At 64.9% G+C, this 113946-nt stretch carries 106 protein-coding genes, 1 tRNA gene and 1 pseudogene (1 of these 108 only partly in view); 48 read left to right on the top strand and 60 right to left on the bottom strand.

The window, feature by feature from the left end; all coding sequences use genetic code 11:
* Positions 1 to 638, top strand: the 3' portion of a protein-coding gene (locus tag Q8S30_RS19060) for an IclR family transcriptional regulator (protein WP_305667604.1). 115 nt of this gene lie to the left of the window's left edge; only the last 638 of its 753 coding nucleotides appear in the window; its start codon lies off the left edge, out of view; the stop codon is at positions 636 to 638.
* A gap of 1 nt (position 639) precedes the next feature.
* Here the strand turns inward: Q8S30_RS19060 and Q8S30_RS19055 are convergent, their stop codons facing one another.
* Together Q8S30_RS19055 and Q8S30_RS19050 are read right to left on the bottom strand one after the other, a co-directional pair.
* Complete coding sequence (locus tag Q8S30_RS19055) at positions 640 to 2583, bottom strand: 3-hydroxyacyl-CoA dehydrogenase NAD-binding domain-containing protein (RefSeq protein WP_305667603.1); 1944 nt, start codon at positions 2581 to 2583, stop codon at positions 640 to 642.
* Positions 2580 to 3806: an acetyl-CoA C-acyltransferase gene (locus Q8S30_RS19050; RefSeq protein WP_305667602.1), complete on the bottom strand. Its 1227-nt coding sequence runs from the start codon at positions 3804 to 3806 to the stop codon at positions 2580 to 2582. The genes Q8S30_RS19055 and Q8S30_RS19050 overlap by 4 nt, the downstream gene beginning before the upstream one ends.
* Before the next feature lie 172 nt (positions 3807 to 3978).
* Between Q8S30_RS19050 and Q8S30_RS19045 the strand changes: the two genes are divergently transcribed.
* From Q8S30_RS19045 to Q8S30_RS19025, 5 genes are all read left to right on the top strand, one after another.
* Entirely contained in the window at positions 3979 to 4812 is an 834-nt protein-coding gene (locus Q8S30_RS19045; RefSeq protein WP_305667601.1) for a MaoC family dehydratase, read from the top strand.
* A gap of 4 nt (positions 4813 to 4816) precedes the next feature.
* Positions 4817 to 7099, top strand: a complete 2283-nt coding sequence (locus Q8S30_RS19040) for a molybdopterin-dependent oxidoreductase (RefSeq protein ID WP_305667600.1) — start codon at positions 4817 to 4819, stop codon at positions 7097 to 7099.
* Positions 7096 to 7878 (top strand): SDR family oxidoreductase, encoded by a 783-nt coding sequence (locus Q8S30_RS19035; protein ID WP_305667599.1) that lies wholly within the window; start codon positions 7096 to 7098, stop codon positions 7876 to 7878. Before Q8S30_RS19040 ends, Q8S30_RS19035 begins: the two co-directional genes overlap by 4 nt.
* A 4-nt stretch (positions 7879 to 7882) precedes the next feature.
* Entirely contained in the window at positions 7883 to 8827 is a 945-nt protein-coding gene (locus Q8S30_RS19030; protein ID WP_305667598.1) for a 3-keto-5-aminohexanoate cleavage protein, read from the top strand.
* Positions 8828 to 9010: 183 nt separating this feature from the next.
* The gene (locus Q8S30_RS19025; protein WP_305667597.1) at positions 9011 to 10606 is read left to right on the top strand and encodes an ABC transporter substrate-binding protein; all 1596 of its coding nucleotides are present in this window, start codon (positions 9011 to 9013) and stop codon (positions 10604 to 10606) included.
* Positions 10607 to 10685: 79 nt separating this feature from the next.
* Here Q8S30_RS19025 and cybH read toward each other — a convergent pair whose 3' ends face one another.
* The 8 genes from cybH to Q8S30_RS18985 all read right to left on the bottom strand — a co-directional run bounded on the left by cybH (position 10686) and on the right by Q8S30_RS18985 (position 21077).
* The gene (cybH, locus tag Q8S30_RS19020; RefSeq protein ID WP_305667596.1) at positions 10686 to 11426 is read right to left on the bottom strand and encodes a Ni/Fe-hydrogenase, b-type cytochrome subunit; all 741 of its coding nucleotides are present in this window, start codon (positions 11424 to 11426) and stop codon (positions 10686 to 10688) included.
* A gap of 4 nt (positions 11427 to 11430) precedes the next feature.
* The gene (locus tag Q8S30_RS19015; RefSeq protein WP_305667595.1) at positions 11431 to 12003 is read right to left on the bottom strand and encodes a HupE/UreJ family protein; all 573 of its coding nucleotides are present in this window, start codon (positions 12001 to 12003) and stop codon (positions 11431 to 11433) included.
* A 13-nt stretch (positions 12004 to 12016) separates the two neighbouring features.
* The gene (locus tag Q8S30_RS19010; RefSeq protein ID WP_305667594.1) at positions 12017 to 13810 is read right to left on the bottom strand and encodes a nickel-dependent hydrogenase large subunit; all 1794 of its coding nucleotides are present in this window, start codon (positions 13808 to 13810) and stop codon (positions 12017 to 12019) included.
* Positions 13811 to 13813: 3 nt separating this feature from the next.
* On the bottom strand, positions 13814 to 14899 hold the full coding sequence (locus tag Q8S30_RS19005) for a hydrogenase small subunit (protein ID WP_305667593.1): 1086 nt from the start codon (positions 14897 to 14899) through the stop codon (positions 13814 to 13816).
* 202 nt (positions 14900 to 15101) lie between these two features.
* A complete protein-coding gene (hypF, locus tag Q8S30_RS19000) occupies positions 15102 to 17339 on the bottom strand; it encodes a carbamoyltransferase HypF (RefSeq protein WP_305667592.1) in 2238 nt (745 codons plus the stop codon).
* 5 nt (positions 17340 to 17344) lie between these two features.
* Positions 17345 to 18769: a nickel-dependent hydrogenase large subunit gene (locus Q8S30_RS18995; protein WP_305667591.1), complete on the bottom strand. Its 1425-nt coding sequence runs from the start codon at positions 18767 to 18769 to the stop codon at positions 17345 to 17347.
* Complete coding sequence (locus tag Q8S30_RS18990) at positions 18766 to 19752, bottom strand: HupU protein (protein ID WP_305667590.1); 987 nt, start codon at positions 19750 to 19752, stop codon at positions 18766 to 18768. Before Q8S30_RS18990 ends, Q8S30_RS18995 begins: the two co-directional genes overlap by 4 nt.
* Entirely contained in the window at positions 19749 to 21077 is a 1329-nt protein-coding gene (locus Q8S30_RS18985; protein ID WP_305667589.1) for a sensor histidine kinase, read from the bottom strand. The genes Q8S30_RS18990 and Q8S30_RS18985 overlap by 4 nt, the downstream gene beginning before the upstream one ends.
* 297 nt (positions 21078 to 21374) lie before the next feature.
* Here Q8S30_RS18985 and Q8S30_RS18980 point away from each other — a divergent pair, with 297 nt between their 5' ends.
* The 23 genes from Q8S30_RS18980 to Q8S30_RS18870 all read left to right on the top strand — a co-directional run bounded on the left by Q8S30_RS18980 (position 21375) and on the right by Q8S30_RS18870 (position 41871).
* Positions 21375 to 21983, top strand: coding sequence for a HyaD/HybD family hydrogenase maturation endopeptidase (locus tag Q8S30_RS18980; protein WP_305667588.1), 609 nt, complete (start codon positions 21375 to 21377; stop codon positions 21981 to 21983).
* On the top strand, positions 21983 to 22303 hold the full coding sequence (locus Q8S30_RS18975) for a HypC/HybG/HupF family hydrogenase formation chaperone (RefSeq protein ID WP_305667587.1): 321 nt from the start codon (positions 21983 to 21985) through the stop codon (positions 22301 to 22303). Before Q8S30_RS18980 ends, Q8S30_RS18975 begins: the two co-directional genes overlap by 1 nt.
* 4 nt (positions 22304 to 22307) lie before the next feature.
* Complete coding sequence (locus Q8S30_RS18970) at positions 22308 to 22727, top strand: hydrogenase accessory protein (RefSeq protein ID WP_305667586.1); 420 nt, start codon at positions 22308 to 22310, stop codon at positions 22725 to 22727.
* Positions 22728 to 22734: 7 nt separating this feature from the next.
* Complete coding sequence (locus Q8S30_RS18965; RefSeq protein ID WP_305667585.1) at positions 22735 to 23568, top strand: hydrogenase expression/formation protein; 834 nt, start codon at positions 22735 to 22737, stop codon at positions 23566 to 23568.
* On the top strand, positions 23565 to 24329 hold the full coding sequence (gene hybE, locus Q8S30_RS18960) for a [NiFe]-hydrogenase assembly chaperone HybE (RefSeq protein WP_305667584.1): 765 nt from the start codon (positions 23565 to 23567) through the stop codon (positions 24327 to 24329). The genes Q8S30_RS18965 and hybE overlap by 4 nt, the downstream gene beginning before the upstream one ends.
* On the top strand, positions 24326 to 25186 hold the full coding sequence (locus Q8S30_RS18955) for a hypothetical protein (protein WP_305667583.1): 861 nt from the start codon (positions 24326 to 24328) through the stop codon (positions 25184 to 25186). Before hybE ends, Q8S30_RS18955 begins: the two co-directional genes overlap by 4 nt.
* Entirely contained in the window at positions 25179 to 25520 is a 342-nt protein-coding gene (hypA, locus tag Q8S30_RS18950) for a hydrogenase maturation nickel metallochaperone HypA (protein WP_305667582.1), read from the top strand. Before Q8S30_RS18955 ends, hypA begins: the two co-directional genes overlap by 8 nt.
* Complete coding sequence (gene hypB / locus Q8S30_RS18945; protein WP_305667581.1) at positions 25520 to 26377, top strand: hydrogenase nickel incorporation protein HypB; 858 nt, start codon at positions 25520 to 25522, stop codon at positions 26375 to 26377. The genes hypA and hypB overlap by 1 nt, the downstream gene beginning before the upstream one ends.
* Entirely contained in the window at positions 26374 to 27849 is a 1476-nt protein-coding gene (locus Q8S30_RS18940) for a sigma-54 dependent transcriptional regulator (protein WP_305667580.1), read from the top strand. The genes hypB and Q8S30_RS18940 overlap by 4 nt, the downstream gene beginning before the upstream one ends.
* Before the next feature lie 3 nt (positions 27850 to 27852).
* A complete protein-coding gene (locus Q8S30_RS18935; RefSeq protein ID WP_305667579.1) occupies positions 27853 to 28134 on the top strand; it encodes a HypC/HybG/HupF family hydrogenase formation chaperone in 282 nt (93 codons plus the stop codon).
* Complete coding sequence (gene hypD, locus Q8S30_RS18930; RefSeq protein WP_305667578.1) at positions 28131 to 29282, top strand: hydrogenase formation protein HypD; 1152 nt, start codon at positions 28131 to 28133, stop codon at positions 29280 to 29282. Before Q8S30_RS18935 ends, hypD begins: the two co-directional genes overlap by 4 nt.
* Positions 29283 to 30305: a hydrogenase expression/formation protein HypE gene (gene hypE / locus Q8S30_RS18925; RefSeq protein WP_305667577.1), complete on the top strand. Its 1023-nt coding sequence runs from the start codon at positions 29283 to 29285 to the stop codon at positions 30303 to 30305.
* A gap of 217 nt (positions 30306 to 30522) precedes the next feature.
* A complete protein-coding gene (locus tag Q8S30_RS18920) occupies positions 30523 to 32100 on the top strand; it encodes an ABC transporter substrate-binding protein (protein WP_305667576.1) in 1578 nt (525 codons plus the stop codon).
* An 82-nt stretch (positions 32101 to 32182) separates the two neighbouring features.
* Positions 32183 to 33163 (top strand): ABC transporter ATP-binding protein, encoded by a 981-nt coding sequence (locus tag Q8S30_RS18915; RefSeq protein WP_305667575.1) that lies wholly within the window; start codon positions 32183 to 32185, stop codon positions 33161 to 33163.
* Entirely contained in the window at positions 33160 to 34176 is a 1017-nt protein-coding gene (locus tag Q8S30_RS18910) for an ABC transporter ATP-binding protein (RefSeq protein ID WP_305667574.1), read from the top strand. Before Q8S30_RS18915 ends, Q8S30_RS18910 begins: the two co-directional genes overlap by 4 nt.
* The gene (locus Q8S30_RS18905) at positions 34176 to 35126 is read left to right on the top strand and encodes an ABC transporter permease (protein WP_305667573.1); all 951 of its coding nucleotides are present in this window, start codon (positions 34176 to 34178) and stop codon (positions 35124 to 35126) included. The genes Q8S30_RS18910 and Q8S30_RS18905 overlap by 1 nt, the downstream gene beginning before the upstream one ends.
* Positions 35123 to 35998, top strand: a complete 876-nt coding sequence (locus Q8S30_RS18900; RefSeq protein WP_305667572.1) for an ABC transporter permease — start codon at positions 35123 to 35125, stop codon at positions 35996 to 35998. Before Q8S30_RS18905 ends, Q8S30_RS18900 begins: the two co-directional genes overlap by 4 nt.
* A gap of 3 nt (positions 35999 to 36001) precedes the next feature.
* Positions 36002 to 36949, top strand: a complete 948-nt coding sequence (locus Q8S30_RS18895) for a sugar phosphate isomerase/epimerase (RefSeq protein ID WP_305667571.1) — start codon at positions 36002 to 36004, stop codon at positions 36947 to 36949.
* Positions 36946 to 37902 (top strand): sugar phosphate isomerase/epimerase, encoded by a 957-nt coding sequence (locus Q8S30_RS18890; RefSeq protein WP_305667570.1) that lies wholly within the window; start codon positions 36946 to 36948, stop codon positions 37900 to 37902. The genes Q8S30_RS18895 and Q8S30_RS18890 overlap by 4 nt, the downstream gene beginning before the upstream one ends.
* A complete protein-coding gene (locus tag Q8S30_RS18885; protein ID WP_305667569.1) occupies positions 37899 to 39341 on the top strand; it encodes an alkaline phosphatase family protein in 1443 nt (480 codons plus the stop codon). The genes Q8S30_RS18890 and Q8S30_RS18885 overlap by 4 nt, the downstream gene beginning before the upstream one ends.
* A 76-nt stretch (positions 39342 to 39417) precedes the next feature.
* Complete coding sequence (locus tag Q8S30_RS18880; protein ID WP_305667568.1) at positions 39418 to 39927, top strand: hypothetical protein; 510 nt, start codon at positions 39418 to 39420, stop codon at positions 39925 to 39927.
* Positions 39924 to 40433, top strand: a complete 510-nt coding sequence (locus Q8S30_RS18875) for a hypothetical protein (protein WP_305667567.1) — start codon at positions 39924 to 39926, stop codon at positions 40431 to 40433. The genes Q8S30_RS18880 and Q8S30_RS18875 overlap by 4 nt, the downstream gene beginning before the upstream one ends.
* A 271-nt stretch (positions 40434 to 40704) precedes the next feature.
* Positions 40705 to 41871 carry a DUF2235 domain-containing protein gene (locus Q8S30_RS18870; RefSeq protein WP_305667566.1) on the top strand — a complete coding sequence of 389 codons (1167 nt, stop codon included), beginning with the start codon at positions 40705 to 40707 and terminating at the stop codon, positions 41869 to 41871.
* 49 nt (positions 41872 to 41920) lie between these two features.
* On the opposite strand, the gene Q8S30_RS18865 is transcribed toward Q8S30_RS18870, so the two are convergent.
* From Q8S30_RS18865 to Q8S30_RS18750, 24 genes are all read right to left on the bottom strand, one after another.
* Positions 41921 to 43078 (bottom strand): Xaa-Pro peptidase family protein, encoded by a 1158-nt coding sequence (locus Q8S30_RS18865; protein ID WP_305667565.1) that lies wholly within the window; start codon positions 43076 to 43078, stop codon positions 41921 to 41923.
* A 57-nt stretch (positions 43079 to 43135) separates the two neighbouring features.
* Positions 43136 to 43990 (bottom strand): ATP-binding cassette domain-containing protein, encoded by an 855-nt coding sequence (locus tag Q8S30_RS18860; RefSeq protein ID WP_305667564.1) that lies wholly within the window; start codon positions 43988 to 43990, stop codon positions 43136 to 43138.
* Positions 43987 to 44826, bottom strand: a complete 840-nt coding sequence (locus Q8S30_RS18855) for an ABC transporter ATP-binding protein (RefSeq protein WP_305667563.1) — start codon at positions 44824 to 44826, stop codon at positions 43987 to 43989. The genes Q8S30_RS18860 and Q8S30_RS18855 overlap by 4 nt, the downstream gene beginning before the upstream one ends.
* Positions 44827 to 44830: 4 nt before the next feature.
* Positions 44831 to 45712, bottom strand: coding sequence for an ABC transporter permease subunit (locus Q8S30_RS18850; protein WP_371135560.1), 882 nt, complete (start codon positions 45710 to 45712; stop codon positions 44831 to 44833).
* Between the two features lie 32 nt (positions 45713 to 45744).
* Positions 45745 to 46752, bottom strand: coding sequence for an ABC transporter permease subunit (locus Q8S30_RS18845; protein ID WP_305667561.1), 1008 nt, complete (start codon positions 46750 to 46752; stop codon positions 45745 to 45747).
* Between the two features lie 72 nt (positions 46753 to 46824).
* The gene (locus Q8S30_RS18840) at positions 46825 to 48420 is read right to left on the bottom strand and encodes an ABC transporter substrate-binding protein (protein WP_305667560.1); all 1596 of its coding nucleotides are present in this window, start codon (positions 48418 to 48420) and stop codon (positions 46825 to 46827) included.
* Positions 48421 to 48459: 39 nt separating this feature from the next.
* Positions 48460 to 49128: a helix-turn-helix domain-containing protein gene (locus Q8S30_RS18835; protein WP_305667559.1), complete on the bottom strand. Its 669-nt coding sequence runs from the start codon at positions 49126 to 49128 to the stop codon at positions 48460 to 48462.
* A 311-nt stretch (positions 49129 to 49439) separates the two neighbouring features.
* On the bottom strand, positions 49440 to 51257 hold the full coding sequence (locus tag Q8S30_RS18830; protein ID WP_305667558.1) for a hypothetical protein: 1818 nt from the start codon (positions 51255 to 51257) through the stop codon (positions 49440 to 49442).
* Positions 51258 to 51289: 32 nt separating this feature from the next.
* Complete coding sequence (locus Q8S30_RS18825; protein ID WP_305667557.1) at positions 51290 to 52345, bottom strand: EpsG family protein; 1056 nt, start codon at positions 52343 to 52345, stop codon at positions 51290 to 51292.
* Positions 52346 to 52540: 195 nt separating this feature from the next.
* A complete protein-coding gene (rfbA, locus tag Q8S30_RS18820; protein WP_305667556.1) occupies positions 52541 to 53413 on the bottom strand; it encodes a glucose-1-phosphate thymidylyltransferase RfbA in 873 nt (290 codons plus the stop codon).
* A 5-nt stretch (positions 53414 to 53418) separates the two neighbouring features.
* Positions 53419 to 53982, bottom strand: a complete 564-nt coding sequence (gene rfbC, locus Q8S30_RS18815) for a dTDP-4-dehydrorhamnose 3,5-epimerase (protein ID WP_305667555.1) — start codon at positions 53980 to 53982, stop codon at positions 53419 to 53421.
* Between the two features lie 9 nt (positions 53983 to 53991).
* Positions 53992 to 54849 (bottom strand): dTDP-4-dehydrorhamnose reductase, encoded by an 858-nt coding sequence (gene rfbD / locus Q8S30_RS18810; protein WP_305667554.1) that lies wholly within the window; start codon positions 54847 to 54849, stop codon positions 53992 to 53994.
* On the bottom strand, positions 54846 to 55895 hold the full coding sequence (gene rfbB, locus Q8S30_RS18805) for a dTDP-glucose 4,6-dehydratase (protein WP_305667553.1): 1050 nt from the start codon (positions 55893 to 55895) through the stop codon (positions 54846 to 54848). The genes rfbD and rfbB overlap by 4 nt, the downstream gene beginning before the upstream one ends.
* 91 nt (positions 55896 to 55986) lie before the next feature.
* Positions 55987 to 57333, bottom strand: coding sequence for an oligosaccharide flippase family protein (locus Q8S30_RS18800; protein ID WP_305667552.1), 1347 nt, complete (start codon positions 57331 to 57333; stop codon positions 55987 to 55989).
* A gap of 2 nt (positions 57334 to 57335) precedes the next feature.
* On the bottom strand, positions 57336 to 58253 hold the full coding sequence (locus Q8S30_RS18795; RefSeq protein ID WP_305667551.1) for a glycosyltransferase family 2 protein: 918 nt from the start codon (positions 58251 to 58253) through the stop codon (positions 57336 to 57338).
* 6 nt (positions 58254 to 58259) lie between these two features.
* Positions 58260 to 59081: a hypothetical protein gene (locus Q8S30_RS18790; protein ID WP_305667550.1), complete on the bottom strand. Its 822-nt coding sequence runs from the start codon at positions 59079 to 59081 to the stop codon at positions 58260 to 58262.
* Positions 59078 to 59866, bottom strand: a complete 789-nt coding sequence (locus Q8S30_RS18785; RefSeq protein ID WP_305667549.1) for a glycosyltransferase family A protein — start codon at positions 59864 to 59866, stop codon at positions 59078 to 59080. The genes Q8S30_RS18790 and Q8S30_RS18785 overlap by 4 nt, the downstream gene beginning before the upstream one ends.
* Positions 59867 to 60396: 530 nt before the next feature.
* Positions 60397 to 61233 carry an aldehyde dehydrogenase family protein gene (locus tag Q8S30_RS21135; protein WP_371135559.1) on the bottom strand — a complete coding sequence of 279 codons (837 nt, stop codon included), beginning with the start codon at positions 61231 to 61233 and terminating at the stop codon, positions 60397 to 60399.
* A 187-nt stretch (positions 61234 to 61420) separates the two neighbouring features.
* Positions 61421 to 62443: an ABC transporter ATP-binding protein gene (locus Q8S30_RS18775; protein ID WP_305667548.1), complete on the bottom strand. Its 1023-nt coding sequence runs from the start codon at positions 62441 to 62443 to the stop codon at positions 61421 to 61423.
* A gap of 10 nt (positions 62444 to 62453) precedes the next feature.
* A complete protein-coding gene (locus Q8S30_RS18770; RefSeq protein ID WP_305667547.1) occupies positions 62454 to 63464 on the bottom strand; it encodes an ABC transporter ATP-binding protein in 1011 nt (336 codons plus the stop codon).
* Positions 63461 to 64288, bottom strand: coding sequence for an ABC transporter permease (locus tag Q8S30_RS18765; RefSeq protein WP_305667546.1), 828 nt, complete (start codon positions 64286 to 64288; stop codon positions 63461 to 63463). The genes Q8S30_RS18770 and Q8S30_RS18765 overlap by 4 nt, the downstream gene beginning before the upstream one ends.
* A 49-nt stretch (positions 64289 to 64337) precedes the next feature.
* Positions 64338 to 65276, bottom strand: a complete 939-nt coding sequence (locus Q8S30_RS18760; protein WP_305667545.1) for an ABC transporter permease — start codon at positions 65274 to 65276, stop codon at positions 64338 to 64340.
* A 60-nt stretch (positions 65277 to 65336) separates the two neighbouring features.
* Complete coding sequence (locus tag Q8S30_RS18755) at positions 65337 to 66902, bottom strand: ABC transporter substrate-binding protein (protein ID WP_305667544.1); 1566 nt, start codon at positions 66900 to 66902, stop codon at positions 65337 to 65339.
* Between the two features lie 424 nt (positions 66903 to 67326).
* On the bottom strand, positions 67327 to 68931 hold the full coding sequence (locus Q8S30_RS18750; RefSeq protein ID WP_305667543.1) for an ABC transporter substrate-binding protein: 1605 nt from the start codon (positions 68929 to 68931) through the stop codon (positions 67327 to 67329).
* A gap of 264 nt (positions 68932 to 69195) precedes the next feature.
* Here Q8S30_RS18750 and Q8S30_RS18745 point away from each other — a divergent pair, with 264 nt between their 5' ends.
* Positions 69196 to 70515 carry an amidase gene (locus tag Q8S30_RS18745; RefSeq protein ID WP_305667542.1) on the top strand — a complete coding sequence of 440 codons (1320 nt, stop codon included), beginning with the start codon at positions 69196 to 69198 and terminating at the stop codon, positions 70513 to 70515.
* 8 nt (positions 70516 to 70523) lie between these two features.
* Here Q8S30_RS18745 and Q8S30_RS18740 read toward each other — a convergent pair whose 3' ends face one another.
* From Q8S30_RS18740 to Q8S30_RS18700, 9 genes are all read right to left on the bottom strand, one after another.
* Positions 70524 to 71417 carry an ABC transporter ATP-binding protein gene (locus tag Q8S30_RS18740; RefSeq protein ID WP_305667720.1) on the bottom strand — a complete coding sequence of 298 codons (894 nt, stop codon included), beginning with the start codon at positions 71415 to 71417 and terminating at the stop codon, positions 70524 to 70526.
* A 56-nt stretch (positions 71418 to 71473) separates the two neighbouring features.
* On the bottom strand, positions 71474 to 72445 hold the full coding sequence (locus Q8S30_RS18735; protein WP_305667541.1) for an ABC transporter ATP-binding protein: 972 nt from the start codon (positions 72443 to 72445) through the stop codon (positions 71474 to 71476).
* Positions 72442 to 73287, bottom strand: a complete 846-nt coding sequence (locus Q8S30_RS18730; RefSeq protein ID WP_305667540.1) for an ABC transporter permease — start codon at positions 73285 to 73287, stop codon at positions 72442 to 72444. The genes Q8S30_RS18735 and Q8S30_RS18730 overlap by 4 nt, the downstream gene beginning before the upstream one ends.
* Positions 73284 to 74267 carry an ABC transporter permease gene (locus Q8S30_RS18725; protein ID WP_305667539.1) on the bottom strand — a complete coding sequence of 328 codons (984 nt, stop codon included), beginning with the start codon at positions 74265 to 74267 and terminating at the stop codon, positions 73284 to 73286. The genes Q8S30_RS18730 and Q8S30_RS18725 overlap by 4 nt, the downstream gene beginning before the upstream one ends.
* Before the next feature lie 73 nt (positions 74268 to 74340).
* Positions 74341 to 75465 (bottom strand): FAD-binding oxidoreductase, encoded by a 1125-nt coding sequence (locus Q8S30_RS18720; RefSeq protein WP_305667538.1) that lies wholly within the window; start codon positions 75463 to 75465, stop codon positions 74341 to 74343.
* The gene (locus Q8S30_RS18715) at positions 75449 to 76864 is read right to left on the bottom strand and encodes an NAD(P)/FAD-dependent oxidoreductase (protein ID WP_305667537.1); all 1416 of its coding nucleotides are present in this window, start codon (positions 76862 to 76864) and stop codon (positions 75449 to 75451) included. Before Q8S30_RS18715 ends, Q8S30_RS18720 begins: the two co-directional genes overlap by 17 nt.
* Positions 76861 to 77151 carry a (2Fe-2S)-binding protein gene (locus Q8S30_RS18710; protein ID WP_305667536.1) on the bottom strand — a complete coding sequence of 97 codons (291 nt, stop codon included), beginning with the start codon at positions 77149 to 77151 and terminating at the stop codon, positions 76861 to 76863. The genes Q8S30_RS18715 and Q8S30_RS18710 overlap by 4 nt, the downstream gene beginning before the upstream one ends.
* An 83-nt stretch (positions 77152 to 77234) precedes the next feature.
* Positions 77235 to 77585: a RidA family protein gene (locus Q8S30_RS18705; RefSeq protein WP_305667535.1), complete on the bottom strand. Its 351-nt coding sequence runs from the start codon at positions 77583 to 77585 to the stop codon at positions 77235 to 77237.
* Between the two features lie 72 nt (positions 77586 to 77657).
* A complete protein-coding gene (locus Q8S30_RS18700) occupies positions 77658 to 78794 on the bottom strand; it encodes an FAD-binding oxidoreductase (protein ID WP_305667534.1) in 1137 nt (378 codons plus the stop codon).
* 353 nt (positions 78795 to 79147) lie between these two features.
* Here Q8S30_RS18700 and Q8S30_RS18695 point away from each other — a divergent pair, with 353 nt between their 5' ends.
* Together Q8S30_RS18695 and Q8S30_RS18690 are read left to right on the top strand one after the other, a co-directional pair.
* Complete coding sequence (locus Q8S30_RS18695; RefSeq protein ID WP_305667533.1) at positions 79148 to 80164, top strand: ornithine cyclodeaminase family protein; 1017 nt, start codon at positions 79148 to 79150, stop codon at positions 80162 to 80164.
* A complete protein-coding gene (locus Q8S30_RS18690; protein ID WP_305667532.1) occupies positions 80161 to 81312 on the top strand; it encodes an aminotransferase class V-fold PLP-dependent enzyme in 1152 nt (383 codons plus the stop codon). The genes Q8S30_RS18695 and Q8S30_RS18690 overlap by 4 nt, the downstream gene beginning before the upstream one ends.
* A 6-nt stretch (positions 81313 to 81318) precedes the next feature.
* On the opposite strand, the gene Q8S30_RS18685 is transcribed toward Q8S30_RS18690, so the two are convergent.
* Positions 81319 to 82326 carry a LysR substrate-binding domain-containing protein gene (locus Q8S30_RS18685; protein WP_305667531.1) on the bottom strand — a complete coding sequence of 336 codons (1008 nt, stop codon included), beginning with the start codon at positions 82324 to 82326 and terminating at the stop codon, positions 81319 to 81321.
* Positions 82327 to 82638: 312 nt separating this feature from the next.
* Here Q8S30_RS18685 and Q8S30_RS18680 point away from each other — a divergent pair, with 312 nt between their 5' ends.
* Positions 82639 to 83376 (top strand): UTRA domain-containing protein, encoded by a 738-nt coding sequence (locus Q8S30_RS18680; protein ID WP_305667530.1) that lies wholly within the window; start codon positions 82639 to 82641, stop codon positions 83374 to 83376.
* Between the two features lie 3 nt (positions 83377 to 83379).
* On the opposite strand, the gene Q8S30_RS18675 is transcribed toward Q8S30_RS18680, so the two are convergent.
* The 5 genes from Q8S30_RS18675 to hutI are packed head-to-tail and all read right to left on the bottom strand — an operon-like array spanning position 83380 to position 89166.
* Positions 83380 to 83928 (bottom strand): HutD family protein, encoded by a 549-nt coding sequence (locus tag Q8S30_RS18675; RefSeq protein WP_305667529.1) that lies wholly within the window; start codon positions 83926 to 83928, stop codon positions 83380 to 83382.
* Positions 83925 to 85619: a urocanate hydratase gene (hutU, locus tag Q8S30_RS18670; RefSeq protein WP_305667528.1), complete on the bottom strand. Its 1695-nt coding sequence runs from the start codon at positions 85617 to 85619 to the stop codon at positions 83925 to 83927. The genes Q8S30_RS18675 and hutU overlap by 4 nt, the downstream gene beginning before the upstream one ends.
* A gap of 12 nt (positions 85620 to 85631) precedes the next feature.
* The gene (gene hutG / locus Q8S30_RS18665) at positions 85632 to 86435 is read right to left on the bottom strand and encodes an N-formylglutamate deformylase (protein WP_305667527.1); all 804 of its coding nucleotides are present in this window, start codon (positions 86433 to 86435) and stop codon (positions 85632 to 85634) included.
* Positions 86435 to 87967, bottom strand: coding sequence for a histidine ammonia-lyase (gene hutH / locus Q8S30_RS18660; protein WP_305667526.1), 1533 nt, complete (start codon positions 87965 to 87967; stop codon positions 86435 to 86437). Before hutH ends, hutG begins: the two co-directional genes overlap by 1 nt.
* The gene (gene hutI / locus Q8S30_RS18655; RefSeq protein ID WP_305667525.1) at positions 87967 to 89166 is read right to left on the bottom strand and encodes an imidazolonepropionase; all 1200 of its coding nucleotides are present in this window, start codon (positions 89164 to 89166) and stop codon (positions 87967 to 87969) included. The genes hutH and hutI overlap by 1 nt, the downstream gene beginning before the upstream one ends.
* A gap of 165 nt (positions 89167 to 89331) precedes the next feature.
* On the opposite strand from hutI, the gene Q8S30_RS18650 reads away from it, so the two are divergent.
* Positions 89332 to 90663 (top strand): formimidoylglutamate deiminase, encoded by a 1332-nt coding sequence (locus Q8S30_RS18650; protein WP_305667524.1) that lies wholly within the window; start codon positions 89332 to 89334, stop codon positions 90661 to 90663.
* A gap of 358 nt (positions 90664 to 91021) precedes the next feature.
* Here Q8S30_RS18650 and Q8S30_RS18645 read toward each other — a convergent pair whose 3' ends face one another.
* The 4 genes from Q8S30_RS18645 to Q8S30_RS18630 all read right to left on the bottom strand — a co-directional run bounded on the left by Q8S30_RS18645 (position 91022) and on the right by Q8S30_RS18630 (position 95031).
* Positions 91022 to 91606, bottom strand: a complete 585-nt coding sequence (locus tag Q8S30_RS18645; protein ID WP_305667523.1) for a hypothetical protein — start codon at positions 91604 to 91606, stop codon at positions 91022 to 91024.
* Positions 91607 to 91662: 56 nt separating this feature from the next.
* Entirely contained in the window at positions 91663 to 92706 is a 1044-nt protein-coding gene (locus Q8S30_RS18640) for a transporter substrate-binding domain-containing protein (RefSeq protein ID WP_305667522.1), read from the bottom strand.
* 79 nt (positions 92707 to 92785) lie between these two features.
* The gene (locus tag Q8S30_RS18635) at positions 92786 to 93871 is read right to left on the bottom strand and encodes an amino acid ABC transporter permease (protein WP_305667521.1); all 1086 of its coding nucleotides are present in this window, start codon (positions 93869 to 93871) and stop codon (positions 92786 to 92788) included.
* Positions 93868 to 95031 (bottom strand): amino acid ABC transporter permease, encoded by a 1164-nt coding sequence (locus Q8S30_RS18630; protein WP_305667520.1) that lies wholly within the window; start codon positions 95029 to 95031, stop codon positions 93868 to 93870. The genes Q8S30_RS18635 and Q8S30_RS18630 overlap by 4 nt, the downstream gene beginning before the upstream one ends.
* Positions 95032 to 95123: 92 nt before the next feature.
* Here Q8S30_RS18630 and Q8S30_RS18625 point away from each other — a divergent pair, with 92 nt between their 5' ends.
* From Q8S30_RS18625 to Q8S30_RS18580, 10 genes and pseudogenes are all read left to right on the top strand, one after another.
* Complete coding sequence (locus Q8S30_RS18625) at positions 95124 to 95762, top strand: GntR family transcriptional regulator (RefSeq protein WP_305667519.1); 639 nt, start codon at positions 95124 to 95126, stop codon at positions 95760 to 95762.
* A gap of 294 nt (positions 95763 to 96056) precedes the next feature.
* Positions 96057 to 96218, top strand: a complete 162-nt coding sequence (locus tag Q8S30_RS18620) for a transposase (RefSeq protein ID WP_371135553.1) — start codon at positions 96057 to 96059, stop codon at positions 96216 to 96218.
* A pseudogene (locus tag Q8S30_RS18615) lies at positions 96203 to 96830 on the top strand (IS3 family transposase); the annotation flags it as partial. The gene Q8S30_RS18620 and the pseudogene Q8S30_RS18615, both read left to right, overlap by 16 nt.
* Positions 96831 to 97093: 263 nt before the next feature.
* Positions 97094 to 97972, top strand: coding sequence for an urea carboxylase-associated family protein (locus Q8S30_RS18610; protein WP_305667517.1), 879 nt, complete (start codon positions 97094 to 97096; stop codon positions 97970 to 97972).
* Between the two features lie 201 nt (positions 97973 to 98173).
* Positions 98174 to 98365, top strand: coding sequence for a heavy-metal-associated domain-containing protein (locus Q8S30_RS18605; protein ID WP_305667516.1), 192 nt, complete (start codon positions 98174 to 98176; stop codon positions 98363 to 98365).
* A gap of 171 nt (positions 98366 to 98536) precedes the next feature.
* Complete coding sequence (locus Q8S30_RS18600) at positions 98537 to 101071, top strand: heavy metal translocating P-type ATPase (RefSeq protein WP_305667515.1); 2535 nt, start codon at positions 98537 to 98539, stop codon at positions 101069 to 101071.
* Positions 101072 to 101087: 16 nt separating this feature from the next.
* Positions 101088 to 101345, top strand: a complete 258-nt coding sequence (locus tag Q8S30_RS18595; RefSeq protein ID WP_305667514.1) for a glutaredoxin — start codon at positions 101088 to 101090, stop codon at positions 101343 to 101345.
* A 96-nt stretch (positions 101346 to 101441) separates the two neighbouring features.
* Positions 101442 to 101894 carry a Cu(I)-responsive transcriptional regulator gene (gene cueR, locus Q8S30_RS18590; RefSeq protein WP_305667513.1) on the top strand — a complete coding sequence of 151 codons (453 nt, stop codon included), beginning with the start codon at positions 101442 to 101444 and terminating at the stop codon, positions 101892 to 101894.
* 80 nt (positions 101895 to 101974) lie between these two features.
* Entirely contained in the window at positions 101975 to 103432 is a 1458-nt protein-coding gene (locus tag Q8S30_RS18585) for a multicopper oxidase family protein (RefSeq protein WP_305667512.1), read from the top strand.
* 67 nt (positions 103433 to 103499) lie between these two features.
* The gene (locus tag Q8S30_RS18580) at positions 103500 to 103946 is read left to right on the top strand and encodes a cytochrome c (RefSeq protein ID WP_305667511.1); all 447 of its coding nucleotides are present in this window, start codon (positions 103500 to 103502) and stop codon (positions 103944 to 103946) included.
* An 18-nt stretch (positions 103947 to 103964) separates the two neighbouring features.
* On the opposite strand, the gene Q8S30_RS18575 is transcribed toward Q8S30_RS18580, so the two are convergent.
* The 4 genes from Q8S30_RS18575 to Q8S30_RS18560 form a co-directional block, all read right to left on the bottom strand.
* Positions 103965 to 104228, bottom strand: a complete 264-nt coding sequence (locus Q8S30_RS18575; RefSeq protein ID WP_305667510.1) for a hypothetical protein — start codon at positions 104226 to 104228, stop codon at positions 103965 to 103967.
* 457 nt (positions 104229 to 104685) lie between these two features.
* A complete protein-coding gene (locus Q8S30_RS18570; protein WP_305667509.1) occupies positions 104686 to 105336 on the bottom strand; it encodes a transmembrane anchor protein in 651 nt (216 codons plus the stop codon).
* Positions 105337 to 105347: 11 nt separating this feature from the next.
* Entirely contained in the window at positions 105348 to 106055 is a 708-nt protein-coding gene (locus Q8S30_RS18565) for a HupE/UreJ family protein (protein ID WP_305667508.1), read from the bottom strand.
* Between the two features lie 66 nt (positions 106056 to 106121).
* Complete coding sequence (locus Q8S30_RS18560; RefSeq protein WP_305667507.1) at positions 106122 to 106460, bottom strand: hypothetical protein; 339 nt, start codon at positions 106458 to 106460, stop codon at positions 106122 to 106124.
* A 79-nt stretch (positions 106461 to 106539) separates the two neighbouring features.
* On the opposite strand from Q8S30_RS18560, the gene Q8S30_RS18555 reads away from it, so the two are divergent.
* The 4 genes from Q8S30_RS18555 to Q8S30_RS18540 all read left to right on the top strand — a co-directional run bounded on the left by Q8S30_RS18555 (position 106540) and on the right by Q8S30_RS18540 (position 111309).
* On the top strand, positions 106540 to 106797 hold the full coding sequence (locus Q8S30_RS18555; RefSeq protein ID WP_305667506.1) for a metal-sensing transcriptional repressor: 258 nt from the start codon (positions 106540 to 106542) through the stop codon (positions 106795 to 106797).
* Positions 106798 to 108105, top strand: a complete 1308-nt coding sequence (locus Q8S30_RS18550) for an MFS transporter (protein WP_305667505.1) — start codon at positions 106798 to 106800, stop codon at positions 108103 to 108105. It abuts the gene before it with no gap.
* A gap of 599 nt (positions 108106 to 108704) precedes the next feature.
* Positions 108705 to 110672, top strand: a complete 1968-nt coding sequence (locus Q8S30_RS18545; protein WP_305667504.1) for a transglycosylase domain-containing protein — start codon at positions 108705 to 108707, stop codon at positions 110670 to 110672.
* A gap of 157 nt (positions 110673 to 110829) precedes the next feature.
* Positions 110830 to 111309 (top strand): DUF411 domain-containing protein, encoded by a 480-nt coding sequence (locus Q8S30_RS18540; RefSeq protein WP_305667503.1) that lies wholly within the window; start codon positions 110830 to 110832, stop codon positions 111307 to 111309.
* A 5-nt stretch (positions 111310 to 111314) separates the two neighbouring features.
* Here Q8S30_RS18540 and chrA read toward each other — a convergent pair whose 3' ends face one another.
* From chrA to Q8S30_RS18525, 3 genes are all read right to left on the bottom strand, one after another.
* A complete protein-coding gene (gene chrA, locus Q8S30_RS18535) occupies positions 111315 to 112682 on the bottom strand; it encodes a chromate efflux transporter (RefSeq protein WP_305667502.1) in 1368 nt (455 codons plus the stop codon).
* Positions 112679 to 113512, bottom strand: coding sequence for a sulfurtransferase/chromate resistance protein (locus Q8S30_RS18530; RefSeq protein ID WP_305667501.1), 834 nt, complete (start codon positions 113510 to 113512; stop codon positions 112679 to 112681). Before Q8S30_RS18530 ends, chrA begins: the two co-directional genes overlap by 4 nt.
* 293 nt (positions 113513 to 113805) lie before the next feature.
* Positions 113806 to 113882 (bottom strand) — tRNA-Met (locus tag Q8S30_RS18525).
* Positions 113883 to 113946: the final 64 nt, after the last annotated feature.

The following is a 113946-nucleotide window of genomic DNA, read 5'->3' as shown; positions in this document are numbered from 1 at the left end:
ACAGGATGCTCGAAGTGATGTCGCAGATGGGATATGTCACGCAGGACGAACCCAATGGGCGCTACATGATGACGACCCGGATGTGGGAGATTGGCGTGCGCGCCTTCCAGCGCAACGACCTGCGGGTGGCGGCGCGGCCCTATCTGCAAGAGCTGATGGAGCAGACCGAGGAAACCGCGATCCTGACCCGCCGCGACGGCTGCGATGTGATCATCGTGGAAAAGGTCGATTGCGCGCAGCAGTTGCAGGCGATGGTGCCGCTTGGCAGCCGCTCGCCCATTCATGCCTCCTCGTTCGGCAAGGCCTTCCTGATGGTCGAGCCGGCGGATCGGGTTCTGGCGCTTGGGCCCGACCTCAAGCGCTTCACCGAGCAGACCATCACCGATCTGGGGGCCCTGCAGGCCAATCTCGACAAGGCCCGCATCGAAGGGGCGGCGGTCGGCGTCAATGAGTATCGCGAAGGCGTCGCCGGCGTCGCCGCTCCGGTGATCGGCACCGATGGCGTGACCTATGGCGCCATCGGCATCAGCCTGCCCAGCTTTCGCCTGACCGATGCCGCCCGGACCCGCTTCCTGACCGCGGTGTCAGAGGTGGCGCGGCGCTTTTCCGAACAGATCGGCCATCGCCTGTCGGCCTGACCTAGCCGCGGTGGTCGCGGTACCAGGCCGGGCCGCCGCGCCAGGCGGGCCAGCCGTAACCATGCACCCAGATCACGTCGATATCGGACGGGCGCTGGACGATGCCTTCCGCAATGATCTTGCCCGTCTCCTCCAGCATCGGATCCAGCAGCCGCTGCAGCAGCGCCTCGGGGTCATGCTGCGCCGCTTCGCCATCGGCGTGCCCCGCCTTGGCGCGAAAACCGGCGATCAGCGCAAGCGCGGCCTCCGACGGCGCGGCACGGCCCGAGGTATCATAGGCGTAATATCCGAGGCCGTTCTTGCGCCCAAAGCGCCCCGCCTCGCAGAACACCTCCTCGACGCTGCGCCCGGCGCTGCCCGCCCGGTCCCAGCCGACATCGAGCCCGGCCAGATCGGCCATGCGGAACGGCCCCATCGGCAGGCCGAAGGCTTCCATCGCGTGGTCGATGTCATAGGGCGAGGCGCCTTGCAGCAGCAGGTCCATCGCCGCCTGCTGGCGCCGCAGCAAGATGCGGTTGCCGACGAAGCCGTGGCAATTGCCGACACAGACCGCGACCTTGCCGATCCGCTGCCCAAGAAGCATCGCCGCACGAAGGGCCTCGGGCGCGGTGTCTGCCCCTTTCACAACCTCCAGCAGCTTCATCACATGCGCGGGCGAGAAGAAGTGCATCCCCAGAACATGGGCTGGCCGGCGGGTGGCGGTCGCGATCTCGTCGATGTTCAGGAATGAGGTGTTGGTGGCAAGGATCGCCCCGGGCCGGGCAATGGCATCCAGCTGTGCGAAGACGGCCTTCTTGACCGCCATCGACTCATAGACAGCCTCAATCAGCACATCCGCGGCCGACAGCGCGGCAAGGTCGGACGCAAGGTGCAGCCGGGCAAGAGCAGCGTCCCGGCCGGCGGGCGTGATCTTTCCGCGCCGCACCGCGCCGTCCAGATTCCCGGCGATGAGGTCGCGGCCCCGGGCCATGCCGCGCGCATCCGCATCATGCAGCAGCACAGTCAGGCCCGCCGACAGCATCGCAGTGGCAATGCCGCTGCCCATCGTGCCCGCCCCGACGATGCCGACCGTCTCAACCGGCAGCTCCACCGCGCCCTCAGGCAGTGCAGGCAGATCCCGCACCTTGCGCTCTGCCGCAAACAGGTGGCGGAGCGCGGCGGATTGCGGGCCACGCTCCAGCCGGTGAAACGCGGCCTGACTTTGGCCCTCAAGCGGGGCAGTCGGGTCGAGGGCCGCCGCCTCGATCAGCGCCAGCGCCTCGGCGGGGGCGGCTTGACCGCGCAGCCGGGCGGCGTTTGTCGCAGCCCAGCCGGCGATCCGGGTGGGCGCGTCGGGGTCGGGGCGCGGGGGCAGACGGACGGGCAGCGCTTCGGCCAGCCGGATCGCCGCTTCGGTCAGCTCCCCCGTCGCCACCGCATCGAGCAGGCCAAGGCGCAGCGCCTCCTCTGTCGGCACATCGCGGCCCGACAGGCAGAGGTCCAGCGCCACCTCTGTCCCGGCAAGGCGAGTCACCGCCTCGATCCCGCCGCAGCCGGGGACAAGGCCCAGCCGGATCTCTGGCAGGCCAAGCCGCGTTTCCGGCGCGGCGATGCGGGCGGTTGCGGCCAGCGCGATTTCAAACCCGCCGCCCAGAACCCGGCCATGCAGCGCTGCGATAACGGGTTTGGGGCTGGCGGCGATATCTGCGACCAGGGCGGGCAGGCCCGGCTTGGCCATCGGCCCGCCGAACTCGCGGATATCGGCCCCAGACCAGCCGGTCTTGCCCGCGCAGACCATGACGATCGCCGCAACCTCGGGTGCCGCCACGGCCTCCGCCAGCCCCTGCGCCATCCCCTGTCGGACCGAGGCCGACAGCAGGTTCAGCGGCGGGTTGTCGATGCGGATGACCAGCACGGGGCCGATCCGTTCGGCGGTGACGGTCTCTGACAAGGGGGTGCGGGTCATGGTTGCGATCCTAAGAAAATCTCGATCAAGCCGGCCGCGCCCATGCCGCCGCCGATGCACATCGACACAACGCCCCAGCGGGCACCACGCCGGCGCCCTTCGTGCAGGACATGCGCAGCCATCCGCGCGCCCGACATGCCATAGGGATGGCCCAGCGCAATGGCGCCGCCGTTCACGTTGAGCCGCTCGGGGTCTATCCCCAGCCGGCCCTGGCAGTAGAGCGCTTGCGAGGCGAAGGCCTCATTCAGCTCCCAAAGGTCGATATCGTCCACGCCAAGGCCAAAGCGCCGCAGCAGCGCCGGGATCGCAAAGACCGGGCCGATGCCCATCTCATCCGGCGCGCAGCCGGCAACCTCGACCCCGAGCAGGGCGCCAAGCGGCGACAGGTTGCGGCGGGCGGCCTCTGCCGCCGACATCACCACCAGCGCGGCGGCGCCGTCGGAAAGCTGGCTGGCATTGCCGGCGGTGACATGTGCGCCCTGCGCGATCTGCTGGCCGCCCTGCAGCACGGGGGACAGCCGGGCCAGATCGGCCAGCGTGGTGCCGGGACGGTTGCATTCGTCGGCGGCCATCCGGCGATCTGTGGCGGACACCTCGCCGCTGTCGCGGTTTTTCACCAACTGGCGGACCTGCAGCGCGAAGATCTCGGTGTCAAAGCGCCCCGCCGCCTGCGCTGCGGCGGCGCGGGTCTGCGACAGCAGCGCAAAATCATCCTGCGCGGCGCGCGTCACGCCATAGCGCTGTGCCACGATCTCTGCCGTCTCGATCATCTGCATGTAGAGCGCGGGGTGGCGCGCCATAAGATCGGCATCGGCGGCACGATACTGGTTCATATGCTGCGTCTGCACCACCGAGCAGCTTTCGACGCCGCCCGCCACCACGATCTGCGCCCCTTCGTTCCGCACCAGATGCCCGGCAAGCCCCAGCGCGACGAGGCCCGAGGAGCATTGCCGGTCCACCGCCATCCCCGGCACGGTGACGGGAAGCCCCGCCGCCAAGGCCGCCTGCCGGCCGATGTTGAAGCCGCTGGCGCCCTGCTGCAGCGCGCATCCCAGGATGACATCGCGGACCGCCGCGCCATCTTCGGGGGTGATGCCCGCGCGGCCCAGCGCCTCACGAATCGCATGCCCGGCGAGCTGCTGGGGCGAGGTGTCGCTGAAGGCGCCGCGATAGGCCTTGCCTATCGGGGTGCGCGCGGCGCTGACGATCACGGCTTCGGTCATGGCATCCCTTCGCTGCCTCTCTCGCCGTCTTTGCCATTTTGCGCGGCATTTGCCCCGCATCCCTGCATTCAGACGCGCCGGAAGAGAAAAACGTTTCACTATTCGGAACCATGTTGCAATTTTCAAAACGTAATGCAAGTCTGGATCCTAAGCGAAGAAGGACGGATACAGCGTGGCCCTAGATCCCGGCAAGATTTTCGACCATCGGTTCAGCGAAAGGTCCGGCACTTTCCCGGCGCGGGACGCCATCCTTTACGCCCTGTGCTGCGGCGCCGGGCAAGGGGGCGATCTGCGCTTCGTGCATGAGGACGGCCTGGCAGTGCTGCCCAGCTTTGGCCAGAACCTGTGCTTCGATGACAGCTGGATGGAACCCTCGGGGATCGAGCTTGCGAAGGTGGTGCATGGCGGGCTGGACCTGCGGATGCATCGCCCGCTGACCCCCGGCGCGGCGCTGACCGTGCGCCCGCGCATCGCCGGCCTCACCGACAAGGGCGAGGGGCGCCCGGCCCTGATCTTGCACCAGACCGATGTGCTGGCGGGCGAGGAGCTGCAGTTCACCTCGCTGTCGAACCTGTTCGTGATGGGCGGGGGTGGCTTTGGCGGCAGCCAGGGCGATGCCTTCGAGATGATCCGCGCACCAGAGCGTGCACCGGACCGCACCAGCGAGATTGCCACCCGCCCAGACAGCCCGCTGCTGTTCCGCCTGCTGGGAGACCGCAACCCGCTGCATGTGCGGCCAGAAGTAGCGCAGGCAGCCGGGTTCGCAGGGCCGATCATGCACGGCGCCAACACCTTCGGGCTGGTCTGCCACGCCCTTCTGACCCTGTTCTGCGACGGCGATCCTGCGCGGCTGACGCGCTTTGCCGCGCGGTTCAGCGGGCCGCTGTATCCCGGCGAGCATCTCGCGGTGTCTTGGTGGCTGGCCGAGGGCAGCGTGCAATTCGCGGCGCGGTCGGTCGAGCGGGACAGCCCGATCCTCGACGGCGGCCTGGCCGAGACCCGGTGACGCGATGGCCCTGACGCTGAGCCATTGGGGACGCGCAGTTCCGGTTGTCAGGGGTGGCCGGCTGGTGGCGATGGATATGCCGGCGGATGACCCGAACCCCTCGCGGATCAGCGAGAACCTCGTGGATGCCGCGACCAGTCCCGTGCGGATCGTGCAGCCGATGGTCCGCAAGGGCTATATGGCCGGTGATGGCGGCGCGGGGCGGGGGGATGACAGCTTCGTCGCGCTGCCCTGGGACAAGGCGGTGTCGCTGCTGGCCACCGACATGCAGGCGATCATCGCCCGGCATGGCAATGAGGCGATCTTTGGCGGCTCCTATGGCTGGGCCAGCGCCGGGCGCTTTCATCATGCGCAAAGCCAGATCCACCGTTTCCTGAACCTTGCCGGCGGCTATGTGCGGTCGGTCAACACCCACAGCCATGCCGCGGCCGAGGTGGTTCTGCCGCATCTGATCGGCAGCCAGGACGGCATGGCCGACAACCAGACCCCGTGGGAGCTGATCGTCGGCCATACCCAGCTGTTCGTGGGCTTCGGCGGGCTGCCTGCCCGCAACGCGCAGGTCAGCGCCGGCGGGGTCAGCCGCCACCGCGTGCCGGACCAGCTGCGCGCCGCGCGGGCGGCGGGGGCGGAGTTCGTGAACATCAGCCCCCTGCGCGATGACATGGACCCGGAACTGGGTGCCAACTGGATCGCGCCGTGGCCCAATACCGATGTGGCGCTGATGATGGGCCTTGCCCATGTGCTGGAGGTCGAGGGGCTGGCCGACCACACCTTTTTGAACCGCTTCACGACCGGCTACGAAGCCTTCCGTGATGCCCTTCTGGGTCGCGACGGCGGCGCCCAGAAGACGCCCGAATGGGCCGCCGCTATCACCGGCATTCCGGCAGACCGTATCCGCAACCTTGCCCGCAAGATGGCCGCGCGGCGAACCATGATCTCTTGCGCATGGTCGCTGCAACGCGCCGATCATGGCGAGCAGGCGATCTGGATGACCGTCACACTTGCCGCGATGCTGGGCCAGATCGGCCTGCCGGGCGGCGGTTTCGGCACCGGATACTCTGCCGCGAACCGGGTGGGCAATTCGTCGCTGCCCTTCGCCTGGCCGGCCTTCCCGCAACTCCGCAACCCGGTGCAACGCTTCATCCCCGTGGCGCGGCTGGGGGATATGCTGGAGCATCCGGGGGCAGAGTTCGACTATGACGGCGCCCGCTACACCTATCCCGATATCCAGATGATCTGGTGGGCGGGGGGCAACCCCTTCCACCATCAGCAAGACCTGCGCCGCCTGCACCGCGTGTGGAAAAAGCCGGCGCTGGTGGTGGTGCAGGAACCGTTCTGGAACGGCATCGCCCGCCATGCCGATATCGTGTTGCCCTGCACGCTGAGCATAGAGCGGAACGATCTGGGCATCGCCAAGGCCGAGCCGCATCTGATCGCCATGAAACAGGCGATCCAGCCGCTGGGGCAGGCGCTGAACGACTATGACATCCTGGCAAGGATCGCGGGCCAAATGGGCTTCGGCGCGGCCTTCACCGAGGGCCGGAACGAGATGGACTGGCTGCGCGAGCTGTATGACCAGGGCGTCAGCGCCGCGGCACGGCATGGCTACACCCTGCCGGATTTCGACAGTTTCTGGGAGGCAGGGGAGTATCTGTTCAAGCAGCGGGTGACCCCCAAATCGCTGATGCAGGATTTCCGCCACGATCCCGCCGCCCATCCGCTACCCACCCCCTCGGGCCGGATCGAGATCCGCTCCGACCGGGTGGCAAGCTTCGGCTATGCCGATTGCCCCGGGCTGCCGACATGGTTCGAGCCGGCCGAATGGCTGGGCAATGCGCCCGAAGGCGGGCTGCATCTGATCTCCAACCAGCCCTCGCGCAAGCTGCACAGCCAGCTTGATCAGGGCAGCTGGTCGCGCGCCGGCAAGATCATGGGACGAGAGCCGGCGCGGCTGCACCCGGACGAGGCCACAAAGCGCGGCATCCGGGACGGCGACGTGATCTTGCTGCGCTCGGACCGGGGCAGCTGCCTTGCGGGCGCGGTCCTCAGCGTGGATGTGGCGATGGGCGTGGTCCAGATGTCCACCGGCGCCTGGCTCGACCTTGATGAGGCAGGGCTGGACCGCCACGGCAACGTCAACGTGCTGACGCTGGACAAGCCGACCTCGCGCCTTGCGCAGGGGCCGACCGCCCATACCACCATCGTTTTTGCGGAACGGTTCGAAGGCACCCCGCCCGTCGTGCGCGCCTTCGAACCGCCCGTCATTGAAGAGCAGGAGAAGACATGACGCAGGCGGACTACTGGCAAGGCCAGCGGGTCATCATCACGGCCGGGGCCAATGGCATCGGGCTGGCGATTGCGCGCGCGATGCATGCGCGGGGCGCGAAACTGTGGATCGGCGATATCGCCGAGGGCGATCTGGCGGCGGCGAAGGCTGAACTTCCGGGTACCCGCACCATGGTCTGCGACGTGGCCGTTGCCTCGGATTGCGAGGCGCTGGTCAGCGCCGCCGTCGCCGATATGGGCGGGCTCGACATCCTCGTGAACAACGCCGGCATCGCGGGGCCCGCAGCGCGGGTCGAGGAAATCGCGGCCGCGGATTGGGAGCGATGCTTTGCCGTCAACGTGCATGGCCAGTTCTACATGGCCAATCTGGCGATCCCGCATCTGAAGAAGAACCCCAGCGGGTCGATCATCTGCATGGCCTCGGTCGCAGGGAAATACGCCTTCGGGCTGCGCTCTCCCTATGCCGCGTCGAAGGCGGCGGTGATCTCGCTGATGCGGGCGCTGTCGGTGGAGCTTGGCCCCCACCAGATCCGCGTCAACGCCATCGCGCCGGGCGTGGTGTCGGGCGACCGCATCCGCCGCGTATTCACCGACCGGGCCGCCACGCGCGGCATCTCCTACGAAGAGATGGAGGCCATCGCTCTCAAGGCCGTGTCGATGAAGACGATGGTTGAACCCGAGGAGATTGCCGATCTGGTGCTTTACCTCGCAGGCCCCTCGGGCCGGCCGATCACCGGGCAGGTCATGCAGATCTGCGGCGGGCTGGAATATACGGAGTAATCGCATGAACAAGGCCGACCGCAACAAGGTCATCATCACCTGCGCCATCACCGGGGCGACCCATACACCGACGATGTCGGAGCACCTACCGATCACGCCCGACCAGATCATCGAGCAGGCCATCGGCGCGGCCAAGGCGGGGGCGGCGGTCATCCACCTGCACGCCCGCGACCCGGAAACCCATCGGCCGACGCCCGATCTGGGCATCTGGCTGCATATCCTGCGCTCGATCCGCGCCGAATGTGACGCGGTGTTGAACATGACCACCGGCGGGTCCACCTTCATGTCGATCGAGGACCGGCTGCACGCGCCCTCCACCGCTTCGCCGGAACTGTGTTCGTGCAACATGGGGTCGATGAACTTCGGCACCTACGCGATGATCGACAAGTATCGCGGCAGCTGGAAATACGATTGGGAAGAGGAGTATCTGGAAGCCTCGCGCAACGCGATCTTCCGCAACACCTTTGGCGATATCGAGACGATCCTGTCCGTCATGGGCAAGGGCGGCACCCGGTTCGAGTTTGAATGCTATGACGTGGGGCACCTCTACAACCTCGCGCATATGCTGGACCGCGGGCTGGTCCAGACGCCGATGTTCCTGCAGTTGATCGTCGGCACGCTTGGCGGGATCGGGCCGGGCCCGGAAAACCTGATGTTCATGAAGGAAACCGCCGACCGCCTGTTCGGCCGCGAGACCTATCAATGGTCGGTGCTGGCCGGCGGGCGGCACCAGATGAACATGGCGACGATGGCCGCGACGATGGGCGGCAATGTCCGCGTCGGGCTGGAGGACAGCCTTTATGCCGGGCGCGGCAAGCTGGCCGAGTCCAACGGCGAACAGGTGACGATGATCCGCGGGATCATCGAGGGCCTGACCAAGGAGGTCGCCAGCCCCGAAGACGCACGCCGGATGCTTGGCCTCAAGGGCGCAAGCCAGGTCGCGTTCTGACGCCTTGGCCGTTTGCGGCCGGGGCAATGCGCGGACCTGTGCCGCGCCAAAGGACGGTGGTGGCGGGGATTTTTTCTCCGCCACGCCCAACAAAGTTAGCGAAGCCAAAATGCTCGTAACGCCGTAAAGCTGGAGATCGCAAACCGACCCGGCTAAGCGGCCCCAATGTCCAACGGAGTCACCATGAAACGTCGCGAATTTCTGACAAGTTCAATGATCCTTGGGGCGGGAATGGTCCTGCCCGCCAAATGGGCCGCCGCGCAATCGCGCGAGGACAGCCTTCGTGTCCTCAGCGAGGGGGCCGCCAACTCTTTCGAGAGCTTCTCGGTGGGGATCAACCGCAACTCGCTGCAGATCAGCTGGAACATCTACGACCGGCTGGTCAAGTTCGCCTACAAGGCGCGCGAGGACGGCACGGCCTATTACGACTATTTCGACATCCAGCCCGAACTGGCAGAGAGCTACGAGATCTCTGACGACAAGACATCCATCACCTTCTATCTGCGCAAGGATGCGGTCTTCCATGACGGCGCCCCGGTGACGGCGGAAGACGTGAAATGGTCGCTCGACCGCGTCGTGTCGAGCCCCATCGGCCTGTCGCAGTTCGGCACCGGCTCGATGAAAGAGACATCGCAATTCGTTGTGGTCGATGCCCACACCGTCCGCATCGACCTGCCGCAGCCCGACCGCTTTGCGCTGCCCAACCTCGCGCTGACCTATCCGATCATCGTGAACTCGAAACTCGCGCTGCAACATGCGACGGCTGAAGATCCCTTCGCCTCGGAATGGCTGAAGATGAATCCGGCGGGGGGCGGCGCCTACAAGATCGCCCGCGCACAGATCGGCGAGCGCATCTTGTTCGAGCGGTTCGAGGACTGGAAATCGGGCGAGCTGCCGGCCTACAAGCAGGTGCTGTGGCAGACGGTTCCCGCAGCGGAAAGCCGGGTCGCGTCGCTGCTGAAGGGCGATGCCGACATCGCACAGGACCTGCCGCCCAAGGATGTGATCCGCCTGCTGGAAAACCCCGATGTGAAGGTGGTCGGCGTTCCGACCTCCAGCTTCCAGTTCATCGGCATGAACAGCCAGCTTGCGCCGTTCGACGATGTGCGCGTCCGCCAGGCCATTGCCTACGCCTTGCCCTATGACGCGATGTTCCAGACCGCCCTGTTCGGCCGCGGCCAGCCGCTGTTCGGCGGCGAGCCGGGCGCGCCGGACACCACGACCTTCCCGCAACCGCTTGGCTATTCCACCGATCTGGAGAAAGCGAAAGCGCTGCTGGCCGAGGCGGGCCTGGCGGACGGGTTCGACACGACCTTCCAGTTCGAACTGTCGGTGGCAACGGTCGCCGAGCCGGTGGCCCTGCTGCTGCAGGAAAGCCTGGGCAAGATCGGCATCCGCGTCACCATCGACAAGGTGCCGGCCGGCCAGCTGGGCACGCTGCTGCAGGAAAAGAAGGTGCCCTTCTACTTTGAGGGTTCGACCTCCTACCTTGCCGATCCGGACTACTTCTTCCGGGTCTTCTACTATGGCGAAACCCGCTGGAACTTCGGCTCCTACCAGAACCCCGAATTCATCTCGCTGGTCGACGCCACCCGCTATGAGACCGATCAGGCCGTCTACGATACAAGCGTGAAGCGGATGATCGAGCTGGTGAAGGACGAGGTTCCGATCATCCTGCTGTGGCACCCCTCGCTGGATACCGGGATGGCGAAATCGGTGGAGGATTACAGCTACACCTTCCACCGCCAGCTCGACTTCCGGCCCCTGACGCGCGGCTAACAGAAGCGGATGGCCCCTTTTGCGGGGGCCATCCGTTGCTGCGAGGGGGTCGCCGATTAGACCTCACCCTCCAAAGGCATCAGTCGTCGCGGTCGTCCTTGAACGTCCGGTGGCCCGAGATCATTGTCGAGACGATGGACTGCCGGCTCATGATATCCTCGCGGATCGCCACATAGATGTGGACGATCATGAAGATCACGATCCACCACATGCCCAGATGGTGCAGCGTGTGCAGCCGCTGGCTGTTCCAGGTCAGCCCGTGAACCCAACCGAAGAGGTCGGCGGTCAGGCTGCCCTCCTGCGCGCCCTCGGCATAAAGCGCCATGCCGGTGACGATCATGAAGCTGACGCCAAGGGTGATGAAGAAGAACATCGCCAGCTGCGCCAAGGGGTTGTGGCCGACGTATTTCTTCGGCTCCTTGGCGATGAACAGGTACCAGCGGATCTCGAAGATGACCTCCCTCCAGAACTCCAGCTTCCAGACCGGCACGTAGAACAGCTGCCGGGCGTGGTGGTTGCCGACGAAAGCCCAGTAGATGCGGCCCAGAAAGCCCACGGTCAGGATCCAGCCCGCGGCGAAATGCGCGAAGCGGATATAGCCGAAGACGAACTGGTCGGTCGCCTCGCCGATCTGCATCGAGGGCAGCGGCGAGCCGATGAAGTAGCCGGTGACGCACAGCACCAGGATCGCCGCGGCGTTGATCCAGTGCCACATCCGCACCGGCGCCTCATAGACATAGATCGAGGTCTGGCGGCTGACGGTGGCGAGGTCTTCGGGGGCCACGTCATGGGCCGGGATGTTGGTGGTGGGGGTTGCCATGACCTCACCCCGCCATCAGCCAGAGACCCGACAGCGCGATCCCCGCGCCAAGCGCCTGCTGCACCACGGGCCGCTGCGCCACCGCGCGGGCGAGACTGATGCCCACCAGATGCAGCGCCGCGGTGGCGATCAGGAAGCCCGCCAGATAGGCCGCGGCATTGCCCGCTGCCTCGGTGGCATGGGCATGGCCATGAGCCGAGGCGAAGGCACCGATGGCGACCAGCGAGGCGCCGGTGATCCAGCCCGCCTGCCCGCGTCGGCTGACCAGCGTCAGCAGGCCGAAGGCGATGACCGACAGGAGGATGACGCCTTCGACCCCGGCGAAGGGGATGCCCGCCCAGGACAGGCTGGCGCCAAGGGCCATTAGCGCCATGAAGGCCGCCGCCCCCGCCCAGAAGTGCCGCGGCAGGACAAAACCCGACCAGAGGCCCACCGCCAGCATGGCGAGCAGATGGTCCGCCCCGAAGACCGGATGTTGCAACCCGTGCAGGAAGCCGTTCGCATCGCCATGCCCGGTATGGGCCAGCGCGGGGCCGGCGATCAAGGCCGCGGCGGCGGTGAGTGCTGTTTTCTTCATGATCATCCCTCGCTCAGCGGACTTTGACATTGGCCAGCTCATGGCCATCGGGCGACATCACATGGGTGGAGCAGGCAAGGCACGGATCGAAGCTGTGCAGCGTGCGCAGGATCTCCACCGGCTCTTCGGGGCGCTCCACCTTGGTGTTCATCAAGCTCGCCTCGAAGGCGCCGATATTGCCGGCCGCATCGCGCGGGCTGCCGTTCCAGGTGGTCGGCACCACGCATTGATAGTTCTCGATGCGCCCGTCCTTGATCTTGACCCAATGCCCCAGCGCGCCGCGGGGGGCTTCGGTCATGCCGACGCCCTTCGCCTCCTTGGGCCAGGTCGAGGGGTCCCATTTCGCAACGTTTGCAGTGCTTTCGTCGCCGTTCTTGATGTTGGCGACCAGCTTGTCGAAGAAGTGCTTCTGCAGCCGACCGCAATACTCGCTTTCCAGCGCGCGGGCCGCGGTGCGCCCCAGCGTCGAGAACAGGGCCGAGACGGGCAGGCCCATGGTGCCCAGAAGCCCGTCGACCTGGTTCTTGATGTCCTCATGCCCCTTGGCATAGCCCACGACATAGCGGGCAAGCGGGCCCACCTCCATCGCGTGGCCCTTCCAGCGGGGCGCCTTGATCCATGAGTATTTCGCCGCCTCGTCAATCTCGATGATATTGGTGCGGCTGCCCTTGGCGTTCGGCCCCAGCTCGTATTTCGGCTTGGTCTCCCCGTCCCAGGGGTGCAGACCCTTGCCCGGCTCGCCGTATTCGTACCAGCTGTGATCGACGAATTCCTGGATCTGCTCGGGGTCGCGCACATCGACATCCAGCACTTCGTTCAGGTTGCCGTTGATGATCGCCCCGCGCGGCAGGTGCAGCTGATCAGCGCTGAAATCATTGGGGTTTTCCGGGATGTCGCCATAGGCCAGCACCGACTTGCCCGACAGCCCGCCGCCATAGAGCCAGTTCTTGTAGAAGCCGCCGATGGCGATGACATCGGGGATATAGACGTTGTTGTTGAACTCGATGCACTTGTCGATGATCGACGAGACAAGGTTCAGCCGCTCGATATTGATCGCGCCGACGGCCCCGGTCGAATGCACGTTGATCGGGCAGGGCACACCGCCCACCAGCCAGTTCGGATGCGGGTTCTTGCCGCCAAAGACCGTGTGGACCTTCACGATCTCCTTCTGCAGGTCCAGCGCTTCCAGATAATGCGTGGTGGCCATCAGGTCGGCTTCGGGCGGCAGCAGATAGGCCGGGTTGTCCCAATAGCCGTTCTTGAAGATGCCAAGCTGGCCGCTTTCGACAAAGGCCTTCAGCCGGTTCTGCACATCGCGGAAGTAGCCGGGGGAGGACAGCGGATGGTTGGGGCTGACCATCTGCTGTAGTTCAGATGTTGCTTTAGGATCGGCCCGCAAGGCATTGACAGGATTGACCCAATCCAGCGCGTGCAGGTGATAGAAATGCACGATGTGGTCATGGATCTGCAGGTTCAGCTGCATGATGTTGCGGATCGAGTTGGCGTTGTCGGGGATGGTGATCCCCAGCGCATCCTCGACCGCGCGCACGCTTGTCAGCGCATGGGTGCCGGTGCAGACGCCGCAGATCCGTTCGGTGAAGGCCCAGGCGTCGCGCGGGTCGCGGCCCTTCAGGATCACCTCCAGCCCGCGCCACATGGTGCCGGTGCTGACGGCGTTGCGGATGATGCCCTGGTCATCCACGTTCACCTCGCAGCGCATATGGCCTTCGATCCGGGTGACCGGGTCGACCACGATGCGCTGGCCTGCGGTATCAAGGGTAAAGCCGTTCGGCGTTGTGATCGTCATGGCTCAGCTCTCCACCTTGTCTTGCGTCTTCTTCTGGGCGCGCTTCAGGGCGCTGACCGCGGCATGGACCGCGACCGCGCCGCCGACGACACCCGCCGCCGCCATGCCGACCTGATCGGCATTCGCCTCGACTCCGAATTGCTTGATGTTGGTCAGGCGGTTGTAGAAGCCGCCCTGATCCCAGAACCCGTCCTCGGAACAGCCGATGCAGCCGTGGCCGGACTGGATGGGGAAGCTGGTGCCCTCGTTCCAGCCCACGGTCGAGCAGGCGTTGTAGGTGGTCGGGCCCTTGCAGCCCATCTTGTAGAGGCAATAACCCTTGCGGGCATTGTCATCGTCCCAGGCCTCGACAAACTGGCCGGCGTCGAAATGCGGGCGGCGATAGCATTTGTCATGGATGCGCTGGCCGTAGAACATCGCCGGGCGGCCCTGGCGGTCCAGCTCCGGCAGGCGGTCGAAGGTCAGCATGTAGGTGATGACGCCGGTCATCACCTCGGCAATCGGCGGGCAGCCGGGCACCTTGATGATCGGCTTGTCGGTGATGACCTTGTGGACCGGCGTGGCGCGGGTCGGGTTCGGGCTGGCGGCCTGCACACAGCCATAGGAGGCGCAGGCGCCCCAGCTGATGATCGCCTTGGCCCCAGCGGCGGCGTGGCGCAGCTGTTCCACGAAGGGCTTGCCGCCGACGATGCAGAACATCCCGTCCTCGTTCAGCGGCGGGTTGCCTTCGACGGCAAGGATGTAGTTGCCCTTGTATTTCTGGATCGCCTCTTCCAGCGCCGCCTCGGCCGCATGACCCGCCGCCGCCATCAGCACGTGGCTGTAATCCAGCGAGATCATCGACAGGACCACGTCCTTGGCCAAGGGGTGCGCGCCGCGGATGAAGCTTTCCGAACAGCAGGTGCATTCGAGGCCGTTGACCCAAATCACCGGGGTGCGCGGTTTCGTCTCCATCGCATGGGCGATCTTCGGCACGAAGGCCGGGCCAAGGCCCAGGGCCGAGGCCGTGAGCGAGCAGTATTTCATGAAGCTGCGCCGGGTGATCCCCTGACGGCGCATGACCTCGTAGAAGGTTTCGATCTGGCTCAACGCTGGCCCTCCCCTTTTGGTCTTTCCTGTCCCGATGCGCGCGGCGCACCTCTCCATGGGTCAGTGGATCAGGGGCAAGGGGGCGGGACAAAGGAAAATAGGCCGTCGCATACAATGGGGATTAATGTTTTTTTTCAGTAGATTACGCGGTAGTTTACCGCAGGGTGCCGGATGCAATCTGACCGTCTTTTCGTCCGACTGGTCAGGCACTTTCCGCTTGGGAAACGTGCCGCGCCGCGGCGATGACGGCCTGCCCCAGAGCGAGCCCACCGTCATTGGCGGGCGTCGTGCGGTGGATCAGGACGGGCAGGCCGTGCAACGACTGCAGCGTCAGATCCAGCAGCAGAGCGTTCTGGAAACACCCGCCCGACAGCACCACCGCCTTGGCCTCGCCGCTCTCCACCAGCGCGCGGGCCTTGCCGGCGAAGGCAGTGGCGAGCCCGGCGTGGAACTGCCAGGCGATCTGGGCGGCGGGGGCGCCCTGCGCCATCTGGCGGTGCATGTCGGCCCAGATCGGGGCGGGGTCGATCCGGGGCCCGGTCTGCGCAAACGCCAACGCCGCCGCACCCCGCCACTGACCCGCCAGCGCCTCCAGCCGCATCGCGGCCTCGCCCTCATGGCTCTGCGCCCTCGGGCAAATCCCCAGTACCGCCGCCACCGCATCGAACAGCCGCCCGGCGCTGGAGGAGAGCGGCGCGTTGATGCCCTTCGCCGCCGCCTGCCGCAGCCCGTCGCGGGGGGCATCGGGGAACAGCTCATCGGCCCAATCCGCCAGCCCAGCCGCGTCCAGCCGCATCAGCGCGTTTCGCCAGGGCTCGCGCGCCGCCCGGTCGCCGCCGGGCAGCGGCGCGGGCGTCAACCAGCCCCGCCGCTCGAAGCCGTGGTAATCCCCCAGCAGCAGCTCGCCGCCCCAGAGCGTGCCGTCCGGGCCAAGCCCGGTGCCGTCGAGGAGGATGCCCGCCACGCGGCCCCCGTCCCGCGGCCAGCCGTTTTCAGCGAGGCAGGCGGCCAGATGGGCATGGTGGTGCCAGACCTCTGCAACGGGCAGGCCCATCGCATGGCCCGCTTGCGTGGCGCGGTAGCCGGGATGGGCGTCGACGGCCACCAAGGCGGGGCGCTGGTCGAACAGCGCTGTGTAATCGGCAATCGCCTTGGAGAACTCATCGGCGCAGAGCGCATCGTCAAGGTCGCCCAGATGATGCCCCAGCAGCGCCTGCCCGCCCTTCAGCAGGCAGATCGCGCCCTTCATCTGCCCGCCCAAGGCCAGCACCTGCGGCGCTTCGCCAAACCCCGGCGGCAGCGGCAGCGTGCCCGGCACCCGGCCCCGCGCGCGGCGCAGGATCATCGGCGGGCTGGCACGTTCGACGCTGTCATCCAGCCGGCGCGCGATGGCCCGGTCATGCATCAGAAAGCCATCGGCAAAGGTGGCCAGCTTGGCGCGGGCTTCATCGTTGCCGATCACCTGCGGCTCACCCGACAGGTTGCCCGAGGTCATCACCAGCGGGCCGGCAAAGGCGTCCAGCAGCAGGTGGTGCAGCGGCGTGTAGGGCAGCATCAAGCCGAGGCTGGACATGCCCGGAGCCACGGCCTCGGGCAGCGTGCCGCGCGAGGGGACCAGAACCACTGGCGCGGCCGGGTCGCGGAGCAGGGCAAGGTCGGCCTCCGTCAGCACGGCCAGCGCCGCCAGATCCGCTTCGCGCGCCATCAGGGCGAAGGGCTTGGCGGGGCGATGCTTGCGGGCGCGGAGGAGGGCGAGGGCGGCGGGATTGGCCGCGTCACAGGCGAGGTGGAACCCGCCGAGCCCCTTCACCGCAAGGGTGCCCCCCATGCGCAGGCAGGCGACGGCGAGGGCGATGGCATCGCCGGGCTGCGCCTGCCCCGCCGCCTCATACCACAGCCGCGGGCCGCAGGCGGGGCAGGCGATGGGTTGGGCGTGGAAGCGGCGGTCGGCGGGATTGCCGTATTCGGCCCGGCAGTCGGGGCACATCGCAAACGCTGCCATCGTCGTCTGCGCCCGGTCATAGGGCAGCGCGTGCAGGATGCTGAAGCGGGGGCCGCATTGGGTGCAGTTGGTGAAGGGATAGGCGTGGCGGCGGCCCGGCTGGCGGATCTCCGCCGCGCAATCGGGGCAGGTCGCGGCATCGGGCGTCACCCGGGTTTCGGCGCCGCGGCCGCGGCTGGGGGCGATCTCGAAGCCTGCGGGCAGCGGGCCATGGAAGGGCGAGACCTCCACCGCATCCACCCGGCTCAGCTTGGGCGCGCGGGTGGAGATTGCCGCGACGAAGGCATCCGTCCCGGTGCCCGCAACCTCGATCAGCACCCCCTCGGGATCATTCAGCACCCGGCCGCGCAGGCCCATCTCTTGCGCGAGCTGCCAGATGAAGGGGCGGAAGCCTACCCCTTGCACCTGCCCGCGGACCCGGATCGAGATGCCCCCCATCCGGCCTAATGCACCGTGCAGACCATGCAGGGATCGAAGCTGCGCACCACATGCTGCACCGCCAGCGGCACCTCGCCTTCCACCGCCACCCCTTCCAGCGCCGCCTCCAGCGGGCCGGGGGTGCCGTCCGCGTCACGGGGGCTGAAGTTCCAGGTGGTTGGCGCGATGATCTGATAGCCGGCGATGCGGCCATTCTCGATGCGGATCCAGTGGCCAAGCGCGCCGCGCGCCGCCTCGACCAGCCCCGCGCCGCTGCCGTGCCGGGGCATCGTGCCTTGCGCCATGAAGCTGGCGCCGGGGGTCAGGCCCTCCACCAGCCGCTCCATCACGGCTTGCGTGCGCGCCAGTTCCAGCAGCCGCGCGCCGACCCGGGCCAGCACCCCGCCCTCGGCGGCCAGCGACAGCGCCAAGGGATGCCCGTCCACCACCTGCCGCGCCAGCGCGCCCACCTCCATCGGCTGGCCGGACAGGCGCGGCGCCTTGCACCAGCTGTAGCCGGGGGCGGCCATCGCCTCGTCGGGCTCGGTCACGCCCTGCAGGGGGTGCGCCGCCGCGCCGCGCATCCAGGCGTGGCTGAGGTCTTCGCGTATCGCCTCGGGCGCGACGGGGGCCATGAGGCCCAAGGCCCAAGTGCCGGCGGCGAAGGCGGGGCCGTCTTCGGTGGGATAGGCGCCGAAGGACAGGTAGCGCCCGGCGCCCCGGCCAAGCGCGTGCAGGTCCAGATCGGCGGCAATCTCCAGGAACAGCGCCACATCGCCGCCGCTCCAGCGCATCAGCGCGGCAGTGCTGTCCAGCGCGTCGAAATCCTCCAGCCGCCCGCCGAAGACCACCGTTTCCAGATAGCGGCGAAAGGCGCGCAGGGTGGCGGCGAGCCGTGCCTTTTCACGCGGCCCCGGCGCGCGGGTCACGCCGCCGGGCTGGATCGCCAGCGTATGCGGCCATTTGCCGGCGAGCAGGCCCATGACATGCAACAGCTCGGCCCGCGCCTTCACCGCCTCGCGTTGCGCGCTGCCCTCCATCGCCGTGAAGCGCTCCACCGTGCGGGCGTGCCAGGGGCGGGTGGCATAGGCGGGGCGGGCGAAGTCGGGCATGAAGAACAGGTGGAAATGCGTCAGATGGTCGGCGACGTTTTCCGCCGCATGGATCAGCGCCGCCGCCAGCGCACCCTGCGGGGTCGGCTGCAGGCCCATCGCCGCGCCAAGCGCCCGGGCGGCGGCGGCCGACTGGCTGATCGAGCAGATGCCGCAGATCCGCGGGGTGATGACCAGCGCGTCGCGCGCGTCGCGCCCCTCCAGCATCCGCTCGAACCCGCGATAGAGCGGGGAGTTGACCTGCGCGCGGGTCACCCGGCCGTCCGCCACATCCAGCGTCACCTCCAGATCGCCCTCGACCCGGTTGAAGGGGCCGACCACCAGCCGCGCCCCGGTCATCGCGGCTTCCTCAGCGTCGGCGGCACGATCACCCGGTCGGCATGGGCATTGGCGCCGATGCGGGGCGGTGTCGCGGCCTTCGACAGCGAGGCCAGCGCCATGAACCAGGCCTTGGGCATGTCGGTCGGCAGGCCCACCGGGATGCCGGCGATCTTGGGGGTCTCGATGAACGCGTGGCTGGGGTCCTCGAACTGCGGCGCGGTGCAGTTGATGCAGGGATAGCCGCCGCGGGTGCAGCTGCCCTCGCCGTTCCAGGGGCGGATGTTGCAATCGCCCACCGCCTGCGTGCCGATGCAGCCGAGGTTTTCCATCATGCAGCCGATTTCCGACAGCTCGCGGGCCGAGGCCTTGTATTCGTAGAACTCGTTCTTGGGGCAGCCGTGATGCACCAGATGGTCGGCATAGAAGCGCGGGCGGGCATAGGCGTCGAGGGGCAGGGCCTCGCCCGCGGCCAGCATCATCAGGGTTTCGGTTACCCAGCCCGGATGCGTCGGGCAGCCGGCCACGTTGATCACTGGCTCGCCCGATCCGCTGCGCCACTCGGGCGGCAGCAACCCGCCGGGATGGGCGCCGTCATATTGCAGGCCGACGGCATCGGTGGGGTTGCCGCCCGCCGCCGTGACCCCGCCATAGGCAGCGCAGGTGCCCACGGCCACCACATGCCGCGCGCGTTCGGCGAGCAGGGAGGCCCAGTGCATCAGGCTGTGCCCGGTTCCGGACAGCATCTGAAAGCGCCCGGTGCCGGCCGGGCCACGGGCGATGGCGCCCTCGACGCAGAGGATGTCCAGCGGGATGCGCCCCTCGGCCACGTCCTGCAAGATCGCCCGCGCCTCGGCCCCGGTTTCCACCGACAGCGCGGGGTGCCACAGCAGGCGGATGCCGGCATCGGCCAGCAAGTCCAGCACGCCGGGGCTTTCGGCACAGAGCAGCGACATCGTGCAGCCGCCGCAGCCCGAGGCCTGAAGCCACAGAAGCGTGGTCATGGCGCGGCCCCCATCGGCAGGGAGAGCTTGAAGCAGGCGCCGTCCGCCACGTCGCACAGCGTCAGCGCGCCGCCATGCTCCTCGGCAATCTTGTGGCTGATCGAGAGGCCGAGGCCCGTGCCGCGCCCGACCGGCTTGGTGGTGAAGAACGGGTCGAACACCGCCGCGCGCAGATCGCCCGGCACGCCCGGCCCATTGTCGGCCACCGTCAGCACCGCCTGCCCCTCCAGCGCCTGCACCGACAGGCGGATGATGCCCTCCGCCTGCCCTTCCAGCGCGTCGACGGAGTTCTGCACGAGGTTCATCACCACCTGCTGCACATGGCCCGCGCGGCCCAGAACCTGCGCCGGTTCCATCACCCCCATCTCCAGCGCCACCGGCTGCTTCATCCCGCGCATCACCCAGCTGGCGGCGATCCGCACGGTTTCGGCCAGATCGAACACCACCTTCTCGCCCGACCCGTCGGACGACAGCCGCCGCAGATCCTCGACAATGTCGCGCACCCGCTCGGCCCCGTCGCGGGCGCCGTCGATGGCGGCGCGCAGGTTCGCCACCTCGCGGTCCAGCCTCAGGTCGCGGCGCAGCGCGATCAGCTCCTCGCGGCTGGCGCCGTCCTGGACGCGGGCAAAATAGGTCTCGAACTTGCCGGCATAGCGTTCCAGCGCATGGGTATTGGCATAGACAAAGCTGATCGGGTTGTTCAGCTCATGCGCGACCCCGGCCAGAAGCCGGCCGAGCGAGGCCAGCTTCTCGTTGCGTACCAGCTGCGCCTGCGCGGTCTTCAGCGCGTCATGCCCGGCGCTGAGCTCGGCATAGGCGGTGCGCAGGGCGCCGAGCGGGCGGCCGGTCAGCACGAAGCCATCGACCCGCCCCCGGTCATCGAGCCGGGGGGCGATGGAGATGTCCAGCGGCTCCACCCCCCCGGCGGTCAGCAGGTTCGCCTCGAAGCTGCTGGTGCGCCGCCGGTCGCGCACGGTTTGCAGCATGGCGATGACGATGGCCTTTTCGTCGGGTGCGAACATGTCGGCCAGCGGCTCGCCCAGAACCTGCGCCGCGGGGCGGCCCGTCAGGTCGGCGCAGGACTGGCTGAAGCGGGCGATGCGCCCCGCACGGTCGGCGACGATCAGCACATCGGACACCGAGGACAGGATCGCCGTCAGGAAGGTGCGCATCTCCTCCAGCTCGGCATTCTGCCGCTCCAGCCGCTCCTGATAGCCGACCAGATCGGCATAGGTCCGGTCCATCGCCTGCAGCACATCCAGCCAGGCGTCATCGGAGAAATGCAGGGGCCGCTCGGGGCCGGCGGGGCTGGACAGGGTTGCCATGGGGGAATGCTAGAAGCGGCCATGGGTCATGGGAAGGGAAATCCGCGGGGGCGGGTTTGGGGCGTGCGGGGCGGCGCGGATGGTGGGTTTCTTTCCAGATTCCGCGCCGGACGGGTAAGCAGCTTTCCAGACCTTGCCCCTGAAAAGCCTGCGCTTTTGGCAGGTTCCGTCGTGATTTCAACGGCCTGCACAAAATGCGCCCGCCCTCGCATTTTGCTTCCAGATGCTGGTGAAAGCCATACTCTCACTTCTTGTCGAATGTGAAAGCCGTTCGACCAGCCACGAGGGGGGAGACCCGTGACGCAGCGAGTTCTGATTCTGGGCATCGGGAATGTCCTTTGGGCCGACGAGGGCTTTGGCGTCCGTTGCGTCGAGGTCATGGCCGACACGCACGCCCTGCCCGCCAACGTGCGGCTGCTGGATGGCGGGACGCAGGGGCTGTACCTGCTGCCCTTCCTGGAAGAGGCCGATGCGCTGATCGTCTTCGATGCCATCGACTATGGCCTGCCGGCCGGCACCATGAAGATCATCCGCGATGGCGAGGTGCCGGCCTTCATGGGCGCCAAGAAGATGAGCCTGCACCAGACCGGCTTTCAGGACGTGATCGCCACGGCGCAGCTGATGGGCTATTGCCCGGCGCGCATGGTGCTGATCGGCTGCCAGCCGGTGGAGCTGGAGGATTTTGGCGGCGGGCTGCGGCCCGCGGTGGCCGCCCGCATCCCCGAGGCGCTGGCCATTGCCCGGGATGTGCTGGCCGAATGGGGGATCGAGTGCCGCGAGGGTCGCACCGAGAGCGACCTGCTCGCCGACCCCTCGATCCGCCGCAGCGCCTATGAGGCGGGCCGCCCGTCGGAGGCCGAGGCTTGCCGCCTCGGCGATGACCGTTTCTTCCCCGGGGCGCGGTGATGTGCGTCGGCATCCCGATGCAGCTGACCGCCATCGACGGCATCGTCGGCCATGCCTTGGACAAGGGCGCGCCCCAGCTTCTGGACCTGTCGCTGCTGCCCGATGCCCGCGTCGGTGACTGGGTGCTGGGGTTTCTGGGCACCGGGCGCGAGATCCTGCCCGAGGCAGAGGCGCTGCTGATCCTCAAGGCGCTGGATGGCCTGTCGCGGATCATGGCGGGGGGCGATCACGGCGATGCCTTTGCCGACCTTGACGCCCGCACACCGACGCTGCCCCCCCATCTTCAGGCCGCGCTGGACGCGGGCCAAGCCACAGGGTGACCCCATGCATGACCACGCCCAAGACCACGACCTGCCACCCGCAGCCACGATCCACCCGCTGATCGCGCGGCTTGAGGCGGAGTTCCACTATCCCCGGCTGGACTGCCAGGAGGAGGTGGCCGAGTTTCTGGCCCGCCCCGGGGTGCATTGCCTGTTCGTGCCGGGCGATCCGCGCCGCAACCTCGAAACCGCCGATGCGGCGGTGATCCTGCCCGAGCTGCGGCTGGCCTTCCAGAACGCCTTCGACTGCGCGGTGATCGACGATGCCATCGAGGCGGCGCTGCGCGAGCAATACCGCGCGCTGAAGACCCCGGGCCTGCTGTTCTTCCGCGGGCCCGAATTTCTGGGCGCGGTCGAGAAGGTGCGGGACTGGTCCGACTATCTTGCCCGCATCACGCATTTCCTGTCGCTCAAAGCCGCCTGAGGTCATCATGGTTTCGCCCTTCACGCTTCCGCCCACCGGCTTTGGCCCCGGCTCGCAGCCCGACCCGGATGGCGAGCTGCAATATCTGCCGATGCCCTCGGGGATGCGGACCTATTCGCCGCATATCCCCGACGCCGATGATATCGCCGCGCTGGCCGAGACGCTGGCGATGCTGGCAGAGATGGCCGCCGCCTGCGAGGTGGTGGCGCAGGGCGCGCCGGCGGTCAGCTTCGATCTGGGGGCGCTCTCTCCCGCGGCGCGCAAGGTGATGGCCGATGCGCTGGGGCAGGGCGAGGTCTCGATGAAGATCCGCGGCCTGCCGGCGGTGATGGTGCAGGAAAGCGTCTTCGCGGGCGTGTGGATGCTGCTAGCCGCCGGGATGGATGTGGTGGAGATTGCGCCGGTTCCCACGCTGTCGCTGACCCGCGCCCATCTGCCCCACAGCCCGGCCATCGGCGTGCTGGCCAAGCGCATTCCCGGTCTGGCGAACGCGCCGGCCCTGCTGGCCGAGCTGGTAGACAAGTCCCGCAGTCGCCGCGCCGGCGAGATCGCCCATGTCGTGAACCTGTCGCTGCTGCCGCATACGCCCGAGGATCTGGTCTGGCTGTCCGAGGCTTTGGGGGAGGGCGCGGTCACCATCCTGTCGCGCGGCTATGGCAATTGCCGGGTGACGTCTTGCGCGCAGGCGCATGTCTGGAAGGTGCAGTTCTTCAACTCGATGGACACGCTGATCCTTGACACCTACGAGGTCTGCGAGATGCCCGAGGTGGCGCTGGCCGCCGCCGAAGACCTTGCCGACAGCGCGATCCGCATCCGCGACGTGATCGAGGCGATCCGATGACCCCGGGGTTTGAAGGCAGCTTTCTGGGCGCGGCGGACAAGATCAGCCCGCTGGCGATCATGGAATGCAAGATCTGCTGGACGCCCTATGACCCGGCGGAGGGCGATGACACGCGGCAGGTGATGCCCGGCACCGCCTTTCTGGACCTGCCGGACGACTGGGCCTGCCCCGGCTGTTCGGCCCCGCGCGCGCAGTTTCTGGTGCGCGAGGATCCGGGCGCGCCCTCTGCCGCGGTGATGGCCGAGATGGAGGCGCGGACGAAGGCATTGGTCGCCGATTTCACCGAGGTGTTCCATTCGCGGATGCGCGACCTGCCGATGGTCAATCAGGCGCTGCATGTGCAGGCGGTGGGGTTCCAGCCCCATGAGGGCGGGTTTCTCGGCATCCTCGTCGCGCCGTGGTTCATGAACCTGGTGCTGCTGCCGGGGCCGCAGCGGGCGGCGCTGAAGGTCGGCACGAAGGAAACGGTCACCTTCCCGTCGGGCGAATACGAGTTCATGCATGCGGCGCGCGAGATGGTCGGGCCCTACATGGCCTGCGCCCTGTTCTCGCCCATGGGGGATTTCACCAGCCAGTTGCAGGCGGTGGAGGTGGCCCGCGCGGCGATGGGCGAGCTGTTCCGGGCCGAGAACCGCGCCGGGACCGACCGCGCCGCGGATATCCGGGCGCTGCGCGAGGCGGGGCTGGCGCCGGTGGCGGAGCCGGAGCCGGACCTGGCCCCCTCGCGCCGCAAGCTGATCACCGGGGGCCTTGGCGAATGACGCTTGGCGCAGCACAGATCATCGCGGGCAGCGGGGGGTGGCGTTTGGGCCGCCAGCCCGGCCCCGATCTGGCCGCGCTTGTGATCGGCCGCCCGGTGGAGGACGTGGCCGCACTGCTGCCACGGATGTTCAACCTGTGCCGCATGGCGCAGTCCACGGCGGCCTGCATGGCGCTTGGCCTGCCGGGGGAGGGCGATCCCGGAGCCGAGGTGATCCGCGACCACCTCGCCCGGATCTTCGTGACCCTGCGCCGGGCCTTCGGGATGGCTCCGCTGCGGCCCGATGTGGCCGGAGTCTTCGGCCCGGCGGGCCGCTTGCCGCGCGAACTGGCCGAACTGACCGGGTGGATTGCCGCCGATCTTCCCGCCGCCGACCTGGCGCGCGCCGTGGTCAAGACCTTCCCTGTCGGCATGGCGCTGTGCCGCCCCCTGCCTGCGCCGCAGGGCACCCAGACCGGCGCCTTCGAGAACTCCCCCGCCGGGCGGCAAACGGCGCATCCGCTGTTGCGGGCGGTGGAGGCGGATCAGGGCCGCGGCCCACTCTGGCGCTATCTGGGGATGCTCGCCGATCTTGAGGCCGCGCTGGCGGGCCAGCTCCCCGCCCCCCGCTGCCTGCCGGATGGCACTGCCGTGGTGCAGGCGGCGCGCGGGGCCTATGCGCTGCGGCTCGGCCAGTCGGCGGGGCGGGTGACGGACATGACCCGCGTCACGCCCACCGACCACCAGCTTGCCCCCGGCGGCGCGCTGGAACAGGCGCTGACGAGCCTTTCGCCGAACCGCCCTGATCTGGCCCTGCGGCTGGTGGCGCTGCATGATCCGTGCATCCCGGTCACGCTGCCAGAGGTCTGCCATGCATGAGATGAGCCTTGCCGAGGGCATCCGCAGCATCGTTGAAGATCAGGCCCGCGCCCATGGCTTTGCCCGCGTCACCGTGCTGCGGCTGGAGATCGGGCGCTTTGCCGGGGTCGAGAAACCGGCGCTGGAATTTGCCTTCGACGTGGTGATGCGCGGCAGCCCGGCCGAGGGCGCGCGGCTGGAAATGATCGACCTGCCCGGGCAGGCGCTTTGCTATGATTGCAGCAAGACCGTGGAGATTGCCCATCGGCTGGACCCCTGCCCGCTCTGCGGCGGCGGCAAGCTGATCCCGCAGGGGGGCGATGAGATGCGGATCAAGGATATGGAGGTGCTGTGATGTGCACGGTCTGCGGATGCGGCGATACGGTGACGGCGGATGGCAAGGTGATCAGCCATGACGAGGCGCACCGGCTTGGGCTGGCGCATTCCCATGCGCCCGTGTTCCAGCCCGCGGTGGTGCCCTTCCCGCATGTGCAGGCGGGGCACCACCATTATGGCACCGGCGCCGCGGGCGTCTCGGTTCCCGGCATGACGCAGCAGAGGCTGATCGAGGTGGAAACCTCGATCCTGGCCAAGAACGACGCGCTCGCCGCCTCCAACCGGCGGGTGCTGACAGCGCTTGGGGTGCTGGCGCTGAACCTTGTGTCCTCGCCCGGGTCGGGCAAGACGACGCTGCTGTGCCGCACCATCGAGGCGCTCGGCGATGTGCCGCTGGCGGTGATCGAGGGCGACCAGCAGACCAGCGCCGATGCCGACCGCATCCGCGCCACCGGGGCGCGGGCGATCCAGATCAACACCGGCAAGGGCTGCCATCTGGATGCGGCGATGGTGGGGCATGCGGTGGACGCGTTGCGCCCGCAGCCGGGGTCTTACCTCTTCATCGAGAATGTCGGCAATCTGGTCTGCCCGGCCGGCTTCGACCTTGGCGAAGATGCAAAGGTGGCGATCCTGTCGGTGACGGAGGGCGAGGACAAGCCGCTGAAATACCCGGACATGTTCACCGCCGCGCGGCTGGCGCTCCTCAACAAGATCGACCTTGCCCCGCATTGCGACGTGGACCTGGACCTTTACGAGGCGAACCTGCGCCGGGTGAACCCGGATATCGAGATCCTGCGGCTGTCGGCCCGCACCGGCGAGGGGATGGCCGCCTGGCTGGACTGGCTGCGCGCAAGGCTGGCGGAGAAGGCCGCATGACCAGCCCCCAGCCCACCATCCTTCTGGTCGATGACGAGCCGCATTCGCTGTCGGCGATGCGCATGGCGCTGGAGGATGAGTTCGACTGCCTCACCGCCGCCGATGCCGGGGCGGCGCTGGCGAAGATGGAAGAGGAATGGGTGCAGGTGGTGATCTGCGACCAGCGGATGCCGGGGCGCACGGGGGTGGAGTTCCTGACCGAGCTGCGCGACCGCTGGCCCGATGTGGTGCGCATCATCATCACCGGCTATACCGACCCCGCGGCGATGGCGCAGGCGATCAACGATGCCGGCATCCACCAGTTCATCACCAAGCCCTGGCACCCCGACCAGCTGCTGATGTCGGCGCGCAATGGCGCCAAGCTGTTCCAGCTGGCGCGCGAGAATGAACGCATGTCGCTGGAAATGCGGTTCCTGGCCACCACCAGCCAGAGCAAGCTGGAAAAGCGCCGCGTCGCCTTGCGTGAGGGGATGGGGTTCGAAAGCCTGCTGCGCAGCCCGCAAAGCCCGATGAACGCGCTGATCGACACCGCCCGGCACTTTGCCAGCTTCGACGTGCCGGTGCTGCTTCTGGGCGAGGCGGGCACCGGGCGGGCACGGCTGGCGCGGGCGATGCATTATGGCTCCTTGCGGTCGGACAAGCCGTTCCATGCGCTGAACCTGGCGGGCCTGCCCGAGGATCTGGCGCTGGTAGAGCTGTTCGGGGCCAAGCGCGGCATCCTGCCGGGGGGCGTGAACAAGATCGGGCTGGTGCAGAAGGCCGACCGCGGCACGCTGTTCGTGGAGGGGGTGGAGCATGCCTCGCCAGCGCTGCAACTGGCGCTGTGGCGGCTGGTCGAGGAGGGCAGCTTCAGCCCGCTTGGCGGGCAAGAGGTGCTGACCACCAACCTGCGGCTGATCGCCGGGGCGGGTGCCGACCTGCCCGCGCGGGTGGCGGATGGCCGCTTCCGGCTCGACCTGTATTACGCGCTGGCGGTGACGGAGCTGGCGCTGCCACCCCTGCGCGCCCGGCGTGGCGACATTGCCCTGCTGGCGCAGCATTTCCTGTCGGACCTTGCCGCCGCGCATGGCAAGGCCGCCCATGGCTTTGCCCCGGCGGCTCTGGAGTTTCTGGAGGGCTATGACTGGCCCGGCAACCTCCGCGAGCTGTTCAACGAGGTGACGCGGATGCTGATCTTCGCCCAGTCCCCGGTGCTGGGGGCAGAGCTGATCAGCCGCCCGATCCTGCAGGCAATGCCGTCCGAGAATGGCGCCGACCGGGTGGCGCAGTCGGTACTGGTGGCGGATGGCACGCTGAAGGACCGGGTGGAGCTGATCGAGATGCGGATCCTGCGCGAGACGCTGACCCGCCACCGCTGGAACAAGAGCCGCGCCGCGGTGGAGCTTGGCCTTAGCCGCGTGGGCCTTCGCGCCAAGCTGGACCGCTATGGCATCATGGACCCTTCGGGGCATCTGCAGGATGAGGAGGATTAGGCCATGTGTCTGGGCATTCCCGGCAAGATCATCGCCATCACCGACGCGGCCCGCCTGATGGCGATGGCCGATGTCTCGGGCGTGCGGCGCGAGGTGAACGTGGCCTGCGTCGCGGGCAATGATCTGGAGGCGCTGGTGGGCACATGGGCGCTGATCCATGTCGGCTTCGCCATGAGCCTGATCGACGAGGACGAGGCCGCGCGAACGCTCGAGGCGCTGCGCGATCTGGGCGAGGCGCAGGAGGCGCTGGACCAGATGGCCGCGGCGGATGAGGCGCTGGCATGAGCGCGCCGTCCCTCAAGTTCGCCTCCGAGTTCCGCGACCCGGCGGCGGCAAAGGTGCTGCTGGCGGCGATTGCCCGCAAGGCGGACGAGATCGGCGCGACGCGCGCGGTGCCCGTCCACATCATGGAGATCTGCGGCGGCCATACTCATTCGATCTTTCGCTACGGCCTCGACAAGCTGATCCATGACGGGGTGGAATTCATCCATGGCCCCGGCTGCCCGGTCTGCGTGCTGCCGATGGCGCGGGTCGATGAATGCGTCGAGATTGCCGAGAAGCCGGGGGTGATCTTCACCACCTTCGGCGATGCGATGCGGGTGCCGGGGCATCGCAAGTCGCTGATCCAGGCCAAATCCGCCGGCGCCGACATCCGCATGGTCTATTCCCCGCTCGACGCGCTGGAGCTTGCCCGCCGCAACCCGGGGCGCGAGGTGGTGTTCTTCGGGCTGGGGTTCGAGACGACGACGCCCTCCACCGCACTGTCGATCCAGCAGGCCGCGCGCGAGGGGCTGAGCAACTTCAGCGTGTTCTGCAACCACATCACTGTGCCCGAGCCGATCAAGGCGCTGCTGGACGATCCCGACATGATGCTCGACGGGTTCATCGGCCCCGGCCATGTGTCGATGGTGATCGGCATCCACCCCTACGACTTCATCGCCGCCGACTATGGCAAGCCCATCGTCGTGGCGGGGTTCGAGCCGACGGACCTGCTGCAATCGGTGCTGATGGTGCTGACCCAGATCGCCGAGGGCCGCGCGGCGGTAGAGAACCAGTATGGCCGCGTGGTGCCCGAGCATGGCAACCCGGTCAGCCTGGCCGCCATCGCCGATGTCTATGAGCGCCGTCCCTCGTTCGAATGGCGGGGGCTGGGAGAGATCGACGCCAGCGGGTTGCGCATCCGCGAGGGGTATGCCGCCTTCGACGCCGAGGAAAAGTTCGGCATCGGCTATGCCACTGGCCGCCGCAATGTGCCCGAGATGGAGGGCTGCGCCTGCGGGTCCGTCATGATCGGCAAGCTGAAGCCCACCCAGTGCCCGCAATTCGGCAAGGGCTGCTCGCCCGAGATGCCGCTGGGGGCGCTGATGGTGTCTTCGGAAGGGGCCTGCGCGGCCTATTGGCAATATGCCGGCGCAAGGGAGGCGGCGGAGTAGATGGCCCTGCGCGATACCCATGTGACGATGGCCCATGGCGGCGGCGGGCGGGCGATGCGCGACCTGATCGACGAGGTCTTCACCTCGGCCTTCCAGCCCCCGGGCACCGAGGATCAGGCGCGGCTGATGGACGCCGCCCTGCAACAGCCCGGCGCGCGGCTGGCCTTCACCACCGACAGTTTCGTGGTGACGCCACTGGAATTTCCGGGCGGCGACATCGGCAAGCTGGCGGTCTGCGGCACGGTCAACGATCTGGCCGTGGGCGGGGCGCGGCCCCTGTGGCTGTCGGCCGCCTTTATCATCGAGGAGGGCTGCGAGATTGCGCTGCTGCGCCGGATCGTCGGCTCGATGGCGGCAGAGGCGGCGCTGGCGGGGGTGCGGATCGTCACCGGCGACACCAAGGTGGTGGACCGCGGCAAGGGCGACGGGGTGTTCATCACCACGGCGGGGGTGGGGGTGATCCCGCCGGGGGTGGAGATCGGCGCGCGGCACATCCGGCCCGGCGACGTGGTGATCGTCAACGGCGTGCTGGGGGACCACGGCGCCACCATTCTTGCGGCGCGGGGGGATCTGGCGCTGTCGGTCGATCTGCTGTCGGACTGCGCCGGGCTTGGCCATCTGATGCAGGCGGTGCTGGCCACCGCGCCGGGCCTGCGCGCTGCCCGCGACTGCACCCGCGGCGGGCTGGCAAGCGCGCTGAACGAGATGGCAGCCGAGGCGGGGGTTACGGTGGAACTGGATGAGACCTTGCTGCCCCTGCGCCCCGAGGTGGCGGGGGTGTGCGAGCTTCTAGGGCTCGATCCGCTCTATCTGGCGAATGAAGGAAGGCTGGTGCTGTTTTGCCCGGCCGATCAAGCCGAGGCGGCGCTGGCCGCCATGAGCGCCCTGCCCGAGGGTACAGGGGCCTGCATCATCGGTCAGGCCAAGGCAGGGCCGCCGGGCCGGGTGACGTTGCGCACGGCCTTTGGTGGGGCGCGGCTTGTGGACATGCTGGTCGGGGAGCAACTGCCCCGGATCTGCTGAGAGGCAGGGCCGGTGCGCCCTGCAGACGACGCCGGGCGCAGGTTGCACGGCAAGAGCCTCCCTCTCGGGAGGCTCTTGTGTTTGTGCATCCGTCGCGCGGGCTACAGTCATTCGGATGACATGAAACCATTCGGAAACCTTCATCAGGGCGACGGATCAGCGTCATTCGGATGAATTACCGATTCCGCGACACGTTCCCTTAGAAAAGGATGCTGCGATGCGGATTTCTAAATTGGCGCAAGCGGCCAGGCTGCTGCGGGGCGCGGTTGTCGCCTCGCTGATCGGTCTGCCCGCCCTGGCGGAAGATCGGCCAGACCTGACCGTGGCGGTCAACACGCTTCCCAACAGCCTGGAGTCGGTCGAGGAGCAGGGCAACGTCGCTGTCCGGATCACCTACACGCTGTTCGACAGCCTGATCCGCCGGGACTTCCTTGCCGACGGAACCGGGACCTCGGCGGTCCTGGTGCCCGGCCTCGCCGAAAGCTGGACCCGCGTCGACGACCGGACGATGGACTTCAAGCTGCGTGAAGGCGTCAAGTTCCACAACGGCGACGAGCTGACCACCGATGACGTTGCCTTCTCGCTGGTGCCCGGCCGCGGGACTGGCTTCAACCCGATCTTCGGCGAAGCCAAGACCTACATGAACACGATCAGCCATGTGATCCCGCTGGATCGCTACAACATCCGCATCGTGTCCAAGGAACCCGATATCCTGATGGAGCAGCGGATCGCCGGCTACTCTTTCTGGATCGTGAACGCGCGCGAATACCTGACCGTCGGCTATGAGGCGTTCCGCCGCAAACCGGTCGGCACCGGCCCCTACAAGGTGGAAGAGTGGGTGGACGGCGAGTATCTGAAGCTGGTCGCGCATGACGATTACTTCGGCGGCAAGCCCACTGCGGCCTCGATCACCTACCGCGTCGTGCCGGAAGTTTCAGCCCGGATCGCGGGGCTGGTGTCGGGCGAATACGACATCGCCGTCAACATTCCGCCGGATCAGGTCGCCACGATCCGCAGCTATGACGACCTGAAGGTGGAACGCATCGTGCTGGACAACAGCCATGTCCTGCGGCTGCTGCCCTATGGCCCGCTGGCGGACAAGCGCGTTCGTCAGGCAATCAGCCTTGGCATCGACCGCAAGCTGCTGCGTGATGCGCTTTGGGAGGGTGCCAACTACACCCCGAACGGCCACCAACTGCCCTCGTACCAGATGTGGGTCGAAGAGTTTCCGGAGTTTGAATACAACCCGGAAAAGGCCAAGGCCCTGCTGGCCGAAGCTGGCTATAACGGCGAAGAGATCGTCTATCGCCTTGGCCTGAACTACTACCTTCTCAGCCTCGAAGCGGCGCAGGCCATGCAGCAGATGTGGCAAGAGATAGGCCTCAACGTCAAACTTGAGCCGCGCGAGAACAACAGCCAGGCCTCCGAGGCTGGCGTGCATATCCTGCCCTGGTCGAACACCCACCGCTTCCCGGACCCGCTGGGATCGTTCGTCCCGCAATGGGGCAAGGACTCGGGCGTGCAGAACAACAAGGAGTTCCCCGAGCGGACGTGGAACGCCCCGGCCCGGTTCAACGAGCTGCAGGACGTGCTGATCACCTCGATGGACTGGGAAGAACGCCGCGCCGCCTATGCCGAAGCGCTGGCGATCTGGAATGACGAGGCGGTGGGGACGGTCCTCTACAACCCGCTGGAAACCTACGCCTTGCGCAAGGGCGTGAACTGGAAGCCCTACGGCCTCTATTACATGGACTTCCGTCCCTACAACCTGACCTTCGGCGACGGATCGAACTGAGACGAAACACCAGGCGGGCGGCATCCGGGCGATGCCGCCCGCCCTGCTTTCGGCCCCGCCTTACTCGCGGAAAGGAACTCCCATGCCGGTTCTCGAACTTGACCAGTTGCGCGTCAGCATATCTCGGCCTGATGGAACAGAGGTTCTGCCGGTCCGTGAAGTCTCGCTGAGCGTGGATGCGGGCCAGACACTTGCGCTTGTGGGCGAATCCGGATGCGGCAAGTCGATGACTTGCCTTGCGGTTGCGGGCCTCTTGCCGCAGCGGGCCCGGATCGCCGCGGGAACGCTGAAGCTGGACGGAACCGACATGGCCAGCCTGACTGCCGCCGCGGCGTTCCAGCAGCGCCGCCGCACCGTGGCCAGCGTGTTCCAGGACGCGACCGGCAGCCTCAACCCCGTTCGCAGCATCGGCTGGCAGATCGCCGAGGCAGTGCGCCTGCGCCGGGGCGCCACGCAGGCCGAGGCCTGGGCCGAGGCGATCCGGCTACTTGGCCGCGTCGGCATCGCCAAGCCCGAAGACCGGGCCCGCGATTACCCGCACCGGTTTTCGGGCGGCATGAACCAGCGGGCGATGATCGCGCTGGCGATTGCGGGCTCGCCGCGGCTGCTGATCGCGGATGAGGCGACCACCGCGCTGGACGTGACCATCCAGGCGCAGATCCTTGATCTGCTGGCCGATCTTCAGGCCGAGATGGGCATGGCCGTGCTGCTGGTGACGCATGATCTGGGCGTCGTGGCCCGTGTCGCAGACCAGGTCGCCGTGATGTATGCGGGGCGGGTGGTCGAGAGGGCGCCGGTGCGCCGCCTGTTCGCCGAACCGCGGCATCCCTACACGCAGGGCCTGCTGGGCGCGCGCCCGCGGATCGACCGCGATATCGCCGCGCTGGTCACCATCGACGGCGCCGTGCCGCCGCTGGATGCGATGCCCGCGGGCTGTGCCTTTGCTCCGCGTTGCGTCTCGGCCGACATCACCTGCGACCGGCAAGATCCCAGCGCAGCCCGCGACGGGGCGGGGCGCTTCGTCGCCTGCCACAGGCCGGGCGCCGCGAGGGTTGCAGCATGAGCGGGCCTCTTCTCTCGGCGACAGACGTGTCGCGCAGCTTCCTTGCCGGCCAGCCCGGCTGGTTCCGCCGCGCCGCACGGTTCCGCGCGGTGGATGGCGTGTCGCTGCAGGTGGACCGCGGCGAGACCGTGGGCATCGTGGGCGAAAGTGGTTGCGGCAAATCCACCCTGTCGCGTCTGCTGCTGGGGCTGAGCCCGACCGAGACCGGAACGGTGCAGTTCGACGGCACTGATCTTGCGGGGCTCAGCACGCCCGAATGGCGCGCGCTTCGGGCGCGGATGCAATGCGTGTTCCAGAATACCGGCGCCTCGCTCGATCCCCGTCTGACGATCCGCAGCCAGGTGCGCGAACCGCTGGAAATTCACCGGCGCCCCGATGCCGCGGCGCGCACGCAGGCGGTGCTGGAGATGGTGCGCCTTGGTCCGCATCTGTGGGATCGCTACCCGCATGAGCTGTCGGGCGGTCAGGTGCAGCGGGTGATCCTTGCCCGCGCACTGGCGCTGGGGCCGGAGCTTCTGGTGCTGGACGAGCCCGTCTCGGCGCTGGATGTGTCGGTCCAGGCGCAGATCGTCAATCTTCTAAAGGATTTGCAGCGGGATCTGCAGCTGGCTTATGTGTTTGTCAGCCATGATCTGGGCGTGGTGCGGCATGTGGCCGACCGTGTCTATGTGATGTACCTGGGCCAGGTAGTGGAACATGCGCCCAAGGCCGCGCTGTTTTCCGCGCCGCGCCATCCCTATACGGCGGCGCTGCTGGCGGCCATCCCCGCGCAGGACCCCGAAGCACCGCGCACACGCAGCGTTCTGACCGGCGATCCGCCAAGCCCGCATTCACCCCCAACCGGCTGCCGGTTCCATCCGCGCTGTCCGCACAAGATCGCGCGTTGCGCGGTCGAAATGCCGGCCCTGCGGGATCTGGGCGCGCAGCAGGTCGCCTGTCACCGCGCCGAAGAGCTGGCGCCCCCTGCCCCGCTGCTGCCCCAGCCCTCCACCCCCACACGGGAGTATGCCTGATGCGCTTTGTCGCTGTGAAACTGCTGCGCTCTGCCGTGACCATGTGGCTTGTCATCACCTTCGTGTTCGTGGTGCTGCGCATCTCGGGCGATCCGACCGACATCCTTCTGCCCGACGATGTGGCGCAGGAGGTGCGCGAGTTCTACCGGGTCAAATGGGGTTTGGACCAATCGCTCTGGCAGCAATACCTGGCCTATTGGAAGGCGCTGTCGACGGGCGATTTCGGGGTCTCGTTGCGGGCGGGACTGCCTGCCTGGGACATGGTGATGGAACGCGCGCCAAAGACGCTCCTTCTGGGGCTCTGCGGCCTTGCGATGGCGCTGTTCATCGGGATCCCCCTGGGGGTGATCGCGGCGCAGTATCAGGGCAGCGCGCTTGATCGCGGAGTGATGAGCTTTGCGGTCTTCGGCTTCTCGATGCCCAACTTCTTTCTGGGGATCATCCTGATCCTGGTATTTTCGTTGCATCTGCGCTGGTTGCCCTCGTCAGGCTCCGGCACGCTGGCCCACTTGGTGATGCCGGCCTTCACGCTTGGCACCGCCTTCGCGGCGCAGATCGCGCGCTTCACCCGGTCGGCGATGATCGACGTGTCCAGCCGTGCCTATATGCGCACCGCCCGGTCCAAGGGCGCGGGGCCGCTGCGGCGGGTGGTGTCCCATGCCTTTCCCAACGCAGTGGTGCCGATCGTCACCATCATCGGGCTGAAGGTCGGCGAGCTGATCGGCGGCGCGGTCGTGGTGGAGACCGTCTTTGCCTGGCCGGGGCTGGGGCGGCTGGTGACCATCGCCGTCGCCAACCGTGATCTGGCGCTGGTGCAGGCGATCCTGATCCTGATCGCCGCAACGATGATCCTGACCAACCTGATTGTCGATCTGATGTATGGCTGGCTCGACCCGCGGGTGCGCGATGCGCGCAACGCGGCCGGGCACCGCCGGGAGGCCCGCGCATGACCGTCTTTTCCGCCAAGCCGCAGGTACGGCCCGGCCCCCGCAGACAACGGCTGCCACTGTCCGTGGCGCTGGCGGCCGGTTTTGCGGTGCTGATCTTGTTCATCACAGTCTTTGCGCAGGTGCTGCAGCCCTATGCGTTCGAGGAAATCAGCCTGCTGGACCGGATGAAGCCGCCCTTCCCGCTGGAGGGCTATTCGCCCGATCACTGGCTGGGCACCGACCGGCTGGGCCGGGATCTGCTGTCGCGGCTTCTTGTCGCCACGCAAACCTCCATCGCGCTGGCGCTGCTGGGGACCATCATCGGGGCGATCCTGGGCACCGGCCTCGGGTTCCTCGCCGCGCATTATGGCGGCTGGGTCGATGAGGTGATCAGCGCAGCGGTCGATTTCGGCGCGGCCATGCCGTATTTCATCATCGCGCTGGCGGTGCTGGCCTTCCTTGGCAACTCCATGATCGTGTTCCTGCTGCTGATGGGGATCTACGGGTGGGAGCGTTATGCCCGCATCACCCGCGGCCTTGTCCTGTCGGCGCGGCAAGAGGGGTATGCCCAGGCCGTCCATGCGCTTGGCGGCAGCCCGGCGCGGATCTATGCGCGCCATGTGCTGCCCAACATCATGGGCCCGCTGATCGTGCAGGTCACGATCAACTTCCCCGAAACCATCCTGTTTGAAACCTCGCTGTCCTTCATCGGCCTCGGCATCCGCCCGCCGCTGACCTCGCTTGGCCAACTGCTCGGCGACGGGCGCGATTACCTGATCAACGCCTGGTGGCTGGCCGTGATCCCCGGTGTCGTCATCTTCCTGACCACGCTGTCGATTTCCATTCTGGGCGACCATCTGCGGGCCCGGCTCGACCCCTCACTGCAAGGATAAGACATGACGGACGAACCTATCATCGAAGGTGTCGGGCTGAACCTGACGGATATGATCCCCGGCCGGATCGACCTGCTGCCGGACATCCTGGCCCGCTATCGCGGCGTCGGGTGCAGCCATGTGGAACTGACGGCGCGGCGGCTGGATTTCGTCTTGGGCGGCCGGCTGAACGTGGCGCGGGCCGAAGCGGTGGGCGGTATGGTGGCCGATGCCGGGTTGATCCCTGTGCTTCATGCCAATCACGCCATCAACCTGATGGATCCAGCCGATGCCGATCTGCATGAGGCAGCGGCGGCAGCCTCCATCGCGGCCTGCGTGCGGCTGGGGGCGCACTCGATGGTGCTGCATTCGGGGGTGCTGCCCGCCGATCTGCACGCGGCCGAGGGCCCTGCCCGCCGCGCGGCCGAGCGTGACCGCCTACGCCGCCTCGGTGATCTGGCAGGGCAGGCCGGCGTCCGGCTGGCGGTGGAAAACCTGATCGGCAAGCCGGGCGCTGCCCATGTCGCCTATGGCGCCGATCCGGTGGCGCTGGCCGAGCAACTGGCTGAGGTGGCGCATCCTTGGGTCGGGGCCTGTCTGGATTTCGGCCATGCCTGGCTGTCGGCGCATGCCCTCGGCTTCGACTACCTGGCGGCGCTTGAAGCGCTGTCGCCCTATGTCTGGCACCTGCATCTGCATGACAATTTCGGCCGTGCCGGACACAGCCCCGACCCGGGCGACGAGGTCGCGCTCGGCATTGGCGACATGCACGCGCCGATGTTCACGGGGTCGATCCCCTGGGCAGAGCTGCTGCCCCGGATGCGGTTCCGTCCGCGCACCTTTGGCGGGATCGAGCTGAACGGGCGCTACCGGACCGAGGCGGCCACGGTTGTGGCCACCGCCCATGCCATCGCCGCCCATCTCAACCAAGGCGCCATCCTGGAAAACCCCTACAAGGACGCATTTCAATGACCATCATCGCAACAGGTTTCAACACTGGTGACGTGGCCGGTTCGATCAGCACCTTCGCTGCACGGCTGGCTCATCTGGCAGAGATTGGCTGCACCGGAGCCGAGATCAGCGCAACGGGCCTTGATGCCGTGGTGGCCTGCCGCATGATCCCGGCGCAGGTTGCCGCCGTGCGGGCCGCGATGGCGCAGCATGATCTGGCCTATTCGATGCACGCCCCGATCGCCATCAACCTGATGGACGAGGCGCACCGCGAGCTGCACCGCCGCGCCGCGCTGGTATCGATGGAGCTGGCGGCCGAAATCGGCGCGCGGGTCGTCGTGCTGCACCCGGGCCGCTGCACCCCGCTGGACTGGACCAACCGCCGCGCCGCGCTGCTGGTCTTCGAACGCGAGCTGCTGGCGGAGGTGGCGGACCGGGCCCAAGCTCTGGGCGTGCGCATCGCCTATGAGAACATCTCGCCCAATCCCCGAGTGATCGACGGGCTGGAAACCTCGTATTCTCTGGACCCCGCCCAGCTTGCCGATCAGCTCGACGCGCTGGCCCATCCCGCCGTCATGGCCTGCCTCGACATCAGCCACGCCCAGCAGGGCGCCGGGCTCTGGGGTTTCGACATGCTGGCGGCCTGTCTGCGGCTGGCGCCGCATATCGGCCATATCCATTATTCCGACAGCACCGGCTGGCCCGCCACCATCGCCAGCCGCCATATGGGCGAGGCGCATTTCATCGGCCTTGGTGACATGCACGCCCCGCCCGGCTTCGGCCTCGTGGACTTCGCGGCGCTGGCGCAAAATCTGACGGTGCTGCCCGACACGCGTATCGTGATCGAGATCAAGGCCAACTTCAAAGCCCATAGCGAGGCCATGACCCTGGCCGCCGCACAGGCCTTTGCCGCAACGCTGAACGCCCGCCAGTCGGGGACTGCAGCGCCGCAACCCGCCGAGGCCTTCGCATGACAAGCGTAGACCGTGTGGTGGTGGTGGTCTTTGACGGGCTGCGCCCCGACATGATCGCAGGTCGGATGCCCGCGCTGGAGGCGTTCGGGCAGGCGGCCACCGTGTTCACCGGCGCGCGCTCGGTGTTTCCCTCGGTCACGCGGGTGGCCACGAGCTCCCTCGGCTCGGGCCAGTGGCCGCGCGGGCATGGCATCGTCGGCAATGCGATGCACCAGCCTCAGGTGCTGCAGGGACGCGCGCTGGATACCTCGGCATTCGGTGACCTGATCCTAGCCCGCGCGGCCTGGGGGCGGGTCATCGGCCCCCAGACCCTGGGCGAGGCGCTGGCCGCCGCGGGGCGGCGGATGGCGGTGATCCACTCGGGCTCGGCGGGGTCGGCCTTCCTCTGCAACCCCGAGGTTGCGGCGAATGGCGGGCACTGGACCTTCTCGATCCACGGGCAGGAAGCGACGCAGACCCCGGATGCGGTGCGGGCGGCCGAGGAGCGCCACGGCCCGCTGCCCAAGAGCGGCACCCCGAAGCACGATCAGCTTGCCTATGCGGCCGATCTGGCACTGGCCGGCGCCCTTGGCGAGGATGGCCCCGATGTGGTGCTGATCTGGCTCTGCGAGCCTGACAGCACCTATCACAGCCACGGGCTGGGGGCCGCGGAAACCACCGCCGTCATGGCCTCGGCCGATGCAAGCTTTGCGCGTATCCTCGAGGCGGCAACGCAGGCGCCGCGCGGGCAGCGCACCGCGGTGATGGCGGTTTCCGATCATGGCCAGATCACCACCACCGGCCATTTCGAGATCGAGACACTGCTGCGCGCGGACGGCTTCGATGCCCGCGTCCGGCCCGAGGCGGATACGGCCATCGCCCTGACCCTGGGCAGCAGCGGCGAGATCCGGTGTCTGCGCGACGAGGCCGGGCTGGTCCCCGATCTGGCCGCATGGATGATGGCGCGGCCAGAAATCGGCATGGTCTTCGCGCGCGATGATCTGCTGCCTTTGGCGCCCGGCGCGCTGCCGCTTTCGGCGGTGAACCTTGATCATGCGCGCGCGCCCTCGCTGTTCTATGTCATGCACTCGGAGGATGGGCCGGACCATTTTGGGCTGCCGGGGCGCGGGCTGAAAACCGGGGGCGTCGCCGTGGGCGGCGGGATGCATGGCGGGCTGAACCGGCACGAGATGTCGACGGTGCTGCAGCTGCTCCTGCCCGGCGAACCCGCAGGCGCCCGCGATGACCGGCCCTGCGCCTTGCCCGACATCGCGCCGACGATCCTCGATCTGCTTGGCCTGCCCGCCGATGCGATGGCCGGGCACCCGCTGCGGCCCGCAGACAAACCGGCCCCGGCAGAGGTCGAGCGCCTGACGGCAGGTAGCGGCGATTTCCATCAGGTTCTGGAACGGCGCCGGGGCGCGGGGGGATGGGTGCTGGATCATGGCGGACGAGCCTGAACCGGGGCGCGGGCAACCGTCCCTCTCACGAGGCGCAGACAACGGGCCGGCCGCGACGCCGGCCCATCAACGGCGCATGATCGATGGCGGGCTGATCTTCGTGACCGCCCTTCTGTGCCTCAGCGGCGTCGGCGTGTGGATCACCCGCGGGCCAGAGCGATTTTTCGATCTGCTCTGGTCCGATCTGGGATTCGCCCTGATCCTGTTGCCCAAGATCTTTGGCGGCATCCTGCTGGCCACGGCCCTGGGTCTGTCCCTGCCGCGCGCGCGGGTGCTGGCGCTGATCGGGCCGGACAGCGGCTGGCGCGGGCTGATGATCGCGGCCGTCGCGGGGGCGGTGATGCCCGGCGGGCCGCATGTGATCTACCCGCTGACCGTAGCATTGATGGCTGCGGGTGCCGATATGGCGGCCGGGGTGACGATCGTCTCGGCGTGGATCCTTCTGTCGTTGAACCGGACGCTGGTCTGGGAGCTGTCCTTCATTCCGGTGGAGTTCGTGGCGATGAGGTTCCTTCTGACCCTGCCGGTGCCGGTGATGCTGGGCCTCGTGGTGCGGGCGCTTGCTGCACGGGCGGCAACACGTTGAATGTGGTAATCGGCACCGTGATGATCTGGGCGGCGGCGCTCTGGACCCTGCGCCACCTGCAGCGGATCGCGCCGGACCGGCTCCCCCAGGTGCATTCCGAGGCGCGGCATCTGTTCCTCATGATGCTGCCGCGCACCATCATCGGTTTGACCGGGGCAGGGTTCATGGCGGAACTGCTGCCGCAAGACGATATGCGCGCCCTGTTCGGGCCGGGATCGGGGCTGACGGGGGTAATTCTGGCCTCTGGGCTTGGGGCGCTTGTACCGGGCGGGCCGGTGGTGGCCTTTGCAGTCGGGGCCGCCGCGCTCAAGGCAGGTGCGGGGGTTGCAGCGCTGCTGGCCTTTGTCACCGGGTGGAGCATCTTCAGCATGACCCGGACACTGACACATGAAGCGGCCATGATGGGCTGGTCGTTTCTGGGCCAGCGGCTGCTGGTCTCCTGGCCTGCCCCGCTGATTATCGGGGGCATCGGTCTGGGGTTGGCAAAGCTGCTCGGCCTGGAGTGAGCTGCTGCTTCGTTGAAGCTTGTGGCAGAAATTGGACTGGCGCCAGCGGCCCGGGGGCGGACGTGATTGGTCGCGCGTCACCTCGCAGCATGGTGAGGGTCGGGCCGGAAGCCTGACCAGCCATGACTGCGCTGGAGACGGGTTGGCACAGCGCAGCCTTGGGCAGAGCCTGTGTCACACCGCCCTGCTGTGCTATGGTTTCGGAAGCTGGCCCCCTGCACCGCCGGGCCACCGACCTCCTGCGCCGAGCATTGACCCGAAGGGAGCTGCAATGCCCAAGACCCTGATCCTGCTGCTGGACGGAACGTCGAACACCATCTCGGACCAGCGGACCAACATCCTGCGGCTCTATGGCTGCCTGAAGAAGTCGGACACGCAGCTGGTTTACTATGACCCCGGCGTGGGCAGCATCGGGGCGCAGGACAGGTGGTCGAAACTGGCGCAGGAGGCCTCGGAACTCTGGGGCATGGCCACCGGCATGGGGATCGATGACAACGTCAAGGAGGCCTACCGCTTCATCATCGAGAACTACGACGACGGCAAGGCCACGGGGACCGAGCGCGACCGCATCTGCATCTTCGGCTTCTCGCGCGGCGCCTACACCGCGCGGATGCTGGCCGGGTTCATCCATGCCATCGGCCTGCTGGAACGGCGCAACCTGAACCTCCTGGACCACGCCTGGCGCGCCTACAAGCGCATCGGCGAGGCGGAGCAGGCGCATGACTTCGCCGAGGTGCGGCTTTACGAGCGGATCCTCGACCCGGGCCGCCCGCCGATCCACCTTCTGGGGCTGTTCGACACCGTCTCCTCGGTGATCGAACCGGGGCGCGGGCTGCTGCCGCAGCTGCGCCACCACGCCTTCACCTCGCGCAACCCCTCGGTCGCGCATCTGCGCCATGCCGTCGCGCTGGACGAGCGGCGGCGGATGTTCGAGCCCGTGCTCTGGCCCGAGGGCGGCGAGCATTTGCCGCAGCGCTTCCAGCCCGGCGGCGCCGTGCCGCAGGACGCGCGCGAGGTGTGGTTCACCGGCACCCATGGTGATGTCGGCGGCGGCTGGCCCGAGGCGGTCTCGGGCCTCGCCAAGATCCCGCTGCTGTGGATGATCGAGGAGACGAAAGTGCTTGGCCTCGACTACATCACCCAGACGGTGAACCGGCTGGTGAAGGGCGCGCATGAGGGCCAGCCCTATGTCGCGCCGGATGCCTTCGCCCCCATCAACGACTCGATGACGCGGGGGTGGAAGCTGCTCGAATACCTGCCGCTTCCGGCCAAGGGCGAGGGGCTGAAACGGACCCGCGCCCGCCTGCGCCGCCTGCCAGCTGGTGCGCGCGTCCACGCTTCGGTGATCGCCCGCGCTGAGGCGACGGGACAGCTGCCCGCGAACCTGCCCTGCGATCACCGCGTGGAGGGGGAGCCGCCCGACTGGGTCGCTGAGTGAGGCAAGGCCAAACGGCGGTATCGCTGCCACAAACGGCCGCCCGCGCAGTTCAGCCGAACGGCGTTTCCGGCAAGCGGGCGGGCTGGCAGAACCAGCGGGGGCCGGTTTCGGTCATGTAGGCGATATCCTCCAGCCGCACCCCGCATTCGCCATAGACGCAGAGCATCGGTTCGATGGAAAAGCACATGCCGGGCTGCAGCGGCATCTGGTTGCCACCGACGATCCACGGCTCTTCATGCAGGTCGAGGCCAAGGCCGTGGCCGGTGCGGTGCGGCAGGCCGGGCACGGCATAGCCGGGGCCGAAACCGTCAGCCACCAGCGAAGCGCGGGCCGCAGCATCGACGTCGGCACAAGGTACACCGGGACGCGCCGCCGCGAAGGCCGCTTGTTGAGCGCGGTATTCGCAGTCCCACAGGTGCCGCTTCCGGTCGCTGACCGGGCCGAAGACATAGCTGCGGGTGATATCGGACTTGTAGCCATGCAGGCTGCCGCCGAGGTCGATCAGCACCATATCGCCCGAGGCCAGTTGCTGCGCGTGCGGCACGCCATGCGGATAGGCCGTCGCCTCGCCGAATTGTACGGCGTTGAAGACGGGGGTGAGGCCGCTCGCCAGATGCGCGGCGTCAATGAAATCGGCCACCTCGCGCGTGCCGATGCCGGGGCGCAGGCCGGCATGGACCGCCTTCTGCACCGCGTAGCTCGCATCCATCGCCGCTTGCAGGATCGCCAGCTCGGCGGGCGACTTGATCCGCCGCTGCGCCGCGATCAGATCACCGGCTGAGGTGACTTGCAGCCCCGGCGCCGCCATCAGCCGGCTGGCAAAGCCGAACCCCATGCCGGGATCGAGCCCGATCCAGCCCAAAAGCCCTGCCGCGACCGGCGCGAAGGGATCCTCATCCTCGTCCCAAACCGCGATCTCGGCGGGCAGGTGGATCAGCGTTTCCAGCTTGGGCCGCTCGAAATTCGGGGTGACGTAGAGCAGCGATCCATCGGCACGCACCAGCGCGCCGTGCAGCCGTTCGGAGCCGTGCAGTTCCAGCCCAGTGTAATAGGTCAGCGAGGTGGTGGCATCGAGCCAGACCGCCGCCAGCCCCGCACCGCGCATTGCGGCGACTAGCCCGGCGATGCGGGCGGCAAGTTCTGCTACGGGGATCGCCGGCACGTCCACAGGGGCAAACCCGGCAAGCGCCTTATTGTAGTCGGTCATCGGAAATCGGCTCCGTCACAGGGACAAGGCCGCCCCGAAAAGGGACAGCCCCAAGGATCAGACCGGGTGCGCCAGACGGGCGGCCTTGCGGCGGGCGACGCGGGCGCGGATCGCCTCGACGTCGGTCACCGGAGTCGCGGCGAACAGCGACTGGGTATAGGGGTGCTGCGGATTGGCGAACAGCGCCTCGCGGCTGCCCTGCTCCACCGCCACGCCCTTCGAGATCACCATCACTTCATCGGCAATATAGCGCACCACCGACAGGTCATGGCTGACGAAGACATAGGTCAGCTCGAACTCTTCCTGCAGATCGCTCAGCAGGTTGAGCACCTGCGCCTGCACCGAAAGGTCCAGCGCCGAGACCGGCTCGTCCAGCACCAGCAGCGCCGGGTTCAGCATCAGCGCCCGGGCGATAGCGATGCGCTGGCGTTGCCCGCCCGAGAACATGTGCGGATAGCGGTTGAAGTGCTCGGGCTGCAGGTTGACCTTCTTCAGCATCGCCTCGGCCCGGTCGCGCCGCTCGCTGGCCGGATAGTCGGTGTTGATGAGAAGGGGCTCCATCAGCACATCGCCGACCTTCTGGCGCGGGTTCAGGCTGCCATAGGGGTTCTGAAACACCATCTGCACCTTGGAGCGCAGCGCGGGCTTGGGGCGGCGGCGACTGATGTCGGCCAGCTCGCCGTCGATCCTCAGTTCGCCCTCACTCGGCGCGTCGATCAGCGCGATGATGCGGGCGAGCGTCGACTTGCCCGAGCCGCTTTCGCCGACGATGGCCAGCGTCTTGCCCTTCTCGACGGCGAAGTCGATGCCGTTCAGCGCGCGCACCTGCGAGCCGCGCGAGAACAGGCTGCCCGGCACGTTATAGTCCTGCACGATGGCGCGGCCCTCGACAACGGGAACGGTCTTGGTCATAGCGCGCCCTCCTGCAAGAAGAACTCTGACACGGTGGGCAGACGGTCCCCGGTCGCATGTTCCGGAAGGGCCGACAGCAGTGCGCGGGTGTAGGGGCTTTGCGGGTTTTCAAACAGCGTCAGCACATCGGCCTCTTCCATCTTCTTGCCCTTGTACTGCACCACCACCCGGTCGGCGGTTTCGGCCACGACGCCCATGTCATGGGTGATCAGGATCAGGGCCATGCCGTAATCTTCCTGCAGCTTCATCAGCAGGTCGAGGATCTGCTTCTGGATGGTCACGTCCAGCGCCGTTGTCGGCTCGTCGGCGATCAGCAGGCGCGGGTTGCTGGCGATGGCCATGGCGATCATCACCCGCTGACATTGCCCGCCCGACATCTGGTGCGGATAGGCGTTGATCTTCACCTCAGGTTCCGGGATGCCGACCGACCGGAACAGCTCCAGCGCCTTGGCCCGTGCGTCGCGGTTCGAAAGGCCGAGGTTCAGGCGCAGCACTTCCTCGATCTGGAAGCCCACCGTGAAGGCGGGGTTCAGCGAGGCGACGGGCTCCTGGAAGATCATCGTGATCTCGCGCCCGATCAGGCGGCGGCGTTCGGGGCCAGACATGTTGGAAATGTCGCGCCCGTCATAGGTCATCTCGTCTGCAGTGATGGTGGCGGTGTCGGGCAGCAGCCCCATCACCGCCAGCATCGACACCGACTTGCCAGAGCCGCTCTCGCCGACGATGGCCAGCACCTCGCCCCGGTCGACATGCACATCGATCCCGTCGACGGCGGTGAAGCTGCCGGCGGCGGTGGCGAATTTGACGCTGAGGTTGCGGATGTTCAGAAGGGCCATGATCTCAGCTCCGCTTCAGCTTGGGATCGAGGGCATCGCGCAGCCCGTCGCCCATCATGTTGATCGCCAGCACCGACATCAGGATGGCGAGGCCGGGGAAGGTGACGACCCACCAGGCGCGCAGGATGAATTCGCGCGCCTCGGCTAGCATGGTGCCCCATTCCGGCGCGGGCGGCTGCGCACCCATGCCAAGGAAGCCAAGCGCGGCAGAATCGAGCACGGCAGAGGAGAAGGACAGCGTCGCCTGCACGATCAGCGGGGCCAGGCAGTTGGGCAGGATAGTCTTGAACATCAGCCGGAAATTGCCTGCCCCGGCCACGCGGGCCGCGGTGACGTATTCGCGCTTGAGTTCCGACATGACGGCGGCGCGGGTCAGGCGCGCGAAATGCGGCTGATAGACGATGGCGATGGCGATCATCGCATTGGTCAGCCCCGGCCCCAGCACGGCGACCAGCACCAGCGCCAGCAGCAGCGAGGGGAAGGCGAGGATCACGTCCATCACCCGCATGATGACGCTGTCGACCCAGCCGCCGAAGAACCCGGCGACAAGGCCGATGGCGATCCCGCCGACGAGGGCGATGGAGACGACCACGATGCCGATGAACAGCGAATACTGCGCCCCGAAGATCAGGCGCGAGAGCATGTCGCGGCCGACGGCATCGGTGCCCAGAAGGTAGGCCGTGCTGCCGCCCTCTTGCCAGAAAGGCGGAACCAGCAGCGCGCCGCGGTTCTGCGAGGTCGGGTCATAGGGGGCCAGCACCGGCGCGAAGATTGCGGTCAGCACCAGCAGCACGAAGACGACAAGCCCGATGACGGCGCCGCGGTTCTGGCGGAAGTAGAACCAGAACTCGGACAGCATCCGGCGGCGGATGGCGGCATCCGACATCCTGACCGGCGCGGGGGAGGTATGGGTATCGGTCATTTGTTGCGGATCCTCGGATTGATGAGGCCATAGGTCAGGTCGACCAGCAGGTTCACGATCATCACCAGTGCGGCCACCAGCAGCAGGCCCGACTGGACCACGGGATAATCGCGGCGCGCGATGGAATCGATCATCCATTTGCCGATGCCGGGCCAGGAGAAGATCGTCTCTGTCAGGATCGCGCCGGCCATCAGCACGCCGACCTGCAAGCCGATGGTGGTGATGACCGGGATCATGGCGTTGCGCAACGCATGGACGCCGATCACCCGGCGCGTCGGCATCCCCTTGGCGCGGGCGGTGCGCACATAATCCTCGCCCATCACCTCGAGCATCGCCGACCGTGTCTGCCGTGCGATCACCGCCAGCGGGATCGTCGCCAGCACGACCGAAGGCAGGATCAGGTGGCGGACGGCCGAGGTGAAGGCGCCGCTTTGCCCCGACAGCAAACTGTCGATCAGCATGAAGCCGGTCACGTCGGGGAAGTAATACATCAGGCTGATCCGGCCCGAGACCGGGGTCCAGCCGAGGATGCCCGAGAAGAAGATGATCAGCAGCAGGCCCCACCAGAAGATCGGCATGGAAAAGCCGACCAGCGCCGTGGTCATCGAGACCTGATCGAACCAGCTGCCACGCTTGATGGCGGCGAGCACGCCGACCGGCACGCCGATCAGCGTGGCCAGCAGGATCGCGCAGAGGCCCAGTTCAACCGTTGCCGGGAAGAGGGCCAGAAACTCGCCCATCACCGGCTTTTTCGTCACCAGCGAGTGCCCAAGGTCACCTTGCAACAGGCGCCAGAGGAAATCGAAATATTGCAGCAGCACCGACTTGTCATAGCCCAGCTGCGCCGAAAGCTCGGCATGCCGCTCGGGCGTGACGCCGCGCTCGCCCGCCATCAACAGCACCGGATCACCGGGCAGGATGCGCACGAAGCTGAAGGCGATGATGGTGATGCCAAGGAAGGTCGGCACCAGATACAGCAGCTTGGACAGGATGAGACGGACCATGCGCGCTTGCCCCTTGTAGCAAACGCGCGGGGGCCAAGCCCCCGCGCGTCAGTTCAGATGAATGTGGCCCGATTACTCGGCGATATCCACGGTTTCGAAGGTGAAGTCACCCAGCGGGCTCATCTTGAAGCCCGACACCTTGTTCGACATCGGCACATACTGGGTCGAGTGCGCGATGGTGAACCACGGGGCCTGCTCCTTGAAGATCACCTGTGCCTGCTCGTAAAGCGCGGTGCGCTCTGCCGGGTCGGCGGTGACCTTGGCGTCCTTCAGCAGCGCCGAGAACTCCTCGTTGCACCAGAAGGCGCGGTTCGCACCGCCCTCGCCAGCAGAATCGCAGGACAGCAGCACCGACAGGAAGTTGTCCGGATCGCCATTGTCGCCGGTCCAGCCCAGCATCACGGCGCCATCACGGCCCGCTTCCATCGACTTGGCCAGATACTCGCCCCACTCATAGGACACGATCTCAACCTCGACGCCGACCTGCGCCAGGTCTTCTTGCATCAGCTCTGCCGTGCGGCGGGCGTTCGGCATGTAGGGGCGCTGCACCGGCATCGCCCAGATCTTCATCGACAGATCGGTGACGCCAGCTTCTTCGAGCATCTTCTTCGACGCTTCCGGATCGTAGGCATCGTCTTCCACGGCGTCGTTATAGGACCACATGGTCGGCGGGATCGGGTTTTTGGCCGGAAGCGCCGCGCCCTGGAACACGGCCTCGACGATGGCGCTCTTGTCGATCGCCATGTTCAGCGCCTTGCGGACAGCCGGATTGTCGAAGGGCGCCTGGGTGGTGTTGTAAGCGAGGTAGCCGACGTTCAGGCCTGCCTGCTCTTCCAGCGTCAGGTTCGGGTCGGTGCGGATCGCCTCGATGTCTGCGGGCGCCGGATACGGCATCAGGTGGCATTCGCCGGCCTTCAGCTTTTGCAGGCGCACGGCCGCATCGGGAGTGATCGCAAAGATCAGGTCGTCGATGATCGCCGGGGTGCCCCAGTATTCGGTGTTCTTGGTGTAGCGGATCACGGCGTCTTTTTGGTAAGCCACGAACTTGAACGGCCCGGTGCCGATCGGCAGGTTGTTCAGGTCTTCGCGGGTGCCGGCAGCCTCCAGCGCATCGGCATATTCCTTCGACACGATCGAGGCGAAGGGCATGGCGATGTTGGCAAGGAACGGCGCTTCGGGCTGGTTCAGCGTGAACTTGACGGTGTAGTCGTCGATCTTCTCGACCGACTTGATCAGGTCGGGCATCGCCATCGAGGTGTAGTATTCGTAGGTGATGCCGGGGATATACTGGTGCCACGGGTTTTCCGCATTGCCCTGACGGTCATACGAGAAGATCACGTCATCGGCGTTGAAATCGCGCGTCGGCGTGAAGCTTTCGTTCGAGTGCCACTTCACGCCCTTGCGCAGGGTGAAGGTGTATTCGGTGCCGTCTTCCGAAACTTCCCAGCTTTCCGCCAGGCCAGGCTCGACCTCGGTCGTACCTTTCTTGAACTCGGTCAGGCGGTTGAAGATCGGGTGGGCCGAGGCGTCAAAGGTGCCGCCCGCAGTATAGGGCGCCGGGTCGAAGCCTTCGGGCGAGGCTTCCGAGCAATAGACGAAGGTCTTTGCCTGGGCCGTGACGGCGGTCATGGCAAGCGCTGCCGAGGCCAGTACGAATAACGTCTTCATGGGCATTCTCCCTTTGGTGGTCTGAAACGGGCTGCCGGATTATCTGGCAGGTATGCTGGCCACGCCCAGGGGCGCAACCGGGGACTTAGCGTCAGCGTCACCCTGCGCATCGCGGAACGCGTGCAGGGGGTGAACTGAATGGGTGACCGGGTGCAGCATCTTGCCCATCCACAGCAACCGTGCCGGGCTGTCGCCGGGGTTGGAGTAGGAATGGGGCTGCAGGCCCAGGTAATGCATGCTGTCGCCCGTTCGCAGCAGGAAGCTCTGGCCATCCACGACCTGAAGGATCTCGCCCTCCAGCACAAAGATGATCTCTTCGCCGGAATGCTGCACGGTTTCGGTGCTGTAGTGCGGTGGCACGTTCAGCACGAAGGATGTGAGTTCATGCCCCGGAAAATCGGCGCCCAGCTTTTCATAGATCACCGAATTTCCGGCGACCGAGAAGCGGGGCCGCAGGCTGGCGCGGGTCACGGCGTCGGACTGCCGCGGCGTTGCGATGAAATGGTCGATGCTGACATCCAGCGCCGCGGCGATCTCGGCCAGCGTGCCGAGGGTCGGGACCGCGTTGTCCCGCTCGACCTGGCTGAGATAGCTGACGGACACGCCACAGGCATTGCTGAGCTCCTGAAGCGTCATCGACATCATCTGGCGGCGCTTGCGGATGCGCGGGCCGAGGGTGAAGCTGACGCCGCCGGTCTTCTTGCTCATTGCGGTCCTTGGATGGGGGTGGCTTCTCGGGCGGGAGTTCATCCGAAAGACGGAGTCTTTGCAACACAAAATTTTTCTCGGGGAAAAATCGTTTTTGTGGTGGAGGGGCAAGCCCGTAGACGATGAAAGGGTGCGGCGGCGCTGATGCGCATCGCACTCATGAACCACGTCTCAGCCCCCGGGCTGCGTCGAAATCGTTCGCGTGGCCTGAAGTGGGCGTAAGGCTCAGGCCTGAGGTTGCACAAAAGTGCCGACCGATCATGATCATGCCGCCCCACGGTTGATGGCGGCGGCGTTGCGGCTCACAGAGCCTATAGCTCGTACCAGATCCCGTCCACGCATCTCAGAGCTACAACTTGGCGGGGCTCAATGACTAAATCGGACCCTGATCTCGTTGCAATTTTCACGCCATGAATCAAGGTCAGAGGGGCAGACTCCGTCATAATCTCTACGCTGTAACCGTCAAACCCGAACATTATGTCCGTCCAAGATTCGGCGCCTTCGCCAGAATAAACAATAACTTCCGGCCCCATCAACAATTCTGGTTGTGTCGTGTAGCGAACCTCGCCACGCGCACCGCGTATCCTGACGTCTGGAAGATAAGTTTCATCCATTAAATAGTAATTGGCCGGCTCATGTCCAGAAAACTCCACGCCATCAACGTTTATGTCACTTCGCTTCGAGGCCTCTGGTATTGAAATAAAGACGCCAGACAGTGGCGCCACGAAATGGCGCACCTTGAGATTGATGATCGACAGGCGGTCTCCCACGACATGAATGCAGTTCGCCTGCTCAGTAACCATCACTATCTTGCAATCCGTCATTGTCACATCACGGCCGAGCAAAAAAGCAGCACGATCAGCTCCACCAGATGAGCTAAACGTACAATCACTAAATGTAACACAGGAAACATCAAGCCAGTAAGAATATTTATCAGAGGAGCAAACAAAAGAACATTGTGAAAATGATACTATTTTTTGGGTTCCATATTTTTCCCAGTATGGCGATGTAATATCTGATACTCGCAAAAATCTTGCGCTAGAAAGATGATTCTGAACAAATTGGCAGGCCAAAAACGCAGTTTCGGTCACCATGTCCAAGTTTAGCACTGAACGAGATGTTACGTTTTCCCTCGACTGCTCAAACTTGCAGCCAAGGAAATAGTTATGCCTGCTGCCCCCAGACGCGTTGAGCATCAACGCACAATGCTCAACCCTAAGTCCTACAAACTTGTTTGCGTTGGTCTGGTCGTAGGAGCCGGATAAAACTAGAGCATATTCGTGGTTTCGATCAGAAATGGCTCGCCCGCACCTCAGTATTTCCATCGAATTAAAATTGCTGTCGTAGGTATCAAGCAAATGCAGCGCTTTCCCCCTAAACCCCTCAACCAAGACCCGATCAAAGAGAACAGATGACATCCTCTGCAGACGCACGCCATCAACGTGGGATTTAGTATCGCCACGAATATATAAGTTTGACAGAGTTACTCCGCGCGCAAATATCTCGCTCAGGCTTCCCCGCCCAAGATTGCCATGGATCCATATTGATGCGGGACCTTTAAAGTTACCGCGCTGTTGCAAAATCACAGCTCCGTCACCCGTGATTTTGAGGCCCAGGTCCCAGTTGTTATCCGCCATCATTCGACGATTTATCACGATTTTCGAATATACATACGTGCCACTTGATACTCGCAACTCGCCTCCGCCTGATCGCATGACTCGGGAAATGGCGGCTTGAATATACCTAGTATCGTCGGAAACTCCATCGCCAGAGACCGGCCATGCCGAAAGACTCCACACACCGCCGGCGCCCGGCATGATTCCCAGCTTAATTCCACCCTGACCCGTGTAATCAATATCGCCATCAGCACTGGCCCTATGCAGGACTATATAGTGATTCCCCGAGGCAAATACACTGAGACCGGGGTAAACACCGGCCATGGTATATGTGAGCTCTGCCAGCCGTGATTTAGCCGATAGAACCAGAGCGCCGTCCGGAATCTCACTGGGGGAAGCCTGCGCCTTGGCGGCGCCAATTATGAAGCAGGACGCAGATGCCCCAACAATAAATGACCTGCGTGAGGGCATTCGAGAGATTGTATTTCTACTAGGTAAATCACTCAATTTCACGCCATCCTCCACTTCCGGTCAGGGAGTCGCCATCACTTTGCCAATATTGGCAGCACACCATTGTTAATGTACACAAAAAGCGAAGATGCGCTGAAGAGGGCGTAGAGAAGGACTGAAAGAGTATTGAAAATTGTGAACCGAAAGTTTCGAATGAGGGAGGCGAATGTAATAATGCTGAACGCGAACAGGAACTCCTTGAATCGGTCAGAAAGGACCGGTTGATTCACAAAAAAAATCACCACAGGAATGGCCAGCGCACTCAATAGCGTCGCCAAGAACACACCATCGGACTTATTTTGGAGGCCCGTCACCAAAAAGCAGAAGATGTAACTTGTGTAAATCATGTTGGTGATGGAAAGAACTTTGACTTCTCGATCCAGGCCTTCGCCCGCAAGGTAATTTATCAGGTTCGAAGCTGGAAAAACGCTAGTTATGAGCGTCAGCGACAATGACAGGGCAAGAACGCAAGCCGAAGCAATAGCAAAATTGATCAAGAACGATGCCTTTGTCATGAATCTTGTGGCAAAATACACCATAGCAACTATTGAGGACGACATGTGAAAGAGCGGAAGAAAGTAAGGTGCGAATCGAATGCTCCGCGTGGATACATCCATCCCCCTAATTATCCAAAAAGCCAAGGCGATTGCGAAAGCCACTCGAATCTGGGTATACTCATGCAACGGAAAGAACGCGGCCAAGTAGCAAACAGATGGTATCAGCGACCTAGAAATTGCAGTCAGTACATAAAACTTGATCAGTAAAGAAAAAATTGCAATCGAAGCGAGAAGTCCGCTTAGACTAACGTCATAGCGCGCGAATGTCGAAAATATCAACCTAAACGCCGGTTCAACCTGAGTGAAAACTGTCGATTTGCCGCCAAAGTACGACATGTAGTACCTAGTATAGACACTCCAGTCCTTGTTGATTCCAAATGCCTGCTGATAGACTACGACGCTGCAAATTATTGCAAAAAGTGTTACCGCAATGTATCGATATATCTGGAGAATTGATCCGACACTGTTACGCTTGCCCGCGCCCTGGTGGATGATTGGGTGAAACCCACCAGCATCATTATTCTGATCAACCATCCAAAGTTGCTCCGCGTACGAGAAATAGAAGGCTGAGCCCCCGCAACCTTAGTCCTGATCGTCCCGGTTCGAAAGGCAAAATCTTGGCCTCCTCCACGGCAGGCCCGCCCCCGCTCACCGGACAGAGCATCGCTCCGCCCGGCAGCTGGTTCCCAGACCTTCCGGCAGCACCCGCGCGCCGGTTCGATGCAGGCCCTACTTCAGCAGGGACTTCAGGTAGGCCCCGTAGGTATTCTTTCCGAACATGGCGGCGCGGCGGGCCAGCGCCTCGTCATCGATCCAGCCCTTGCGGAAGGCGATCTCGTCGATGCTGCCGATCTGCAGCTCCTGACGCTCTTCCAGGGTGCGCACGAAGTTGCCAGCATCCAGCATGCTGGCATGGGTGCCCATATCAAGCCAGGCAAAGCCGCGGCCCATCGTCTGGACGTCAAGCAGCCCCTCTTCCAGATAGGTTTCCAGCAGCGTGGTGATCTCCAGCTCGCCGCGGGGCGACGGGACCACGGCGCGCGCGCGCTCGGACGCGGTGTTGTCGAGGAAGTAGAGCCCGGTGACCGCGAAGTTCGACGGCGGTACTTCGGGCTTTTCGATGATCGCGGTGGCTTTGCCCGTCTCATCGAAGGCGACCACGCCATAGCGCTCGGGGTCGGCGACGTGATAGCCAAAGACGGTGCCGCCGGTTGCCTTCTCATCCGCGGCTGCCAGCAGATCCGGCAGGCCGTGACCGAAGAAGACGTTGTCGCCCAGCACCATCGCAGAGGATGCCCCGGCCAGGAACTCTTCCGCCAGCAGATAGGCCTGCGCCAGCCCATCCGGCGAGGGCTGCACGACATAGGTGAAGTCCATGCCCCATTGCGAGCCATCGCCCAGCGAGCGCTTGAACTGCTCCTGGTCATGGGGGGTGGTGATGATGCAAATCTCGCGGATCCCGGCCATCATCAGGGTCGAGATCGGATAGTAGATCATCGGCTTGTTGTAGATCGGGATAAGCTGCTTCGAGAGGCCGATGGTGATCGGGTAAAGCCGGGTTCCAGAGCCGCCGGCCAGGATGATGCCCTTGCGCATGGTCATTTCTGTCAATCCTTGAGGCTGAAGGGTGTGTCGAAATCTGCCCAGCTCTGGGCCTTGCGGTCCTTGTCGGACAGGATGGCCTGCTCGGGCGGCAGACCCCAGTCGATCGCCAGATCAGGATCGGCGAAGAAGACCGAGCCGTCGCAATCGGGGGCATAGGTATCGGTGCACTTGTACAGAACCTCGGTATCGGGCTCCAAGGTGATGAACCCATGCAAGAAGCCCTTTGGCACCAGAAGCTGCCAGGCATTGTCGGCCGTCAGCTCGACGCCAACCCATTTGCCGAACTGGAGCGAATCCCGGCGCGCATCTACGGCGACGTCCAGGATGCGCCCCCGAACCACGCGCACCAGCTTGTCCTGCGCGCGCGGCGGGCGCTGGAAATGCAGCCCCCGCACCGTGCCCGTCTGGCGGCTGAGCGAATGGTTGTCCTGCACGAAATCCAGATCGATCCCCGCGGTCTTCAGGGTCTCGCGATTCCAGGTTTCCTGAAAGAACCCGCGATCATCGGCGAACCGCCTCGGCTTGAGGACAAGAACGTCCGGAAGGGTGGTTTTTTCGATTTCCATTTCGATTCCTCAGCTCAATTTGGCCAATACGTCATCAAGCCCCTTGCGCCAGTCAGGACGCTCGATGCCCCAGTTGGCAAGCGCCGAGCAATCCATACGGGAATTTTCGGGTCGGCGCGCGGGGGTGGGATAGGCAGAGGTCGGGATATCCTCGACCGATACATGGCGGCCGGCCCGCGCAAAAATCTCGCGCGCGAAGTCGGCCCAGCTGACATCCGGAAATCCCGAAAAGTGCAGCGTTTCTGATGGCTTGCCAGCCACAAGGCCGCGCGCAAGCACCAAGCAGGCGCTGGCGATTGCATCTGCAGCGGTGGGGCCACCCACCTGATCGGCCACGACGGTCAGCTTGTCGCGCGTCTCGGACAGCCGCAGCATTGTCTTGACGAAATTTGCCCCGGTCTCGGAAAACACCCAGGAGGTTCGCAAGATGGCATGGGGGCCGCCGGCAGCCCGGATCGCCTCTTCGCCCTCCAGCTTGGTCTGGCCATAGGCGCCGAGCGGTCCGGTCGGGTCAGACGGCTTCCACGGCGCGTCGCCCGACCCATCGAAGACATAGTCGGTGGAAATATGAACGAAAGGCACACCGGCCGCGGCAGCCACCCGCGCTATTGCACCCGGGGTGGTGGCATTGACCGCCCGCGCGGCTTCGATCTCGGCTTCGGCCCTGTCCACCGCTGTCCAGGCCGCGGTATTGACTACCGCATCTACGCCCGCGATGTGATCTGCCACGGCCTTGGCTGCCGCTTCCGGCTGCAAAAGGTCAGCCTCGGCCCGGCCAAGCACGATCAACTCCAGGCCTTCGGCGGCTGCGATATTCTGGAACGCTGTCGCAACCTGCCCATTGCGTCCGATCAGCAGAATCTTCATTTCGTCGTTCCCAGACGCTGGCCAACGCCGCTGCGGGCGAGCAGCGGCTGCCACCAGCTTTCATTATCGAGATACCACTGCACGGTTCTGGCCAGGCCTTCTTCGACCGTCAGCGACGGTTTCCAGCCCAGCTCTTCGCGAATGCGCGACGGATCAATCGCATAGCGCGCATCATGCCCGGGACGGTCGGTCACGAAGGTGATCTGGTCGCTGTAGGATCCGTTCGGCTTCGGCTGTTTTTCATCCAGAATCGCGCAGAGAGTCTTCACCAACTCAAGGTTGGTGCGCTCGTTCTCGCCGCCGATATTGTAGCTGCGCCCTAGATCGCCTTTTTCGACGACCAGAAGCAGCGCATCGGCATGATCCTCGACGAACAGCCAGTCGCGGATGTTGGAGCCGTCACCGTAGATCGGCAGCGGTTTTCCGGCCAGCGCGTTGAGGATGATGACCGGGATCAGCTTCTCGGGGAAGTGATAGGGGCCGTAATTGTTGGAGCAGTTGGTCAAGACAACGGGCAACCCATAGGTCTCGTGCCAGGCGCGCACGAGATGGTCCGAACTCGCTTTCGACGCCGAATAAGGGGACCGGGGGTCGTAAGGGGTCTCCTCGGTGAACTTGATCGCGGGATCGCGGGGAAGCGATCCGAAAACCTCATCCGTGGAGATGTGGTGGAAGCGAAAGGTCTCCGGCTTGCTCTGCGCAAGCCAGTAGCTGCGCGCAGCCTCGAGCATATTGTAGGTGCCGGTGATATTGGTCTCGACAAAGTCTCCCGGCCCGTCGATCGAGCGATCAACATGGCTTTCCGCCGCAAGGTGCATCACCACGTCCGGCTTGTGATCGGCAAAAATCCGGTCCAACGCTGATCGGTCTCTGATGTCAGCATGCTCGAAGGCGTAGAGCGGACTGTCTGCGACCGGGGCAACGTTCTCTGTGCAGGCTGCGTAGGTCAGCGCATCAAGATTGACCACCTGGTGTCCGCGCGACACCGCCAGGCGCACCACGGCGGAACCAATAAAGCCCGCCCCACCCGTGACAAGAATCTTCATAGACCAAACTCCATCATCTCTTTGCAATCATCTCTATTGCTCTTCTACTACGGCGCCGTGACAGGCGTCATTCCGGGTGCCCACGATGATCTCACTGTCGTATCAGAACATCGACGGCCGACATGATAACAACAAACCCAATGGCCAGCAGGCCAGAGCTGCGCACGAACTTTGCTACAGGAAGAGCAAGAACGAAGCGGTAAAGGATGAAATAGTTGGCACAGAAAGATACCGAAAACGACCCGACGATCCACCAGCAGAGCGTCTCGAGGTTTCCAGACAGCGCGCCCACGAACATCCCGGCGACATTGATGAACGAGGTGATCAGGCCAGTCATGAACAAAAGCCCCATCCGGTTGAAGGCCTGATAAAATCCCCCACTGGTCGCCGCGATGACTTGGCATGGGATGGAGATTGCAAAGATCTCCAGCAGCCTGGCGCTCGGCTCCCAGCCTGGCCCCAAAAGGATCCGCACGATGACGTCCGCGCCAATCCATATCACGAGGCCCGCAGCACATCCCAATGCGCCAAGCTTCCACGAAAGCTCTCGGTTGATTCTTTCAACCTCCAGGGGATCACTGACATAACCGCGCAGAACCGGCTGGATCGCCGGAACCAGCGAGAAACTCAGCAGCAAAAGCGGATAGCGCATCAACTGATAGGAGCGGTTGTAGAAACCAAGCGCCTCGAAGCCCAGAAACTTCCCGACTAGAATGCTGTCAAGGTTGCGCGAAAAGAAGTTGACGAAGTTGAAGCCGAATTGGGCAGAGGACGAGCGGGCAATCGCCGCAATGGCGCTGAACTTCGTCCCAAATCCCGTTCTTCCGAACTCCGTTTTCCCCGACAGGATCCAGGCGATCGTCAGCTGACAAAAAGACATGATCGGCATTTTCGCCGAGAGGCTCGTGACCGGATCGAAACGATGGCTCAGAAGAATGGTCGCCGCGGTCGAAATCAACTCGCCGGTGATCCCGGCAGCAGAAATGTGCAAAAACTTCTGTTCACGCAGCAGCAAAGCCACGGGAAGGCTGGCCGCCGCCTGAAACAACACCACTGGCGCGATCATCCTGACGGTAATCGTGATCTGCTCCTCGCCAAAGAAGGCCGCGATCGGCCCGGCAGAAACGAACAGGAGCACCCCTAGCGCCAGCCCAAGAACCAGCAGAAATGAAAATATTCCATCCCGGTCTTCGGGCTCCAGATGCCTAAGATTGATGATTGCCGGGCCAATCCCGGCCTCGGCAAGAAGCTGGGTAAAGGTGAAAAGCACCATCCCGATCGCCACAATACCGAAAGCCTCTGGTGCGAAAAAACGCGCCAGGACGATGGTTGAAATCGCATTCACCGCATAGAGCGAGTATTTCCCGAGCAAACTGCGGCGGATCGCACGCCAAAGGCTCTTGCGCGCTGCGTCTTCGGATGGTCTCTCCGTGGACATCGCTACTTCCAGAACCGGTGGTGCATGGAAATGCGGCGCTTGAACGACAGGGGCAGCTTGTGTTCCATCAGGCCCAGCTTATACGCGACAAGCTTGGCCCCGCTCCGCAGAACAGAGCGAGCTGCTTCCATCAGGCCATGCGGCTGCATGTGCTTAATCTCGGCCAAGGCATATTCCTTGCCCTTCCCGGTCGGCCGACCATAACTTCCGAGAATATCCTGTGCACGCCGGTGCATCACGCCGATGTCGAAATACCGGCGGAACTCTTCCCGCAGCGTATAGTCATGGCTGTGACGGACCATCGCATCGGCGACATACTCGGTGATCCACCCCTTTTCCAGCATTGCGACATTGGCCAGGACATCCTCGCCAAGGATGACGTCCTCGGGGAAGCCGTTGATATCTTCCAGGGCGGCAACTCGGTAGGCGGAGAAAGAATTTGAGAACAGGGTGTCCCGGAAATTGCGGGCGCTTTTCCCGCGGTAATCCACCCGATACGAGCTGTCCGAGTAGTTGACGTTGCGCGCAAAAGCTTCGGCAGGCGCGGCCCCCATGCGCGGCAGCTGGCGACCGAAACAACCGCCAAGACGCGGCTCGTCAAACCGCGCGATCATACGCTCAAATGCCTCATCATGCGCAGGCACAGCATCCTGGGTCAGATAGAGAACCACTTCGACCGGCTTCGGCAGATGCTTGACCGCACGCCAACGCGTTCCGCCATGATTGAATTCGCTTGTCGTTCCGCGCACAACCGTGGCGCCGAATGCTTCCGAGGCTTCCAGCGAACCATCTGTCGACCCAGAATCCATGACCAGGACACAAGACGGCTGAAGGGTCTGCTTGGGCAAGCTGGCCAGAAGCTGCTTGTAAAGTTCGCCACCGTTATAAACAGGTATGATCACCGCGAAGCTGGTATTCATTCAGAATTATTCCTTGGTCGCGATCGACGGAAGGCCAAGTCCAATTCGATCCATAAGCAGGTTTATCCTGTAGGCCGCATTCGCCTTGATTCGTCCCGGCAGGCTATGGTCAAAAATTTCCTTCGCCCGCAACCCGTTGGATCGAACGCGCGAGGCCCGCAGGCCATGCGTTTCGATCCGAACGCTAGCCTCGTCCAAGGCAAACTTCAGCAGCCGTTCTGAGTGCAGCGGCTCGGAACCGGTGGAGCAGAAACGTTCTGCAAGTCCAAGCCGGCCAGAAACCGCCCTGGCCGCCGTATCACCAATTGCAAGGGCGAACCGGTCATTGACGCCGCCAAATGCCTGCCATCTTGGCACCAGCACTGCCGAGTCGGATTTGATCGCGGCGGCGCGCTCAAAAATCTCGGTCAGGTCATCATGGTACAAGAGGTCGGGTCGGGCGAACAGCGTGATATCCGCAGCATAATCCCCGGCCAGCTTGTAGGATTTGTCGATGGAATGCAGCTGGTGAAACAAGTTTTTCAGCGACTGGAAGTCATCCTCCCAAGCATCGCCATATGACTTGACCTTCTCGAACGAACTGGTCGGCAGGAAGATGTCCGGCTCTTCAATCTCCAGTTTGTCGAAGTTCAGTAGATCATAATGGCCGGATTTTATGACCGAGTTTTCCAGGCTTCGCGCATTGCGGATCGCCTTGACATTGTAGAAATGCCCATGAACCCGGATCTCTCCGAATTTCTGCGCCGCAGCGATCACGTGATCATTGATCGAATTTGCAGTGTAGGGCAGCGACCGGGTTATTCCGAAAAGACAGATGGATATCTTCAAGACGCAATCCTCCCCTTCTGGAGCATCTGCGCCGCCTGCCGTACAAGTATATCTTTTTTCATTATCAGCCTGCTTTTGCGTCTTGCGCTGTACTCAGGCTCATACTTGTTCAACATTCTTTTCCGGGCATTGATCCCGGCCGTGTAATTCCGCGTGATACTGTCCTGACTGTCCATGACCAGCGCCAGCGGCTCCCAGTGAAAGGCAAAATCAACGCTTCCGACCAGCCTCATCATGACGTCCCAGTCCTGAAAGCGCTTCAAAAGAGGATCGAATGCGCCGATTTTCAGGATTACATCCCGGTCCACGACCAGAGTCTGCGTCGACAGGAAATTCCGATGGAAAGCCGTCTCCCGTATGACGCTGATCACGTCATCAATGGGCTTTTCGACGGGATAGAGCTTCGAGCTGCTTTCCGTAACGCGAATGAATCGGCCAAAGCTGGCTGCCACACCACTGGATTGCATATGCGTCCATTGCAGCTTCAGCTTTTCAGGAAGCCAAATGTCATCGCTGTCGTGAAAGGCCACAGTCTGGTAGCTGCTTTCCTCGATTCCGCGATTGCGGGCCGCGTTCGCACCACTGTTGTCCTGTCGGACATAACGTACAATCGGGTCATTCACGCTCTCAACGGCCTGTCTGGTCTCATCGACAGACCCATCATCAACCACAATGACTTCCAAGGGCCGCAAGCTTTGGTTTAAAACGGAACGAATAGCCGGAACAATAACCGCTGCTCTGTTATAACTCGGAATAACAACCGAGATCGGAGCTTGATCTATCATGCATCCTCCAGAATGCCCAGCGGGTCGAAGATGCCCATTCTTATTTCAGATCTGGCAACATGAGCCACTGAGTCGGAGCTTTGAACGCCCCCTCTGGCTCCGCCATGCTGCAACCCAAACCATTCGGTGCACAAGTGTTTCAGGGCCCATCGAATCTCGATGAACGCCCCTAACCTTCACTTCTCTACCACTGAAACGCACACGATTGTAACAGACATTCCGGTTCCTCGAAAGAGCCGGCGCGAAGTCAACATGCTGCACAATCATTTTTTCCAGATTCTCCATCCGGGGATGACCCGACGTCTTGTAAGCTGATTGGCTCATCGACACAACTCGCCATCGTCGTTCAGCGTGACATGTGCGCGGCTGGACCGCAATCCTGCGTTCCGCAACGCCTGTTCAGCCGAGGTATCCGTATCCTGCTTGACATAAAGAAGGGGCCGAAACCTGACATGTCGCCTCCCTCTGGGGCCTACTTGCCCCCCAACAGTATGCGGAGGGTGCGAGCAGAAACTATTGGGACAGAAATTTCACCAAGGAATCCAACGGGCTGAAAAGACTTGGAGCTCGGGATGATGCCAAGCGGCGCGACGAGTAGAGGATTCGGCCCGACTCTGCTGGACATCCGCGACGAGGAACCGGATCCGCTGCTCTGGACCCGAACCGCTGAACAGCTGTGGACCCGTCAGGGGCGAGGACGATGGCCGCAACTGGTGGTCACGTCGGTGGGAGGCGACCTTTGACAGCACGCCGTCAAAGCTGCAGTACTGGGATCGCAAGCTTCGCTCGCGCAGACATGGCGGAAGAACGGCACACCGATCAGCGCAATCAAGACCACATAGACCGGCACGAGGGCGATGGACCCCGCCATCTGCGGGAGTTGACCGACCGGCGCAGGGGTGACAGCGGTCCCAACAGCCCCGCCGAGGACGGTGCGCGTCGCGACCGACACCTACCCCAACGACCGAAGCGGCGCCCGCAGAGCGCCACCAGCAGGCAAGCGGCCATCGGACCAAACAGGAAGGAGGGATAACAGGGTCAAAACCCCGACCCCGGCAAGGGCGAATGCCACTGTGAAGCCCTGGTGGGGTAGTGTCTGCCGCATTCCCGATCAGCCCAGATCGACGGCGCGGGAATGCGTCACGACGGGGGGGTGTTGACGAATTCGCGGATGCCGTAGATGCCAAGCTCCCGAGCGGATAACGCCGGTCCGACGCGGTCATGCCGTTGATGAACACGGCCCCCGCCTCGATCCGGCGGCTGAGAACCCTCGCCCGGTCGATGTCGCCGGTCCACAGCGCCGCGCCGAGGCCATATTCCCTGTCATTGGCAAGGTCGATGGCATGGTCAACATCGCGGGCGTGGATGAGGGCGACGACTGGACCGAAGGCGGTCTCACGCCCTATGAATACATCTGCAAATCCGGACATCAGAGCCCGGTCGGTTCATCCTCGACCCGATCCACCAGATGCAGGGACTGAACAACTAGCTTGACCCGCTGTTCACGAAGCCGGCGGAAGCTCACAGCTCGGTGCCATCCGCCAGATTGCCGGATCACCCCTGCACATGGACAAGGTGGGGTGCGGAGAAGGCGTTCGCTTTGATCGAAGCAAGGTCGCACTCCCCGGCGAAATGGCAATGCGCCACATGGCTTGCGCTCAGCGCCGCCGCTGGAGGGAACGTTTCACACAGAGGTTGCGCGACCGGGCAACGGCTGCGAAAGCGGCACCCGGAGGGTGGGTTCATCGGGCTAGGCACGTCGCCTGAAAGCAGGATGCGTCGCCGGGCCAGCTCTTGGACTGGGTTGGTCAGTGGCACCGCGCTCAGCAACGCCTGGGTGTAGGGATGCGCTGGATGGCCATAGAGTTCTGCACTGGTTCCCTGCTCCATAATCTTGCCCAGATACATGACGTAAACACGCTGCGCAGCCAGCCTGACGATCGCAAGGTCGTGGGCAATGAGCAGGCAAGCCATACCCAGATCATCGCGAAGCTTCAGGAACAGGTTCATGATCTGCGCCCGGATCGACACATCAAGAGAGCTCACCGGCTCGTCGCAGACCAGCACATCCGGATCGGCGGCCAGCGCCCGGGCAATGCAGACACGCTGGCGCTGCCCTCCGGACATTTCGCGAGGATACCGATCGGTCAGTTGGGCCGGAAGGCTGACCGCTTCGAGAAGCTCGGCGATGCGGGCCCGTCGCGCGCTTCGATTGCCTTCGCCATTGATCACCAACGCCTCGTCGATGGCCTCGCCGATGGTCTGTCGCGGACTGAGCGAGGAGAGCGGATCCTGGAATATATACTGGATCTTGCGCCGGGTCGCCGCGCCCCGACTGCCGCGCAGGGCCAGCACCTCCTCCCCACGAAAGCGGATCTGCCCCGAGCGAGCGCGTTCCAGCCCGACGATCGTGCGGCCAAGGGTTGATTTCCCGCAGCCGGATTCGCCCACGAGGCCGACGATCTCGCCAGCATTGATATCAAGCGTGACCCCGTCGCAGGCCCTGATATCTGCCCCAGTGCGGCTGTCGCGGAAGTGCGTCTTCAGATCGACGATGCTGAGAAGGGGTTTTGACATCTGCAGGGCCTCAGGCGGGATGATTGATGACGACCGGGCAGGCCGCAAGATGGCCGGTGGCCGAGCGCGGCACCGACAGAAGAGCGGGGCGGTGGACCGAACACTCCGGACGAACCTCGGCACAGCGCGGCGCGAAGGCGCAGCCCTCGATGCGGCGCGCAAGGTTCGGCGGTTGGCCAGGCAATCCGGCAAACTTCGTGTTCATCGGCACCGTCAGTGAAGGGACTGAGCGCAGAAGGCCTTGCGTGTACGGATGAGCCGGCTCGATCAGCACGTCACGCACGCCACCGATCTCCGACAACCGCCCCGCATACATCACCGCCACCTTGTCGGCGAGGCCCGAGACCACGCCGAAGTCATGGGTAATAATAACGATGGCCATGCCTAGTCGTTTCTGCAGATCCTTCAGCAGCGCCACGATCTGGGCCTGCACGGTCACGTCCAGCGCAGTGGTCGGCTCGTCTGCTATCAGAAGCCTTGGTTCGCCCGCGATGCTCATGGCAATGCCGACACGCTGGCGCATCCCGCCTGACAGCTCGTGCGGGTATTGCTGCATCCGGCTTCTGGGATCGGAAAGACCAACCAAAGTCATCAGCTCGGCTGCGCGGCTGTCGGCCTGAGCTGCCGTAAGCCCGAGGTGATGCTCGATCCCCTCTGTCAGTTGCCGGCCGATCTTGCGCACGGGATTGAGGGCCGAGAGCGGGTCTTGAAAGACCACGCCAATACCCCCGCCGCAGATGGCTTCCAGTTCGGAGGCGGACATCTTCAGGAGATCCACACCCTCGAACCTGACGGCCCCTTCCATGTCGGCATTGACGCCGACGGGGAGCAAGTCCAGCGGTGCCATGTTCAGGATGGTCTTGCCGCTGCCACTTTCGCCGACAATGGCAAGAACCTCGCCCGGTTCCACAGAATAGCTCACGCGATCGACAGGGCGGACGCTGACGCTGGGTGTGTGCAGCGTCACCGAGAAATCGATGGCCTCAAGAAGGGGCTTGGTTTGCCTGGCGCTCCGGGTCATGCCGACATCTCCTGCTTGAAGATGGCCCGGCGCAGCGAAAGCTTGCGGCGGGCCATCGGGCGAGGGTTCTTTGCTAGGGCGATGCGCTCGCCAAGAAGGTTGAAACCGACGACAAGGATCGTCAGCGCAAGCCCGGGCAGGATCACCAGACGCGGCGCTTCCTGGATATAGGGCATGGCCGAGACCAGCATCTGCCCCCATTCCGCCTGTGGCGGCTGCACGCCAAGCCCCAGAAAGCTGAGATTGGCGATCGCCAGCGCCAGAAGTCCGGCATCGGCGCTGGCATAGACCAGCACCTGACCCAAGGCGACCGGGATCAGATGGCGAAAGATGATGCGCGCAGGGCTGGCGCCCAGCACGCGCAGGCTTTCGATGTAGGGTTGGCTTGCGGCGGCGGCCACCACCCCGCGCGTCAGGCGCGCGTAGATAGGCACCCAGGCGATCGCCAGCGCCAGGATCATATTGCCATAGCTTGGCCCGAAGACCCCGACGATGGCCAGCGCCACGAAAAGACTTGGCACCGAGAAACCGAAATCGCAAAGCCGCATCACGATCTCGTCCAGCCAACCGCCGAAATATCCCGCCAGCGTGCCCAAGATCATGCCCACGGTCCCGGCCAGCAATAGAATGCTCGTCACACCGATCAGCGTTGTCTGGGCCCCTGCGATCAGCCGGCTCAGCGTGTCGCGGCCCAGGTTGTCGGTGCCCAGCCAATGCTCGGGGCTGAAGGGCTGCATCGCCTGCATGAGGTTCTGGGCCGCCGGATCATAGGGGCTGACGACAGACCCGAATATGGCCACGAAGGCGAATGAAAGGACCAGCAACAGGGTTGGCCAGCCAACGATGCGGATAGGTGCGTTAAACCATTTCATTTCAAATTCTCTTCGCACGGCGTTGCAGGGGGTCAGCCATCATCACGATCAGATCGACCGCCAGATTGACCAAGATGAACAGGATCGAAAACATCAGCAGGCAGCTCTGCAGCACAGGCAGATCGCGGAAGCGCGCCGCCTCGACGAAATAGGCCCCGACACCGTTCCACGAGAAAATCGGCTCAATGATCAGCGAGGATTGGGTGATAAAGGCGATGTTCATGCCAAAGGTCGTCAGGAAGACGGGCACGATGTTTGGCAACGCATCGCGGAACAGGATCCGACGGCGGCCAAAGCCCTTGCTCTTGGCGGTGATAATGAAAGGGCGGCTCATAGTCTCTTCCAGCCCCACGCGCATCAACCGGCTCAGCAATGCGCCGGGAACGGCACCCACTGCGATACATGGCAGGATCCACGATGCCGGACCGCGAAAGCCGAAGGTCGGCAATAGCTGCATCTGCACGCCGAAGACATAGATCAGCATTGCCGCCAGAAAGAACTTGGGCATCGAGACGTTGAAGACCGCGAAGGCGCGTATCGTTCGGTCGATCAGCCCGTTGGGCCACATCGCGCCGGCTAAGCCCAGCGAGGTGCCAACAATCAGCGTCACCAGACTGCCCCCGAGAACCAGCACCAGCGTCGGCTGCAGCCGTTGCGCCAGCGCAGTCGAAACGCTTTCGCCCGTTCGCAGAGAACTGCCTAGGTCGCCCTGCATCACATCGCCAAGCCAGTGAAAATAGCGGAGCACCAGAGGATCGTTCAACCTGTATTCCACGGCAACACGATCAACCACCTCCTGGCTGACAAAGCCGCCGCGCATTTCGGCAATCAGGGCTGCGACATTGCCGGGGAAGGCCGCGATGATGACAAAAGAAAAGATCGAGGCGATGATGATAAGAACCGCCGCCGAGACCGCGCGGTTGAGTGTTATTCGAAGCATTTCGGCAAACCTTGCATCTGCTGGGTTTTCGCCGGGGATCCCGGCCGCGGTGCTCCTTGCCTACAAGGAAAGGGATTTCAGCGGCATCTCGTATTCCGTGGCCGGAATGGCGAAGCTTTTGATCCTGTCGCCATGGGCCCAGATCCGGTCGCCATGGAACAACGGCGCGATGGCCCAATTGGCGTGCAGCCAGTCAAAGACCGCCTGGAAGGCTGCGGGCCGATCGGCCTCGGACGCTGCAAGCGCGGCCAGGATCAGCGGATCAAGCGCCGTGTCCTCATAGATCTTGCCATCCGTACCCGGCGCGATCGTCGACAGGAACATCAGCCCGATGGTGTTGTAGGGATCATAGGGCGCCCCGTTGGTCACGAAGAGGGACAGGTCATACTTGAACTGCGGTATGTCGCCATGGCGCGCGGCGTGATCCACGTTGCGCAGCTTCAGACCGATGCCTGCCTCAAGGAAACCGGCCTGCAATACCTCTCCCAATGCGCGCGATCCCGGCACCGCATCTTCGGAAATCACCAGCTCGACATTCAGGGGCTTGCCGTCCTTGCTGCGTGTTCCCTCGCCTATCCATCCCGCCTCTTCCAGCAGCGCCTTTGCCCGTTCAACATCGCGCGCGGGGACGTCAAAACGGGTACCAGCATGGGCGATCACCTCGGGGTAGAGGTTCATTGTCGCCTTGGCGTAGCCCTTCATCACCACCCGAGCGATGCCCTCGCGGTCGATCAGCAGGTTGAAGGCCTCACGCATGTGGGCATCACGGAACAGATCATTGCGCGGGTTGAAACCAAGGATCATCGTGTCGGTGCCAGTCTCTGTCACGACAGTGACGCCGTTGGCCTTTAGCGTGGTGGCATCTTGCGGACTGACCGGCGCGATGAACTTGCCCCCGGCAGCGTCGATCTCGCCGCTCATGATCGAGGAGATGCGGCTCAGGCCATCGGGAATTACCACCAGCGAAACGCGGTCAATAGCGGGACGTGTGCCCCAGTAGCCCGGGTTCGGGACCAGATCGGTGCCGGCCGGACCATCCTTTTCAACCATCCAGGGGCCGGTGCCGACAGGCGCGCTGTAAATGCCCTCGGCATCAACCGCCTTGGGGCTGAGGAAGCGCACGGGGCGCACATAGCTCAGCTCGGTCAAGGCGGTTGGGGTGGGCTTTGTGAAATGCAGGGCCACGGTCATCGGATCGATCACCTCGATGTCCTTGTAATTGTTGGCGATCTGCATCCAGCGGTAATCTTCCTTTGGCAACCAGCGCTCCAGGTTCCAGACCATTGAGGTGGCATCCCAGACCTCGCCATCGGTGAAGGTCACACCCGGACGCAGATGGAAGGTGATGCCGGTATCATCGGGCGCCACCTCCCAAGTCTCGGCCAGACCCGGCTCGATCTGGCCGCCCGGGCCATAGTGGACCAACGGGTCGAAAACCATGTCCTGAACGGCAAAGATGCCCACGTAGCGTTGCGGGTCCAGATTGCCGCTGGCGCGGATGAGGGGCAGGCGCAGGGTCATGCTGCCGTCCTCAGCCAGCGCTGGCAGCGTTGAAAGGTTCAGCCCCAGCGTGGCGCCCAGGGCGGCCGAACCGGCAAGAAGAGAACGGCGGGAGAAAGTGGTCATTCGGAATTCCTCTGCTGGAGATTGCAACCGTTGCCTACGGGCGGACGGAGAGGCGCTCTGCGGCGCCTTGAATTCGTGGGGCTTGGCGCCAAAGGCGCCACGCGCAGCGTCTTGGGCAGAGCCCTGATGCGAAGTGCAAGCCTGTCATTTCACGCTTTGCACAGGATCAGACTGCGCGCTTTCGGGGCCTCGGTCAAAAAATCTGACAGGGGCAGTTTATACTCAATTGTTATAGTTCCCACGCCGCGAAGGTTGTCCCCTGCTCCTTGAGCAATTCATTCTTCACGCGCCGACTGCTTATCGGGAAGGACAGCAGGGGTCGGCTTTACGAGCAATCGCCGCGGCCCATTCCAGGAGCGCGGCGATTGTGGTTTGTGCTTGCCCGGCCCGGGGGCGAGGGCGCGAAAGCCGCGAGCCTGTGGGGCTATTCTTCCAGATAGGCGTCGGCGAAGTTGGTATATCCGTCCGCCTGCATCGTGTGGTTCTTCAGCTTCTTGTCGTAGATCGTGGTGCGCTGCAGCACGAAGAGGTCGATCACCGGAAGGTCCGTCTGCGCGATGGCTTGCATGCGATAGAACAACTCCTTGCGCTTTTCCGCATCGGGCTCGTTGGCGGCGGCCTCCAGCACCTCGTCCATCTCGGGATTGGAATAGCCAGAGCCATTGCTGAACGGGGCACCCTTGATGATGTTCTTCGACCAGTAGACACGCTGGATGCCAAGGGTCGGATCCGGCAGGGCCGAGGGCGTGTTGCTGGTAAGGTCGAAATCGTTATCGGTGTAAATGCGGGTCAGCCAAGTCGGTGTGTCCTGCATGCGGATTTCTACATCAATCCCCACGTCCAGCAGGTTCTGCTTCACCACCTCGGCGGCGCGGGTATACGAAGCGCCGAAGGGTAGCGGATCGTGATAGATCTTGAAGCGTGTGCCGTCCGCGCCGCGCGGATAACCCGCCTCGTCAAGAAGTTCCTCGGCGCGCTGAGGGTCATAAGGATAGGTCGGCACGTCGGGCGTGTAGAATTCGGTCAACTCGACTGGAACCGGGCCGGTAGACTTGACGCCATAGCCGCAGAATACATTTTCCAGGATGAAGTCGACATCCACGGCATGGGCGATAGCCTGCCGCACCCGCTTGTCAGAAAGTTCGGGGCGGCGCGTGTTCACCTCCATGATATAGCGCGACCCAAAGAACTGGTAGCCCTTGGTCTCGACCCCCAGATGCTCGACATTGACCAAGCGCTGTGCCGTGCAGGGGCTGACCGGCCCAAAGACGCCGTATTGGATCTCGCCGGTCTCGAAGGCGGCGGCGCGGGCGGCCTCGTCGGTGATGACGCGATAGATCATCCCGTCGAGATAGGGCTTGCCTTCCTGCCAATAGTCCGGGTTGCGCTCCAGAATGATGGCCTCGCCTTTGCGCCATTCCTTCAGCTTGAAGGGGCCGGTGCCCACTGGGGTTTCCGACACAAGACGCGCGCCAACATCCTCGCCGTCATAGATGTGCTGCGGCACGACCTGACTTTCATTGCCGTTGACCACCGCCAGCAGGTAGGGCGCGGGCGAGGATAGGTGCAAGATGACAGTGTGGTCATCGGGGGTCTCGACGCTTTCGACCTTGGACATCACGACACGGTTACGGGGGTGCATGACCTTCCAGATCTTTTCCAGCGTGAAGGCCACATCCTTTGACGTGAAGGGGACGCCGTCATGCCATTGCACATCTTTTCGCAGATAGAAGGTCGTTGTCAGCCCGTCGGGAGAAACCTCCCAGCGTTCGGCCAGCGCGGGCTGCAGCTTCATGTCCAGATCGTAGGAGGCCAGTCCCTCGAAGATCTTGCTCGAGATATCCAGCGCCCCGCCGATCGGGTTGTGTGCCGTCACCAGGAAGGCCGGGTCGGGATTGACCACTGCAGTGACGATCCCACCGCGCTTGGGCTCGGCCATTGACGGGACTGCAAGCAGAAGTGTCGCGGCAGCCGCCAAAGCGCCGACCGCGAGCCGGTCAAGGGGCATCAAGGCTCTTATCCAGTTCATTTTCAGGCTCCCTGCAGGATTTATATTTTGGCAATGCTATGGCCGACACTGAAACCTGTCCAAACACCTGGGGCGGGCAGCACATTGCCGAAGGTTATGAATGGCTGCACACCTGTCGCGCGGAGCCCAGCCCCCGCAGGTCACGGCCGGGGCTATAAGTCTGGCAAGGCTGCTTGCCGCGCCTGATGATGGGATGGCGCCTGCCCCGGGCGAAGGCCAGATGCTAGGCTTGCGCTTACAACTGGCAGAACTCGGGGTTGCGACATGAGTTTCGGGGAAGAAGGCGAAAACATGATCGCCAGCATCGCGGGCGGGATCGCGGCAGGTGTTTCACCGGTGACGCTGGCTGAAGCCTGTCTTGCACGGATCGAAGCACGCAACGGGCAGATTCGCGCCATGATCCATGTCGATGCACCGGCGGTGCTGGAGTCGGCGCGAAGGGCCGAGCGTGAGATGCGCAACGGGCTCTGGCGCGGCCCGCTGCATGGTGTTCCCGTGGCGGTGAAGGACAACCTGGACGTGGCGGGCTGGCCAACGAGGTTGGGCTCCCGCCTGTTCGGGCAAAGTCCCGCCAGCCGGACGGCGGACTGTCTGGTCCGCCTACAGGAGCGGGGGGCGGTGCTGATTGGCAAGACAAACATGCACGAGCTCTGCGCAGGCGGCCATGCGAACCCCTGGTTCGGCAAAGTGGTCAATCCTCTCGATCCCGGCCGGGGCACCGGCGGCACCAGCAGCGGCGCGGCGGCGGCGGTGGCGGCCGGATTTTGTGTTGCCGCCATCGGCACCGACACCGGCGGATCCAACCGCTCCCCGGCGGCAGCGACCGGACTTTACGGATATAAGCCCGGTCAGGGGCTGATCTCGACCGAAGGCGTGTGCAGCATGGCACCAACTCTGGACTCCGTGGGGGTTCTCGCGCGCTCGGTCGCGGATACGCGGCTGATTGCCGAGGCACTGTCCGGCCGCACCCTTTCGACCGTCGCCCCGGTCGGACGGTTGCGCATTGCCCTATGCCCAGAACTTGCCGGTGCTGCAGTCGATGCAGCAGTGTCAGATGCGATGGGGCGCTGGCTCGACCGGCCGGACGTCGACCTTGTCGAGATCCGTTTTCCCGAAGCCGCAGCGCTGCGCGAGGCGGGGCTGACAATCCTGCTATATGAATTCGCCACCGGCTATACGGACCCGATCCTGGCCAGCCCCGACCTCGTCGGCGCGGCAGTGCGCAGCTTTTTAGATTTGGGACTTGCCATTAGCCCCGAAAGCTACTGCAAGGCCCTCGCGACGCGGCAACGGTTCTTGCGGCAGATGCCCTTGCTGATGGCGGGGATTGATGCGCTCGCCATACCCACCTGCCCTGGGCTCGCTCCGCGGCTGGAGGATGAGATGACATGCGTGAACGGGGAATGGCTGCCTTGGGGGCTCGCGGGTGGCCATTTCCGACGTTGGGCAAACATGCTCGACATGCCGGCGCTGGCCATTCCGCTGCCTTTGCCCGGCACGCTGCCCGCCTCGGTTCAGTTGGGTGTCCTGCCAGGGCAGGATGCGCGCCTGTTCGACCTGGCCGAGGCCCTGACGCAGCACTGACCGGCGGATCAGCCCTGCGTCAGATGGCAGGCAACGACATGCCCGGGTGCCCTGGAGCGCAGTTCGGGCCCCGTGCTCGCGCAGGGGGCAAAGGCGCAGCGGCAGCGCGCGCGGAAATCGCACCCTTCACGCTTGCCGATCGGGCTGGGCATCTCGCCCTCCAAAATCTCCTTGTCACGAAGACGTTGCCCGGTGCCGGGCAAGGGTCGTGCCGCCATCAGCGCCTGGGTATAGGGGTGGCCCGGTGTCGCCCAAAACGAGTCTTTCCCGCCCAGCTCGACAATCTTGCCCAGATACATCACTGCCACGCGGTCGGCGAGATGCTGCACCACCGAAAGATCATGCGAGATGAACAGGTAGGACAGCCCCATCTCTTGCTGAAGATCAGCCAGAAGGTTCAGGATCTGCGCGCGAACCGAGACATCCAGCGCCGAGACCGGCTCGTCGCAGATGATCAACTCGGGTCGCAGCATCAGGGCACGGGCGATGCCGATCCGCTGTCGCTGGCCGCCCGAAAATTCATGCGGATAGCGGCTGGCGGCCTCGGGACGCAGGCCGACCCTTTCCATCATACGGGCAACCTCGGCGCGGCGCTCCCTCGCATCGCCGCGACGGTGGACGATCAACGGTTCCTCCAAGATGCGCGCCACGGTGGAGCGCGGGTTCAACGAGGAAAACGGGTCCTGAAAGATCATCTGAACCTTCGGTCGCCAAGGCCTCAGGGCGCGATGCGACAGGCCGATGAGTTCAGTGCCCAACAGCTTCACGCTCCCCGCGTCCGGCGGCGTCAATCCGGCGATCATCCGACCCAGCGTTGATTTCCCACAACCGGATTCCCCGGCCAAGGCGACGGTCTCACCGCGCCGGATGATCAGGTCGGCACCGGCAACCGCCGTCAACACCCCGGAGTTGATACGGAAGCTTTTCCTCAGCCCGGTGACGTTCAGAAGGACCTCGTTCATGGTGCACCTTCGGGAAAATGGCAGCTGACCAGCGTGTCCGACACCAGTCGGACTTCGGGGGCCACGCTCCGACATATCTCACGCGCCTGCGGGCAGCGCGGTGCGAAGGCGCAGCCGGCGAGGATCTCGCCCGGGCGGGGCGGCAGGCCGGGGATCTCCTGCAGCCTCCCGGCTTGATCTGCGCCTGCCTCTGGCAGACAGGCCAGAAGCCCCCGCGTATAAGGATGGCGCGGGGCGCGGAACAGCGGCGCGACATCGGCTTGCTCGATGATCTGGCCGCCATACATCACTGCCACCCGGTCGGCCACTTCCGAAACCACGCCCAGATCATGGGTGATCAGAAGGACCGCCATGCCGTTGCGGTCACGCAGTTCAAGAAGCAGCTTCAGGATCTGTGCCTGGATCGTCACGTCCAGCGCTGTCGTGGGTTCGTCGGCGATCAGCAGGTCCGGCTCGCAAGCCAGCGCCATGGCAATCATCACCCGCTGGCGCAGCCCGCCCGACAGGTTGTGGGGATATTCTGCGGCCCGGCGCCGCGCGTCGGGCATCCGCACCAGTTCGAGAAGCTGAAACACACGGTCCCGCACCTCGGGTCCGGTGGCGCTGCCATGGGTCCGTATCATTTCTCCAATCTGCCGCTCGACAGTCATCAGCGGGTTGAGCGAGGTCATGGGCTCCTGAAAGACCAGAGCGGCCTTGCGCCCGCGAAGGGCCCGCAGCCCGCGCTGCCGCAGCGACAGCACATCAGTATCGCCCAGCCGGATTGACCCGCCGGTGATCTCTACGGCCTGCGGCAGAAGGTTCAGGATCGAAAAGGCGGTCATCGTCTTGCCGGACCCCGATTCACCGACCAGCGCAACAATCTCGCCCCGGGAAATCGACAGGTCCAGCCCGTTGACGATCAGCGCCGAAGGGTCTTGGCCACGCAGCCCGATCTTCAGCCCGCGAATTTCAAGAATGGGAGTCATCTGTTGCGCGACCTCGGGTTCAGGGCGTCGTTCAGGCCTTCGCCAACCAGATTGATCGCCAGCACCGCTGCCAGAACCGCAAAACCCGGCAGGGCAGTGATGTACCAGTCCGTGCGCAGCACCTCTCGTCCGCTGGCAATGACATAGCCCCAGCTCATGGCATTCGGGTCGCCCAGACCCAGAAACGACAGCCCCGCCTCAAGCAGGATGGCCGAAGCGATCATCAGCGATCCCGAAACCACGATGGGCGTCATTGCGTTGGGCAGAAGTTGGGTCAGGATAATGCGCAGATCGGACATGCCCATCAGGGTTGCAGCCTGGACGAACTCGCGTGGCATCAGTTGCAAGAACTGAGCCCGTACCAGACGCGCCAGCGGCGGCCATGACACGAGGCTGATCGCGATGACGATGGTCCCGAGCGTCGGCCCGAAGGCCGCGACCACCACAACCGCCAGGACAAAGGGCGGGACGGTCTGAAACACTTCGGTGAAGCCCATCATGATCCGGTCCACGGCGCCGCCGAAATAGCCGGCGGTCGCGCCGACAAACGTGCCAAGGACCGTCGCCACCAGCGTCGCGGCCAGACCGATGAACAGCGAAACTTGTGCGCCGTAAAGCAGCGCAGCCAGCAGGTCACGCCCCAGCACATCTGTGCCCAGTGGAAATTTCGGATTTTCGACCGGCCAAAGCAGCGGCCTGCCTGCCAGTTTCCATGGCCCCTGCGGATAGAAAATAGAAGCCGACGCCGCCATGGTCACGATGACAAGCAGCAGCAGCACCCCGGCGACCGCCGCCTTGTGGCGCAGGAACCTGCGCAGAAAGCTGTTTCGTCTGTCGGTCATTTCATGGGGATCCTGGGGTCGATCAGCCGATAGGCAATCTCGGTCATGATGTTGATGACGATCACCATGATCGCACAGATGAACAGCAGGCCCAGAAGCAGGTTCAGGTCGCGCTGGAAGACCGCTGTGTAAGCAAGCCGCCCCAGCCCGGGCCAGGCAAAAACCGTCTCGACCAGCACTGCGCCGCCGAGCATCGCGCCGATCTGCAACCCCAGCATGGTGACCATCGGCAAGATGGCGTTGCGAAGCACATGGCGATAGGCGATGGCGCTTTCGCTCAGGCCCTTGGACCGGGCAGTGGTGACGAAATCCTGCCCAGAGACCTCAAGCATCGAGGCACGCATCAAGCGGACGTAGAAGGCCGTCAGGTAAAGGCCAAGGATCGTCGCCGGCATGATCATGTGCAAAAGGATATCGACCGCGCGTCTGAGCCCGGTATAGCCAGCTGAAATCGTCTCCATCCCGCTGGAGGGCAGCCAGCCCAGCTTTACCGAGAACAGAACCACCATCATCAGACCCAGCCAGAACACCGGCGTGGCGTAGGCAATCAGCGAGGTGATCGAGATGAGATAATCGGGCCAGCGGTTTACCATCCGCGACGCCAATACACCAAGCACCACACCCGAGCCGAAGGCCATCAGGATCGAGGTGAGCATCAGAAGCAGCGTGGGCCACAGATGCGTCAGAAGAAGCTCGGTCACCGGCACGCCGTAACGGAACGAATAGCCGAGATCGAGCTGGAACATGTTCCACATGTACAGGCCGAAGCGCAGAATCAGGGGCTGGTCCAGCCCATATTTCGCCCGCACCTCTGCCAGGAATTCCGGCGAGGCGCCGCCGGCCTCTCCGGCCAGCACATCGGCCATGTCGCCGGGCGCAAGGTTCGCCACGACGAAATTCATCGCCACCACACCGATCAGGATCGGGATCGCCTGAATCAGCCGGCGCAGCGCGAAACGGGCGATCGACATCATCAACATGGCGAACCCGCCTTCCGTTGCAACCGCACCAGCGGGACGCCTTCCCCGAACATCAAGTTTCGCCGGTTCGCGCTCATGATGCCGCGGCCTTTGCCCTATGGAACCGTCGCAAGCCGAAATCGGCCATCTGTGCGGGAATTTCGCCCTTGTCTACCCAATCCGCCACGGTCTCCAGATGCACTGCGGCCAAGGAGACGCCGCTGTGGCAGGTCACCAGAAAGGCATCGGGGGCGACTTCGTCATAGATCGGGCTGGCATCGGGCGAGATGATGCGCAAGGCGCCCCAGCTTCGCAGCACGTTGACCCGTTTCAGGAAGGGAAAGAAGGCCAATGCGTCGCTGGCGATGCGGCGGGTCACCTCTTGACTCGTCGCTGTGTCATGACCGGAATCCTCTTCCCAGCTGCCGCCGATCAGCATCGTGCCGTCAGGCGTGTGGCGGGCCTGTTCCATGACGAGGTCGAAGACCTTCGGCACCCGCTCGGTAACAAGGATCTGGCCCCTGACCGGCTTGACGGGAATGTCCACGCCCAGCATCCGGCCCAGATCAGCATTCCCAAGACCTGCGGCCAGAACAATTCGTTCGGCTTCGATGCTGTCACATCCCGTCTCCAGCCGATAGCCCCGGGCGGTCGCGGTGATCGCCTTGACCCCCGCCCCCGGAAGATAGCTGCCGCCCAGCTTGCCAAAGGCCCGGTGCAGGGCATGAAAGAGTCGCAGAGGATCGGCTTGCCCGTCATAGGGCGAATAGCTGCCCCCCGCGACGTCGGGCCCGATTTGCGGCACCAGTTCACGCAGCGCCTTGTTGTCCAGCATGGAATAGCTGTAGGCACCTCGGACATTCTGCGCCACCGTCGCCATTTTCTTGGCCCGCAAGGCAAGATCTTCCTCGCTGCGGCAGAGAAACAGCCCACCTGGCTGCTCAAGCGCCACGTCGATCCCGGTAAAGTCCTGCAGCCATTCTGCCAGATCGGGCCAGATCTCGACCGCACCCATCGCCCAAGGCGTATACAGCGGCAGCATGTCGCCCTTGCCCTGCACCCAGACAAGCCCGAAGTTGCCCCGGCTGGCGCGGCTGGCGCCATCGCCTTCGTCGATGACAACGACCTGGCGGCCAAGGCGCATCAATCCGGTCGCCACGGACAGCGCGACAGTTCCACCACCGATGACCGCGATTTCCGCCTTATGCGATGTGTTCATCGACCGGCTCCTCCATCGGCAGCTCGTCCGCCAGCTCGATCAGCGACATCGGCTTGAGCGGGAAGCGGATGTGATAGCCGCCGACCGCCCTCGGTCTCAGCCCGGTTTCCTCGGCAATCAGCCTCGTGACCACGTTGCCGCAGATCCGGCCCTGGCAAAGACCCATGCCACAGCGGGTAAAAACCTTGGCCTGCGCTGGCCCGCGCGCGCCGTCGCGCACCGCCTGGCGCAGGGCGCCGGCTGTCACCTGCTCGCAGCGGCAGATCATCGTCTCATCCGTGATCGGCGCGGCAAAGGCCAGACCCGGGCGATAGGCCCGGTCCAGAAAGGCACGGAACCTACGCTCGCGGTTCAGGGCCCTCCGAGCGGCCTCGACCGCACCCCCCGCCTCGTCGTCGAGCCTGCAGCCAAGATCCTGAGCAATCTTCATCGCCGCCAGCCTTGCCGAATGCGGCGCAGCGCTGGCCCCCAGAATACCTGCCGCATCGCCGATGATGAACGTCCCTTGGCGCGAGCTTTCACCATAGGCATCGGTTTCCGGTATCAGACACCGTTCGTGCTCGTCCCAGCGATGCTTGCAGTCTAGCGCAAGGCCCAGCTGTGTGTTCGGGATGACACCCTCATGGAAAAGCACCATGCGGACGTCGAGGCTGGCCGAGCTGCCGTTCCGCCGCGTGTAGCGGATCGCCTGAACAGCGTCGCTGCCGCGCGCCTCCAGCCGCGTGACGCCGGAGATGACGGGGATACCCGCCAGCCTCAGCCGTGCCATGTAAGAGAGCCCCTTCGCCACCGCCCCGGCATTGCGGGCCAAGGTAGGAAGATGTGACAGCCCGATGCCGAGGGGCGCTGCCTCTGAATTGGTATCCAGCACGGCCAGCGGCCGCGAGCCAAGGGCAAGAAGCTGACAGGCCATCAGCAGGACAAGCGGTCCGGTCCCACAGAGCACATAGTCGCCAGCCGGAACGACACGAGACTGCTTCAGCATCAGCTGGAAAGCCCCCGCGCCCATGATGCCCGGAAGCTCCCAGCCCGGGAAGGGCACCGGACGCTCGATGGCCCCTGTGGCCAAAACCAGCCGCGCGGCCGTTATCCGGTGCAACCTGCCGTGCTGCAGGTAATGGATCGTCTCGCCCGCAACGCGCGAGACGCTGCAGCCATAACGGGCGGGCACACCGCTTGCGGCGAAACCCCGTGCCTCTGCCACGCCGCGGGCGTAATCGCCTCCCAGAACGGACGCGGCCTCCTGCGGTCGGTCCAGCGCCGACGCATGGACATTGCCTCCCGGACCCGCGCGCTCATCCAGCACAAGGACACGCAGGCCCAACGCCTTCAGATCCCTGGCGGCCGCCATGCCGGCCGGGCCGGCCCCGATGATCGCCACGTCCACCGTTTCGGTCATCGCTGGGGCCCCTCCCCGCCGGGCTGCCCCGTTGCAAGGCCGATCTGGCGACAGATCCGCATTCCCTCTCGCGCCGGCATCAGGCAACCTTGGCAGTTTGCAACCCCGTCGACCTCGACCAGGCAGTCAAAACAAACGCCCATCATGCAAAAAGGCGCCCGCGGCGCGTCGTCCAGCAGAGTACGCCGATAAACTGCATGACCAGCCATGAGGACGGCCGTGGCGACAGTGTCGCCTTGGCGCAGTTCTACCGGGATGCCATCGACGGTCACCGTAAGGGCGGGCATGTCTTTGGCAGCGCGGCGCAAGAGAGGAGGCGGGACAAGCATGGTACGGGTCCGTTGATACAGGGTCTGGTGCGAAAGGCGTATCAGACCGCCGCGGTGAACTGCATTTCGACCAGGATTTCGGGCAGCGCGAAATCTGCCCCGACCGTCACCCTGGCGGGTGGCGCGGCACCGTCCATCCACTCGATCCAGGCCAGGTTCATCTCATCGAAATCCCCGGTGTCGCGCAGGAATATCTGCGTCAGCAGCAGATTGCCCCGGTTCGTCCCCACAGTTTCCAGCAGAGCATCCGCCTTGTTAAGGATCTGCAGGGTCTGCCCATGGGTGCCCTGGCTTTTGTCATCTGCGGTGATGCCGGAAAGATAGGCAGTCGCGCCATGCACGACGACGCGGCTGAGTTTCTGGTTCGACTGGTGGCGGGTGATATCGGCCATGATCGGGCTTTCGGTTGGAGAGAGGCAGGACGGGCTGTGGCGGCGCCTGCTTGGCGCTGGGGCCGGTGCGGTTCAGGCCTCGGACATCTGGGCGACCGGCGACGGGTTCTGGAAGAAGCGATCGGGGCGGAATGCGTCAAGATCGGCGTGCCACTCGCCACGCACCACCTCATCGGCAACGGCGCGGCCTAGATAGGGCGAGATCGTCACCCCGCTATGCGTCACCGCCATGTAATGGCCTTCCAGCCCCGGCATCGCACCGGCACAGGTGAACCCGTCCGCCGGATAGGGCCGCACCGTGCTGCGGAGCGCTTCCAGTTCCACCGCCTCCAGCGCCGGCAGCACCTCGCGCGCAGAGCGCAACAACTCGGCCGCCTGCGGGCTGTCAGTCGCCAGTGGCTCGGGGCCTTTCATCGTCGCATCGACCGAGATCTTGTGAATCATGATGCGTCCGGCGCCATCGGGGCGAATATCCAGATCGTCGGCGTGAAGCTGGCTGCGCAACGTCAGCGCCACGGGGGACGTGAAGCCAAGCACGCCGATGGTCGACTCCAGAGGGATGCCCTGCGCGTCGCCCAGACTCGCATCGGCCCAGCCCCCGGTACAGTTCACCACCGCATCAGCGGCAAAATTGCGGCCGTCAGCGAGGCGCACCCGCCGCACCTTGCCACCCTCGGACTCGATCACCGTCACCCTGGAGAATTCCAGAACCTCGGCACCCCAGCGCTCTTTCGCGGCCCGCAGCAGCCAGGCGCAGTAGAGCGCGGGATCGACCCAGCCCTCTTCGGGGAAATAGGAGATCGGCCCCTCGCCGATGCCGGCGATGTTCACCTCGGGCTCCATCCTTGCCAGTGTCTCGCGGCTGATCCATTCGATGCCATAGCCCCACTCCTTCATCTGGCGAAAGTTCTCCAGATAGGCGGGCTGGTCCTCGGCCCGGTTGCGCCATTCGACGCTGCCGGTCTGGGTGAACCACGGCGTAGTGCCGAAGTCGCGCCGCAGCTCCAGATGCGCGCGCATCCCGGCCACGTTCAGGTCATAATACGCGCGGGGAAACTTGGTCGTCGCATTGGTCCAGGCGAAACTGATCGAGGAGGTGGCGCCCGCCACCCGGCCCGCTTCCAGCAGCGTAACCTTCGCCCCGGCCTTGGCGCATTCATAGGCGACAGAGCATCCGACTATGCCCGCTCCGACCACGACAACCTGCATTTCCTGTCCTCCGCATCATCCGGGGGGTAATATCTCAGGATTGCACAGGGCCATCAATTGCGTGCGCCGGTGACTGTTGTCGTCAAAAGTTATGAACTCAGTTGAACCGGCACCCGGGACATCAGCCCGGCGCTTTAGCGCCTTTCGGGCCGAGGCTCCGGTGGTGGCAGGAGTGGCGTGGCGTTTTGTTCCTCCATCGCCATGTTTTGGACCAGTCCAGACGAGGTTTCTTGGGGGGACATGCCCTTTCGTTCACCGCTGCATCCGAAAGGTTATCAATTCTCGCTGCCCGTATCGGGACTGAAGATGATAACATTTCCCGCTATAGAGGATGAACAGACACGAGAAGGCTGATGGACCGAACCCAACTCGACCCGCAGCCGAATTTCCTGCTGCTTGACCGGGCAGTGATCAAGCAGGTGATGAGCCTCGATGCCGCGCTCGACTGTGCCGAACAGGCGCTGCGCAAAACGTCGAATGGAATTGCCCATCAAGATGTCCGGCGCACTCTGATGCTGCCAGGGGCGGCGGGCAGCTGTTTGTCGATGATGTATGCGGACCTTGCCGATCAACCGCTCTTTGGCGCCAAGGTTCTGTCGGTCTTCCCCGACAACTTCGCTCATGGCTATGGTTCGCATCGCGGCGTGGTGGTGCTGTTTGAAAAGTCCCGCGGCCGCCCTGTCGGGCTGATTGACGGCGGAGAGCTGACCGGCTGGCGCACCGCTGCCGCCAGCGCCGTCGCGACCCGCGCCCTGTCGCGCCCTGAAAGCGAGACGCTTGCCCTGATGGGATACGGCGAGCAGGCGCGGCGCCATATTGCAACCCTTGCGCAGGTCAGGCCTATCCGCCGCTTGCGGATCTGGGGCCGCAACCGGCACAAAGCCGAGGCATTCGCCCGCGAGCAGGCTGACGCCGGGTTCGAGGTCGAGGCCTTCTCTGACGCGCGTGAGGCGGTGTCGACGGCAGATATCATCTGCACCGTGACGTCCTCCGAGACGCCGGTTCTTTCGGGCGACTGGTTGCCAAAGGGTGTGCATGTGAACGCCGTTGGCGCCAGCGTTCCATCCTGCCGCGAGCTCGATCTTGGATGTGTGCTGCGCGCCAGCATCTGGGTGGACTACATGCCCATGGCGCTGACTGCCGCGGGTGAGTTGGTCGAGGCCATCGCTCAAGGCGCGATCACCAAGGATCACCTGCGCGGCGAAATCGGCGCGGTGCTTGAGGGAAGCGCCCCGGGCCGTGAGTGTCCTGAGGACATTACGATCTACCGCTCACTCGGAGTTCCGGCCCAGGACATAGAGCTGGCGAATTTCCTGTACAACGCCGCACGCCAGCAGGGGCTCGGCACTCAAGTGGAGCTCAGCCTATGACCCCCCGGCTTCCAAGCCAGCGCGCTCTTTTCGCCATCCCTTCCGAGGTCGCCTATCTGGACGCGGCTTACCTATCGCCGGTCCCGATCGCTGCCGCTGAAGCCGGGGCGGCCGCCGCCCGCATCAAGGCCCGCCCCTGGGAGATGACCATCGACGCCTTCTATGATGAGGTGGAAGAGGCCCGCCGCCTCGCGGCCGAGATGATCGGAGCCGGCGCCGACGAGATCGCGCTGACTGCGGCCACCAGCTACGGCATGTCCATCGCGGCGGCGAATGTGCCGGTGCCCGCCGGATCGGCCATCGTGATGATGGAGAACGAACATACTTCGCACCGCTATGTCTGGTACGAGCTGGCCGAACGCAACGATGCCCATGTGGTGATCGCGCCCAAGCCGCAGGACGGCGATTGGACTGCGGCGCTGATCGGCGCGATCAAGGGCTCGCCCTATCCCGTTGCGGTTGTCGCAGGATCACTGGTTCACTGGTTCGAGGGGATACTGCTTGATCTTGAGGCGGTGGCGGAGGCCAGCCGGGCCGCGGGGGCCTGTCTGGTGGTCGACGGCACGCAATGGGTGGGCGCCCTGCCCTTCGATGTGCGGCGGGTGCGGCCGGATTTCCTGGCTTTCGCCACCTACAAGTTCCTGCTTGGCCCCTATCGTCAGGCATTCCTTTATGCCGACAAGCGCTGGCACGAGACGGGGGTGCCCCTCGAACACCACTCCTGGAACCGGATCGGCGGCGAGAAGCCGGATTTCTATCTGGTGAACAAGCCCGGTTTCATGGCGGGGGCACGACGGTTCGACATGGGCCAGAGGTCTGATTTCGCCACGCTTCCCACCACCATTGCCGCGCTGAAGCTACTGCTGGGTTGGGGGCTTGAATCCGTGGCAGAGCGGCTTGGCCATCTGAACGGGCTGATCTGGGATCAAGCCGAGGGCCGCGGCCTGATCGCTGCCCGGCCCGCCTGCCCCATCCCGCATATCGCCATCCTGGAAATTGGCGACCAGCTTGCCCCGGATGCCGGCCCCCGGCTCAAGGCCGCTGGCGTACATGTCACCCTGCGTGGCAGCAAGATGCGGGTTTCTCCGCATGTCTACAATGACGCGGATGACATCGCGCGGCTGTTTGAAAACCTTGCCCTGCGCTAGCTGCAGTCAACCCGCGATCAGCCCTTCGATCCCGTCATCCACCTCTTTCATATAGGTGCGGCTGCTGTGGATCAGAAGGTCGTGGAATGCGTCCGACGCGGTCGAGGCGATGACCCCCCAGGGCCGATAAACGCTGAGCCTGACTTCCAGTTTCGGCAGGAACCGTCTGATCTCGATCTGACGGTCCCGGGCCATCCAGGCGGACAGCCGGTCGACAATGGCGACACCGGCACCACTCGCCACCAAGCTCAGGCAGGCGCTGGACAAGGCGACCTCGACTTTCAGGTTCCGCCGCACCTGGCTTGCCTCGCACAGCGCGTCAAGCTGGCGGCGCATCGGATCACCCGAGCCCATGGAGATAAAGTCCAACCCGTGCAGGTCTTCGGGACTGACAACGTCCTTGCGAGCCAGCACGTGACCTGCCGGCATCACACAGACAGGCTCGGTATCGACCAGCACCCTGCGCGAGACCGAGGGTATCTCTTCCGCGCTGGTCGCCGCGATGCCGATATCGAGCTGATTGCGGCTGGCCCGCTGGATGACGGTGGTTGAACTCCGGATATCCATCGCTATCGACACCGTCGGGTGCTGGCGGGCAAACTCGGCAATGATCGAGGGCAGCAGGGTGACACCGAAGGCCGGCAGCGCGCAGATGTTCAGCCGGCCGCTGCGCAATTCGCGGATCTCCTGCGCGGCGCGGGAAATGGCGCGGGCAGATTCGAAGACGCGCTGCACCTCGGCGTAAAGCATATGAGCTTCGGGCGTCGGCACCAGCCGCTGGCGACTTATGCGGAAAAGCTGGAAGCCCGCCTTTTCTGCCAGCAGCTGCAGGGTTTTGCTGACCGCCGGCTGGGTGACGTCCAGCGCATCCGCCGCCTTGGTTGTGGTGCCGTGCAGCATGACCGAAGCGAAGAATTCGATCTCGCGGGGGGAAAACTCGACTCCGCCCGGTTTGATAGCCCTGTCGCCGTTATCCATCTTCACCGCTCCGCCCTGGGCAAGCGCCAGAAACATGTCGCCTGGATGAACCTTAAGTGCCACAGCAGAGCATCTCAACGCAAATTGGGCATGAGTTTATTCCTGGAGATTATACCGCTCAAGAAGACATCGTTTCAGCAGGCGCCGCCGGGATTTCAGGCGCCGTTGACCGGGATCAGCCGGCAATCATCGGCAGACCTACGTGCGCAAAGCGCGCCTGCAGCGAGGCGATGCTGGTCCGAGCAGGCCAGCATCAGCGGCTCGGGCCTCCGTGATGATGTTGCGCCCTGCGGTGGACCTCTTGCTGCCGGGCTTCTAAAGTCCTGCGAAGCATCGGAGGACCCGTGGATGCAAGCTGCCCGGCCGCCCCGCGGCACCCATCACGACCGCATCCTGACCGGGTTGCGCGACCGGATCACCAGCGGCGAATGGCAGCCGGGGTTCCAGCTGCCGTTCGAGACGCAGCTGGCCGAAAGCCATGGCGTCTCGCGTATGACGATGAACAAGGTCTTGGCGCAGCTGACGCGCGAGGGCTTTTTGGTGCGGCGCAAGAAGCTGGGCACCTTCGTCGCCCGTCCGATGGCGCAGGCGGCGGTAATGGAGATCACGGACATCGAGGCAGAGGTGGCGGCGCTGGGGCTGGACTGGCGCTTCGATCTGCTGGAACGCAGCCTGCGCCTGCCTTTGCCGGAGGAGGCGCTCTCGGCCCGGATCGAGGCGCCGGGCGGCAAGATCCTGGCCCTGCGCGGGGTGCATCACGCCGGGGGCCTGCCGTTCTGCCACGAGGCGCGGATTATCAACCCCGAAGCGGCCCCTGCGGCGCTGGATGCAGATTTCCGCCAGACTGCGCCCGGGGCCTGGTTGCTGCGCGAGGTTCCCTGGTCCTCGGCCGAGCACCGCATCCGCGCCGTTCCCGCCGCGCCGCAGGTGGCGCGCGATCTGGGGCTGGCATCGGGCGCGGCCTGTCTCGAGGTCACCCGGCGGACCGAGATTGCCGGGCAATGGGTGACGCTGGTGACCCAGACCTATCCGGGGGACCGCCACCAGCTTGTCGCGCAGTTCGGCCCGCGGGATGCGGCTGGCTGAAGCCTAGCCGCGGCGGAGGGTCACGAGGATCGCCGGCACGCCCTGAAGCTGCCTCCGCAGCGCCGGGCTGGCTTGGGCCAGATCGAGCAGATCGAGCCGCGACAGGCCGCCGCCCGCCGCCAGAAGCAACGCCAGACGGGCCAGAGGCGCCTCTGCCAGCGGTTCGGGCGGCAGAGGCAGCGGGCTCCGCGTCACCTCGGCGCGCAAGGGGCGGCGCACCATGACGTTGAAGTCAAGGACCGGGGCCCCGGTCAGCGTGGCGCTGCAGGGCACTTCGCCCGGAAAGGCCAGTGGCGGGCTCTGGGCGTCCAGCTCTCGCTCCACCCCCGCCAGCGACAGGCGCATGGGTCCGCCCTCGATCACGGTCAGCACCCGGTCGATGCCGGGAAAGGCCGAGAAGGGCCCGTCGCTGGCAACGAGGGCGGTCGAGATTCGCCAATCGAAATCCTCGAAACCCGCATGGGGCGGCGACACCACGATCTCTGCCGTCTCGCCGCCGCCGTTCTTCCAGGGCCGGAACATCCGCCCCCTGGCCGGGTAGACGGCGCTCATCCCAGGATGCCCGGCAGGCGCAGGTTGTGCAGGCGGGCGCAGTCCACGGCGCTGGCATAGCCGGCATCGGCATGACGCATCACGCCCGAGGCCGGGTCGTTCCACAGCACCCGTTCCAGCCGCCGCGCCGCATCTTGGGTGCCATCGGCGACGATCACCACCCCTGCATGTTGGGAAAAGCCCATGCCGACACCGCCACCATGATGGATCGACACCCATGTCGCCCCCGACGCGGTATTTGTCAGGGCATTCAGCAACGGCCAGTCCGACACGGCATCCGAGCCGTCCATCATCCCCTCGGTCTCGCGGTTCGGACTGGCGACGGAGCCGGAGTCGAGATGGTCGCGGCCAATGACGATCGGGGCCTTCAACTCGCCGCTGGCCACCATCTCGTTGAACATCAGCCCCGCGCGGTGCCGGTCGCCAAGGCCGATCCAGCAGATCCGGGCGGGCAGCCCCTGGAACGCGATCCGCTCGGCCGCCATGTCGAGCCAGCGGTGCAGGTGGGCGTTCTCGGGAAACAGCTTCTTCATGGCCGCGTCGGTTTTGGCGATATCCTCGGGGTCGCCCGACAGGGCCACCCAGCGGAACGGGCCGATGCCCTGGCAGAACAGCGGCCGGATGCAGGCGGGCACGAAACCGGGGAAGGCGAAGGCGCGCGCAAAGCCCTCTTCCAGCGCCATCTGCCGGATGTTGTTGCCATAATCGACCGTGGGCACACCCGCGTCATGAAAGCCGACCATCGCCTCGACATGAGCGCGCATGGAGGCGCGGGCGGCCTTCTCCACCCCCGCCGGATCGCTCGACTGCGCGGCCTGCCAGGTGCCGACGCTCCAGCCCGCCGGGCAATAGCCATGCACCGGATCATGGGCCGATGTCTGGTCGGTGACGATATCGGGGCGACCGTTCGGCAGCGCCTCGCCGGCCAGCTGGCGGCGCAGGATCTCGGGGAAGATCTCGGCGGCATTGCCCAGAAGCCCGACCGATTTCGCCTCGCCCTTGGCCGTCCATCCGGCGATCAGCGCCAGCGCCTCGTCCAGCGTTCGTGCCTTGGCATCGACGTACCCTGTGCGCATCCGGAAATCGATCCGGGTCTCGTCCACCTCGACTGCAAGGCAGCACGCCCCGGCGAAGACCGCCGCCAGCGGCTGCGCGCCGCCCATGCCGCCAAGCCCGCCCGTCAGCACCCATTTCCCGGTGAGGTCGCCACTGTAGTGCTGGCGACCCAGTTCGGCGAAGGTCTCGTAGGTGCCCTGCACGATGCCCTGCGCGCCGATATAGATCCAGGACCCGGCCGTCATCTGGCCGTACATCATCAGGCCCTTGCGATCGAGCTCGTTGAAATGCTCCCAGGTCGCCCAACGCGGCACGAGGTTGGAATTGGCGATCAGCACGCGCGGCGCGTCCTTGTGGGTGCGCACGATGGCGACGGGCTTGCCCGATTGCACCAGCAGCGTCTCGTCCTCCTCAAGATCGCGCAGGGCATCGCAGATCAGGTCGAAATCCTTCCAGGTGCGCGCGGCGCGGCCGATGCCGCCATAGACCACCAGTTCATGCGGGTTCTCCGCCACGTCGGGATGCAGGTTGTTCATCAGCATCCGCAGCGGCGCCTCGGTCAGCCAGCTTTTGGCGCTGATCGTGGTGCCGGTGGCCGGATAGATGTCGCGGATGTTGTGGCGCGGATCGGTCATGGCAGCGGCCTTTCAGGAACGGGACAAGCGCGGGGCGAGCGCGGCCAGCGTGGTCAGGATTTCGCCAAGGGTGTCGCGCAGCCGCGCGGCCTTGCCGGGGTGAAGCTCGAAGGGCGGGGTCTCGGTCGCGAGATGGGTGATCTGCGCCAGCTCCATCTGGATCGCATGGACCCCGGTTTCGGGGCGGCCATAATGGCGGGTAGTCCAGCCGCCGCGGAACCGGCCGTTGAGGATGCTGGTGAACCCGGGTGCGGCGCGGCAGATGTCGTGCACTGCCGCCTCCAACCCCGGCGCGCAGCTGCGGCCACTGTCGGTGCCGATGTTGAAATCCGGTAGGATGCCGTCGAACAGCCAGGGAATCCGCGAGCGGATCGAGTGGCAGTCATAGAGAACCGCAACCCCGTGCAGCGCCCTGACCCGTGCGATCTCGGCCGTGAGGGCGGCGTGATAGGTCCGGTGGATCTGATCCAGCCATTGCGCCGTATCGGCCGCGGTCGGCGCGCGCCCCTCTTGCCAGATCTCCACATTGTCGAAGGTGGTCAGCGGGATCAGCCCGGTCGTGGTCTGCCCCGGATAGAGGCTGGCGCCCGACGGATCGCGGTTGAGGTCGATGACATAGCGCGACTGGGTGGCGGTGATCGTGGTCACCCCAGGCAGCAGCCCGGTATAAAGCTCATGGATATGCCAGTCGGTATCGCGCAGCAGGCGGCCCTCGTCGTTCAGCCGCTCTGCCACGGCCTCGGGCAGGCCGGTGCCGACATGGGGAAAGGCGAGGATGACGGGGCTGTCGCCGCGGCTGACGCGGAACGGCTCCATCAGCCCACCTCCGGCAGCAGGCCGGCCGCCGCCGGCTCCAGCGCGCCTGTCGCCACCAGGGCGCCGGCCGCCTCCATGTCATTTCCCATGAACCTGTCCGCCTCCAGCACCGGGATACGGCTGCGGATCGCGGCAATCGCGGTTTCCAGCCGGGGCGAGGTCTTCAAAGGCCCGCGCAGATGCACACCCTGCGCCGCGATCATCGCCTCGACCCCGATGATCCAGAACAGGTTCTGCGTCATCGGCAACAGGCGGCGCGCGCCGTGGCAGGCCATCGAGACGTGATCCTCCTGATTGGCAGAGGTGGGGGTACTGTCGACCGATGCCGGATGGGCCATCTGCTTGTTCTCGCTCATCAATGCGGCGGTCGTGACCTCGGCGATCATCATGCCGGAATTGAGCCCGGGCTTTGGCGTCAGGAACCCCGGCAGCCCATAGGACAGCGCCGGATCGACCAGCAGCGCCACACGGCGCTGCGCGATGGCGCCGATCTCGGCCACCGCCAGCGCGATGATGTCAGCGGCGAAGGCCACCGGCTCGGCATGGAAATTGCCGCCCGAGACGACGGAGCCATCCATCAGAACCAGCGGATTGTCGGTGGCGGCATTGGCCTCGATCTGCAGCGTGGCGGCGGCATGGCGCAGGATGTCGAGCGCGGCCCCCGCAACCTGCGGATGGCAGCGGATGCAGTAGGGATCCTGCACGCGCTCGTCGCCGGTCACATGGCTGTCGCGGATCTGGCTGCCCTCCAGCAGGCCCCGCAGGGCCCGGGCCACCTCGATCTGGCCGGAATGGCCGCGCAGGGTGTGGATTTCCGGGGTGAAGGGCGCGGTCGATCCCATGGCGGCATCGGTCGACAGCGCCCCGGTCACGATGGCGGCGCGCAAGGCCCGTTCGGCCCGGAACAGCCCCGCCAGCGCCAGGGCGGTGGAAACCTGCGTGCCGTTGATCAGGGCCAGCCCCTCTTTCGCGGCCAGAACCACGGGTGCCAGCCCAACCCGCGCCAGCGCCTCGGCGCCGGGCAGGCGGGTGCCGCCTACGACGGCCTCGCCCTCGCCGATCATCACGGCGGCCATATGGGCAAGCGGGGCCAGGTCGCCCGACGCCCCGACCGAGCCCTTTTCCGGGATCACCGGGATCACGCCCCGGGCCAGCATCTCGCCGATCAGCGCCACCACCTCGGGCCGCGTGCCAGATGCGCCCCGCCCGAGCGACATCAGCTTGAGCGTGAGCACCAGCCGCACCACATCCTCGGCCAGCGGGGCGCCGACGCCGCAGCAATGCGACAGGATCAGGTTGCGCTGCAGCGCCGCGACGTCGCCCGCCGGGATACGGATCGAGGCAAGCTTGCCAAAGCCGGTGTTCACGCCATAGACCGCCGCGTCGCCCGCGGCGACCTCGGCGATGCGGGCAGCGGACCGGGCGATGCCCGCCGCGGCCGAGGGGTCGAGGCCCGGGGTTTCGGCCAGCCAGTAGATCCGGCGCAACGTGGCAAGCGGGACCAATCCGGGGAGCAGCGTTTGGGGCACCATCAGACGATTTCTCCCTTGAAGATACGGGCATGGAGCGGGTTGAACCCCATCCGCGCCACGAGTTGGGCCGGGCTTTCGACATCCCACAGCGCCAGATCGGCCGACAGCCCAGGGGCGATGCGCCCGGTTTCCCGCCCGAGGCCAAGGGCACGGGCGGCATGGGTCGTCACCGCCGCAAGGCATTCCGGAACGGTCAGCCGGAACAGCGTTGCCCCCATGTTCATGGCCAGCAGAATCGAGCTGAGCGGCGAGGTGCCGGGATTGCAGTCGGTCGCCAGCGCCATCGGAACGCCGGCCGCGCGAAAGGCTGCGACCGGCGGCACCACAGTCTCGCGGAGGGTGAAGAACGCTCCCGGCAGCAGAACCGCCACCGTGCCCGATGCGGCCATCGCGCGGGCGTCCGCCTCGGTCGCATGTTCCAGATGATCGGCGGAGAGGGCGCCATGGCGGGCGGCGAAGGCGGTGCCGCCGGCATGGGAGAGCTGTTCGGAATGGATCTTCACCGGAATGCCAAGCTCCCGCGCCCGGCGATACAGCGGCTCGAGCTCGGCCGTGGAAAAAGCGATGCCTTCGCAAAAGCCATCGACCGCATCCACCAGCCCTTCGGCATGGGCAGCCTCCAGCCCGGCGATGGCGACCTCGCGGATATAGTCTTCGGCGCGGCCTGCGTAGTCCGGGGGCAAGGCATGGGCGGCCAGCCATGTGGTGCAGACCCGCACCCGGCGCAGATCGGCCAGCCGCCGCGCCGCGCGCAGCATGTTCATCTCGGCCTCGACCGACAGGCCGTAGCCAGATTTGATCTCGACGGTCGAGACGCCCTCGGCCAGCAGGTGATCGAGGCGCGGCAGGCTGGCCGCAACCAATGCCTCCGGGCCAAGCGCCCGTGTCGCCTGCATAGAGGCCTTGATCCCCCCGCCAGCCTTGGCGATCTCTTCGTAACTGGCGCCTTCGAGCCGCAGCTCGAACTCCCGTGCCCGGTCTCCGCCAAACACCAGATGAGTGTGGCAATCGATCAGGGCAGGCGTCATCAGGCGGCCGCCGCAATCGGCGACCCGCGCGCCATCACGGGGCAGGTCCGCCCCGATGGCAATTATCCTGCCCGCATCCGTCAGCAGCTCCAGCGCGCCGGGTTCGGAGGCAGGCGCCACGGCACCATCGACGGGGATGATGCGGGCATTCGTCCAAAGGGTTCTGGTCATGGTGCTCCCCCTGCCCTGCTGCCGGTCTGCCGCGCCCCGCGGCGGCCAGAATCATGCGTTGCCCTGCCTCTTGGCCGAGGTTGCGCTTCCCTCAAGTGAAAATCAAGTATATACATAGAGAAGGTGTCATCAGCGAGCACTGCGGCGGGCGGCGGAGGATCGGACATGCGGATTCATGCGGCGGCAGCGTTGTTGCCCGGCGGCTGGGAACGGGATGTGACGCTGGTTGTGGCGGATGGCCTGCTGGTATCGGTCACGCCCGGCAGCGCGGCCCTCCCCGACGATATCCGAGTCGAGGCGTTGGTACCCGGCATGCCCAACCTGCACAGCCATGCCTTCCAGCGCGGCTTTTCCGGCCTGACCGAATGGCGCGGGGCGGGGCGCGATAGTTTCTGGACATGGCGAGAGATGATGTATCGCTTTGCGCTGCAGCTTGATCCCGAAGGGATGGAGGCCATCGCCGCCCTGGCCTGTGTCGAAATGCTGGAGGCAGGCTTTACGCGGCTGGGGGAATTCCACTACCTGCACCATGCGCCGGACGGCCGCCCCTATGCCGACCCCGCCGAAATGTCGCGGCGCATCTTCGCCGCAACCGAGGCCACGGGAATCGCGCTGACCCATCTGCCGGTGTTCTATGCTCATGGCGGCTTCGGCGGGGCGGCCCCGACCGAGGGGCAGCGTCGTTTCGTGCAGGATGTCGATGGCTTTGACCGGCTGATGGAGGCTTGCGCCGCTAGCCTTCACCGGCCGCAGGACCGGTTGGGCCTTGCGCCACATTCGCTGCGCGCAGCGACGCCGGAGCAGATCCGCAGGCTGGCGCAGGTCTGGCCGGGCCGCCCCTTCCATATCCACATTGCCGAACAGGCGAAGGAGGTGGAGGATTGCCTTGGCCATTGTGGGGCCCGCCCGGTGGAGTGGCTGATGGACAATGCCCCCGTCGGGCCAGAGTGGTGCCTGATCCATGCGACCCATCTGACCGCGGCCGAGGTCGCTGCGATTGCGGCCAGCGGCGCGGTGGTGGGCCTTTGCCCGCTAACCGAGGCCAATCTGGGCGACGGCACCTTTCCCGCCGCCGATTTTCTGGCGGTAGGGGGCCGCTTCGGCATCGGCACCGACAGCAATGTGTCTATCTCGGTCACCGGCGAATTGCAGATGCTGGAGTATTCGCAGCGCCTTGCCCATCAGGCGCGCAACATCTGCGCCACGTCCGGCTCGACCGGCACCGTGCTGTTCACGGCGGCTTTGCAAGGCGGCGCGCAAGCCCTTGCCGCGCCCGCGCCGGTGCTGGCGCCCGGCGCGGGCGCCGATCTGGTGGCGCTGCGCGACCCGCTGGGTCTGGACGATACCGGCAGCCTGCTGGACCGCTGGATCTTTGGCGCGGGTGTCACCGTGGCCGATGTCTGGGCCAGCGGCGCGCATCTGGTCGAGGGTGGCCGCCACCGCGAGCGCGACCGCATCTTCGGCGCCGCGGCAAAAGCGATCCGCCGTTTGATCTGAGCCGCCCGGAGAGGGCGCAGAGCCGCAGTCAAACTGGAGCCATTGCTGAGCGAGCCGGTCCGCTATTCTCCGTCGATGGCCGGCACCTACCGCACCCCGGTCGTGGCGTTGATCCGCGGCTTGGCGATGCAAAGGGAATGGATGAGGCGACGGAGGCGGTGCGCGCCCTGGTGGACCGGGCGGGCTGACCCCTGCCCCGGATAAAGGCCCGCTGACCATCGGCCTTCAGGGCGCGCTTGCAGCCTTGCTCCGCCTTGCGACCGGGTGGCCTCTGGCAGATGTGACGCGTGCTGCAAATACGAAGAAGGCCTCGGGTGGGCGCAACCCTCGTTGCCTACCTGAGCTGCCGTGCACGGCGTCACACCCCCGCTCCCTCCCCAGCCGACCGAAACTGCCGCGCATGGTGCTCGACCCACCGGTATTGCTGCTCGTTTTCCACGGTCTCCGGAAACTGGCCGCGCAGTAGCGCAACCGCTTCGGCGGGTGCCTTGCCGGCCTCCACTAGATGCATCGCGGCAACCAGCCCGCTGCGGCCCGCGCCGTGGTGGCAGCACATGCCGACGGCACCGTCCGCGGCGAAGACCTGCGCAAACACGGGCCGGAGCCGGTGCCAGCCGCGCAGGAAGGCCGCGTTTGGAACGCCGTAATCCTCGATCGGCAGAGCGAGGCATCGCAGGGCCTTGGCCTTCACGCCCGCCCGCAGCAGGGGCATGGCCTCCGCTGGCAGTTCAGCGGCCTGCGCATGGACCAGCAGCAGCTGCATCCCTGCCGCTGCCGCCTCGGACAGGGTGGCATCGAGCAGACCCGGATTGATCCAGGACTGGCCGCGGAAATCGGTATCGAGGCCGGGAAAGCCCATGGTGATGACACGGCCGCCGCCAGGGCGCGTGCAGATGGTGCGCACCGAGCTGAAATCGGCGTCGTCGGAAAACTCGTCGGGCATGGACTGTCCTTGGCAAGGAAGCGCGCCCCTGTGCCGGGGCGCGCAGGAAGGGTCGATCAGCGGATCGGGTAGGGATACATCAGGCCGCCATCCGCGACATGGGCGTTGAGCGTGCTGGCACGGTCGAGCCCGAAGGGCGTGCCGGTGCCGAGGTGACGCTCGAAGACCTCGCCATAGGAGCCGACCTGTTTGACCACCTGATAGGCCCAGTCCTGCGGCAGGCCCAGCTTGGCGGCCATGTCGGTGGTGGCGGCATCCGTGCCGAACAGGCGCTGCACATCGGCTGGTTTCTGGGCAAGGTCCGCGACGATGTCATCGACATTGGCCGAGGTGACGCCGTGGGCGTCGGCGTTCAGCATGACCTGAAAGGCCCAGAACAGCGTCGCCTCGAGGGCCTGATCGGGGCGGGCGACCAGCGTCAGCGGCTCGGCCGAGATCACTTCGGGCAGGATCACATAGTCGCCCGGGGTCGGTGCCAGCTGGCGGTCGGCCGTCAGCGCGGTCACGTCCGAGGCATAGACATCGCATTTGCCCGAGAAGAAGGCCTCCAGCCGCGCGGTCTTGTCGGCGATGTTCTCGACCCGGTAGGTCATGCCCTTGGCGGCGAACCAGTCGGCGATGTTCAGAAGCGTGGTCGAGCCGTCCTCGGCGCAGATATTGGCCTTGTCGAGTTCGGCCGCGCTTTGCACGCCAAGCGCGCTTGGCACCATGAAGCCCTGACCGTCGAAGAAGGTGGTCACGACAAAGGCCATGCCCTCATCGGCGTCGCGGGTGCCGGTCTGTGTGATCGAGCGCGAACCCATATGCGCCTCACCGGCGACGATGGTCTTCATCGAGTCGGAAAAGCCGACGCCGCGGATATCGGCCTTGGTGGCATCGCCCAGGATGGCGGCGGCGGCCATGCGGCAGAAATCGGCGTTGAAGCCCTGAAACACGCCTTGGCTGTCGGGCACGGAAAAGCCCGGCGCGGTGGCGCTGACAAGGCAGATCAGGCTGTCCTTGGCCTTGATGTCGTCCATCACCGGCCCGGCAAGGGCAGGTGCGGCAGCAAGCGCGAGGGCAGAGGCGGTCAGCGACATGAGGATCTTGGAGGTGGTCATGGGGAATCTCCTGCGGATGTGAGGCATCACCGGATGCCCAACATGTATACAGGTATATTTCTTTAGTTTCATGACAAATCTACCGGCTGCGCGCGCTTTGCTGACGATGCAGGTCACGCCCCACCCAGGACAGGAATGCGCAGGACAGCAAGAACCACATTCCGACAAAGGCATAGGCCTCCAGCGCGTATTGCCCCCATCCGGGTTCGCTGAACGCCATGCGCGCGGTCGAGGTCAGGTCATGGATCCCCAGCACCACAACCAGCGAGGTATCTTTGTAGGCACCGATGACTGAGTTCACCAAGGCGGGCAGGCTGCGCGACAGCGCCTGCGGCAACAGCACCAACCGCATGGTCTGGCCCCAGGATAGCCCCAGCGACGCGGCCGCCTCGGTCTGGCTGGCCGGCAGCGATTGCAGCCCGCCGCGCACATCCTCCGCAAAGTAGGAGGCGTGAAAGAAGATCAGCGCGATCAGCGTCGCCATCACCGGGCTGATCCTTGTGCCGGGCGGCAGGGTCAGCGGTAGCACGAACACGCCCACGAACAGCACGGTGACCATGGGCACGCCGCGCATCGCCTCAATATAGACCACCGCCACCCGGCGCAGCACCGGCCAGCGTCCCTGGTAGCGCAGCACGGCCAGCGCCACCCCAAGGGGGAAGGCCAGCGCGATGGCGATGACTGACAGGATCAACAGCACCGGCATCCCGTTCCAGCGCGACATGTCGACCGGGGCAAGCCCCGACCATCCCCCGCCCATCAGCGCAAAGACAAGCGGGATCACCAGAACCCAGAGGGCAAGCAGCACCCGTGGCCCGACCCCGCCAAGCCGGCCGGTGATGCGCAGCCCGACCATGCCCGACAGCGCCAGCAGCAGCACCGAGACCAGCGCCGGGCGCCAATGTTCGGCATAGGGATAGGTGCCGAACAGCATGAAGCGGCTCTTTTCCACATAGAACCGCCAGCAGGCCCCGGCAGCCTCGGCGCATGCCTCCATCGGCCGCAGAGGTGAGACGGCAGAGACCAGCGCCCAGTCCAGCACCGCCGAAGCCACCCAGACCGCCAGCGCGGCACTCAGCGCCGAGACCAGCGCGGTGACCGGGGTGCCGGCCCATTGGCGCAGCAGGTCGCGGCGCTGTTCGGGCGGCGGCGCTGCGGGGATCATGGCGCGCTCCTTGCACTGCGGGCGCGCAACGCCTCGTTCAGGCGGTTCATCACCGAGGAGGCCAGCAGGCTGAGCCCCAGATACAGCGCCATGGTGATCAGCATCATCTCCAGCGGCCGGAAAGTCTGGTTGATGATCGTGCCGCTGACCGACATCAGGTCGGAATAGCCCACGACAATGGCGACAGAGGTGTTCTTGATCAGGTTCACATATTGGTTGATCATCGGCGGAATGACGATCCGCAGCACCTGCGGCAGCACCACGAAGCGCGTCACATGGCGAGGGGTCAGCCCCAGCGCCCGCGCCGCCTCTACCTGCCCCGTCGGCACCGCCAGGATACCGCCGCGCACCACCTCGGCAATCTGCGCGCCGTGATAGAGGCCGAGGGTCAGCAGGACCACCAGGAACTGCACCGACAGCCGCGCGCCGCCGGCGAAATCGAACCGCTCGAAGGCGGGGATCGTTGGCACCAGCGGCACATCAGCCAGCAGTGCAAAGGCCATCGGCAGGCCCAGAAGCAGGGCCACCGCCACGGGCATCACGGGGAGTTCCCGTCCCGTTTCCCACTTGATCCGGCGCGCCCGGCGGCCCCACCAGAACGCGGCCAGTGCCCCCGCCACAAGCGGCAGCAGCAGCCAGATCTGGCTCGGATCGGGCTCGAACATCGGCATGTAGATCGAGCGGTTGGACAGATGGAACGGCCCCAGCGACAGCGCCTCGCGCACCGGGGGCAGGCCGCGCACTGCCAGCACATAAAGCACCAGCAGCACGAGGATCTTCGGCAGGTTCCGGAACAGCTCTACATACAGCAGCGCAACCACCCGCCCCGCCGGGCTGGGGGAGACGCTGACCAGCCCCATCAGCACCCCCACCACCGTCGCCAGCACCAGCCCGGCCAGCGCCAGCAGCACCGTGTTCAGCAGCCCGGCCAGAATGGCCCGCGCATAGCTGTCTTTCGCCGCGTAGGGGATCAGGTTTTCGCTCAGGTCGAACCCGGCGGTCTGCGCCAGAAACCCGAAGCCGGGGGTGACGCCGGCCCCCCGCATGTTCAGCCAGATGTTCGCCCCCAGCACGGCAAGCGCCAGCAAGATCAGGGCCACGACGACGGTCCCCAGCCGGTCGGGCGGTTTGCGGGCCGCAGGCGGCGGTGAGTGTTGCATCGGCAGGCTCCGTCGGATATCTTAGCCTGCACACGTGTATACATGTGATGCAACAGATTTGTGGCACGCCCTCACCCAAGGTCAAGACATCCATGCCGCTCAGTGACGCCAAGCCCCGCGCAGACGATATCGCAGATGCCATCCGCGCCCGGATCTGCCTGCAGCCGGTGACGGACCAGACCATGCTGCTGGAAGGCACCCTCGCCGCCGAGTTCGGCGTCTCGCGCACGCCGGTGCGGCAGGCCCTGCAGCGGCTGGCCTATGAGGGGCTGATCGAGGTGCGCACGGGCGTCGGCTCGTTTGCCAATGCGCTCGACCCCGCAGCGCGCGGGCTGCATCTGGCGGTGCATTGCGGGCTGCTGCGGCTGGTGGGCGCCCTGCCCGACGCGCCAGTGCCGCGCGACATCGGGCGCGGGCTGGAGGGGCTTTCGCGCCAGGCACAGCACCCTGACCCGATGGACGCAGCCGCGGTCTTCGAACTGTTCTCGGAGCTGAACGCGAACCTCTCGCGGCTGATCCCCGATCCGGTGATCGCCGATGCCCATCTGATCAGCGGCTGGCGCGTGCTGCGCTGGTTCCTGGCCGATCTGCGCCAGGGCGGGTCCGACACGCCCCAAACGGTCGTCAGCCTCTGCCGCTTGGGCACGGCAGACACCGGGAATGGCCGGGCGGCCCTGTTCGCGGCAGCCGCGGCGCTGTTCGACCCTTCAAGGCTAGCGCCGGCAGGCTGACGCCCGAACACCGCTGACGGGTTGCGCCGGGGTCGCGCCAAGCTCACCCGCCGGCTTCGAGGGTGACCCAGAGGACTGACCGTCCTCCGGACTTTGTGGCAGCGCGAGAACGCCGGGGAGACCGGACTGACGCTCGCCGCCATGCGCTTCGCGTCTGACCTGCCGCTTAACTTTCATCCGGCCGCGACCGAAACAGCCCGGCCCCGGCAAGCACATGATCCCGCGGATTGACCTTCAAGGCTCCCTGGCTGAGCTGCTGCCGGTTTCGTGGACACGAAGATAAGATCGTGCCCCATGAATCGGAGAGTGGATATGACGAGACGGAAGTTCAGCCGCGAGTTCAAGGTCGAGGCCGTCAGGCTGGTGACGGATCGGGGTGTGGCGGTGGCGCAGGCCGCGCGTGACCTCGATCTGGCAGAGAGCGTGTTGCGGCGCTGGATGGCGAACGGTCGGTGATTGCGGACAACATCCTGGACCGGGATTTCGTGGCGGACCGGCGGAACCAGAAGTGGCTCGCCGACTTCGCCTATCTCTGGACTGTCGAGGGCTGGCTGTATGTCGCGGTCGTGCTGGACGGTCGTCGGGAAAACGATCCCCCGGATCGTTTTCTGATCCTCCTCCATTTCGCGGCGCGCCGTGGGCTGATGCATGAAGGCTGATCGGGATGCGTCACTGGTCATGGATGCGCTGATGATGGCGGTCTGGCGACGCGGCAAGGCCGATGCACTGCTCCATCATTCGAACCAGGGATCGCAATACACCAGCGAGCAGTTCCAGCGCCTGCTGGCTGACAACGGGATCACCTGCTCCATGAGCCGGGCAGGCAATGTCTGGGATCGAGCCATAGGAACGCCATTGGTCCGAGAGACCATGGCGAGGTCAGCGATGGAAAGCTTCTTCTCATCGCTGAAGACCGAACGGACCGCACGCAAGGTCTACCGCACCCGCGACGAAGCCCGAGCCGACGTGTTCGACTACATCGAGCGCTTCTACAACCCTCGGCGCCGACATTCAAAACTGGGCTACCTCAGCCCGATGGAGTTCGAGGCCCGTGCTATGCTAGCTTAACCTGCTGTCCACGAAACCGGCAGCAGCTCAGCCTGTGGTACGGTGACAAGGTCTGTTACAGCGCGGCATGTGCGTCGACCGAGACGCCGCCTGTTTCGATCAACACAAGTGCAATACGAGGGGTTCACCTACAAATCCAACGGCAACCAATGTGTTAAGGCGCACGACGCCCTGCTGCGAGGCCACAACCACTTGGTCGCCGATTGCAGCGCAAACCTTGAAATCACCGGAAAGATGGCTGCCCGATTGGGGCAGGCCGAATCATGCCTGATCTATCCTTGAGGACGCAAAGCTGCGGGGACAATGAGTTTCAGTCCGGCGCGCGCTCGCAGAGCGCTGCCCTAGAACGCCTGGCATTTTCCCAAAACAAGATTATCACTCAAAGGATCATCGTCCTGCGCGCGCTCTGTCCCTACGCTCAGCCACCCACCAGGAGACACCATAGTCAAACCTTCCGCCTTGACCCCGGCGCCGCCACCAATGTCATCTTCGCCTACAAGATGGACGCACGACGCCCCGGCCAGAAGAGGAACCAGAACATGATGACAGACCTTCACGTTGTCCCTGCTCGACGTGGTCGGGCAGTACGGTTGGCCAAGGGCCAAGCGATCCAGATCATCAACACGCATGGTCAGCAGGTTGTCGATACATGGTGCTTCAATGCCGATGACATGTCGGAGTTCATGTCGATGGAGCACCTGCATGCCACGCTTCAGGGGATCTTTCCCGCCACGGGTGACGGGCTTGCGACAAACCGGCGTCGGCCCATCCTGATCCTGGAAGAAGACACCTCACCTGGGCGCCATGATACGGTGATCGCCGCCTGCGACGTGCACCGCTATGCCGCGCTGGGCTGCACGCAGTACCATGACAATTGCACCGACAACCTGCGGGCCGCGCTGGGGCAGCTCGATCTGCGGACGGCGGACTGTCCGGCCCCCCTGAACCTGTGGATGAACATTCCGGTCGGCCCTGACGGCAAGATCACGTGGGGAGAGCCGCTCAGCAAGCCCGGGGATCGTGTGACCTTGCGTGCGGTCCTCGACTGCATCGTGGTCATGTCTACATGCCCTCAGGATATGATCCCGATCAACGGCGCCGCCTGCACTCCGACCGAGGTTCACTACCGTCTGATGCCCTGACCGGCCGTCAAGCCACGTCAGGGCACTGGCCGCTGCTCGATCCGGTAGACCCGGTCCGGTTCGTCGTCAGGCCTCCAAGGCGGTCAGGGTCAAGCAGCAATTCTGCTAATTTCTGACGAGGACCCTCTTGACCCTGTCACGCTGGGAAACCCCAGATTGGGCAAACGGCACTTCCGCCGACCCTTCTGAGAGGATCCGATTATGATCGAACTGACCCTTCCCGGCATGACCTGCGGCGGCTGCGCACGGGGCGTGACGGCCGCCATCAAGGCAATCGATCCCACCGCCGAAGTCGTCACCGACGTGGCCAATCGCAAAGTGCAGGTCACGACTGCGGTGGACACCGAGGCGGTGAAGGATGCCGTCAAGAAAGCAGGCTATTTGCCTGCATGACATGAGGGCGCCCTGTGTCGCAGTGACCGGGCCGGGGGAAATCCCCGGCCTTTGGCATTTCGCCCGCGCAGTTTCATTTCCCGGCACCCATTCAGAAACCCTTTGACCCTGACATCGTTGGAAGCCCCAGAACGCGATTCGAAGCGCATCACACATGAAGGGAATCGCATCATGAAGGACTTCACCTCCGCGCCGCCCAGCGGCACAATTGACAGCATTTCAATCCTTGGCATGACCTGCGCTTCCTGCGTCGGCCGCGTCGAGCGGGCCATTGCAAAGGTTCCAGGGGTCTTCTCGGCCTCGGTCAACCTAGCCACGGAACGTGCCGAAGTCCGCTACGACGCCGAACCTGTCCGCGAAGCAGTCGTCGCAGCTATTCGCAAAACGGGATACGAGGTCGAGGCTACAACGATGGAAGTCGGCATCGAGGGTATGACCTGCGCCTCTTGTGTCGGCCGGGTCGAAAAGGCCATCGCGGTGGTTCCGGGGGTGCTGTCTGCATCGGTGAACCTTGCGACCGAACGCGCGACGATCAAGGTTCTTGACGCTGGCCCCGAGATGGTGGGGGCAATTGAATCGGCTATCCGTGGCGCAGGTTATGCGCCCCACGCGGCGCGGGTTGATGCGACCGACAAGGCCGTCGCACGGGAAGAGGAGCAGAGGCGTCTGAAGCGCGATCTGCTCATTGCGGGCGGGCTGACCCTGCCGATCTTCCTTCTGGAAATGGGCAGCCACCTGATCCCCGCCTTGCATCATTGGCTGGCTATGACGATCGGGCGGACGCCGCTCTACATATTCTATTTCGTTCTGGCGACGATCGTTCAGTTCGGGCCGGGCCTTCGGTTCTACAAGAAGGGCCTGCCCGCACTGGCGCGACTTGCGCCCGACATGAATTCGCTCGTCGTTCTGGGATCGTCGGCGGCTTGGGCCTATTCGGTTGTCGCAACGTTTGCGCCCGGCTTGCTGCCGCAAGGCACGGCGAATGTGTATTTCGAGGCATCCGCCGTGATCGTGACGTTGATCCTGCTGGGCCGGTTCCTTGAGGCCAAAGCCAAGGGCCGCACGTCCGAGGCGATCAGCCGCCTGATGGGTCTGCAGGCCAAGACCGCCCGCATCCTGCGCGGCGCGGATTTTGTGGAAGTGGCGCTGGACACTGTTGAGCCGGAAGACGTGGTGCAGGTCCGTCCTGGTGACCGCATTCCGGTTGATGGCACCGTCCTGACCGGCTCATCCTTTGTGGACGAGGCGATGATCACGGGCGAGCCTGTGCCGGTGGCAAAGTCGGAAGGCTCCAGCGTGACCGGCGGCACCATCAACAAGACCGGCTCCTTCACCTATCGGGCGGAAAAGGTTGGCGCGGATATGATGCTGTCGCAGATCATTCGCATGGTCGAAAGCGCGCAGGGGGCAAAGCTGCCGATTCAGGCGCTGGTGGACCGGGTGACGGCCTGGTTCGTGCCCGCCGTCATGGCAGCCGCCGCGTTGACCTTCGGCGTCTGGTGGATCTGGGGCCCCGATCCGGCAATGACCTTCGCATTGGTCAATGCCGTTGCGGTCCTCATCATCGCTTGCCCCTGCGCCATGGGACTGGCCACACCAACGTCGATCATGGTCGGCACCGGGCGGGCGGCAGAGCTTGGCGTGCTGTTTCGCAACGGTGAAGCCCTGCAAAGCCTGACGTCGGTCGGTGTCGTCGCGCTCGACAAGACCGGCACCCTGACCGAAGGGCGCCCGTTGCTGACCGATCTTGTGGTGTCGGCTGGTTTCACACGGTCTGACATTCTGGCACTGGTTGCCGCTGCCGAAGCCTCGTCCGAGCATCCCGTGGCGACCGCGATTGTTGAAGCCGCGCGGTCTGAAGGCCTGATCGTCCCAGAGGCTGGCACTTTCGAGGCGATCCCCGGTTACGGGATCCGGGCGATGGTCAATGACCGGCGCATCGAAGTCGGGGCCGACCGCTTCATGACGAGCCTTGGTGTGGACATTGCGCAGTTTGCCGATCAGGCGGCGGATCTCGGCACCAAGGCGCGCACGCCACTTTATGTTGCGGTCGAAGGTCAGCTGGCGGCCCTGATCGCCGTGGCTGACCCGATCAAGGCGTCAACGCCATCGGCCATTGCCGCCCTGCATCACCTGGGTTTGAGGGTCGCCATGATCACCGGCGACAACAGGCGCACCGCCGAAGCCATTGCTGCCGAACTGGGCATTGATGAGATCGTGGCAGAGGTGCTGCCCGAGGGCAAGGTTGCCGCCATCAAGGCGTTGCGTGCCGGGGGCCGTTCGGTCGCCTTCGTCGGCGATGGCATCAACGACGCCCCTGCACTCGCCGAGGCGGATGTCGGGCTGGCCGTTGGCACCGGAACGGACGTGGCCATCGAAAGCGCCGATGTGGTGCTGATGGGCGGCGATCTGACCGGGGTTTCCAAGGCGATCGGGCTGTCGCGCGCCACCATGCGCAACATCCGGCAGAACCTGTTCTGGGCCTTTGCCTATAACGCGGCCCTGATCCCGGTGGCAGCAGGAGTTTTGTATCCGGTCAGCGGAACGCTGCTGTCGCCGATGCTGGCCGCCGGTGCGATGGCCCTGTCATCGGTGTTTGTCCTGGGAAATGCGCTGCGACTGAAGCGCTTTGCCCCCGCCGTCGGCTCCTCCCCGCGCGCCGCCATGGGGCATCCCGTCGCACAGCGCACGTCATTAACAGACTGATCAAGGAACTTGCATCATGTCGCACAACCACATTGAACTGTTCACGACGCCGACGTGCCCCGACTGCGCAATCCTCAAGCGATGGCTGGAGGCGCAGGGACTGGTTTATATTGAGCGGGACCTTCGAATCCCGGGGATCGCCGAAGAGGCCCGCCGCCGAACTGGCCTGCGTATTGCCCCGATCACGATCATTGACGGGAAGGCGCTGTGGGGGCCGGCGGCAGACCAGGTCGCCCGTCTGCGGCCGCTGATCGGCGTCGCCCACGCGTATTGAAACCGACCGGCAAAAGGCGCTTGACCTTCCAACGATGGAAAGGTTCACGATGTCCTCAATCAGGTCACCCCATCCAGGACCTAAGGGAGAACCACCATGAACATCGGTGACGTTGCCAAGGCCACGGGTATTTCGGCCAAGATGATCCGCTATTACGAAGACACCGGTCTGATCCGCGCCGCCTTGCGCACCTATTCAGGCTATCGTGTCTATACCGAGAATGACATCCAGACGCTGCGCTTTGTCCGTCGTGCCCGCGATCTGGGCTTCACCGTCAAGCAGATCAACGACCTGCTGACCCTGTGGCGTGATCGCGGCCGCGCCAGCGCCGATGTAAAGCAGATCGCGATGGGCCACGTCGCAGAGCTTGAGACGAAGATGAGGGAACTGAAGGAGATGACGGAAACTCTGCGTCACCTTGCGTCGAACTGTCAGGGCGACAACAGGCCGGATTGCCCGATCCTGATGTCACTCGGCAATGCCGCCCCGGATGCTCCCGTTCCCCCGCTGCGTGACCGCAAGAAGACCCGCGGTTTCGAGCGGGTGTGACAGGCACCCGGTTCGCTCGCAGCGCAGACGCCCTCTCGGGGTGACAACCACCCTTCAAGATTTCCACAGGAGTTTTTCACATGACCCATGTGACACGTCGCCGCTTTCTGGCCGCAGGCGCAGTTTTTGCCACATCCCCCGCTCTCCTCGGGACTGCGTTCGCGCAGGACACCACAGGAATGACGTTGCGCGCCACCACAAGAACGCTCGATATCGATGGCCGCGCAGCCAGCGTTTACGGGCTCGAGAACACCGCGGGTGGACAGGGGCTAATCCTTGATCCTGGCCAACGGTTTGCTGTGGATCTGACGAACGATCTCGACGTCGAAACCATCATTCATTGGCACGGCCAGATCCCTCCCAATGTGCAGGATGGGGTGCCGGGCCTGCCGATGCCCCTGCTGTCACCCGGTGAACGGCGGTCTTATGACTTCGCGCCAATGCCGGGCACGCACTGGATGCACAGCCATGTGCCGGTACAGGAAATGCAACTGCTGGCCGCCCCGCTGATCGTGCGCAGCGCGGCCGATCTGGCCGCCGACCGGCAGGAGGTAGTGATGTTCCTGCACGACTTCTCGTTCAAACCCGCCGAGGAGGTTTTGGTCGAGATCACCGGCGGCGCCGGGCACGACATGGCAGGGATGGATCATGGTACGCCCCCGCCCGCCGGAGCCACGGACGGCATGGCGGGAATGGACCATGGCACCATGGGCGGCATGGCGATGGACCTGAACGACTACAATTTCGACGCCTATCTCGCCAATGACCGCACCCTGAACGACCCCGACGTGATCCGCGTCGAGGCAGGAGGCCGGGTCCGTCTGCGCATCATCAATGCGGCGGCGGCAACCGTGTTCTGGATCGACACCGGCGCAGTTCAGGGACGGCTGGTTGCGGTTGATGGCCATGAGGTTCTGCCCGTCACCGGCACCCGGTTCGGCATCACAATGGCGCAGCGGTTGGATATCGAGATCGACCTTCCCGCCGGTTCCGGCACACTTCCGATCCTCGCCCTGCGCGAAGGCGCGCGCGAGCGGACCGGGATCGTGCTGGCCACAGCGGGCGCAAAGGTGTCGCGCATCGACGCTCTGGCCGAAACCGCGGCCCCGGCCTTCGACACTGGGCTTACGCAGGAACTGTCGCTGCGGGCGGCCAATCCGCTGGCAGCGCGCGCGGCGTCAAGAACCCACATGATGATGTTGGGCGGATCGATGCAGCCCTATATCTGGACAATCGACGGCAAGACCTGGGGCGATCATGTGCCGGTGACCGCGACCAGCGGAGAACGGATCGAGATCATGTTCCACAACATGTCGATGATGGGCCATCCGATGCACCTGCACGGCCATGCGTTCCAGGTGGTGGGCATCGGCAATCAGCGCTTTGCGGGGGCGGTGCGCGACACTGTCTATGTGCCGCCGATGGCCATGGTCACAATCGCCATTGATGCAGGCGAGGCCGCGCGCTGGATGCTGCATTGCCACCACATGCCGCATCTTACCACCGGTATGATGACCGAATTCGCGGTCAGCGCATGATAGTGACAGGCCGGGGCCGTCGAAAGGGCGGCCCGGTCCTTGCCTTTGAATATGGACATCTGAGACCATGATCCCGTGCAAGACCTTGCCTACAGCCCTAATATTTTCGGCGCTGCCCTTTTCGGCCTTCGCTTTTTTTCATTCGGGTTCACCCGACGTGGACGTGGGCCGCGCGCTCTATGCTCAGCACTGCGCGGCCTGCCATGGCGCAAACCTTGAAGGCCAGCCAGACTGGCGCAGCCCCGACGCCAACGGCCTTTACCCTGCGCCACCGCATGACGAAACCGGCCACACCTGGCACCATGATGATGCGATGCTGACCGATTACATCACCCGGGGTGGGCAAGCCGTTCTGAAGGATATGGGGGTCGACTTCACCTCGGGGATGCCGGGTTTCGCGGAGGTGTTGGAAAAGGATGGGATCGAGTCGATCCTCAACTACATCAAATCGACATGGCCTGAACCCGGTCGCAGGGTTCAGGCCGAACGATCAGAAAGGGTACCCGTCGATTGACGAATGCGCCAGAACGGTTCAGTTGTCCATGGCAGTGAAAATCCGGATCAACTGCAGGATCTTGTAGCTTTCAGCTTCGATCACCACGATCCGATCGTCCACGACCGCGTAGCGTTGTCCATATGGCAGCGGCGGCAGGTCATAGCGCACGAAATCGTCCAGGTAGATCAGATCACTTCGGTCTATCACATCCCCCGTCCGGTCACCGTTCAGCCACTGATCAGTGGTCACACCCTTCTTGGCCTGCCCCGGCGGCACGCAAGGCGGGTTTTTCTTGGCCAATCCCGGAGGGCATCCTTTCGAGTCAGCGAAAGCAGCGCCAGCGGTCAAGACGATTGCCAGAACGAAGCATGAGAGAATACGAGCCAAACCAAACCGTAACGTAGTTGCAGGGCTCGGCTTGACCGTCCCGCGCGTTGCTATCGGAAATGACTCGGACGACGGTTTCATGCGAACTTGTCTAGTCCCCTTTCAAAGCGTTGGTGCATCGACGAGCTGCTATATACTGGCTGACTTCGCGAGCCCAGATTCTGTCGCAGCCCCACCATTACGCAAGAATACGCACTTGTGTCTCGCGTTCACCGTGGCAGTTCAGTGGAACACCGACCTCTCCGTATCGCCTGAAACTCGGCTTCAGGCGCGTCTGAACAAACCGCCAGCCAGAGCGCCGACAGCTAGTAAGGATGACGGGCCTCGCACAACATGGGGAATGGGTGGCGATGGGCCACCCATTCGTCAATCAATCGAAGCGCTTGATCTCGCTATACGCACCCGCAACGCGCAGGGTTACGTTGACAGCAGCGTCGCCACGATTGCGCCAGAACCAGCCATGGTTGCCGGTAAAGGCGGCCGTTAGTTCGCCAGCGGCTCCGGGAACAGCACGACCCTTTTCATAGCTGATGCTGTTGCCGGGCCCATCGCCATGCAGGTCGAAGTTGACCTCGCCGCCCTCGACAGCCCATTCGAAGGAGGCAACCGCGCTCTCTTCCATCACCAGCTTGATCTCGATCCCCTGACCGGGCGCCAGCGCGAAGGTGATCTCTTCGGTCCACGCCGCCGCTTCGGCCGGCGCCTCCTGCGCGTGGGCAGTGCCTACCATCGCACCGAAGATCACATCCAGAAGACCCGGCTGCAGCGACGATTGCGGCTCGACATTGCCTTCCATCATCAAACGGTCAGCTTCGGCTTCCTCGGCGAGCTGGATTTTGATCTCGCCCATCTCGGCAAGGCCAAGGGCGCCGCCAATGCCGGTCGGGTCGATCCCGTACTCGGAAGGCCAGACCACGGTGACGAGGATCAGCGCAGCCGCCCCCGCCGCGATGGCGGTGGAGCGCCAGAGCTGGCGCGCGGTCGGCAGGTCGTCAAGGTTCGGTCGGTGTGCGTTGTGCATAGTCTGTCCTTTCACGAGAGCGCGAGGCCCGTCAGTTGATAGAATACAAGAAGGAAGCCCGCCGACATCATCACGACATTGGCGGTATAGGCCTGGCCCCAGAACCGGGGCGATCTGCGCCAGAAGCCCATCGCGATCAGGATGATCGACAGCGCCAGAAGCTGGCCCAGTTCGACCCCGATGTTGAAGGCGATGAGGTTGCCCAAGAGGCCGTCGGGCGCGATGTCATAATCGAGGATCTTGGTCGCAAGGCCGAAGCCGTGCAGCAGGCCGAAAGTCAGCGTCGCCGCACGGGTATCGGGTTGCACCCCGAACCAGCGCTGAAACGCGCCAAGATTGTCCAGCGCCTTGTAGACCACCGAAAAGCCGATGATGGCGTCGATGATGTAGCTGTTGAACTTGATGCCGAACCACACGCCGGCCAGCATCGTCACCGAATGGCCGATGGCGAACAGGCTGACATAAAGGCCGATGTCCTTCATCTTGTAGAGGAAGAAGATCACGCCAAGGAGGAACAGGATGTGGTCATATCCCGTCACCATGTGCTTGGCGCCAAGGTAGATGAAAGGGATGGGCAGGAAGCCGGAAACCTCCTGCACGTAACCGGCGTCGCCTTCGGTCACGTTATGGGCCTGCGCAGCGCCCGCCGTCAGAACGGCAAGGGCCAGTGTGGCAAGGGTAATCCAGATGCGCGAGGGCATCCGGGTCGGATAGGTCATGATGTGATCCTGTAGTGCAAGGTCTGAGGATGACCGCGCAGCCCGTGCGCTGGCCGGTTCAGGTCTTCAGACCACTTCCCTCGGGGGCCGCCGCGGTCCGTCCCGGATCGCACCTGACAGCACGGGCAGATCATTGCATTCGGCGGCTGTCCGCAGATCGAAGATTTCGGCCTCCTGCGAGGCAAGGATGACGAAGGTTGCGTGATCGTGGTCGGTGCTGTCGTGATGCTGGTGGCTCTCGGCCTGCCATGTCTCGCCCTTCTCGGCATGCCAAGCGGCATGATCCGCTTCGGCAGCCAAGGTGCCGGGGCCATGGGTCAGCGCGTTCACCACCGGGGCAGACCCCAGTGACAGCAGCAACATCAACACGGCCAGCGACCGCAAGACCCAGTCCAACCTGCGCATCTGTTCCCTCGGCCAAAACCCTGTTTGCAGGGCCGTCTTGTTTCTTGCGCTATCCCCCCATGGGGGATAGGCCTTTCATATGTCAGAACCTCATATCCACGCAAGTCACCCTGCCATTGCCACCCGGCTGAAACGCGCCGAGGGGCATCTTCGGCGCGTCATCGGAATGATTGAGGAAGGGCGGCCCTGCGTCGATCTGGCCACGCAGCTGCACGCCGTCGAGCGGGCGGTTGCCGAGGCGAAGCGGGCGCTGATCCATGACCATATCGACCACTGCGTGACCGCTGGGGGCGAGCACGACCTGGCCGAGATCAAATCCCTGACAAAGCTCCTCTAGATGCTGAAGACTCTGCGCAACCCGACCTTCCGCCACCTCTTCGCCGCTCAGATCGTGGCGCTTCTGGGCACGGGTCTGGCGACGGTGGCGCTTGGGCTGCTTGCCTGGCAACTGGCAGGCGACAATGCCGGCGCCGTCTTGGGCACGGCGCTGGCGATCAAGATGGTGGCCTATGTCACGCTGGCCCCGGTTGCGGCCGCCGTGGCCGAACGCCTGCCGCGCCGGGCATTCCTTGTGGTGCTGGACCTGATCCGCGCGGGCGTGATCGCTTGCCTGCCCTTCGTCGATCAGGTCTGGCAGATCTATGTGCTGATCTTCTTCCTTCAGGCCGCATCCGCAGGCTTTACTCCGGCCTTTCAGGCAGTGATCCCGGATGTGCTGAAGGATGACGACGACTACACCAACGCCCTGTCTCTGCTGCGCCTGGCCGAGGATCTCGAACAACTTGCTTCGCCCATGATCGCGGCGCTGCTGCTGACCGTGGTCAGCTTTCCGGTGCTGTTCGCGGGCACGGTCGTTGGCTTCATCGCTTCGGCCCTGCTGGTCCTGACCGCGTGCCTGCCGGACCGGGCGCGCGGCGAGAACAGCCCTTTCTGGGCCGACGTCACCAAGGGCATGCGCATCTACACCCGAACGCCCCGCCTGCGCGGGCTGATGGTGATGGAGGCCGCCGTCGCCGCAGCCGGAGCGATGGTCTACGTGAACACCGTGGTACTGGTGCAGGCCCGGCTGGGCCTGGGCGAGCAGGCCGTGGCCTTGGCCTTCGCGGGCTTCGGCGCGGGGTCGATGCTGGCGGCCTTCCTGCTGCCGCGCATGCTTGAGCGGTTCGAGGATCGCCCGGTAATGATCGGCGGAGCCGCATTGATGGTGGCGGGTGTGGCGCTGGTGCCGCTGGTGGGCGGGCTGGAGATTCTGATCGCCCTCTGGGCGCTGATCGGCTTCGGCTTTTCCCTGACGCAAACGCCTATCGGCCGCATCATCAACCGCTCGGCCCGCGAGGCTGACCGGGGCGCGGTCTTTGCCGCCCAATTCGCGCTGAGCCATGCCTGCTGGCTGGTGACCTATCCGCTTGCTGGCTGGGTCGGCGCAGGCGCGGGGCTGACTGTTGCGTCGCTGGTCTTGGCCGGGATCGGTGCGATCGGGTTGATTGCCGTCCTGCGCATCTGGCCTGTGGGGGATGAGAGCGTGCTGCCGCACGACCATCCGGATTTGCCCGCAACTCACCCGCACCTGTCGCAGCATGGCCCCCATCATTCCCATGCCTTCGTGATCGACGACCTGCACCGCCGCTGGCCGCGTGCAGGCTGACCATGGCTGAACTGGCCGAACTCATTCTTGAAGCCTTCGCTGCCGCAACCTTGATCCCCGCGCAGTCCGAAGCCTTGTAGTCGCGATAATCCTGTCTGCCGGTCAGCAGGTTTGGCTGCTCCTTATTGTGCGACCGCCGGCAACGTACTTGGTTCGGTTATAAACTGGACGATGGAACGGTTTCTCATCCGGTTTTAGCATTGCCCCTGGTTCCCTTTTCGCAGAACCGCGACCAGCGCAAGCATCGACAAAGCTGCTGCGACCCAGTCCATGGGTGCGGGAGTGCAGGAAACAGCCAAGCGAGATAATTTACTCCGGAAGTCCAGCACCCAGCCCGGCGAAAATGTCTTCACGGAAAAGTATCATCAGTAGACAAGGAAGGAGGTTGCATGAAGTTGTGATTGTGCCGACAGGCGATCGATAGTGCCAACCCGATCTTTGCGTTGACACATGGTGCCGGACGGCAGAAGGGTCATTCGATCTGACAATCGGGATTCTCGCAGTTGCGATGGTGTTTTGTCAGTCTTCATGGTTTGGAGGAAGTCCCGCAAACCAGTGGATCGTGCCCTGCGAGCCCGACCGTTATCAAAGCAGGTGACATGACCGAAATTCCGCCGCCCGTAACCCCTCCTCCCTTCCGTGCCGAACGTCGTCGTGGTCGACAGATCCTGAAAGCTGTTTTGGCTCTGGCGGTGGTCATTGCTCTTGTTGGCATCGGCACCTTGTCCTGGCTGGTCTATGCGGTCCCGCTTGATCTTGCGACTGATCGAACCGAGGCAGCACCGGCGGTCATTGTCGAGGCGGCAGATGGCACGCTCATCGGGCTGCGCGGCGAGTTGCGCGGCACTGCGGCGACGCGGGCAGATCTTCCGGATCACCTCGTCAAAGCCATCGTAGCCATCGAGGACCGGCGTTTCTTTGACCATGGCGGCATCGATTTTCGCGGAGTGGCGCGCGCGGCCTGGCGGAACTTTCGCGCCAATGGTGTGGTCGAAGGCGGCAGCACGATCACCCAGCAACTCGCCAAGATCGAGTTTCTGACCAGTGAACGCACGATGAAGCGCAAGGCGGACGAGGCGTTGATCGCGCTGCGGTTGGAAGCGCGGCTTTCCAAGGACGAGATTCTGACGCGCTATCTGAACAATGTGTACTTTGGCGGCGGTGCTGTCGGCATCGGGGCTGCAGCGCTTGCCTATTTCGACAAATCCGTCAGCGATCTGACACTTGCCGAGTCCGCCATGCTGGCCGGGATCATCCGCGCTCCCTCGAAGGCCAATGCACTGCATAACCTTGAAGACGCGCAGACACGCGCCAGTGTGGTGCTGGGCGCCATGGTGGATTCCGGCGTGCTGACGGAAGCCGAAGCGTCAGCCGCGCGAACTGCGCCAGCGACACCGAACACGAGCGCGCCAAGCAGGAACGGTGGCAGCTGGTTTGCCGACTTTGTCTTGAGCGAGGCCTCGGCGATGGTCGGACCCGGTTTGGGCTCGGTCCGTGCCAAGACCACACTCCGCCCAGAGTCGCAGGCGCTGGCAGAACGCGTCATTAGCGAGAAGCTGGCCGACACGGCGGACGCCAGCCCGCTAGAGGTCGCGCTGGTTGCGATGACACTTGACGGTGCCGTGGTGGCAATGGTCGGAGGCCGGGACTACGCAGCCAGCCAGTACAATCGGGCGGTGCAGGCACGGCGCCAGCCGGGTTCCACATTCAAGTTGTTCGTCTATCTGGCGGCGCTTCGAAAAGGCTGGACGCTCGACAGCGCCCTGCTCGACACCCCGATCGAGATCGGCGACTGGCGGCCCGAAAACTATGCCGGGAACTATGTGGGTCGCGTGCGCATGGATCAGGCGTTTGCGCAGTCACTGAACGCGGCGACTGTGCGTCTGGCCCAAGAGGTTGGCATCGACGACATCATAGCCGCCGCAAGCGATCTCGGCATCGATGCCGAACTGGAACGCAATCTGAGCCTATCGCTCGGCACATCAGGTGTCGGCCTTCTTGACCTCACCGGAGCCTTCGCTTCGGTCGCAGCGGGCCGGATGCCGATTCAGCCGTGGGCAATCTCCAGCCTTGCACCGACGACTGGCAAGGGCGGCCTGCTCGCCGCGCTTCCCCATCAGGCCACTCAGCCTCTGGATCACCATGCGGAGCTCATATCACTTCTTGAGGGGGTGGTGCGCAATGGCACCGGACGAAACGCGGCACTTGATGGCTTCGCTGCAGGGAAGACGGGAACCAGTCAAGGCAACCGCGATGCGTGGTTCGTGGGATTTTCGGACCAGCTTGTGGTCGGGGTGTGGGTGGGCAACGACGACGACACGCCCATGCCGGGCGTAACAGGCGGTGACCTTCCAGCACGGATCTGGCAAGCCTTCATGGCAGAGGAAACCGGCCTTTCACCCTTGCAGCTCGGAACTGTCCGCCCGCCAGAGGCGTTGGCGGCGCCGCCACCGGTCATCAATCGGGCTCCAGTACGTATCGACAATGGCAATCCGGGCGGAGGCAAGGATCGCGGCAAGAAGAGCCGTGGGGGCGGCAAGGGCAAAGGCAAAGGCAATAAGCGCTGAGCTTCCTGTCACCTCCCTCGTTTTCTGCCGCCGCAACGCGACCAGTCAGTCGGCGCGACCGCGCATCTGAATAGCTGCGACCTTGAAGCGCCTTGTAGAACAATCCGATGGAGTCAAGGATGTGTCTCATAGGCATGCTTTTGATCGGTACCCAGAAATGAACCGCCTCGTACTCTCCCGCCGCACTGCCCTGTTCGCGCTTGCCGCTGGTTTTGCCGGCGGCCTTCGCCCCGCAGCCGTCCTCGCCGCGCCAACCGCGATCCGCGTGGCCAAGGATCCGGGTTGCGGGTGCTGCGGGGCGTGGATCGAGATCATCGAAGCTGACGGTTTCGCCGCCACCATCGACCTGCTCGATTACGACGCCCTTCAGGCCCACAAGATCGCCAGCGGAATCCCGGAAAACCTGGCCTCCTGCCATACTGGCCACGTCGAAGGCTACGCTATCGAAGGCCATGTGCCCCCCGCCGACATCCGCCGTCTCCTGGCAGCGCGCCCCGACGCCGTTGGCCTGTCGGTGCCGGGCATGCCCCACGGCTCCCCCGGCATGGGACCGGAGACGGAGCGTGAGGCCTACATCGTCTACCTGATCCGCCGCGATGGCAGCGCCGAGGTCTTCACCACCTACGACGCTGCCTGACCGGCTCAGGCCAGACTGGCAAGGTGCAGCGCCAGACCAAGCGCCGCGGCCCCGCCCAGGACCGTCGTCATGCCCAGCTTCAGGCGGAACACCGCGACCAGCGCCAGCACCGACAGGGCCGCTGCGGCCCAGTCCACTGACGCCAGGACCGGCAGTTCCATCGACAGGGGCCCGGCGTCGATCCGAACCACCTCGCGCCAGATGACATGGATCGCAAACCAGAGCGCGAGGTTGAGGATCACCCCCACAACCGCCGCCGTCACCGCCGTCAGTGCCGCCGACAGTGCGTTGTTCGACCGCAGCCGCTCCATGAAGGGTGCGCCGAGAAATATCCAGGCAAAGCAGGGCGCGAAGGTCACCCATGTGGCCAGCAGGCCGCCGAGACTCCCCGCGATCAGCGGCGCGGCCCAGCCGGCCTCGCGGAAGGCCCCCATGAACCCCACGAATTGCAGCACCATGATCAGCGGCCCCGGCGTTGTCTCGGCCATGCCCAGACCGTCAAGCATCTCGCCCGGCGCCAGCCAGCCATAGGTGCCGACCGCCTCCTGCGCGACCCAGGCCAGAACCGCATAGGCCCCGCCAAAGGTGAGCACGGCCAGCTTCGAGAAGAACGTGGCGATATCGGCAAACACGCTGCCCGGTGCCAACAGCAGCAATGCCGCGACCGGCGCCAGCCACAGCACCAGAGCCGCCGCGCCCGCCCGGAAAGCCCCGGCGCGCTTCGCTCCCGTCAGATCGCCGTGCTCCTCGCCAAGCAGGCTGGCGGCGTCATCGACATGGGCGCGCCCGACGGCCCCATGCCCGCCGCCGCCCTGAAACCCCGCAAGCCCGGCCTTGGCCCCGGCCCATCCGACCAGCGCCGCCACCGCGACGATCAGCGGAAAGGGCGCGCCAAAGGCAAAGATCGCGGCGAACGAGGCGGCGGCGATGGCCTGCATGGCGCGGTTCTTCAGCGCCCGCTTGCCCACCCGCACCACGGCCTGCAACACGATGGCCAGCACCGCCGCCTTCAACCCGAAGAACAGCGCCGAGACAAAGCCCACATCCCCCCAGACCGCATAGACCCAGCTGAGCGCCATGATCGCCAGGACGCCCGGTAGGATGAACAGCAGCCCCGCGATCAGCGCGCCGCGCACCCCGTGCATCAGCCAGCCGATATAGGTTGCCAGTTGCTGCGCCTCGGGGCCGGGCAGAAGCATGCAGAAGTTCAGCGCGTGCAGGAACCGCCCATCCCCGATCCACCGCTTTTCCTCGACCAGGATGCGGTGCATCACCGCGATCTGTCCGGCCGGCCCGCCGAAGGACAAGGCCGCGATCCGCGCCCAGACCCTCGCGGCCTCTCCCAGGGTGGGATAGTCCTTGCCGGCGCTCATCTTGCCTTCCCGGTGTTGGTCGGCCAGTTGTGCTGCTCATCCGTCGCGTCCCGCGCCCAACGATAGAACGCGTCGTAAAGTGCGACGCCGGCTTCCAGCTGGGCCAGATCGTCCGAATACATCCGCGACAGCCCAAGCGAAGCCGCCAGCAGGCCCGCACATTCCGGCGCGAGATCGGGCCGCGCGGTATCGGCTCCGCGCACGATCAGCGCCAGCCTGTCCAGCGCCGGGGTGGACAGGCCGAACTCGGCCAGCAGCACATCGAAGGTGCAAAGCTCGGCGCGGTGGCTCCAGAACACGCCCTCGATGTCATAGGGCATTGCGCCAAAGCGCTCGGCCACGTCCTGCACTTCCGCAGGGGCGACGAACAGGAATACGGCGCGCGGGTCGATGAAGCGGCGGATCAGCCAGGGACAGGCGATGCGGTCGATCTTGGGCCGCGAGCGGGTGACCCAGATCGAACGACCCTGCGCATCTCGCGCAGTGATCTTGCCGGGGTCGATCAGGGGCAGTCCCGCCGCGACCCATGCCGTTTGCCCTCCCAGCAGGTATTCCGCCTGCAGACCTTCATGCCTCAACCAGGCTGCCGCGCCTTGGCTGAGCTGATGGCCCTCGGCACAGACAACAACAACCGGGCCGGACATCCGGGCGGCAAGAGCAGTGAGGCTTTCCGGAGAAACCTCTGCCTCGGGGAGAGGGCGCGCCCCAGGCAGAAGGCGCGGATCCGCGGCGCGAACAGCGTCGCGCCTTACATCGAGGATCACCGGAGACTTTGGCGTCCCAAGAAGGCGGGACAGTTGTTCACAGGAAATGGCGTCAGGCGCAGGCATCTGCGTTCCTCCTTGGGAGCGGGGGGCAGGACTGGAACGCGATCTTCAGCTGGCGCCTCGTGGGGAGGTCGCGGATCCCCATACCGAATTTCTCTCGATTTGGGGATAGTTTGTCAAGGAGACGACTTCGGCGCCCGACGTCGCGCCATCGGTAAGAGCCTTCAAAAGCAAAAAGGGCCCCCGCAGGGTGGCCTCGTTCAACGTTGATGTGGCGTTGATGCTGAATGCTGAACGCAAAAACCGCCCCGTGGGACGCCGTGTTTTGACTTAGTCTTTGTAATCATTCAGGAATCTGGTTGCGGGAGTAGGATTTGAACCTACGACCTTCAGGTTATGAGCCTGACGAGCTACCGGGCTGCTCCATCCCGCGTCCGTGCCCGCGGGCATTGAGTGCTTGCGGGTGTGGTGTAGTTATTGACATCGTATATTGAGAG

This window comes from Frigidibacter sp., assembly GCF_030695035.1.
Taxonomy (GTDB): domain Bacteria; phylum Pseudomonadota; class Alphaproteobacteria; order Rhodobacterales; family Rhodobacteraceae; genus Frigidibacter.
This window is presented reverse-complemented; position numbering and strand designations above follow the sequence as displayed.

Coding starts and splice junctions, on each gene's coding strand:
- Q8S30_RS18850 (WP_371135560.1), bottom strand. CDS start 45,712: ATGTCGGATGCCGCCATCCGCCGCCGGATGCTGTCCGAGTTCTGGTTC.
- Q8S30_RS19055 (WP_305667603.1), bottom strand. CDS start 2,583: ATGACCCGCACCCCCTTGTCAGAGACCGTCACCGCCGAACGGATCGGC.
- hypB (WP_305667581.1), top strand. CDS start 25,520: ATGTGCACGGTCTGCGGATGCGGCGATACGGTGACGGCGGATGGCAAG.
- Q8S30_RS18730 (WP_305667540.1), bottom strand. CDS start 73,287: ATGACCGACAGACGAAACAGCTTTCTGCGCAGGTTCCTGCGCCACAAG.
- Q8S30_RS18625 (WP_305667519.1), top strand. CDS start 95,124: ATGCCGCTCAGTGACGCCAAGCCCCGCGCAGACGATATCGCAGATGCC.
- hypF (WP_305667592.1), bottom strand. CDS start 17,339: ATGGGGGGCATCTCGATCCGGGTCCGCGGGCAGGTGCAAGGGGTAGGC.
- Q8S30_RS18825 (WP_305667557.1), bottom strand. CDS start 52,345: ATGGTTGATCAGAATAATGATGCTGGTGGGTTTCACCCAATCATCCAC.
- Q8S30_RS18940 (WP_305667580.1), top strand. CDS start 26,374: ATGACCAGCCCCCAGCCCACCATCCTTCTGGTCGATGACGAGCCGCAT.
- Q8S30_RS18795 (WP_305667551.1), bottom strand. CDS start 58,253: ATGAATACCAGCTTCGCGGTGATCATACCTGTTTATAACGGTGGCGAA.
- rfbD (WP_305667554.1), bottom strand. CDS start 54,849: ATGAAGATTCTGCTGATCGGACGCAATGGGCAGGTTGCGACAGCGTTC.
- Q8S30_RS18915 (WP_305667575.1), top strand. CDS start 32,183: ATGCCGGTTCTCGAACTTGACCAGTTGCGCGTCAGCATATCTCGGCCT.
- Q8S30_RS18675 (WP_305667529.1), bottom strand. CDS start 83,928: ATGAGCGCCGTCTACCCGGCCAGGGGGCGGATGTTCCGGCCCTGGAAG.
- Q8S30_RS18900 (WP_305667572.1), top strand. CDS start 35,123: ATGACCGTCTTTTCCGCCAAGCCGCAGGTACGGCCCGGCCCCCGCAGA.
- Q8S30_RS18745 (WP_305667542.1), top strand. CDS start 69,196: ATGAGTTTCGGGGAAGAAGGCGAAAACATGATCGCCAGCATCGCGGGC.
- rfbB (WP_305667553.1), bottom strand. CDS start 55,895: ATGAAGATTCTTGTCACGGGTGGGGCGGGCTTTATTGGTTCCGCCGTG.
- Q8S30_RS18955 (WP_305667583.1), top strand. CDS start 24,326: ATGACGCTTGGCGCAGCACAGATCATCGCGGGCAGCGGGGGGTGGCGT.
- Q8S30_RS18720 (WP_305667538.1), bottom strand. CDS start 75,465: ATGAACACATCGCATAAGGCGGAAATCGCGGTCATCGGTGGTGGAACT.
- Q8S30_RS18705 (WP_305667535.1), bottom strand. CDS start 77,585: ATGGCCGATATCACCCGCCACCAGTCGAACCAGAAACTCAGCCGCGTC.
- Q8S30_RS18760 (WP_305667545.1), bottom strand. CDS start 65,276: ATGCTTCGAATAACACTCAACCGCGCGGTCTCGGCGGCGGTTCTTATC.
- Q8S30_RS18710 (WP_305667536.1), bottom strand. CDS start 77,151: ATGCCCGCCCTTACGGTGACCGTCGATGGCATCCCGGTAGAACTGCGC.
- Q8S30_RS18890 (WP_305667570.1), top strand. CDS start 36,946: ATGACCATCATCGCAACAGGTTTCAACACTGGTGACGTGGCCGGTTCG.
- Q8S30_RS18880 (WP_305667568.1), top strand. CDS start 39,418: ATGATCGATGGCGGGCTGATCTTCGTGACCGCCCTTCTGTGCCTCAGC.
- Q8S30_RS18970 (WP_305667586.1), top strand. CDS start 22,308: ATGCATGACCACGCCCAAGACCACGACCTGCCACCCGCAGCCACGATC.
- Q8S30_RS18595 (WP_305667514.1), top strand. CDS start 101,088: ATGTCGCACAACCACATTGAACTGTTCACGACGCCGACGTGCCCCGAC.
- cueR (WP_305667513.1), top strand. CDS start 101,442: ATGAACATCGGTGACGTTGCCAAGGCCACGGGTATTTCGGCCAAGATG.
- Q8S30_RS18610 (WP_305667517.1), top strand. CDS start 97,094: ATGCCTGATCTATCCTTGAGGACGCAAAGCTGCGGGGACAATGAGTTT.
- Q8S30_RS18920 (WP_305667576.1), top strand. CDS start 30,523: ATGCGGATTTCTAAATTGGCGCAAGCGGCCAGGCTGCTGCGGGGCGCG.
- cybH (WP_305667596.1), bottom strand. CDS start 11,426: ATGGCAACCCCCACCACCAACATCCCGGCCCATGACGTGGCCCCCGAA.
- Q8S30_RS18560 (WP_305667507.1), bottom strand. CDS start 106,460: ATGCGCAGGTTGGACTGGGTCTTGCGGTCGCTGGCCGTGTTGATGTTG.
- Q8S30_RS19035 (WP_305667599.1), top strand. CDS start 7,096: ATGACGCAGGCGGACTACTGGCAAGGCCAGCGGGTCATCATCACGGCC.
- Q8S30_RS19050 (WP_305667602.1), bottom strand. CDS start 3,806: ATGACCGAAGCCGTGATCGTCAGCGCCGCGCGCACCCCGATAGGCAAG.
- Q8S30_RS18640 (WP_305667522.1), bottom strand. CDS start 92,706: ATGACCACCTCCAAGATCCTCATGTCGCTGACCGCCTCTGCCCTCGCG.
- Q8S30_RS18650 (WP_305667524.1), top strand. CDS start 89,332: ATGCGGATTCATGCGGCGGCAGCGTTGTTGCCCGGCGGCTGGGAACGG.
- Q8S30_RS18750 (WP_305667543.1), bottom strand. CDS start 68,931: ATGAACTGGATAAGAGCCTTGATGCCCCTTGACCGGCTCGCGGTCGGC.
- rfbC (WP_305667555.1), bottom strand. CDS start 53,982: ATGGAAATCGAAAAAACCACCCTTCCGGACGTTCTTGTCCTCAAGCCG.
- Q8S30_RS19025 (WP_305667597.1), top strand. CDS start 9,011: ATGAAACGTCGCGAATTTCTGACAAGTTCAATGATCCTTGGGGCGGGA.
- rfbA (WP_305667556.1), bottom strand. CDS start 53,413: ATGACCATGCGCAAGGGCATCATCCTGGCCGGCGGCTCTGGAACCCGG.
- Q8S30_RS18570 (WP_305667509.1), bottom strand. CDS start 105,336: ATGCACAACGCACACCGACCGAACCTTGACGACCTGCCGACCGCGCGC.
- Q8S30_RS18680 (WP_305667530.1), top strand. CDS start 82,639: ATGCAAGCTGCCCGGCCGCCCCGCGGCACCCATCACGACCGCATCCTG.
- Q8S30_RS18635 (WP_305667521.1), bottom strand. CDS start 93,871: ATGATCCCCGCAGCGCCGCCGCCCGAACAGCGCCGCGACCTGCTGCGC.
- Q8S30_RS18800 (WP_305667552.1), bottom strand. CDS start 57,333: ATGTCCACGGAGAGACCATCCGAAGACGCAGCGCGCAAGAGCCTTTGG.
- Q8S30_RS18725 (WP_305667539.1), bottom strand. CDS start 74,267: ATGTTGATGATGTCGATCGCCCGTTTCGCGCTGCGCCGGCTGATTCAG.
- hutU (WP_305667528.1), bottom strand. CDS start 85,619: ATGACCGATCCGCGCCACAACATCCGCGACATCTATCCGGCCACCGGC.
- hutG (WP_305667527.1), bottom strand. CDS start 86,435: ATGGAGCCGTTCCGCGTCAGCCGCGGCGACAGCCCCGTCATCCTCGCC.
- Q8S30_RS18770 (WP_305667547.1), bottom strand. CDS start 63,464: ATGACCCGGAGCGCCAGGCAAACCAAGCCCCTTCTTGAGGCCATCGAT.
- Q8S30_RS19015 (WP_305667595.1), bottom strand. CDS start 12,003: ATGAAGAAAACAGCACTCACCGCCGCCGCGGCCTTGATCGCCGGCCCC.
- Q8S30_RS18910 (WP_305667574.1), top strand. CDS start 33,160: ATGAGCGGGCCTCTTCTCTCGGCGACAGACGTGTCGCGCAGCTTCCTT.
- Q8S30_RS18855 (WP_305667563.1), bottom strand. CDS start 44,826: ATGGCCCTTCTGAACATCCGCAACCTCAGCGTCAAATTCGCCACCGCC.
- Q8S30_RS18690 (WP_305667532.1), top strand. CDS start 80,161: ATGACCCCCCGGCTTCCAAGCCAGCGCGCTCTTTTCGCCATCCCTTCC.
- Q8S30_RS18860 (WP_305667564.1), bottom strand. CDS start 43,990: ATGACCAAGACCGTTCCCGTTGTCGAGGGCCGCGCCATCGTGCAGGAC.
- Q8S30_RS18835 (WP_305667559.1), bottom strand. CDS start 49,128: ATGAGCAAGAAGACCGGCGGCGTCAGCTTCACCCTCGGCCCGCGCATC.
- Q8S30_RS18555 (WP_305667506.1), top strand. CDS start 106,540: ATGTCAGAACCTCATATCCACGCAAGTCACCCTGCCATTGCCACCCGG.
- Q8S30_RS18965 (WP_305667585.1), top strand. CDS start 22,735: ATGGTTTCGCCCTTCACGCTTCCGCCCACCGGCTTTGGCCCCGGCTCG.
- Q8S30_RS18895 (WP_305667571.1), top strand. CDS start 36,002: ATGACGGACGAACCTATCATCGAAGGTGTCGGGCTGAACCTGACGGAT.
- Q8S30_RS18630 (WP_305667520.1), bottom strand. CDS start 95,031: ATGCAACACTCACCGCCGCCTGCGGCCCGCAAACCGCCCGACCGGCTG.
- Q8S30_RS18700 (WP_305667534.1), bottom strand. CDS start 78,794: ATGCAGGTTGTCGTGGTCGGAGCGGGCATAGTCGGATGCTCTGTCGCC.
- Q8S30_RS18605 (WP_305667516.1), top strand. CDS start 98,174: ATGATCGAACTGACCCTTCCCGGCATGACCTGCGGCGGCTGCGCACGG.
- Q8S30_RS18905 (WP_305667573.1), top strand. CDS start 34,176: ATGCGCTTTGTCGCTGTGAAACTGCTGCGCTCTGCCGTGACCATGTGG.
- Q8S30_RS18870 (WP_305667566.1), top strand. CDS start 40,705: ATGCCCAAGACCCTGATCCTGCTGCTGGACGGAACGTCGAACACCATC.
- Q8S30_RS18565 (WP_305667508.1), bottom strand. CDS start 106,055: ATGACCTATCCGACCCGGATGCCCTCGCGCATCTGGATTACCCTTGCC.
- Q8S30_RS18845 (WP_305667561.1), bottom strand. CDS start 46,752: ATGGTCCGTCTCATCCTGTCCAAGCTGCTGTATCTGGTGCCGACCTTC.
- hutI (WP_305667525.1), bottom strand. CDS start 89,166: ATGACCAGAACCCTTTGGACGAATGCCCGCATCATCCCCGTCGATGGT.
- Q8S30_RS18885 (WP_305667569.1), top strand. CDS start 37,899: ATGACAAGCGTAGACCGTGTGGTGGTGGTGGTCTTTGACGGGCTGCGC.
- Q8S30_RS18990 (WP_305667590.1), bottom strand. CDS start 19,752: ATGACCACGCTTCTGTGGCTTCAGGCCTCGGGCTGCGGCGGCTGCACG.
- Q8S30_RS18645 (WP_305667523.1), bottom strand. CDS start 91,606: ATGCCCGACGAGTTTTCCGACGACGCCGATTTCAGCTCGGTGCGCACC.
- Q8S30_RS18550 (WP_305667505.1), top strand. CDS start 106,798: ATGCTGAAGACTCTGCGCAACCCGACCTTCCGCCACCTCTTCGCCGCT.
- Q8S30_RS18840 (WP_305667560.1), bottom strand. CDS start 48,420: ATGAAGACGTTATTCGTACTGGCCTCGGCAGCGCTTGCCATGACCGCC.
- Q8S30_RS18985 (WP_305667589.1), bottom strand. CDS start 21,077: ATGGCAACCCTGTCCAGCCCCGCCGGCCCCGAGCGGCCCCTGCATTTC.
- Q8S30_RS19030 (WP_305667598.1), top strand. CDS start 7,883: ATGAACAAGGCCGACCGCAACAAGGTCATCATCACCTGCGCCATCACC.
- Q8S30_RS18975 (WP_305667587.1), top strand. CDS start 21,983: ATGTGCGTCGGCATCCCGATGCAGCTGACCGCCATCGACGGCATCGTC.
- Q8S30_RS18540 (WP_305667503.1), top strand. CDS start 110,830: ATGAACCGCCTCGTACTCTCCCGCCGCACTGCCCTGTTCGCGCTTGCC.
- Q8S30_RS18935 (WP_305667579.1), top strand. CDS start 27,853: ATGTGTCTGGGCATTCCCGGCAAGATCATCGCCATCACCGACGCGGCC.
- hypE (WP_305667577.1), top strand. CDS start 29,283: ATGGCCCTGCGCGATACCCATGTGACGATGGCCCATGGCGGCGGCGGG.
- Q8S30_RS18685 (WP_305667531.1), bottom strand. CDS start 82,326: ATGTTTCTGGCGCTTGCCCAGGGCGGAGCGGTGAAGATGGATAACGGC.
- hybE (WP_305667584.1), top strand. CDS start 23,565: ATGACCCCGGGGTTTGAAGGCAGCTTTCTGGGCGCGGCGGACAAGATC.
- hypA (WP_305667582.1), top strand. CDS start 25,179: ATGCATGAGATGAGCCTTGCCGAGGGCATCCGCAGCATCGTTGAAGAT.
- Q8S30_RS18600 (WP_305667515.1), top strand. CDS start 98,537: ATGAAGGACTTCACCTCCGCGCCGCCCAGCGGCACAATTGACAGCATT.
- Q8S30_RS18530 (WP_305667501.1), bottom strand. CDS start 113,512: ATGCCTGCGCCTGACGCCATTTCCTGTGAACAACTGTCCCGCCTTCTT.
- Q8S30_RS18585 (WP_305667512.1), top strand. CDS start 101,975: ATGACCCATGTGACACGTCGCCGCTTTCTGGCCGCAGGCGCAGTTTTT.
- hypD (WP_305667578.1), top strand. CDS start 28,131: ATGAGCGCGCCGTCCCTCAAGTTCGCCTCCGAGTTCCGCGACCCGGCG.
- Q8S30_RS18735 (WP_305667541.1), bottom strand. CDS start 72,445: ATGACTCCCATTCTTGAAATTCGCGGGCTGAAGATCGGGCTGCGTGGC.
- Q8S30_RS19010 (WP_305667594.1), bottom strand. CDS start 13,810: ATGACGATCACAACGCCGAACGGCTTTACCCTTGATACCGCAGGCCAG.
- Q8S30_RS19040 (WP_305667600.1), top strand. CDS start 4,817: ATGGCCCTGACGCTGAGCCATTGGGGACGCGCAGTTCCGGTTGTCAGG.
- Q8S30_RS18695 (WP_305667533.1), top strand. CDS start 79,148: ATGGACCGAACCCAACTCGACCCGCAGCCGAATTTCCTGCTGCTTGAC.
- Q8S30_RS18755 (WP_305667544.1), bottom strand. CDS start 66,902: ATGACCACTTTCTCCCGCCGTTCTCTTCTTGCCGGTTCGGCCGCCCTG.
- Q8S30_RS18775 (WP_305667548.1), bottom strand. CDS start 62,443: ATGTCAAAACCCCTTCTCAGCATCGTCGATCTGAAGACGCACTTCCGC.
- Q8S30_RS18545 (WP_305667504.1), top strand. CDS start 108,705: ATGACCGAAATTCCGCCGCCCGTAACCCCTCCTCCCTTCCGTGCCGAA.
- Q8S30_RS18995 (WP_305667591.1), bottom strand. CDS start 18,769: ATGACCGGGGCGCGGCTGGTGGTCGGCCCCTTCAACCGGGTCGAGGGC.
- Q8S30_RS18580 (WP_305667511.1), top strand. CDS start 103,500: ATGATCCCGTGCAAGACCTTGCCTACAGCCCTAATATTTTCGGCGCTG.
- hutH (WP_305667526.1), bottom strand. CDS start 87,967: ATGGTGCCCCAAACGCTGCTCCCCGGATTGGTCCCGCTTGCCACGTTG.
- Q8S30_RS18715 (WP_305667537.1), bottom strand. CDS start 76,864: ATGACCGAAACGGTGGACGTGGCGATCATCGGGGCCGGCCCGGCCGGC.
- chrA (WP_305667502.1), bottom strand. CDS start 112,682: ATGAGCGCCGGCAAGGACTATCCCACCCTGGGAGAGGCCGCGAGGGTC.
- Q8S30_RS18620 (WP_371135553.1), top strand. CDS start 96,057: ATGAATCGGAGAGTGGATATGACGAGACGGAAGTTCAGCCGCGAGTTC.
- Q8S30_RS18865 (WP_305667565.1), bottom strand. CDS start 43,078: ATGACCGACTACAATAAGGCGCTTGCCGGGTTTGCCCCTGTGGACGTG.
- Q8S30_RS18785 (WP_305667549.1), bottom strand. CDS start 59,866: ATGATAGATCAAGCTCCGATCTCGGTTGTTATTCCGAGTTATAACAGA.